This is a genomic window from Streptomyces sp. NBC_01317, assembly GCF_035961655.1.
Taxonomy (GTDB): Bacteria; Actinomycetota; Actinomycetes; order Streptomycetales; family Streptomycetaceae; genus Streptomyces.
Genome location: NZ_CP108393.1, coordinates 742,422 through 857,764, shown reverse-complemented (window position 1 = coordinate 857,764; position 115,343 = coordinate 742,422). Strand labels below are relative to the sequence as shown.

Sequence of the window (115,343 nt, the reverse complement as noted above, 5' to 3'; positions counted from 1 at the left end):
TCATCGACCGAGTTCGCAGCCATGGTGGCCCTTTCCCGTCCTGTTCCCGTACTGGAATGCCTGCCGTCGCCCTGCCGAGCAGATCACGAAGTGGTGAACGGGTCGACGCCCGGCCTTCTGAACAGGCGGCGAACAAAGACCGACCGTATTTTGTTCGCCATTTCCCCTGTTGTGCGCGCCCCCCGTACGGCACGCTGGACGCATGAACGCTGCCAGACATGCCGGCGAACGTCTGATGACCTGGCCGGGTCTCAGCCGGGGCCGGGCCTACTGCGGCACAGACCTGTGCGTGCGCACCGAGTCCCAGGAGATCGTGCACTTCCACGGTGAGAACGAGGCCGATGTGCACCTCACCAACTCCATGATCGCCAAGCTGCGGCCCGCGCTCAAGCGGTCCACCGCGCTGCGGTTGCGGGCCGGCTCCGGCTGGGTCACGGTCCGGCTCGACACCGGCGCGGACATCGACCTCCTCGCCACCCTGGTCAGCGCGGCCCTCCAAGCCGTCGCCGGGCTGCCGGAGGAGGGCGGCACGGGGATCGTGACCGATCCCTGCACGCGGCACAACAGGGCGTACTCCCGCTGAGGGACCATCCAGGGCCACCGAGGACCCACGCTGCGGATGCGGGATCGCCGGGCAGCGGGGAGGGTGGGGGGTGAGTACGTTCCGAGTGAGGAGCAAGCAATGTCGATGATGGACAAGCTCAAGAACCTCATGAAGGGCCATGACGACGCGAGCCGCCAGGGCGTGGACAGGGGTGGCGACGCGTTCGATTCCAAGACCGACAACAAGTACAGCGGCCAGACCGACAGTGCCCAGAAGCGGATGAACGAGCAGATGGGGACGCAGGAGCCGCCGTCGGACGACCGCCCTCCGCAGCCCTGACCGCGCTCCGCCGGACTTGCACCTGCCACCGGACCTGATCGGGTCCGGTGGCAGGTGTGTGTGTTCTCAGGGGTTGTCGTCGGGGTTGTGGTCGTTGTGGTCGTCGGGGTCGAGCGCCCCCGTCCGGTCCAGCGCCTCCCTCACCAGCGCCGACGCGAACACCGCGGGATCGGTGTCGCCCGCCAGCCGCGCCAGCGCCGCCGGATCGTCCGGCAGGCCCAGGCGGCGTGCTCCCTGGAGCGCCTTGTCGTCCAGGTAGGGCGCGGCCTCCGGCCAGATCCCCTGGACCTCGCGCAGGAAGATGTCCGCGCCGACCGGGCCGATGCCCGGGTTCTTCTGGACCCCGGCGGCCAGCGCGCCGACGTCGCGGCCCGCCGCCTCGCGCAGCCGTCGCAGGTCGCCGCCGTACTCGTGGAGGAGCAGGCGGGCGCCGTCACCGAGCTGGGCGGCCGTGCGCTCGTCGTAGCGGCGGTAGCCACCGCGCCCCAGCGCGTCCACCCGCTCCTGCCAGGTGGCGTCGGCCATGCGCCGCGGTGTGCGCAGCCCCGCGTCGCCGAGGGCCCGGCAGGCCGCGACCGCGGTCCCGCCGCGGATCCGCGCGCTCAGCAGCAGGGCCAGGACCAGGGTGCGGTAGAGCGGCTGCGGTGTGTCACGCAGGCGGATACCGGCCTCCTGCGCGTAGGTACGGCCGTGGGTGCCGAGGAGCTTCCGTACGGTCTCGCTGTCACTGGATCGCGGCACAACGCGCCTCCTCCGACAGACAGTTGCCGGTGCGGCGCGGGGCAGGACCTCTCTCCCCGCGCCTCCACCATTGTCGCGCCGCCGGGCTCCGGGCGCACACGCTCCCGGCCGGATCAGGCCCGGGCGAACCAGCGGGTGATCTCGGTGTCCGTGATCTCCTCCCCCAACTCCTCCGGTAGGGCGTCCAGTTCGAGCTGGGCGACCTGGGCGTAGTGCTTCGCCACCCCGGGCGCGAGGATCTTGTCCGGCAGCGGCCCGGCCCGGAACGCGTCGAGAGCGGCGCTCAGTGTGGTGTGGACCGGCGGCGCGGTGTGATCCGCGTACGCGTTGCCCGTGACCGGCTCCGGCGGGGTGAGGGCGTGCTCGATGCCGTGCTCGACCGCGGCCAGGGCGGCCGTCAGGGCGAGGTAGGGGTTCGCGTCCGCCCCCGGCAGCCGTACCTCCAGGTGCGGGGTGGCCCGCCCCACCACCCGTACCGCGCAGGTCCGGTTGTCGTAGCCCCAGGTGAAGCTGGTGGGGGCGCCGGTGTCCGGCTGGTAGCGGCGGTACGAATTGGTGTTCGGCGCCCACAGCGGGGTGAGGTCGGGCAGGACCGCGAGCAGCCCGGCGACGGCCTGTGAGCCCGTGGCCGACAGGCCCCCCGAGGGGGCGGCGAACACCGGCTCGCCGTCCTGCCACAGGGACAGGTGCAGGTGCAGTCCGCTGGCCGTGCCGGGCTGCGGGGTGGGCATGAACGTCGGGGCCAGCCCCGTACGGTCGCCGGTGTGCCGGGCGATGCGCTTGAACAGGACGTGCCCGTCGCACGCCTCCACCGCGTCACCGTACGGGAAGGTGATCTCCACCTGTCCGGGCGCGGCCTCGGACTTGGCCGCCTCGATGGGCCGGCCCGCGTGTTCCAGGTGCTCCTGGAGGAGCCGCAGGTAGCGGCCGGTCCGCGGGTCGACCTCCAGGGCGAAGTCGCGGTTCTTCGCCGAGACGGGGCGCAGCGCGCGGTGGAGGGTGTCCTCCAGGCGCTGGTGGGTGCCCCGGTAGAGGGCGAACTCCGTCTCGATGCCCACCTTGACCCGCAGGCCCCGCTCGGCGAGCAGGTCGAGTTGCCGGCGCAGGATCCGGCGCGGCGACACCTCCACGGGCCGGTCGTCGAGAAAGGCGTCCGCCTGGACGACCACCGTCGCCGGATCCCAAGGGGCGGTCCGGATCGTCGTCAGGTCGGGCCGCACCTGGAAGTCGCCGATGCCGCTGTCCCAGGAGACCAGCTCGAAGTCGGAGGGCGGCAGCATGTCGATGTCCGTGGCCAGCACGTACGCGCACACGTCCGCCCCGTCGCCTGCCACCCGGTCCAGGAAGTACCGGGCGTGGTACCGCTTCCCCTGCTGCCTGCCCTGTACGTCGGCGAGCGCCAACTCCACGGTCCTGACGCGGCCTTCGGCCACCTCGCTCCGCAACTGGTCGAGCGTGAGGCGCCCGGTGGCCCGGGCCGGCCGGTCCTGGTCGGCGGTCATCAGATGAACTCCTCGACGTGGGCGCGGTCCTGGGCGGCCGGGGTGGGCGTGGGCGGGTTGTAGGCGCGGCGCGCGAACGGCCAGCGCAGCTCGGCCAGCAGCAGGACGGCGACCAGCGCCACCGGCGCGTAGTTGAACGTCTCGACGGTGACGGGGTTGCGCTGCGGCAGGCAGAACAGCACGGTCACGAAGACGACCCAGACCACCGCGATCCACCCCACCGGCTTGCTCCAGCGCCCCAGGTGCCAGGGGCCCTTGCGGAAGCGGTTCCCGTGGCGGAGGCGCAGGAAGATCGGGATCGCGTACGCGGGTGTCATCCCGATGATGTTGATCGCGGAGACGGCGGTGAAGGCGGTGGGCGAGTACAGGCTCGGCAGGGTGATCAGGCACGCGGCGGCGACCACGAGCCACACGGCCAGGTGCGGGGTCTGGCTGCGGCTCAGCCGCCGCCACAGGCCCGAGCCGGGCAGCGCCCCGTCGCGGGAGAACGCGAACACCATCCGGCTGCCGGCCGCGACCTCGGCGTTGCCGCCGCACAGCAGCACCACGATGACCACGGCGAGCAGCAGGGTGGCCCCGTCCGTGCCCACCGCGTCGACGAAGATCTGCGCCGGGGGTACGGGGGAGGCGGCGGTGGTCGCGTAGTCCTGGATCGCGGACGCCATGGAGGCCAGCAGGACGAAGCCCACCGCCCACGAGACCCAGATCGAGCGCACGATGCCGCGCGGGGCCGACACCGCCGCGCGGCTCGTCTCCTCCGACATGTGGGCCGAGGCGTCGTAGCCCACCAGGGTGCCCTGGGCGATCGCGAGGCCGATGCCGGTGACATACAGCGGATTCGCCCAGCCGGTGCCGTTGCTGAACTCACCGAGGACGAACGACGCGGACTGGTGGCTGTCCGGGGCGATCCACAGCACACCGAGGATGACGGCCACACCGGCGAGGTGCCACCACACACTGATCGAGTTCAGCACACTGACGAGCCGTACGCCGGCCAGGTTCAGGGCGGCGTGGAACAGGAGGATGGCGACGAAGATGACCATCGTCTCCTCCGGGGTGACGGCGATGCCCCACTGGAGGTCGAGGACGGCCCCGGTGAACAGGGCGGCGCCGTAGTCGATCACGGCGATACCGCCGATCAGCCCTAACAGGTTCAGCCAGCCCGTGTAGAACCCCCAGCGCCGCCCGCCGAGTTGGTCGGCCATGTAGAACATCGCGCCCGAGGTGGGGTACGCGCTCGTCACCTCGGCCAGCGCCATCCCGACGAAGAGCACGAAGAAGCCCACCACCGCCCAGCCCCACAGCATGACCGCGGGACCGCCCGCGATCAGGCCGGGCCCGTACAGCGCCATGCAGCCGCCCAGCACCGAGATGACACTGAAACTCACGGCGAAGTTGCCGAAACCGCCCATCCGCCGGGCCAGCACGGGTTCGTAGCCGAGATCGGCCAGCTGCCGGTTGTCGTCGGACACCTGCTCGGGTCCTGAGACGGGTTGTGGTCGGGTCGCACCAAACACTGAGGTCCTCCTCATGGGACACACTCATCGGGGAAAGGATCACCAGGAACGACGGCTCAGGGGGAGCCGTTCGCCAGGGCCGCGTCGTGCGCGTCGAGGAACAGGCGCTCCCACCGGGCGCCGTCGGCGACGAGGTACAGCCAGGGGCGGGGGGAGGCGTGGGGGCCCAGCGCGCGGAACACCTCGGCGGCGGGGCCGTACTGCTGGCTCGACCACAGCGCGTGCGCCAGGTAGTTCATGTCCTGCGTCAGACGGCGCGAGGTGGTGACGGCGAACCAGTCCCGGTACGCCACCCGTGCCCGCGCCAGCGCCCCGTCGGTCACCCAGTAGAGGCTGGCGTCCAGGGACTCGCGGCCGGTGTGGGCCGCCCGCCACCGCTCCACGGCGACATAGAGGGGGAGGGCAAGCAGGGCCGAGCCCGTGGGGGCCCCGTCCGCCACCCACCGCGCGAAGAAGTCCTGATGGGCGACCGAACCGCCCTTGCGGACCAGGAAGTAGCGCGCCATCCGGTGGTACGCCTCACGGTTGCCCGGGTCCCGCCGGTCGACCTCCGCCAACAGCCCCCAGGGGCCGGGGAACAGCTGCGGGTCGGGGGCGTGGCGCCGGTGCTCCGGGTCCACCTGGTCCGGGTCCAGCTCGGCGAGGGCCAGCCGGCAGAGGAACGGGACCGGATCGTGCGGTGCCACCTCGGCGGCGGCCGCGCAGGCCGCGCTCGCGGTCCACCACAGGCTCTGGAGGTGCTGGACGTCGCCGATACGGTTCGCCCGCAGCGCCCGCTCCACCGCGACCCGGGCGCGCATCACCGTCGCCGGCCGGCTGTCCGGGACCTCCCGCTGCCACGTCTGCACCACCGTGGTCCCCGCCGACGCGGCGCCCAGTACCTGCGTACGGAAGGTCCACTGCGCCCAGTCGGCGCCGGCCCCCGTGCGTAAGACGCCCGCCTCGGTGCGGAGGAGCAGATCCTGCATGGACATCCAGTAGCCCGAGGCCACGTCCTGGAGCACCGCGCGTAACTCGTGGTCGTCCCCGGCGGGCCCGGAGGACAACCGCATCCCCCGCCCGGACCTGTCGCCCGTCCCCATGGCGTTCACCGGCACCGGCCCCCGGGCCCGCCGGGGGCGGAGGACCGGGATAACGGCCGCACAGGAGACATCGTCAATCCTTGTCACAGGTCAGGGGGGTCGCTCGGAACGCCGCCCATCACCGAGGGTTCTTGTTCGGTGGCCCTGCGTCCCGGCGCACCAGCATGGCACTTGGGCTTTCGTAAAGAAAGCTCGACCGGAACTTTGTTCTCCCCAATTGCACGTCCCGGTGCGCCGATTGACCGTTTTCGACCGGGCGACCTCCGCCTGGCGGAATGTGTTTTCCATAATGGGGCTGTGAGGTGGGAACGGGCGCTTCAGGCGAGCAGGCGCAGCGCCACCTCCGCCAGGCCCACCCGGACCGTCTGGCCCCACGTCAGTTCCAGCGCGTCGCCCTCCATCCCGTCGCCGAACGCGACCAGCCGCTCCGACTCCACCGTCAGACGCAGCCGGTGGCTTCCGGTCAGGACGCCCGTCAGCCGGGACGTGCCGGTCGTGGGGGACGGCCAGGCCTCCCGTACGCACCAGACCAGGACGGGATCGGTCGGCGACGGCGCGGGCAGCGCGCCGCCGCCCAGCGAGCGCAGCCAGCCCGTCGCGCCCGTGCCCGTACCGATGAGCACCCCCGAGGACGCCTGGGCCTCGGCGGGAGCCGTCCCGTCGTCCGGGCCCAGCCGGTAGCGCGAGGTCTGGTGGTCGGGCCGGCCGAGATAGATCTCGTTGAGGGCGAGCAGGCGTTGGGTGTCGTCGGCGACCGCCTCGACCATCGTCAGCTCGTCGACCCGGGCGGTCCGCCCCGGCCCGGCCGCCCGGAGCAACGCGCCCGCGTCGCCCGGCCGGTGGCGTACCAGCACCCCGAGACCCCGCCCCGGATCCGTGTCGATCCCCACCACCACCTGCCCCGTCAGGTACTTCGCGGTGTTGGCGACCAGCCCGTCCGCGCCCACCACGACCACCACGTCCTCGGGACCGAACAGGAACCGGTCCAGGTCCGCCCGCTCCACCCGGGCCTGCCGCCACGACATAGGCACCGCCGCCGCCACCTCCGTCAGCGCGCGGAGCGCCCGGTGGTGCCGCGCGGCCACCTCGTCCAGGGACCGGCCGCGCGAGGAGAGGTAGAAGGCGGCCTGGCCGTGGGTGCCGTGCCGGGCGAGCAGCTCCTCGTACTCGCTGGTGCGGTGGACCAGCACCGCGCGCGGCGCCAGGCTCACGCGGACCCGTCCCCGGGGCGGCCCAGCTTGGCGAGCAGCCCGGTGAGCACGTCGGGGGAGAGGGTGAGGCTGTCGACGCGCGGCAGGTTCTCCGCGAGGCGTGTCGCCGCCAGCGCGTGCAGCGTCGCCGCGTCCACCTCGCCGTGCACCCGCAGCCAGGCGGACTGGGCCGCCGCCCGCGCGTCACCGGTCTGCCGCGCCGCCTCGGCCTGCGCGGTCGCGAGCTTCACGATCCGCCGTGCCTCGGCCTCGGCCCGTACGGCGTCGGCCGCCGCGCTCTCCTCGGCCTCGCGGCGGGCGTTGGTGCCGTGCTGCTCGACCAGCCGCTCCTCGCGCCGGGCCAGTTCGATCTTGCTGGCGAGTTCGTTCTCGGCGATGGCCCGCTCGCGCTCGACGGCCACGGCCCGCCGCTCGTAGGTGGCCCGGTCCGCCTCCTGCTGGATCAACTCCCGGGCGGGCGTGCGCAGGGCGCGCTCCACCTCCGCCTCCGGGCGGATGGCGACCACCCGCGCGGCCACCACCTCGATGCCGGTGGCCGGCAGCCGGGGCTCGGCCGCGAGTCCGTCGGAGATCCGCTGCCGTACGGACGCGACCCCGTCTGCCAGCGCCGCCGCCAGCGGGGTACGGGCCAGCACGTCGAGCGCGTGCTGCTGGGCCGTCTCGGTGAGCAGGGTGGCGATCTGCTCCAGCGGCGCGCTCCGCCAGGCGCCGGTGTCCGGATCGACGGAGAAGTCGATCCGGCCGGCCGCCGTTCCCGGGTCGCTGATCCGGTAGGTGACGGTCGCCTGCACGGTGACGTCCTGGAAGTCGGCCGTACGGGCGTGGAAGGCCATGGCCAACTCCCGGTCGTCGACCGGCACTTCGGAGAGGGCCGCGCTCAGCGCCCGGAACCAGAAGCTCAGCCCGGTGCCGTCGTGGGCGAGCTGTCCGCGCCGGTGGTGCCGTACGTAGGCGGTGGGCGCGGAGCGCAGATGGCGCCAGCCGAGGCGCCGGGTGATGTCGGCCATGGGAGGCCCCCCTTGTTGTCGTCATGGTGACGATATCGAAGGCGGCTCCTTGTCGTCAAGATGACGATATAAAGGGGGGGGGGAGGAGAGAACGGGAGAGGGGTGCGGTCAGGCGATGGACGCCGAGATGATCGCGGCCACCGCGAGGTTGCAGGACGCGGTCACCCACACCGCCGGATGCGGCTCCGCCTCGACCAGCGTCGCGCCCAGCTTCCCCGGGGTGACCAGATCCACCACCAGGAAGGCCACGGCCATCATCACCAGCCCCAGCACCCCGAACGCGGCGGTCGACGCGAGTCCCTTGCCGAAGTCGTCGTACGTCGTCCAGATCGAGGTGAACACGATGCCCCCGATGCCCAGCAGGGCCGAGCTGAGGAGGACCGCCGCGTTGCGGTTGCGCTCCTCCCATATCTGCTTCCCGAGCTTGCCCGGGGTCAGCAGGTCCACCAGGACGATGCCGAGGATCAGCAGGACCACACCGAGCGCCCCGTAGACGCCGGCCCGGCCAAGTCCGTTGAGAATGTCGCTCATTGAGAAGCTCGTCTCCGCCGCAGAAGTGGATCGTGGTAAAAGCGACGCAAAATGTATCGCACGGCCGTACGGGGTCCCCGTTCGCGGCGGCCCGAACCGGCGGCGCCGCCGGCGGGTTGCGTAGGCTGGAACCGTCACGTGAGTGTGGCTCTCCGCCCCACCGAACGACCAAGGGAGTCCGCCGCCATGGCCGACATCGAGATCCGCGACAACCGCGCGCAGGGCCGTCTGGAGGCGTACGAGGACGGCCAGGCCGTCGGCGTCGTCGCCTACTTCACCCTCGACGCCACCCCCGCCGCGCTGGTCGCGGTGCACACCGTGGTGGAGCAGGGCCACGAGGGCAAGGGCATCGCGGGCAAGCTCGTACGCGAGTTCTACGCGACGGCCGCGCGTGAGGGCGTGCCCGTCGTCCCCCTCTGCCCGTACGCGGCCACCTGGGCCGAGCGGCACCCCGACGAGGCGCCCCCGGCGCCGGCGGACGTGGTGGCGGCCGCCGAGGAGCAGCTGAAGGCGAGCACGGAGGTCTGGTGACCCCGGGGCCCGGTGACCGACGCGACGCCTCCGCCGGTGAGGCTTAGCATCGTGATCATGCTCGCGCTGCTGCACACCTCTCCCGCCCACGTCCCGGTCTTCGACGCCCTGCGCGACTCCGAGCACCCGGGCCTCGTCCTGCGGCACGTGGTGGCCGGGGAGCTGCTCGACCGGGCCAGGATCGAGGGGCCCGAGGCCGTGTCGGACGCGGTGGAGGCGGCGCTGGAGGATGTGGTCGCCGAGGGCGCGGCCGCCGTGCTCTGCACCTGCTCGACGCTCGGGGAGGTCGCGGAGAAGGCGGGCCGTACCCTCGGCGTACCGGTGCTCAGGGTTGACCGGCCGATGGCCGCGACGGCCGCCGAGGCGGGCCGGGTGGTGGTGGTCGCCACGGTGGAGAGCACGCTGGAGCCGACGCTCACGCTGATCCGCGAGGAGGCGGCCGGCCGGCCCGTCGACCTGCGGACCGTGCTGGTCGACGGCGCCTGGGAGCGGTTCGAGGCCGGTGACCTCGACGGTTACCTGGACGCGGTGGCGGCCGTCGTCGACGGCGTCACGGCGGCGGACGTGATCGTTCTGGCCCAGGCATCGATGGCCGGCGCGGCGGACCGGGCCGTGACCACCGTCCCGGTGCTCTCCAGCCCCCGGGCCGGCCTGAACGCCGCCGCGGTGGCCGCCGCCGCGCTCTCCTGACCCGCGGGCCCGGCGCGTCCCGACGCGTGGACCCGGCGCGCGTGGGCACGCGCACCGGGAGACATTGGGAACGTACGACCACGCACCACAGGAGGTCAGTCATGACCAGCCCGTATCCCGATCCCGTACCGCCGTCGCCCGTCCCCACGCCAGGACCGCCGGCACCAGGACCGGGACCGCTGCCGGGCCCGGGCCCCGCGCCTGTTCCCTCGCCGCCCCCGGCCCCCTCGCCCACGCCGCGCCCCTCGCCGCCCCCGGAGCCCGATCCGGTGCCGAGCCCGCCGGGCCCGGACCCCGTACCGGAACCGGAGCCCGCACCGGGGCCTCTGCGCGACACCCTCTGACACCCGGCTTCCACGCCGACCGGCCGACCGCGAGGACGCGGCCGGCCGGTCGGCGTGGAGGGCAGTGCTGTGTCAGCCGCCGCTGACCTCCGAACGGTCGCCGCCCCAGAGGGTGTGGAACGACCCCTCGCGGTCCGTACGCCGGTAGGTGTGCGCCCCGAAGAAATCACGCTGGCCTTGGGTCAGCGCGGCGGGCAGCCGCTCCGCGCGCAGCGCGTCGTAGTACGAGAGCGCCGCCGAGAAGCCCGGAGTCGGCACCCCCTGCACCGCCGCCGTGGCCACCACGGCCCGCCAGTCGTCCTGCGCCGTGCCGATCTCCTCGGCGAACTGCTTGTCCGACAGCAGGCTCGGCAGGTCGTGCCGCGTGTCGAACGCCGCCCGGATCCGGTCCAGGAACGCGGCGCGGATGATGCACCCCGCCCGCCAGATCGCCGCGACGGAACCGAGGTCGATGTGCCAGTCGTACTCGTCGCTGCCCGCCCGGATCTGGTGGAAGCCCTGCGTGTACGACACGATCTTCGACGCGTACAGCGCCTGCTCCACCTGGTCGGCGAAGCGCGCCGCCTCCGTGTCGTCCAGCGGGCGCGCGGTCGGCCCCGGCAGCCCGCGCGATGCCTCGCGCAGCGCCGCGTGGCCGGAGACGGCTCGCGCGAAGACCGCCTCGGCGATCCCGGAGACCGGCACACCCAGGTCGAGGGCGATCTGGACCGTCCAGCGGCCGGTGCCCTTCTGCTCGGCCTGGTCGACCACGACGTCGACGAACGGCTTGCCGGTCGCCTCATCCGTATGGGCCAGTACCTCGGCGGTGATCTCGATCAGGTAGGAGTCGAGCCGGCCGGTGTTCCACGTACGGAACGTCTCGGCGATCTTCGCGGGGGAGTAGCCCGCGACGGACCGCAGCAGGTGGTACGCCTCCGCGATGAGCTGCATGTCGGCGTACTCGATGCCGTTGTGCACCATCTTCACGAAGTGGCCCGCGCCGTCCGGGCCGATGTGCGCGACCGTACGCGCCCCGTCCGGTGCCTTCGCCGCGATCTTTTCCAGCAGCGGGCCGAGGGATTCGTACGACTTGGCGGAGCCGCCCGGCATGATGCTCGGGCCGTGCAGCGCGCCCTCCTCGCCGCCCGAGACCCCCACCCCGACGAAGTGGATGCCGCGCTCGCGCAGCTCCTTCTCGCGGCGGCGGGTGTCGGCGAAGTGGGCGTTGCCGCCGTCGATGATGACGTCGCCCTCCTCCAGCAGCGGGGCGAACTCCTGGATCACGGCGTCCGTCGGGTCCCCGGCCTTCACCATGATCATCAGGCGGCGGGGGCGCTCCAGGGCCGCGACGAACTCCTCCGCGCTCTCCGCGGGCACGAAGGTGCCCTCGTCGCCGAACTCCTCGACCAGGGCCCGGGTCTTGGCGGCCGTGCGGTTGTGCACCGCGACCGTGAGACCGTTGCGCGCGAAGTTGCGGGCCAGGTTGCGGCCCATCACCGCGAGCCCCGTGACGCCGATCTGGGCGGTACCACTCATGGAAGCGCTCCTGAAAGTTGTGAGTCTGTTAAGCCGGGCGTGAGCCTGTTACGTCGATCCTCAAGGTGCCCGGAGTCATCCGCATTCCGGGTCTGTCGCATCGTGTCGTGTTCCCGCCGCACGCGCGACGTGATCGGCCGATCGTGTCCGAACGGGCAGGGCCCGATGTGAGCGGCTTCTCGTGTAACCGGTCCGGTTGTGGGGAAAGGGGATTCCGGTTCGGGCTCCGTTCGGGCACAGGACGGTACCGAATCGGGCGGTGATGTGCGCGACAACAGCCGTTGTCGCGGGCGTGACCTGCGCCGACGCTCGGGGCGAAGCGGGCATGAACGGGCACAGTCGCATCGGTGAAGAACCTGGTCGCGGTGGGGGCTTTGCTTGTACAAACGACGCATGAGCCCGAACGGGTGCTGAGCCCGAGCCGCAGCGGAGCAGGGAAGTGTGTGTCGTGGACACCGACGAACGCCGACGAGAAATCCTGGAGATCGCCCGCCGTGCCGGGGCGGTCGACGTCACCGCGCTCGCCTCGAAGCTCTCGGTGGCCAAGGAGACCGTCCGGCGCGACCTGCACGCCCTGGAGGAACACGGCCTGGTACGGCGCACCCACGGCGGCGCCTACCCGGTGGAGTCCGCCGGCTTCGAGACGACCCTCGCGGTACGGACCACCCGTCTCGTCCCGCAGAAGTCCCGGATCGCGGCTGCCGCCGCCGATCTCCTCGGCGACGCGGAGACCGTCTTCGTCGACGAAGGCTTCACCCCGCAGCTCGTCGCCGAGGCCCTGCCCCGCGACCGGACCCTGACCGTCGTCACCGCCTCCCTCGCGGTGGCGACCGCGCTCGCCGACGCGGAGAAGATCGCGGTGCTGCTCCTCGGCGGCCGGGTCAGAGGCTCCACCATGGCCACGGTGGACCACTGGACCACACGTATGCTCTCCGAGTTCGTCATCGACCTGGCGTACGTCGGAGCCAACGGGATCTCCCGCGAGTACGGCCTCACCACCCCGGATCCGGCCGTCAGCGAGGTCAAGGCGCAAGCCATGCGCAGCTCCAGGCGCCGGGTCTTCGCCGGGATCCACACCAAGTTCGGCGCGGTGAGCTTCTGCCGGTTCGCCGAGGTCGCCGACTTCGAATCCATCGTCACGGACGCGGGCCTGCCCTCGGCGGAGGCCCAGCGGTACTCGCTCCTCGGACCGCAGGTCATCCGCGTCTGACACCCAGCGGCCCCCTCCGTTCCGTACCCGCCGCGCCGCTTCGGCCCGGCCGGGACGCGGGTCCGTACACCCCGAACCCCCTCACAACGAAGTGATCAGGAGACAACTCATGCCCGTCCAGCAAAGACGACGTGGAATCAGCGTCCGTGTGGGAGCAGGCGCCGCCCTGGCGGCCCTGCTCGCGGGGTGCAGCGGAGCAGGTGGCGGCAGCTCCTCCGGCGGGAGCGACTCGATCAACGTCCTGATGGTGAACAACCCGCAGATGGTCGAGTTGCAGAAGCTCACCGCGGACCACTTCACCAAGGACACCGGGATCAAGGTCAACTTCACGGTCCTGCCCGAGAACGACGTCCGCGACAAGATCAGCCAGGACTTCTCCGAGCAGGCCGGCCAGTACGACGTCGCCACCATCAGCAACTTCGAGGTCCCGTTCTTCGCCAAGAACGGCTGGCTGCACCCGCTGGACGACTACGTCAAGAAGGACAAGGCGTTCGACCAGCCCGACATCCTCAAGCCCCTCCAGGACTCGCTGACCGCCGCCGACGGCAAGCTCTACGGCGAACCCTTCTACGGCGAGTCGTCGTTCCTCATGTACCGCAAGGACATCTTCGCCGAGAAGAACCTGACCATGCCGCCCAAGCCCACCTGGCAGCAGGTCGCCGACCTCGCCGCGAAGGCGGACGGCGCGAAGAGCGGCATGAAGGGCATCTGCCTGCGCGGGCTGCCCGGCTGGGGCGAGGTCATCGCCCCGCTGACCACCGTCGTGAACACCATGGGCGGCACCTGGTTCACCAAGGACTGGGAGGCGCAGCTCACCTCGCCCGAGTTCACCAAGGCCACCCAGTTCTACGTCGACCTCGTCCGCGAGCACGGCGAGGCGGGCGCGGCGCAGTCCGGCTACTCCGAGTGCCTCAACAACATGACGCAGGGCAAGTCGGCCATGTGGTACGACGCCACCGCCGGCGCCGGCTCGCTGGAGGCCGCCGACTCCCCGGTCAAGGGCAAGATCGGTTACGTACCCGCGCCGGTCGACAAGACCGAGAGCTCCGGCTGGCTCTACACCTGGGCCTGGGGCATGCAGAAGGCGTCCACCAAGGACGAGAGCGCCTGGAAGTTCATCTCCTGGGCGTCCAGCAAGGAGTACGAGAACCTCGTCGGCGAGAAGATCGGCTGGCCCAACGTGCCCGCCGGCAAGCGCGCCTCGACATACGCCAACCCGGCCTACCTCAAGGACGCGGCGGCCTTCGCCGACGTGACCCAGCAGGCCATCACCTCGGCCAACCCGACCAACCCGGGCACCCAGCCCCGGCCCACGGTCGGCATCCAGTTCGTCGACATCCCGGAGTTCACCGACCTGGGCACGAAGGTCTCGCAGGAGATCAGCGCGGCCATCGCGGGCAAGCAGTCCGTCGCGGACGCCCTCAAGACCTCGCAGGCGCTCGCCGAGAAGGTCGGCAAGGAGCAGCAGTGAGTGCCCCCGTCCGTACCCCCTCGGCCTCCCCGGCCGGCGTGTCGCGGCCCCCGGCGCCGCGGCGCGCCGGCCGGGGGCCCTCGGTCAGGGCCCGCGCCTGGGCCACCAGGGCGCCCCTGCTGCCCGCGCTGATCTTCCTGATCGCGGTCACCCAACTGCCCTTCGTGGCGACGCTGTTCATCTCGCTCTTCGACTGGAACTCACTCGCCCCCGACGAGCGCGCGTTCTCCGGGCTGTCCAACTACAAGACGGTCGTGACGGACGAGTCCCTGCGCGAGTCGATCCTCACCACCATCCTGCTCACGGCGACCGTCGTGATCGTCAGTGTGGTGCTCGGGCTGCTGCTGGCGCTCCTGATCAACCGGAAGTTCATCGGGCGCGGGTTCGTCCGCACGCTCCTGATCACCCCGTTCCTGCTGGTGCCCGTCTCGGCGGCGCTGATGTGGAAACACCTGCTCTACAACCCCGAGTACGGTCTGCTGAACGGGGGGTGGGCCTGGTTCACCGGACTGTTCGGCGACTCCACGCCCGCCCAGCCCGACTGGATCACCGACATGCCGCTGCTGGCCGTCGAGGCGTCCCTCGTCTGGCAGTGGACGCCGTTCATGATGCTCATCCTGCTCGCCGGACTCCAGAGCCAGCCGCTGGACATGATGGAGGCCGCGCGCCTCGACGGCGCCGGCACCTGGCAGATGTTCCGCTTCCTGACGGTGCCTCACCTGCGCCGCTACCTGGAACTGGGCACCCTGCTCGGCGCGATCTACGTCGTGCAGAACTTCGACGCGGTGTTCACCATCACCGCGGGCGGACTGGGCACCGCGAACCTGCCGTACACCATCTACCAGACCTTCTACCAGGCTCACGAGTACGGACTGGCCTCCGCGGCCGGAGTGGTCGTCGTGATCGGCACGATCGTGATCGCGACCTTCGCCCTCCGCGTGGTCTCGTCCCTCTTCAGTGAGGAGGCGAGCCGCGCATGAGCACCACCACCGCCCCCGTGAAGGCGGCCCCGGCCACGGCGGCCTACGCGCCCGCCACCCGCAGGGCCAGGCGGCGCTCCGCGGGCCTCGGCCTGCTCGCCTGGGTCGTGGGGCTCGGCTTCTGCCTCCCGGCGCTCTGGATGCTGCTGACGTCCTTCCACTCGGAGACGGACGCGGCGACCAACCCGCCCTCGTTCACGGCGCCCCTCACCCTCGACAGCTACAAGGTGTTCTTCGGCTCCGACGGCGGCGCGAGCCCCTGGCCGCCGCTGATCAACTCCCTGACCGCCTCGCTGTTCTCGACCCTGTTCGTGCTGCTGCTGGCCCTGCCGGCGGCGTACGCGCTGTCCATCAAGCCCGTCCGCAAGTGGACGGACGTGATGTTCTTCTTCCTCTCCACCAAGATGCTGCCGGTGGTCGCAGGACTGCTGCCGATCTACCTCTTCGCGAAGAACATCGGCATGCTGGACAACATCTGGCTGCTCGTCATCCTCTACACCTCGATGAATCTGCCGATCGCGGTGTGGATGATGCAGTCCTTCCTCGCGGACGTCCCGGTCTCCATCATCGAGGCCGCGCAGATGGACGGCGCCAGGCTGCCGACCGTCCTCGCCCGCGTGGTGGCCCCGGTCGCCGCGCCCGGCATCGCCGCCACCGCGCTGATCTGCTTCATCTTCAGCTGGAACGAGCTCCTGTTCGCCCGGGTGCTCACCGGTGTCACCGCGCAGACGGCGCCCGTCTTCCTGACGGGTTTCGTCACCAGCCAGGGCCTCTTCCTGGCCCAGCTGTGCGCCGCCGCCGTCGTCGTGTCCCTGCCGGTGCTCGCCGCCGGTTTCGCCGCCCAGGACAAACTGGTCCAGGGCCTCTCTCTTGGAGCAGTCAAATGAGGGCCGCGATCATCGAAGCCCCCGGCAAGGTCTCCGTCACGACGGTGCCCGACCCCACCCCCGGCCCCCGGGACGTGGTCGTCGCCGTCGCGTCCTGCGGGCTCTGCGGCACCGATCTGCACATCCTCCAGGGCGAGTTCGCGCCCACCCTGCCGATCGTCCCCGGCCACGAGTTCGCCGGCGAGATCGTCGGGATCGGCTCCGACGTCACCGAACTCGCCCTGGGCGACAAGGTCGCCGTCGACCCCTCGCTCTACTGCCACGAGTGCCACTACTGCCGGATCGGGCGCGGCAACCTGTGCGAGCGGTGGAACGCGATCGGCGTCAGCAAGCCCGGCGGCGCCGCCCAGTTCGCCGTCGCGCCCGTCGCCAACTGCGTCCGGCTGCCCGACCACATCGACGTCAAGGACGCCGCGCTGATCGAGCCGCTGTCCTGCGCGGTGCGCGGCTACGACGTCCTGCGCTCCACGCTCGGCGCCGAGGTCCTGATCTACGGCTCCGGCACCATGGGCCTGATGATGCTGGAGCTCGCCAAGCGCACCGGCGCCGCCTCCGTCGACATCCTGGACATCAACCCGGAGCGGCTCGCGACCGCCGCTACCCTCGGCGTCTCGCGCTCCGCCGCCTCCGCGGAGGAACTGGACACGCCGCGCGGCTGGGACATCGTCGTCGACGCGACCGGCAACGCCGCCGCCATCCAGGACGGCCTCGGACGGGTCGCCAAGGGCGGTACGTTCCTCCAGTTCGGGGTCGCCGACTACGCGACGACCGCGGTCATCGAGCCGTACCGCATCTACAACCAGGAGATCACGATCACCGGCTCGATGGCGGTGCTGCACAGCTACGAGCGGGCCGCCGCGCTCTTCGCCAGCGGGGTGCTCGACCCGGCGGTGTTCATCAGCGACCGGATGCCCCTGGAGTCGTACCCCGAGGCGCTGGACCGGTTCAAGGCGGGCCAGGGACGCAAGATCGTGGTCGAGCCGTGACCGGCGGGCCCGGCGCCGTGCTGGTGATGGGGGAGGCGCTGATCGACCTCGTACCGTCCCCGGACGACCGGCTGACCCAGCACGCCCAGCCCGGCGGCGCGCCCGCGAACGTCGCCGCCGGACTGGCCGCGCTCTCCACCCCCAGCTGGTTCGCCGGCACCCTCGGCGGGGACGGCTTCGCCCGGGCGATCGAGGGGCGGCTGGTCTCGGCCGGCACCGAACTCGGCCTGTGCGGGCGGTCGGAGCTGCCCACCGCCCTCGCGGTCGCCGACCCGGGACCCGACGGCACGGGCTACCACTTCCACCTCCAGGACACCGCGACCTTCCGCATCGCCGAACGTGCTTCTGAGGCGGGGGAGTTCGGGGCGGTGTACGTGGGCGGGCTCGCCGCGGTCGTGTCCCCGGCGGCCGAGGCGGTGGCGGCGACCGCCCGCGCGGCGGCGGAGCGCTCGGTGCTGGTGGTCGACCCCAACGTACGCGAGGACCGCACGCTGGACGCCGGGTCGGGGGCGCGGCGGCTGCGGGAGCTGTGCGCCCTGGCGGGGATCGTCAAGGCCAGTGACGAGGACGTGCTCCGGCTCTGGCCGGGGGCCGACCCCGGCGAGACGTGCCGGCGGCTGGCGCGGGAGGGGCGGCTGGTGGTGCTGACGCGCGGGGCGCGCGGCGCGACCGCCTACACCCGGGCCGGGGAGCCGGTGACGGTGCCGGCGGTGCCGGTCGAGGTGGTCAACACCATCGGTGCGGGGGACGCGTTCATGGCGGCGGTGCTCAACTGGCTGGCCGGGGAGGGGGCGTTCGCGCGGGCGGGGGAGCTGTCGCCCGCCGGCGCGGCGGAGATGCTGGGATTCGCGTCCCGGGTCGCGGCGTCGGTGGTGGCACAGGAGGGGACGCAGCCGGTGCCGGTGACCTGAGGTGCACGGCCTTCGGCCGTAGTGTGTCCTCAATCGCCGGACGGGCTTGATTTGTTCCGCCGGACGGGCTGAAATTCAGCCCGTCCGGCGATTGAGGACAAAGCCTCAGGCCGACGCCTCGCGGATGATCTCCGCGTAGCGGTACCCGCTGGACTTGATCGTGCGGGTCTGCGTCTCGTAGTCCACGTGGACCAGGCCGAACCGCTTGTCGTAGCCGTACGCCCACTCAAAGTTGTCCATGAGCGACCACGCGAAGTACCCCGCGAGCGGGGCGCCCTTCTCCACCGCCCGGGCGCAGGCCGCGAGGTGGTCCTCCAGGTAACGGGTCCGCTCGGGGTCGTCGACCGTACCGTCCGCGCCTACGACGTCGGGGAAGGCCGAGCCGTTCTCCGTCACGTAGATCCGCCCGACGCCGTACTCGTCGGTGAGGCGGAGCAGCAGCTGCTCCAGGCCCTCCGCGTGCACCTCCCAGCCCATGTGGGTGTGGAGCGCGTTCGGCCCCTCGACCTGCTGGGCGAAGGGCGCGATGCCCGTCGGGTCGTCCTTCACGATCTGGCGGAAGTAGTAGTTCACTCCCATCCAGTCCAGCGGCGCCGCGATGGTCTCCAGGTCACCCGGCCGGATCGGCAGTTCCACGCCGTACAGGTCGACCATGTCCTGCGGATAGCCGCGCCCGAGGATCGGGTCCAGCCACCAGCGGTTGGTGTGCCCGTCGGCGCGCACGGCGGCGGCGCGGTCCGCGTCGCTGTCCGAGGCCGCCTCGACCGGGCTGAGGTTGTTGACGATGCCGACGCGGGCGTCCGGCGAGACCGCGCGGATCGCCTGGACGGCGAGCCCGTGGCCGAGGTGCAGATGGTACGAGGTGCGCACCGCCGCTTCGAGGTCGGTGACGCCGGGCGCCATCTTGCCTTCGAGGTGGCCGATCCACGACGAGCACAGCGGCTCGTTGAGGGTCGCCCAGTCCTTGACGCGGTCGCCGAGGCGCTCGGCGACGACGGAGGCGTACCGGGCGAAGTGCTCGGCGGTCTCGCGGACCGGCCAGCCGCCCCGGTCCTGGAGCGCCTGCGGCAGGTCCCAGTGGTAGAGCGTGGCGAACGGCGCGATGCCGGCCTCCAGCAGTCCGTCCACGAGCCGGTCGTAGAAGTCGAGGCCCGCCTTGTTGACGGGTCCGTCGCCGCCCGGGATGACCCGCGGCCAGGCCAGCGAGAAGCGGTACGCGTCCACGCCGAGCCGCTTCATCAGCCCGATGTCCTCGGGCACCCGGTGGTAGTGGTCGCAGGCCACGTCACCGTTGTCGTTGTTGTCGATCGTGCCGGGGAGGTGCGAGAACGTGTCCCAGATCGACGGGGCACGGCCGTCCTCGGCCACCGCCCCCTCGATCTGGTACGCGGCCGTGGCGACGCCCCAGGTGAAATCGGGAGGGAGGGCGTTGAGGTCGTTCACGAACAGCCTTTCGGGGTGGTTCACTTCACGGCGCCCGCGGTCAGGCCGGCGACGAGGTAGCGCTGGAGGAGAAGGAACCCGACGACGACGGGCACACTCACGACCAGCGAGGCGGCCATGATCTGGTTCCAGTACACGTCGTTCTGGGTGGCGTAGCCCTGGAGACCGACCGCGAGGGTACGGGTCTGGTCGTCGGTCATGACGGAGGCGAAGAGGACCTCGCCCCAGGCCGTCATGAACGCGTACACGGCGACGGCCACGATGCCCGGGACGGCGGCCGGCACCACGACCTGGAACAGGGCGCGGATCGGTCCGCAGCCGTCCACCATGGCGGCCTCGTCCAGTTCGCGCGGGATGGAGTCGAAGTACCCGATCAGCATCCAGATGGAGAACGGCAGCGAGAACGTCAGGTAGGTGAGGATCAGCCCGGCGCGCGAGCCGTACAGCTCGATGCCGGTGCTGTTCCCGATGTTCACGAAGATGAGGAACAGCGGGAGCAGGAAGAGGATCCCCGGGAACATCTGGGTGGAGAGCACCGTGATGGTGAAGGTCCGCTTGCCGCGGAACTTGTACCGGCTCACCGCGTACGCGGCGAACACCGCGATCACCACGGAGAGCACCGTCGCCGCGCCTGCCACGATCAGCGAGTTCACGAAGTACTTGGCGAGCGGGACCGTCTTCCAGATGTCGAAGTACGGGCGGATCGTCAGGTTCGTCGGGATCCACTGGAACTTCCCCGACACGTCCTGGAGCGGCTTGAGCGAGCTGCTGACCATCACGTAGACGGGCAGCAGCGCGAAGACCGCCAGCACCGTCAGGACGACGCGGCGCGTCCAGAGGAACGACTGCGGCGGCGCCATGGGAGACCGGGGGCTAGACATCGGTGCCCTTCCTTCCCCGTGAGGTGATGAGCAGGTAGACCGCCGTGACCAGCAGCAGGAAGAGCAGCAGCAGGACGGACATCGCCGATCCCGAACCGAAGTTCCAGGTGACGAAGGACGACTGGTAGATGTGGATCGAGATCAGGTCCGCCGCTTCCGGCGCCGACTTGCCGAACAGGACGTACGGCGTGTTGAAGTCGTTGAACGTCCACAGGAAGAGCACCAGCACCAGCACCTGGTTGACCGGGCGCAGCGACGGCAGCGTGATCTTGCGGATCTGCTGCCAGATGCCCGCCCCGTCGATGGAGGCGGCCTCGTACAGATCACGCGGGATGTTCTGGAGGGCGGCCATCAGCATCAGGAACGCGAAGGGCCAGGACTTCCAGAGCGAGACGATCACCAGCGCGATGAAGCTGTTGTTGCCGATGAGCCAGAACGACGGCTTGTCGGTGAGGCCGAGCTGGTCGTGCAGGACGTGATTGATCACGCCGTTGTCGTGCTGGAACATGAACGCCCACGTGATGACCGCCGCGTACACGGGCAGGGCGTACGGGACCAGGAAGATCGTCCGCAGGATGCTCCTGCCGCGGAAGTTCTCCTGGAGCATGATCGCCGCCGCGACCCCGAGCAGCCACGAGAGCCCGACGGAGAGCACGGTGAAGGCGCAGGTGACGAGGAACGAGTGGAGCAGCGCCTGACCGATCGGGGCATCGAAGTCGATGGCGACCTTGTAGTTGTCGAAACCGGCGGAGGGGGAATTGCCCCAGTTCCGGATGAAGAACTGGGTGAGCTGCCTGAAGCTCACCCAGATCCCGATCACCATCGGGATGATGTGGACGAGCAGTTCGAGCACGACGGCGGGCAGCAGCAGGAGGTAGGGCAGACCGCCCTGACGGATCCGGTCGGGGATGCGCGGGAAACGTCGTCCGCGCGCACCCCCGTTGTCCGTCTTCTCCACGTCGCCCGTTTTGTGCCCACTGCTGGGTGTCACGGTGGCGGTCATGGAGAGAGCCTCACGGAGTCATCTGCTGCTGGGCCTTGGTCAGTGCTGCCTTGACGGATTCGGTGGTCACCGGCTTCCCCGCCGCGGCGTCGGCCCACAGGCCCTTGACGGCCGTACCGACGGTCGTCTCGAACTGGGACTCGTTCGCGACCTGGGGGAGCGGGGCGGCGCTGGTGCCCAGCGTGTCCCTCAGGACCTTCACGTCCGAGGCGCCGAACGCCGGGTCCTGCTGCGCGGCCTTGACGGGCGGGACCGAGCCGTAGGTCTTGTTCAGCAGCGTCTGCTCGGCGTCGCTCGTCATGAACTTCACGAACTTCTTCGCGCCGTCGATGTTCTTGGTGTTGTTGAACACCGCGATGTTGATGCCCGCGACCATGGAGTTGGTCTGCTCGCCCGTGCCGGGGACGCCGGACTGGACGGGCACCGGGGCGACGCCCCAGTCCTCGGGCTTCATGCCCTGGGAGGCGAAGGTCGACGCGGCGGCCTGCCAGAGGACCATGGCCGTCTTGCCCTTGGCGAAGTCCTGGAGGGACTGGTTCTGGGCGTACTCCGCGTTGCCCGGAGCGATGATCTTGTCCTTGGCCATGAAGTCGACGTACTGCTTCACGGCGGCGACCGCACCGTCCGACGTGAAGGTCGGCTTGCCGTCCTTGTCGAAGAAGTCGGCGCCGTGCTGCTTGCCGAGGGCGAAGACCTGGTGGATGTTGTTGGAGAGGTTACCGCCCTCCGCGCCCAGCGCCCACTTGCCGTCCTTGGAGATCTTCTTGCCGTCGGCGACCAGCTCGTCCCAGGTGGCCGGGGGCTTCTCGATGCCCGCGTCCTTGAACATCGCCTTGTTGTAGTAAAGGGCGTACGCCAGCGAGTACAGCGGCACGGCGGAGGGGTCCTTGCCCTCCGCGCCGGCCGAGGCCACCGCCGAGTCGACGAACCGGTCCCTGCCACCGATCGCGTCGAAGTTCTTCGTGTCCCACGGGAGAAGGGCACCGGTCGCCTGGAGCGAGGCCGACCAGGTGTTGCCTATGTTCAGCACGTCGGGGCCCTTGCCCGACGACGTGGCGGCGAGGATCCGGTTGAGCAGATCCGACCACGGCACGACCTCGAGCTTGACCTTGATCCCGGTCTGCTTCTCGAACTTCGCGAGCTCCGGGGTCAGGATCTTCTTGTCCGCCTCGATGCTGGGACCCTGGTTGGACGCCCAGTACGTGAGGGTCTTCGGTGATTCGTTGCTTCCACCTTCTGACGATCCCCCGCCGCAACCGGTGACGGCTGCCGCGAGAGCGCTGACGATGGTTACTGCTGCTGCGGCTCTGGCCTTGCGCATGTGAGGTGGCCCCTTTCCGGGGATGGCAGCGTTCGAGAGTCGAACGGCCTCCATGACTTAATTTATGACGTGATTTAAGAGGTGAGAGAAGGTCGCGTCAAGGGCTGGGGCCGGGGTATGTTGCCTGCCGGGAAGGAGCAACATGGCTGAGCGCGGCAGACGGACAGTGCGTGACCTGCGCCGGGGCAATCGTGCCAGGGTTGTACAACGGTTGTATTTCGACGGTCCGCTGAGCCGCCAGGAACTCGGATCGGCCACAGGACTCAGTTCGGGCTCCATCAGCAACGTTGTCGCGGAACTGGCCTCGGAGGGCCTCCTCGAAGAGGCCGGTGTCGTCGACTCCGACGGCGGCCGTCCCCGTACCCTGCTCCGGGTCGCCGCCGACGGCGGACTGCTGATCGGCATCGACATCGGCGAGACCCGGGTCAGGGTCGAGCTCTTCGACCTGTCGCTCACCGAACTCGCCAGGACCGAACGGCTCCTCGCCCAGCACGGGTACGACGTCGAACGCATCGTCTCCCACGTACGCTCCGGGGTCGCCGATGTCCTGCGCGACGCGGGCGCCGACCCCGCCCGGCTCCTCGGCATCGGCATCGGGGTCCCCGGCATCATCGAACGGGGCGGCCAGGACGGCGCGGTGGTGCACGGCCAGACCATCGGCTGGAGCGCCGTCCCCTTCGAGAAACTGCTCCGCGAGGGCTTCGAAATCCCGCCCGAGGTCCCCCTGTTCATCGACAACGGCGCCAAGACCCTGGGCCAGGCCGAGATGTGGTTCGGCGGGGGCAGGGGCGCCGGCACGGCGGCGATCGCCCTCATCGGCTCCGGGGTCGGCGCCAGCGTCATCCACGGCAGCAGCCTGGTCGAGGAGAGCCGCCGCAGCAGCGCGCTGGAGTGGGGGCACACCACCGTCCAGATGCGCGGGCGCAGATGCCGCTGCGGCTCCATCGGCTGCCTGGAGGCGTACGCGGGCGCCGAGGCGATGCGTGAGCGGTGGTACGAGGCGGGCGGGCCGCTTCCCGACGACGCCGACGACGAGACGGCCCTGGCCGCGCTGCTCGAAGCGGCGTTCCCCGGGCCCGACGGGCCGCCGCCCGATCCGCTGGCCGTCTCGCTCCTGGACCACACCGCGGAGTGCCTCGGGGCGGCCGTCGCGGATCTCATCAACCTCTTCCTGCCGGAACGGATCCTGCTGGGGGGCTGGGCCGGGCTGCTCATCGGGCCGCACCTGCTGCCGGCGATCCGGCGGCACGCGGAGGCGTACTCCCTCAAGCACCCGTCGGCGCGCACCACCATCGAACTGGGCGAACTGGGGCCCGACGCGGTGACGGTGGGGGCGGCGACGCTGCCGCTCGCGGCGTTCCTGGCGCGGGGCGGCAGCCGGCCCCGGGTGCCCGCGCCCGGGGCTCCCGGCGACGCGGGCGGCCTCGCGGCCCCGCACCGCTGGCGCCGCACCCCGGCTCCCGCGCCGGACGCGTCGGCCTGAACGGCCGCGTTGTCCTCCATCGCCGGACGGGCTTGGTTGGCGGCCTCCGTCCCGCCCGGGGTGTCCTCAATCGCCCGACGGGCTTGATCTGGCCGGCCTTCGTTCCGTGTCGCGCGGGCGGGAGAATTGCAAGCCCGTCCGGCGCTTGAGGACACCCGCAGCCCGGTGGCGCGCTACGCGGAGTCCCGTACCACCAGGGTCGGTTCGTAGATCACCGACGTGACCGGGAGGGTGGGCCGGGCCAGGCGGTCCAGCAGGAGGTCCACCATCGCCGCAGCCATCTCCTCCACCGGCTGCCGCACCGTCGTCAGCGGCGGACGGCACGCCGCGGCCACCCCGTTGTCGTCGAAGCCGATCACCGCGACGTCCTCCGGCACCCGGCGCCCGTGCTCGCGCAGCACATGGCACGCGCCCACCGCCATCAGGTCGTTCGCCGCGAACACCCCGTCCAGATCCGGGTGTTCCGCCAGCAGCCGGGCCATCGCCACCTCGCCGCTCTCCTGGCTGAACCGCCCCTCGACCGCCGGTACCTCCGGACGCCCCCGGCGCGCCAGCGTCTCGCGGAAGCCCGTCAGCCGGTCCTGCCCCACCGGGGCCTCCAGCGGCCCGGTGATCGTCACGATCCGCCGGCACCCCCGCTCCAGCAGCCGCTCCGCGGCCAGCCGCGCCCCTTCGCGCTGGGCCAGGTCCACATAGCTGATCCGTACCGGCCGGGTCGGCCTGCCGTACAGCACCGCGGACAGCCCCGCCTCGGTGAGCAGGGACGGCAGCGGGTCCTCGGCGTGGGCGGACACGACCAGCGCGCCGTCCGTGTTCCCCTGGCGGATGTACGAGACGACCTCGTCACGCGCGCGGGCGGTCCCCGCGAACATCAGCATCGGGTACATGCCGCGCGGCCGCAGGTGGTTGACGACCCCCGTCACCACCCGGCCGAAGAACGGGTCGGCCGAGACCCGGGCCGTGAAGGAGACACTCCCGCCGTCGGTCTCCCCGTCCTCGCCGTCCGCGCCCCCGTCGTCCCGCTCGGAGGACGGCGGCCCGGTCTCGTCGATCGCGTCGTCCGCCGCCGCCCCCGAGACGACCAGGGCGATCGCGTCCGCGCGCCGGGTGACCAGCGAACGGGCCGCGCGGTTGGGCGTGTAGCCCGTGGCCGCGACGGCCTGCCGTACCGCTTCCTGTATCGCGGGATCGACATTGCGCACCCCGTTGACCACCCGGGAGACCGTGGCGCGGGAGACTCCGGCCGCGCGTGCCACGTCCTCCAGGGTGGGCGCGGCGGCCGATCGCACGTCTTCCGTCATGGCCCCATTTGTAGCACCAGAGGGAGAGCGCTCTCGTAGGGGGCGTATACGGCGGAAAGAGGGCGAGCGGAGCGTGAGCTCTTGTCACCGTCCGTACGACTCCCTTAAGTTGGCGGCTTGCGACGTGTCCTACCTGTCAACGGGGGAGCAAGCCATGGCCGCTAACGGTCGGCACCGCAGGTACCAGCCGAGCCGCATCAACCGCGTATCGCTGAGCGTGACGGCGGGTGGCGCGGGCATGGCGCTGCCGCTCATCGCCGCCGGGGCGGGGCACGCCGCGTCCGTGGATGTCTGGGAGAAGGTCGCGGCCTGCGAGTCGAGCGGCGACTGGAACATCAACACGGGCAACAGCTACTACGGCGGACTCCAGTTCACCCAGTCCACCTGGGAGGCGTACGGCGGCCGGAGCTTCGCACCGCGCGCCGACCTGGCCACCAAGGACCAGCAGATAGCCGTGGCCGAGAAGGTCCTCAAGGGGCAGGGGCCGGGCGCCTGGCCGGCCTGTTCGGTGAAGGCGGGGCTGACCCGCGGCGGGGACGCCCCGGACATCGCGCCCGGAGGCACGACCCGCGCCGCGCCCGTGGAGGCGAAGACCCAGGCGACGACCCAGCCCAAGAGCAAGGCCGCCTCGCCGACGTCCGTGCCCACCCACCGCGAGGGGTACACCGTCGCCCGGGGCGACTCGCTCTCCGAGATAGCCGTGGACGAGTCCGTCAAGGGCGGCTGGCAGCGGCTGTACGAGGACAACCGCCGCCTCATCGGCAGCGACCCCGACCTGATCTTCCCGGGCCAGAAGCTCGTCCTCCAGGCCCCGGCCAGGAGCGCCGCTCCCGCCACCAAGCCCAAGGCGGAGCCGGACAGGCAGCCGGCCCAGGCCACGAAACCCAAGACGGCCGAGAAGCCGAAGACCGCCGAACCGAAGCGGACGGCCAAGCCGAAGCCGGCGGAGAAGCGCAGGGTCGAGGCGCCCACCCGTACCAGCACGCAGACCACCGGCGGAGCCACCGCCCCCGTGGACGCGTCGACCGGTACGCCGTACCACAGGGCCGGTGCCTGGGCGAGCGGTTACCACACGGGCGTCGACTTCCCCGTCCCCACCGGCACGTCGGTGAAGGCGGCCGCCGCCGGGCACGTCGTCTCGGCCGGCTGGGCGGGGGCGTACGGCTACGAGGTCGTCATCCGGCACGCGGACGGCAAGTACAGCCAGTACGCGCACCTGTCCGCGCTGACGGTACGGGCCGGCCAGCAGGTGAGCGGCGGCCAGCGGATCGCCCGGTCAGGATCCACCGGCAACAGCACGGGACCGCACCTGCACTTCGAGGTGCGTACGGGGCCGGGCTACGGCACCGACATCGACCCCCTCGCCTGGCTGAGGGCGCGCGGCGTCCGCATCTGACGCCTTCATCCCCTCGGGCGGCTTCCCCTCCGGCCGCATTCCGTCCGATCGCGTCCCGTCGGGCCGTGTGCCGTCCGCACGCGGCCCGTTCGGCCTGCTGCCGTCGTGGTGGGCGCCGTCCTGCCGTGCGCTGCCGGAGGCTATGTCCTCCGGTTGTACGTCCTCCGGGCGCGCCCCGTCCGACGGGCCACCACGACGGGGCCCGGGCCCCTCCGGCGAGGACGGCGGCGCCGCGGGCTCGTCGCGCGGCTCCCGCGACGACCCCAGCCGCTCCGTGGTGAGCAGGATCAGCCCGCCCGCCGCGACCACCCCGGAGCCCAGCGCCAGCACCGTGCCCGGCACGCCGTACCGGAAGGTCTCGCCGAACAGGGTGATGCCCACCGCCGCGGCCACCACCGGGTTGACGACCGTGACCGTCGCCAGCGGGGCCGCCAGGCCGGCGCCCCGGTACGACGCCTGGGAGAGCATCAGGCCCGTGGCCGCCAGCACACCGATCACCAGCAGGCTCGGCACCTGCACCGTCGTGGAGTCCGAGGTCCAGTCCACCGCGACCGTCTTCGTGAAGACCGACGCGATCCCGAACGCGACACCGCCCGCGCCGGCGAGCAGCATGCTCCGTACGATCGGCCGCCGCACCATCTGCGCGACCAGGAAGAGCAGCCCGACCGCCCCGAACGTCGCCGCCCCGAGGATCAGCCGCTCCGTCGCGCCGAGGGAGTGCGAGTCGGTGCCGCCGGTCAGGGCCAGCAGCCCGGCCAGCCCCACGGCCGCCATGATCGCGCCGCGCCACGCGGTGTGCCCGGCCTTGCGTCCCACGAACAGCGCGGCCATCGGCAGCGCGAAGACGATCGTCAGCGCGCCGAGCGGCTGGACCAGGCTCAGCGGCCCGTACGCCAGCGCCACGACGTGCAGCAGCGCCCCCACCCCGTTCAGGGCCACGGCCGCCCACCACACACCGTGGTGCAGCGGGGCATAAGGCCGGTCGGGGGTGTCCGCGGCGACGCGTTCCTGAAGGATCGCCCCGGCCGCGTAGGCGACCGCGGAGACCAGCGACAGCAGCACGGACAGCGCAAGTGCACTCATGCCCCCACGATCTCTCGTCCGGGCGGATTCGGCGTCGTCCTGAAGTGGTCAATCCCCCGTACTACGGTCGTAGTACGGGGCGGTCCCGGAACTCCACCCAGAGACGGTCGTGCAGGTCAGCGCCGAGGAAACCGCTGCGGGCCGCGTCCGTCCACGTGGGCGGGACCGGTCACATTCCATAAATGATCGGCCAAAACATCACCATAAGTGATCGCAGTGACGACGGAAGAGAGGTACGGATGAGCCGGACGGATCTGGCGGAAGTCGCTTCCGTAGGAGGCTTCTTCGTGGTGCGCACCGAGCCGCCGCCCGGCGCGCACGGCGCACTGGCCCGCGTGTACGAGGGCGGTATCGCGCCCCTGACGGCCCGCGTCGACAAGGTGGCGGCCCGGCTGCGCGCGCCCGAGCGCAGGGTCGCGGCGTCCGTCGCCCAGCTCGGCCTCGCCGCCCGCCTCTGGTCCATCGCCCTCGGTTGCGCCGTTCTGGGGGACGCGGTGCCCGATCTGGACCCCGAGCGGCTGCACTGGGACCCGGACCTCACCACCCCCGACGACCTCTGGCTGGCCGGCACCCGAACGTTTCCGGCCACCGCCGAGACCGTCCGCGAGGTCGTGCAGTACGGCCATCTCGTCCCGCTCGCCGAGGCCCTGCGCCGCGACGGCCCCGTCTCGCCCCGGCTGCTGTGGGGCAACGCGGCCTCCGCGCTCGCGGGGGCCGCACGCGAGCTGGCCGCCTGGGGACACCGGAACGGCCGGCCCGAGGCGGGGGCCCGGGCGCACGCCCTGGCCGCCGAGCTTTTCGATCACCGGGACCTGCGTGCCACGGGCGATTACGGGGCAGGGTCCTTCCGACGGCGGAGCTGCTGTCTCCACTACCGGTGTCCGGCCGGTGGGCTGTGCGGGGACTGCGTCTTCGACCGGCCTCCGCACCGGTCTTCCGCCGGGGCCGATTCCGGGTGACCATGACTGACGTCGGCACCTGACACCGCGTGTGGCAGGCTGACCGGCACTGTTCCGATCCAGCGGCAACGACAGGGCTACGACAGGGGTACGGCGTGAGGGTGGGGCTGCTGACGCGGGAGTATCCGCCGGACGTCTACGGCGGGGCCGGTGTCCATGTGGAGTTCCTGGCCCGGGAGCTGCGGACGCTGACCGATCTCGACGTGCACTGCTGGGGCGAGAGCACCGACCCCGCGGCCGACGCCCGCGACCGGGTGTTCCGCCACCGCGCCGCCGCCGGGCTCGACAGCGCCAACGACGCGCTGCGCACGTTCTCGGTGGACCTGGCGATGGCCGCCGCGCTCGAAGGCCGCGAGCTGGTCCACTCCCACACCTGGTACGCGAACCTCGCCGGCCACGTCGCCAAACTCCTCCACGGCATCCCGCACGTGATGACGGCCCACTCGCTGGAGCCCCTGCGCCCGTGGAAGGCCGAGCAGCTCGGCGGCGGGTACGCGCTCTCCAGCTGGGCCGAGCGCACGGCGGTCGAGGCCGCCGACGGCGTGATCGCCGTCTCCCACGGCATGCGCGCCGACATCCTCGCCGCCTACCCCGCCCTCGACCCGGACCGGGTGCACGTCGTCCACAACGGCATCGACACCCACCTGTACCGGCCGGATCCGGCCACGGACGTGCTGGAGCGGATCGGCCTCGACCCGGACCGCCCGTTTGTCCTCTTCGTCGGCCGCATCACCCGCCAGAAGGGCGTCCCGCACCTGCTGCGCGCCGCCCGCGCCCTCGACCCGGACGCCCAGCTCGTGCTGTGCGCGGGCGCGCCGGACACCCCGGAGATCGAGCGCGAGTTCCGCGAGCTGGTCGAGGAGTTGCAGCGCACCCGCGACGGCGTGCACTGGATCCCCGAGATGCTGCCGCGCCCCGAGGTGGTCCAACTGCTCACGCACGCGGCGGTGTTCGTCTGCCCGTCGGTGTACGAACCGCTCGGCATCGTCAACCTGGAGGCGATGGCCTGCGGGACGGCCGTGGTCGCCTCCGCGGTCGGCGGCATCCCGGAGGTCGTGGACGACGGGCGTACGGGCCTGCTCGTGCCGTACGACGAGCGCCACCCGGCCGCCTTCGAGTCCGCCCTCACCGAAACCCTCAACCGGGTTCTGGACGATCCGGAGTCGGCGGCCGCGATGGGGGTAGCGGGACGGGAGCGCGCCGTACGCGAATTCGGCTGGGACCAGGTGGCCCTGCGTACGCGCGAGGTGTACCGGAAGCTGCTGAAGTCCGATCAGGGCTTCTGAGAGTACGGACGAGTAGGGAGCGGCGATGCGCGGTGGACCTTCGGTGCTCGGAATCGTTCTGGCGGGCGGGGAAGGCAAACGCCTGATGCCGCTCACCGCGGACCGGGCCAAACCGGCGGTGACGTTCGGCGGTACGTACCGCCTCGTCGATTTTGTCCTGTCCAACCTGGTGAACGCGGACATCCTGCGCATCTGCGTGCTCACGCAGTACAAGTCGCACTCACTGGACCGCCATGTGACCACCACCTGGCGGATGTCGAGCCTGCTGGGGAACTACGTCACCCCGGTCCCCGCCCAGCAGCGGCTCGGCCCGCACTGGTACCTGGGCAGCGCGGACGCGATCCTCCAGTCGCTCAACCTCGTCCACGACGAACAGCCCGACTACATCGCCGTCTTCGGCGCCGACCACGTGTACCGCATGGACCCGCGCCAGATGCTCCAGCAGCACATCGAGAACGGCGCGGGTGTCACCGTCGCCGGGATCAGAGTGCCCAAGGCCGAGGCCTCCTCGTTCGGGATCATCACCCCGGCCTCGGACGGTGTCCAGGTCGACAGCTTCCTGGAGAAGCCGGCCGACCCGCCGGGTCTGCCGGGGGACCCCGGGCACGTCTTCGCCTCGATGGGCAACTACCTCTTCACGACGAAGGTCCTCGTGGACGCCCTGCACCGGGACGCGGAGGACGAGAACTCCGTGCACGACATGGGCGGCTCCATCCTGCCGATGCTCACCGAGCGCGGCGCGGCCCAGGTGTACGACTTCACCGAGAACCACGTCCCCGGCGAGACGCCCGCCGAACACGGCTACTGGCGTGACGTCGGCACGCTCGACTCGTACTACGACGCGCACATGGACCTGATCTCGCACCAGCCCGCCTTCAACCTCGACAACCGCCGCTGGCCCATCTACACCCACTCGACCCAGCTGCCGCCCGCGCGCTTCGTGGCGGGCGGCATCGCGGGCGAGTCGATCGTCAGCCCCGGCTGTGTCATCCGGGGCCAGGTCACCCGCTCCGTCCTCTCGCCCGGGGTGGTCGTCTCGGAGGGTGCGGTGGTGCAGGGGTCGGTGCTCCACGACAACGTACGGATCGGGCGGGGCGCGGTCGTCAGGAACGCGATTCTCGACAAGAACGTGGACGTGCCGCCGGGCGCGACGATCGGCGTCAACCCCGAGCGGGACGGGGTGCTCTACACCGTCTCCAAGAACGGCATCATCGCCCTCGGCAAGGGCCAGGTCGTCGCCTGACCCCGTCGGCCCGACCCCGTCGGCCGACACAAGGACGCGCGGTACGGCGGGCGGCCGGGGAGATCCCCGGCCGCCCGCTCCGCCGCGCCTCGTCGCGGCTTGTTGCGAGGGTATGAACAGCGCGTGACCTCGGGAATAGCCGTCCGGTGATTCGCTTTCCCTCCTTTGTGGGCCGAGGCCCAGCGACCGAGGCCCAGCGACCGCGTCGGCCGAACCGAGGAGTTCCCATGACTCAGGCGTATGTCTTCACCCGCAACGGCGGCCCCGAGACGGAAGCGCTCGTGGAGCTGCCGGAGAAACCCGCACCGGGCCCGGGACAGGTGCGCGTCGCCGTCCGCGCGGCCGGTGTGGACCCGCTCGACCACAAACTCCGTACCGGCTACAGCAGGCCCGGCGACCCGCCGCCGCGGTTCCCCGTCGTCTTCGGCGGAGAGGTCTCCGGCGTGGTCGAGGCCACCGGACCCGACGTCACGGGGTTCGCGGTCGGCGACCCCGTCTTCGGCTCCGCCGCCACCGGCGGGTACGCGGAACACACCCTCGTCCCGGTCGGGATCGCCGCGCACAAGCCGGACGCGCTGTCGTTCACGGACGCCGCCACGCTGCCGGTCGCCGCCGCGGCCGCGTACGACGGCGTCACCCAGCTGGACCTCCCGCCCGGCGCCACCCTCCTGATCACGGGCGTCGGCGGCGGGGTCGGCGTCGCCGCCGCCCAGATCGCGGTCGGCCGCGGCCTGCGGGTCGTCGGCACGGCGAGCGCCGGCAAGAAGGACTTCGTGGAATCGCTCGGCGCCGTCCACCTGACCCCCGGCCCCGACGTCGCGGCGCGCGTGCGGGCCGTGGCGCCCGACGGGATCGACGCGGTGTTCGACCTGGTCGGCGGCGCCGACCTGGAGGCCGTGGCCGTCCTCGTCGAGGACCGTACGAAAGTGATCAGCGCGGGCGACCGGGCGACGGTCGCGCGCCTCGGCGGGCAGCCCGTGCTGCGGTCGCGCAACGCGGAGGTCCTGGACGAGGTCGCGAAGCTCGTGGTGAGCGGGGTGCTGCGGCCGTACGTCACCCGGACGTACCCGCTGGAGCGGGCCGGCGAGGCGCTGCGCGCCGTGGAAGAGGGCCACATCAAGGGCAAGATCGTCATCGAGATCGGAGCATGAACACCGTGTCGCACCCGTTGGACAACCCCGCCTACTCCTCCCTGAGCGGACCGCACGCGCACTTCGCCGAACGGCGGGGCCGGCTGCTGCGCTACCCGCCCGAGGTGTCGCCCTGGCTGGCGCTCCCCGACCAGCCGAACGACGAGGACTGGGCAGACATCGCCGCGATCACCGGCCCCGGCAACACCGTCGCGCTCCCCGGCCTGCGGGTGCCCCCGCCCGCCGACTGGGAGATCACCTTCAGCATCGACGGGGTGCAGATGATCGACGACGGGGTGGCCGCCGCCCCCGACGAGGAGGCGGTACGGCTCGGCGCCGACGACGTCCACGAGATCCTCGACCTGGTCGCGCGCACCCAGCCGGGCCCCTTCATGCCCCGCACCATCGAGATGGGCACCTACCTCGGCATCCGCCGCGAGGGGGCGCTCGTCGCCCTGGCCGGGGAGCGGATGCGGCCGGTCGGCCACACAGAGATCAGCGCCGTCTGCACCGACCCCGCCCACCGGGGCCAGGGACTGGCGGCGCGGCTCGTCCTGGCCGTCGCCCACGGCATCCGGGAGCGCGGCGACGTCCCGTTCCTGCACACCGCCGCGCAGAACACGAACGCCATCAGGCTGTACGAATCGCTCGGCTTCCGGCTCCGTAGGACCACCACGTTCCTCGACGCCCGCGTCCCGCTGCCGGACACCAGCCGGGTGAGCACCGGGTGACCTGAGGGATTTTGTTGACACCCGACACATCGGTATGCTCCTGACCTGCGCACGAGTGACCCGCGCACAGCGCACGGGCGAGTGAGGAACGGCAGCGGCGATGACGGTGACAGAGGACAACCCGGCGAACGGCGAGAGCCTGGCGCACGGCCCCGGCATCGACCCCGACCGGCTGGCCGTCTGTCTGAGCGTGCTGGACGAACTCGACAAGATCGACGTCGACCACCCCGACGCGATCGCCGTGCGCCGGGCCACCGCCGGGATCTACCGGACGGTGAAGCAGCGCCGCCGCCAGGAGCGCCGCGCCTCGAAGACCGCCCACGACCGGTCGGTCACCGAGGCCACCGCCACCGGCTCCGCCGAGCGGATCGACGACGAGACACAGGGGCTGCTGCCGTCGTCGTCCGTCGCGGGGGAGATCGCGGGCATCCTCCGGCGCCCCCGCTCCTGCTACATCTGCAAGACCCGCTACGTCGAGGTCGACGCGTTCTACCACCAGCTCTGCCCGTCCTGCGCCGCCGAGAACCGCGCCCGCAGGGACGCCCGTACGGACCTCACGGGCCGCCGCGCCCTGCTCACCGGCGGCCGGGCCAAGATCGGCATGTACATCGCGCTGCGCCTGCTGCGCGACGGCGCCCACACCACCATCACCACCCGCTTCCCCACCGACGCGATCCGCCGTTTCAAGGCGATGGAGGACAGCGACGAGTGGATCCACCGGCTCAAGATCGTCGGCATCGACCTGCGGGACCCCGCCCAGGTCGTCGCGCTCGCCGACTCCGTCGCCGCCGAGGGCCCGCTGGACATCCTGATCAACAACGCGGCCCAGACGGTACGCCGCTCCCCGCGGGCCTACAGCGAGCTGCTCGCCGCCGAGTCCGCGCCGCTGCCCGCCGGGGAACTGCCCGCCTCGCACGTCATCGGTGCCTTCGGCAGCGGCGCCCAGGCGGTCCTGCCCTCCGGGGCGGCCGAGGCCCTGTCCGCCACGGACGTCACCGGACTCGCGCTGGTCGGCGGTTCGGCCAGCCTCGCCAGGATCGAGGCGGGCACCGCCATCGACGCCGGCGGCCTCGTACCCGACCTGCACCACACCAACAGCTGGGTGCAGACGGTCTCCGACGTCGACGCGGTCGAACTGCTCGAAGTCCAGCTGTGCAACTCCACCGCGCCCTTCATCCTCATCAGCCGGCTGCGCCAGGCGATGGCCGCCGCCGCGGCGACCCACACGTACGTGGTCAACGTCTCCGCCATGGAGGGTGTTTTCAGCCGTGGTTACAAGGGGGCGGGGCACCCGCACACGAACATGGCCAAGGCCGCGCTGAACATGCTCACCCGGACCAGCGCCCAGGAGATGTTCGAGTCCGACGGCATCCTCATGACGGCCGTCGACACCGGCTGGATCACGGACGAGCGCCCGCACCCGGACAAGATGCGCCTGGCCGACGAGGGTTTCCACGCCCCGCTCGACCTCATCGACGGCGCGGCGCGTGTGTACGACCCGATCGTGCGCGGCGAGCGCGGCGAGGCCCTGTACGGCTGCTTCCTCAAGGACTACGCGCCCGCCAACTGGTAGGGGCCGTTCGGCCGGAAACGTCACTCCCCGGTGAGCCCGGTCGAGCGGACAGCCGCTCATCTGGTTAATCTGAGGGGCACACGCGGCCAACACCCGGGGATACACCATCCTCACGGCCGCGCGGGGACAGGCCCACTACCACGGCCGCGGTCCCGCCCGAGTAGACGGCGCCACCGCGACGGAACTGCCCCTGTCCCAGAGTTGCGCGACACAGAGGAGTGCGCCGTGACACCAGACATCAAGACGAGCGAGGAACGGGCCGCGGAGCCCGGGGAACCGACCCGCAGACCCGAGAAGCTCGGCAACCTCGAAGTGTGGGCCAGGTCGGCCCCGATCCGGCTGGCGGGGTACGAGGACGACCTCTCGGAGCCGCACATCCTGCGCGGAATCGACTGACGGTGCCGACCGGCCGTGCGGACCGACCGTACGGCTGACCGTACCGACGCCGGAAGACGTCCGTCCGGCCGGCGCCCCCGCGCCGGCCGGACATCTTGATTTCGGCCGAACTTCACCGAGTCGTCCCCGGCCGCCGCGATAACTGCAACTAGCATCCATTTCCGTGCCGCTACGTGACTTCTTCCACCACGTCCCCCCGGGACCGCAGGCAGGCCCTCCGCCCGCCCGCCGGGTACGACCCGGACGTGTGGCGCTCGCCGTGTGTCTCGTCCTGGCGGGCACGGGCGGCGCGCTCGCCCTCGCGCACCCCGGCGGACACACCGCGCGGGCCGTGGCCCGGCGGGCCGACCCGGCCGCTGACGGTCTGCCGCACACAGCCGTCGAGGCGTCGGACGCCGCGGAGACCTGCGGCAAGGGCTGGCAGCACCCCCGGCCGGGACTCCAGGTCTTCGACGTGCGCAACGACACCACCAGCGCCGCCGAGGTCCATCTCACCGACTCCACCGGCGCGTTGCTCGGCGAGGTCGACGGGCTCGCGCCCGGCACGACCCGCCCGATCCGGGTGACCCTGGGCCGTGGCACGTACACCTTCCGCTGCCTGGTCGAGGACACCGACGCGGTCACGGGGGCGGCCGTACGGATCAGCCGGGGCCCCGCCCGGGGCGGCCCGGCCGTACTGCCCGTCAACACCCACGACCTGATCCCCGTGACCCTCGCCTACCAGAAGTGGGTGGCCGACGGGTTCGGCGGGGTGGTGGCCCGGGTCGGCACACTGCGCGACGCGGTCGACCGGGGAGACCTGGCCGCCGCGCGCGCCGCCTGGCTGCCCGCCCACCTGGCGTTCGTCAGGCTCGGGGGCGCGTACGGCGCGTTCGGGGACCTCGGCGCCGCCGTGGACGGCACCGACGCCGGGCTGCCCGGCGGCCCGCACGACCCGGACTTCACCGGTTTCCACCGGGTCGAGTACGGCCTGTGGCACGGCGAGCCGGCGAAGGGGCTGCGCGGTCCCGCCGACCGGCTGGCGGCGGATGTACGGACGCTCCGGACCACGTGGACGGACACCCGCATGGAGCCGGTCGACCTGGGCCTGCGTACCCACGAGATCACCGAGGACAGCATCCAGCAGGACCTCACGGGCCGCTCCGACTTCGGCAGCGGCACCTCCCTCGCGTCGGCCCGCGCCGGACTGGACGGCACCGCCGAACTGGTCACGCTGCTGCGGCCGTTGCTGACCCCCCGCGACACCGGCCTGCCGCGCGTCGACAGCGGACTGCGGACCACGGAGCGGGACCTGGACGCACTGGCGTCCCACGGCGGCTGGCGGGCGCCGGCGGCCCTGCCCCGCGCCGACCGCGAACGGATCGACGCCGACTTCGGCGACCTGGCGGAACAACTGGCCCCGGTGGCGGTCATCTTCGACGTACGGAGGACCTCATGACCACCGACTGTACGGAGGACTCCATGGCCACAGGACCCACCCCGCCCGACGGCGACGCGAACCCGCTCTCGGCCACCGGCCCAACGGCCTTTACGGGCACCGCTGATGACGCCCCGTCAGGCGTGCGGCGGCGGTCCTTCCTGCACCGGGCGCTGGCGGCGGGCGCCGCCGGTGCCGCCGTGGGGGCCGGGGGAGTGGGCGCCGTCGCCCGCGCGGGCGACGAGCCGGTGCCGGAGCGGCCGGAAGGCCGCACGATTCCCTTCCACGGAGCCCACCAGGCGGGCATCCTGACGCCCGTCCAGCGCCACGCCGTCTTCACGTCCTTCGACGTCACCGCCCGCGACCGCGCCGGACTGACCGACCTGCTGCGCACCCTCACCGAACGCCTGCGGTTCCTCACCGCGGGCGGCGTGCCCGAGCCGCTCGGCATCTCCGCGCCGCTGCCCGACTCCGGTGTCCTCGGCCCGGTCGTCCCCGGCGACGGCCTGACCGCGACGGTCGCGGTGGGCTCCTCGCTCTTCGACGACCGCTTCGGCCTCGCGTCCCTGCGCCCGCGCCGGCTGCGGCCGATGGACGTCTTCCCCGACGACGACCCGGCGGACGCCTGGTGCCACGGCGACCTGATGCTCCAGCTCTGCGCCGACCACCCCGACACGGTGGCGCACGCCCTGCGCGACGTCGCCCGGCACACCCGGGGGCCGGCGCAGATCCGCTGGCGCATGGAAGGCTTCGTGTCGCCGCCGCGCCCGTCCGGCACCCCCCGCAACCTGATGGGTTTCAAGGACGGCACCGGCAACCCCGACACCGGGGACGCGCGCCTGATGGACCGGCTGGTGTGGGTACGTCCCGGCGGCGGCGAGCCGGCCTGGGCGGCGGGCGGCAGCTACCAGGTGGTGCGGCTGATCCGGATGATGGTGGAGTTCTGGGACCGGGTCTCCCTCCACGAACAGGAGCGGATGATGGGCCGCTCCCGCGACAGCGGCGCGCCCCTGGACGGCGGCCACGAGAAGGACGCGCCCCGGTACGCCCAGGACCCGCAGGGTGACGTGATCCCGCTGGACGCGCACATCAGGCTGGCCAACCCCAGGACCGCCGCGACCGCCGACACCCGGCTGCTGCGGCGCGGCTACAACTACGACCGCGGTGTACGGGACAACGGCGACCTCGACACCGGCCTGGTGTTCTGCTGCTTCCAGCAGGACCTTGACCGGCAGTTCGCCGCCGTGCAGAAGAAGCTCGCCGGTGAACCCCTGGTGGACTACGTCAAGCCGTACGGCGGCGGCTACTTCTTCGCCCTTCCCGGGATACGCGACCGCGCCGACTGGCTGGGCAGCGCACTCCTGGCGTGACGGACATTTGCATTCCCTGACCAACCATTCACCGGAGATACATGGTCGGGCCACGCAGTGGTGCGTACGGGCGTCCGAACATGCTGACGACAATCAGACGGCGCACCCCCCGGGCGCCCGACGGGGGCGCCCGGGCGCGCACGCAGCGATAGGTGACAGATGTTCACAGCAAGAGTCATGGCGCGCCAGGGCCGGCGCCGGACGGGCCGGGCGGCGACGCTCGCCACCGCCGCCGCCCTCATCGCGCTCGGCGGGTCGGTGGCCCCGGCCGCCGCGGCGCCCGGTCACCACCCCAAGCCCGTCAAGGACAACAGCGCGAGGACCGCGACCCCGATCAAGCACGTCGTGGTCCTCTTCGACGAGAACGAGTCCTTCGACCACTACTTCGCGACGTACCCGAAGGCCGCGAACACCGACGGCACCCCCTTCACCGCCTCGAAGAAGACGCCCAAGGCGGTGAACAACCTGGCCAACGCCAACCTGCTGAAGAGGAACCCGAACCAGTACCTGCCCAAGCGGCTGAGCCCGGCGCAGGCTCTGACCTGCTCGCAGAACCACAACTACGGCCCTGAGCAGCTCGCGTACAACAACGGCAAGGCCGACAAGTTCGTCGAGAACACCGAGACCGACACCTGCTCCGGTGGTCTGTTCGGCGAGCCCGGCCTGGTCATGGACTACTACGACGGCAACACCGTGACGGCGCTGTGGAACTACGCGCAGCACTACACGCTCAACGACAACTCGTACAGCTCCGGGTTCGGGCCCTCGACCCCCGGCGCGCTGAACCTGATCTCGGGACAGACGCACGGCGCGATCTCGGTCGACCCGGCCTCGGGCACCGAGAACCCGAAGCAGACCGCCACCCCCAGCTCGTCCGTGCTGGCCTCGCCGGACGCCAAGGGTGTCGGCACGGTCGTGGCCGACCCCGACCCGGCGTACGACGACTGCTCGGACAGCGACCACACGAGCACCAGCGCGCTCGCGGCCCTCAAGGGCAAGAACATCGGTGACCTGCTGAACGCCGAGGGCGACACCTGGGGCTGGTTCCAGGGCGGCTTCCGGCCCAGCACCGCGGGGGACGGTACGCCGGGCACGTACGCGAAGTGCGACACGACCCACGCCAACCTGGGCGGCGCGGCCGTGAAGGACTACAGCCCGCACCACTCGCCGTTCGAGTACTACAAGTCCACCTCGAACCCGCACCACCTCGCACCGGCCTCGGTCGACGAGATCGGGCACGGCGGGCGGGCCAACCACAACTACGACCTGACCGACTTCGACGCGGCCCTGGCCGCCCAGAAGCTGCCCGCGGTGAGCTTCCTCAAGGCCGCCGCGTACCAGGACGGCCACCCCGGCAACTCGGACCCACTGGACGAGCAGAACTTCCTCGTCTCGGAGATCAACAAGATCCAGAAGTCGCCGCAGTGGAAGGACACCGCGATCGTCGTCGCCTACGACGACTCGGACGGCTGGTACGACCACGTCTCCCCGCCGGTCCTCAACGGCTCCAGGGACGCGACCCCCGGCTCCAACAACCAGCCCGCCGACAGCAAGGCCTGCCGGCAGGGTCCGGTCCCGAAGGCCGGCTACCAGGACCGGTGCGGCCCCGGGCCGCGCCAGCCGCTGCTGGTGATCTCCCCGTACGCGAAGACGAACCACATCGACCACACGCTCACCGAGCAGGCGTCGATCACCTCGTTCATCGAGAACAACTGGAAGACGGGGCGGGTCGGTGACGGCTCGTTCGACGTCCGGGGCGGCACGCTGCTGAACGCCTTCGACTTCAAGCACCCGAACAAGGTCCAGGTGCTGCTGAGCAAGAACGGCGCGGTCTCCTCGATCACGTCGATCCCCCGGCACCCGGCGAAGCCGGTCAGGTCGAAGATCACGGGTCCGGCCGGGGGCAACCTCGACCGGGCGGGTCTGGCGGCGACGAGCGGTTCGGCGTCGTCCGTCGTGCTGCCGACCGCGATCGGCGCGGCGCTGCTCGTGGCGCTCGGCGGTGGCGCGTACCTGCGCCGTCGCGGCCGGGACCGCGCGGCGGTCTGACGGTCCGTACGCGCGGGCGTGCGGGCGTGCGGGAAGGGGCGGCGCTGTCCCTCCCCGCACGCCCGCGTACGTACGTCAGGGCTCAGGACGTCAGGGCTCAGGCCGCTACGCGCTCCAGCGTGCGGCCCAGCCGGACGGCGTAGGCCCGTTGCAGGACGGGCACCAGCGGACCCGCGAGCCGGGTGTACCACCGGGCCGGGCGGCTGAAGGCCATCACGGTGAACCACACCGTGCCGTCCTCGTGCAGATCCACCACGAAGGACTCCTCGCCGCGCTCCGGGTGCCCGGGCAGCGTCCCGTACGCGAAACCGGTGCGGTCCTTCTCGTACGCCGTCCACACCACCCGGCACGGCGCGCGCACCCGCAGCGGGCCCGCGCCCAGCGAGACCTCGACGGCGCCGCCCGCCACCGCGCGCGGGGAGCGTGCCCGGATCCGCGTGCCCGCCCGCCGGTGCATCGCCCAGGTGGTCACGGCGGTGCCCGCGGCCTCGAAGGCCGGGCGGCCCCGGCCGATCCTGGCGGTGTGGAAGAGGTGCCGGTAGCCACGGGGGAGCGGCCCGAGCCGGGTCGCGCCGACCTCGCGATAGGTGAACGGGGCATCCGCCGGGGCGGGCTCCGTACGGGGCTCTGTCACGCGCGTTCTCCTTGGGTCGGCGCCGGTCCGGGGCCACCGGCGGCGTAGTGCGGACGGACCCGGCGCGGGCGGTGCGCCCGGTGTCTCCGGCCGCCGGGCCCCACCGGCGCGATCACCGGCGGGCCGGCTGTCACGACCGGGCTGACCAGCACGGACGCCACACCCCACCCTCCGGACTTGAACGTGTTCAAGTCATGGATGCAGCCTATGTCGTCGGTTGAACACGTTCAAGCGCCGGGTCCTCCCGGCCCGTCCCCGCTTGCGCGCCGGGTGAGGTTCCGTCAGACATGAGGGGACACCCTTCGGAGGAAGAGGCGGGAGACACCGGTGCGCTCACCCAACCGTCGTCGGTACACCGCACTCGCCGCGCTGTCCGCGCTGGCCGCGGGCGCGCTGGTCCTGTCGGGCTGCGGGGGCGGCGGCACGAGCGCGCCGCGCGCCAAGGAGCTGTTCTTCCAGTCGGCCGGCGACCCGGGCGCCCACCCGTTCACCGAGTCGACCGTCACCGTCACGTCCGAGGGCCCGCCCGCCTCCCGCCGGTCCGCCCGCGGGGCCACCGCGGCGCCCGTCGGCGCCGCCCGCGCCCTCCCCGGCTCGACCCCCGGTCTCTACGGCGCCGCCCGCTCCGTCTCCAGCTGTGACGTGGAGCGGCAGATCCGCCTCCTCACCGAGGACCGGACCCGCTCCCGCGCCTTCGCCCGGGGCGCCGGCATCGGCGGGAGCGCCGTCCCGGCCTTCCTGCGCGGCCTCACCCCGGTGGTCCTGCGGGCCGACGCCCGCGTCACCGGCCACGGCTACCGCGACGGGGCCGCCGCCCCCTACCAGTCCGTGCTCCAGGCCGGCACCGCCGTCATGGTCGACGAGCGGGGGCTGCCACGGGTGCGCTGCGCCTGCGGGAACCCGCTGCGCGCCCCCGTCCCCGTCCGGGGCGCGGTCGTGAACCGGGGCAAGCGCTGGGCGGGTTACGCCCCCGGCCGCGTCGTCGTCATCAACCGCGCGGACGCGGACCTCGAAGGACTGGTGGTGGTCGACCTGGTCGACGTCGCCTGGATGCAGCGCAGGACGGGCACGGACGGGGACGAGGACGCGCTCCCCGAGGTCCTGCCGCCGTACGGCCCCGAGGCCGACATCACCGACCCCGACACCGTACGGCCGCCCGGCGAGGCCATTCCCTCCGGCGTTCCCCCTGTCAAGCCCTCGGTCACTCCCGGGCCGTCCGCCCCGGCGAAGCCGGACACGACCCCGCGCGAGTCCGGCGCCCCCACCCGTACGACACTGCGGCCCGGCGACACCCTGCCCCCCGAGCCTCCGTCGGAGGAGCCGCCGGAGGACCCGCCGGGGGAGCGGCCCATGCAGCCCGAACCCGAGCCCGTCCCGACCGGCGACGACGACGACGGGATGTTCCCCGTCGAGCCCGACAAGGAACAGGTCAGTGAGGTCCTGACCGGCCCCGATGCCTACCAGGAATGACCGGACCACTCGAAGAATCCGACAAATGATGACAGAGTGTCCCCATGGCTGAACGGGCAGCGGGTGCCGTGTCGCTCCCTGACGACTGGCCCGCCCCTCCGGAACTCAGCATGTCCCTCAACCGGATGGGCATCTTCGACTGGGATCTCGACAGCGGGCTGCTGCACCTCGACGGCTCGGCGCTCGCCGTGCTGGACCTCACGGCCGAGGAGTACGACGGGCGGCCGAGCGGGCTCAAGGGCCGGATCCCCTACAACGAGGGCATCCGGCTCTACGCCGTCGTGGCCGAGGCCATGGAGAACGGCAGCGAGACCTACGGTGCCTACATGCGCGTGCGGCAGCGCGACGGCACGCTGCGCTGGATGCACGCCCAGGGCCGTATCCGCCGCGAGGGCGACGGCCGGCCCTACCGGGTCATCGGCGTCCTCCGCGACGCCAGCCAGGAGCTCGCCGACTCCACCGCCCGGCTGGAACTGGACGCGGTACGCCGGGTCCAGACCAGCGTCGTGGAGGGCACGACCGCCGCCCTCGCCCACGCCAGGACCGTCCAGGACGTCATCGACGTCCTGAAGGAGTCCCACGGCCTGGAGCACCTCGGCGCGACCAGCCTCGTCATGGGACTGGTCGAGTCCGGCCGTATCCACCTGGTCGCCGAGGGGCCCGAGGGGTCCTTCGTGCCCGGCACCCGCGTCACCCGGATCGACGAGCCGTACCCGATGAGCGATGTCGTACGGACGCTCACGCCCCGGTTCATCGAGTCCGCGGAGGAGTTCGCCGCGTCCTACCCGGACCTGTGGCCGCACATCAGCGAGCTGGGCATCACCGCCGCCGCGTACCTCCCGCTCATCGCGCAGGCCCGTCCCATCGGCGCCCTCGGCCTGCTCTACGGCGACAAGAACGGCTTCAGCGGCGAGGACCGCAACCTCCTCGTCGCCCTCGGCAGCAGCATCGCCCAGAGCCTCCAGCGCGCCGTCCTCTTCGAGCAGGACCACGATCTGGCGGAGGGCCTCCAGCAGGCCATGCTGCCGCGCCGGATCCCCGCCGTCCCGGGTGCCGAGATCGCGGTCCGCTACCGGTCGGCCCGGCTCGGCCGGGACATCGGCGGTGACTGGTACGACGTGATCCCGCTGCCCGGCGGCCGGGTGGGCGCGGTCATCGGGGACGTCCAGGGCCACGACACGCACGCCGCCGCCGTGATGGGCCAGCTGCGCATCGTGCTGCGCGCGTACGCCGCCGAGGGGCACACCCCGGCGACGGTGATGGCCCGCGCCTCCGTCTTCCTGCACGAACTGGACACCGACCGCTTCGCGACCTGCATCTACGCGGAGGCCGACCTGACGACCGGCGTGGTCCAGCTGGTCCGGGCCGGCCACGTCGACCCGATGATCAGGGGCATGGACGGCAGCTGCCGGAGATTCCCGGTGAGCGGCGGGATGCCGCTCGGCCTCTCGGCGCTCTTCGGGCAGCTCGACTACCCGGTGAAGACGCTCGAACTGGACCCGGGCCAGACCCTGTTGCTCTTCACCGACGGACTGGTCGAGCAGCCGGGCGCCGACCTGGACGACGGGATGCGGCTGCTGTCCTCGCTCGTCCGCGACGGGCCGCGCGACCTCCAGATGCTCGCCGACAAGCTCTGCGAGGTCGTGGACGAACGCGGCGGCGAGGACGACGTCGCCGTCCTGCTGCTGCGCCGCAGGGGCGCCCATGCCCCGCAGACCGGCGGCCGGCTCCAGCAGCACGTCGCGCAGGGCGACCCGGAGGCGCTCAGCTCGGCACGGCACATGATCCGGGCGGCGGTGGGCGCCTGGGGCGCGGGCAACCGGTCCGACGAGATCGAGCTGTCCGCCGACGAACTGATCACCAACGCGCTCATGCACACCGACGGCGGCGCGATCGTGACCGTACGGGTCCTGGCCGGGACCGTACGGCGGCTGCGGGTCGAGGTCGAGGACCGCTCCAGCGCGCTGCCGCGCCGCAGGGACGCCGGGGAGGCGGGCGTCTCGGGGCGCGGACTGCTGCTCGTGGACGAGCTGGCGGACGCCTGGGGGGTGGAGTCACGTGGCAGCGGCAAGTGTGTGTGGAGCGAGTTCCTTGTCCCGGACCGGCCGTCACGTTGAGTGGTACGCATCGTTAGTTATGCGTGAAGTGGCTGACCTTGACCGTAACTGATCGGAACGTGAGGACCCCTTGACCACCGAGCTGCTGGCACCTCTCGATCTGGCTTTCTGGCACCTCGAATCCGCCGACCACCCCATGCACCTGGGCGCGCTCGCCGTCTTCACCGCGGCCCCAGGGACGACCCCCGGCGAAGGAGTGCCCGAGCTGCTCGCCACCCGCGCCGCCGCCGTGCCCCGGCTGCGGATGCGGGTACGGGACGTCCTGCTGCCGGTCGGGGGGGCCGCCTGGGCGGTGGACAAGGACTTCGACGTCCACCGGCACGTACGGGTGCTGCCGCTCCCGGCCGGTGACTTCTCCGCCCAGGCCGAACTCCTCGCCGGGGAGCTGATGGAACGCCCGCTGGAGCGCGGTGTCCCGCCCTGGGAGATGTACGTGCTGACGCCCGGGGACCCCGGGCCGGGGACCGCTCCTGAGGGGGGCCGGCGGTTCGCCGTCCTCGTGAAGATGCACCACGCCCTCGCGGACGGCATGCGGGCCGTCGCCATCGGCGCGGGCATCTTCGACCAGATCGCCGACGTCCGGGCGGCGGGGGCCCGGCGGGCCCGTCCGGTGCCCCCGCGCTCCTGGCTGCCGGGTCCCTGGCAGGCGGCGGGGCTCGCCAGGGACCGGCTCGAAGACCTCCGCAGGGCGCTCGGCATCGGCGCCTCCGTCGTACGGGCCAGCCGTTTCGACCCCCGGGGGGTCGCCGCCCTCACCGCGGGCTCCAGCGGGACCCGGCAGCTCGCCACCGCCGTCCTGGACCTGACGGACGTCCAGCTGGTCCGCAAGGCCGCGGGTGGCTCGGGTGGCTCGGGTGGCTCCGTCAACGACGTCCTGCTCGCCACGGTGGCCGGCGCGCTGCGCCGCTGGATGCTGGAGCGCGGTGAGCCGCTGCCGGTGGTCCCGCCGCGCGCGCTCGTACCGGTCTCCCGGCGGCGGCCCGACAGCCCGCCCGGATCGGCCAACGAGCTCTCCGCCTACCTGCTGGGCCTGCCGGTCGCCGAGGCCGACGCGCGGGCCAGGCTCGACGCGGTGCGCGGCGCCATGGACCGTAACAAGTCCGAAGGTCCCGCCCGGGGAGCGGGCGCGTTCGCCCTGCTCGCCGACGCCCTGCCGCCGCTCGCCCACCGGCTCGGGGCGCCCCTCGCGGGCAACGCGGCCCGGGTCCTCTTCGACATCCTGGTGACGAGCGTGCCCCTGCCCCGCTCCACGCTCTCCCTCGGCGGCTGCCCGCTGCGCGCGCTGTACCCGATGGCGCCCCTGGCCCGCGGCCAGTCGCTGGCGATCGCCCTCTCCTCCTACGGAGGGCAGGTGTACGTGGGGCTCGTGGCCGACGGGAAGGCCGTACCGGACCTGGCCCGGCTGGCGCGCGGGATGAACGAGGAACTGGACGAGCTGCTCAGGATCGCCCCGTAGAGCCCCTTGGGACGCGTACAGCCCCATAGATCGGAGTGATCGCCACAGAACAACACAGAACTGCTGTCCCCGAGGTGTTGACGCCACCCAGTCATCCGATGAATATTCGTCGTGATCGTCGTATGCGACGAGACCGGCGGCGCGGAAGCCGCCGGCGGAACATTTGGGGAGGCGTCAGCGGTATGCGGCACACCACGCTCGGACACAGTGCGGTCCAGGTGACCGGACTGTCCTTCGGGGCGGCCGGGATCGGCAATCTCTACAGCCCGGTCGAACCGGACCAGGCCACCGCCGCGGTCGACGCCGCCTGGGACGCGGGCATCCGCTACTTCGACACCGCGCCCCACTACGGCCTCGGGCTCTCCGAGCGCCGGCTCGGCGAGGCGCTGCGCGGCCGGCCGCGCGACGAGTACACCCTCTCCACCAAGGTGGGCCGCGTCCTCGAACCCGTACCCGCCGCCGAGCTCCCGGCGGACGGCCCCGGCGACGACCTCGCCAACGGCTTCGCCGTACCGGCCACGCACCGCCGGATCTGGGACTTCAGCGCCGACGGAATCCGGCGCGGCATCGAGGACAGTCTCGCCCGCCTCGGCACCGACTGGATCGACATCGTCTACCTGCACGACCCGGACCACCACGAGGACGAGGCCTTCGGCCAGGCCTACCCGGCCCTGGAGAAGCTGCGCGGCGAAGGGGTCATCGGCGCGATCGGCGCCGGGATGAACGCGACCGCGATGCTCACCCGCTTCGTACGGGAGACCGACGTCGACGTGGTGCTCTGCGCCGGGCGCTTCACCCTCCTGGACGGGTCCGCCCTCACCGCGCTGCTCCCCGAGGCCGCCGCGCGCGGCAAGAGCGTCGTCGTGGGCGGGGTCTTCAACTCCGGCCTGCTCGCCGACCCCCGGCCCGGCGCGACCTACGACTACGCGGCGGCGCCGGCCGCCCTCCTGGACCGGGCGCTGCGGATGGACGCCGTCACCCGCCGCCACGGGCTGCCCCTGCGCGCCGCCGCGCTGCACTACCCGCTGCGGCACCCCGCCGTCGCGAGCGTGCTGGTGGGCACCCGCTCGGCCGCCGAGGTACGGGACGCCGCCGAGCAGCTCGCGCGGGACGTCCCCGAGGACCTGTGGGCGGAGCTGCGGGCGGCCGGCCTGCTGGCCGAGGACGGGACCGAGGCATGAGGGTCGCCCTGCGCACGTCCGTGCGCGCCGACCGCGTCGAGGAGTACGAGGCGGCCCACCGCGAGGTGCCCCCGGCGCTGACCGCCGCGATCCGCGCCGCCGGGGCCACCTCGTGGACGATCTGGCGCAGCGGCACCGACCTGTTCCACGTCGTGGAGTGCGAGGACTACGGCCGCCTCCTCGCCGCGCTCGACCAGCTGCCGGTCAACGTCGCCTGGCAGGCCAGGATGGCCGAGCTGCTCGACACCGTGCACGACTACTCCGCGGCCGGCGCCGACGCCGGCCTGCCCGTCGTCTGGGAGCTCTGACGCATGATGACCCCGCCCGCGAACGTCGTCGACGCCCACCACCACTTCTGGGACCTGTCGGTACGCGACCAGGACTGGATCACCGGACCCGCCCTCGCGCCCCTGCGCCGCGACTTCACCCTCGCCGACCTGGAGCCGGAGGCCCGGGCGGCCGGGGTGAGCGCCACCGTCGTCGTCCAGACCGTCACGGTCGCCGAGGAGACCCCGGAATTCCTCGCGATCGCGCACGGCAGCGACCTCGTCGCCGGTGTGGTCGGCTGGACCGACCTCACCGCGCCCGACGTCGCGGACACCCTCGCCGCCCTGCGCGCGCTGCCCGGGGGCGACCGGCTCGTCGGCATCCGCCACCAGGTCCAGGGCGAGCCGGACCCGGAGTGGCTGCTGCGCCCCGACGTCCAGCGCGGACTGGCCGCCGTCGAGGCGGAGGGACTCGTGTACGACCTGGTGGTCCAGGTCTCCCAGCTGCCCGCCGCCACCAAGGCGGCCGGACTGCTGCCCGGCCTCACCTTCGTCCTCGACCACCTCGGCAAGCCGCCGATCGCCTCCGGGGCCATCCAGCCCTGGGCGGACCACGTCGAGGCGCTGGCGGCCCGGCCCAACACGGTCTGCAAGCTGTCCGGCATGGTGACCGAGGCGTCCTGGGACTCCTGGACCCCCAACGGCCTGCGCCCCTACGCCGACACCGTCCTCAGCGCGTTCGGCCCCACCCGCCTGATGTTCGGCTCCGACTGGCCGGTCTCCCGCCTGGCGGCCTCGTACACCGAGGTCCTCGACGCGGCTCGTACGGTGACGGACGGCCTGACCGAGGCGGAACGGACGGAGGTCTTCTCCACCACGGCGAGGCGCGTGTACGGCCTCTGAGCCGGCCTCCGGCCCCCCTCACGCCGTCGTCGGGGCCCCGCCGTCCAGGAGGGCGCGGCCCACCGCGTCGGGGAGGGGGCCCACCCCCAGCAGGCCCGTGACCGACTCGGTCGCCAGGGTGTGCCAGGCCGCCGCCCTGCGGAGCATCGCGTGGTCGCCGCCCGCCAGGAGCACCGCGCAGGCCCGTGCGCCCGCCTCCCGGGCGCGGGACGCCAGGGCCACGCTGCCGCGGGGGTCCGTCACGCGGTCGCGGTCTCCGTGGAGCAGGACCACGCCCCGGCCGCCCAGCTGCGCCACCGGCTCGTCCGGCGGGCACCAGGGCGCCAGCCCCACCACGCCGCTCACCAGGTCGTGCCCGGCCACGGACAGGGCCGCGCGGCCGCCCATCGAATGCCCCACGAGCACCACCGGCACCAGGCCGATCAGCTGTTCCAGCTCGTCCAGGGCCCGGCACGCGTCGCGGGCCGCGTCGGCGCGGGAGCCGTTCCAGCCCCGGTGGCGGTAGCGCACCCGGCCCACCACCACGTCGAGCCCGGCCGTGGCCCGCAGCACCGCGCGGGTGAAGGGCCACATCCTCGCGCCCGGCAGGTTCAGCCGCGACGGCGGCTCCTCGCCCTCCGAGCGTCCTCCGTGCATCAGCAGGACGGCGGCGCGGGGCCGGGTGGCGGTGCTGTCGAGCACCAGGGCCGGCGAGACGCTCGCTCGGCGGTCACGTACGGGCACGGGAATGCCTTCCTTCCGACGGGCGGCACCCAGGACCGGGCCCGCCTCCTCCGGATCTATTCGTCGCCGACGGGCTTCCGGACGGCCCGCCCGGCGCCCCGACGTGCTCGCCGGGCGTTCGCGGCGCGCTTCCGGCACGCTGGAGGCATGCCGGAAGTACCCGAAGTCGAAGCCCTCCGAGAGTTCCTGGACGGCCACCTGGTGGGCAAGGAGATCGTCCGTGTCCTGCCCCTCACGGTGAACGTCCTCAAAACGTATGATCCGCCGCTCTCCGCGTTGGAGGGTTCCACGGTCACCTCCGTGGGCCGGTTCGGCAAGTATCTCGACATCGCCGCCGCCGGCGCGGGACTGCACCTCGCCGTCCACCTCGCCCGCGCCGGCTGGCTCCGCTGGAAGGACACGTTCCCGCCGGCCCCGCCCCGCCCCGGCAAGGGGCCGCTCGCCCTGCGGGTCGTCCTCGCCGAGGGCGACGGCTTCGACCTGACCGAGGCGGGCACCACCAAACGCCTCGCGGTCCACCTCGTCCGCGACCCCCAGGACGTGCCGGGCATCGCACGCCTCGGGCCCGACCCGCTCGACCCCGCCTTCGACCGGGACGCCCTCGCCCGGCTGCTCGCCGGGGAGCGGCGGCAGATCAAGGGCGCCCTGCGCGACCAGCGGCTCATCGCGGGGATCGGCAACGCGTACAGCGACGAGATCCTGCACGCCGCGAAGATGTCCCCGTTCAAACCGGTGAAGAACTTCACCGAGGACGACATCACGCTTCTCTACGACGCGATGCGCTCGACCCTCACCGAGGCGATCGAGCGCTCGCGCGGGGTGGCCGCCGGGCGGCTCAAGGCCGAGAAGAAGAGCGGCCTGCGGGTCCACGGACGCAAGGGCGAACCCTGCCCCGTGTGCGGCGACACGATCCGCGAGGTGTCGTTCAGCGACTCGGCGCTCCAGTACTGCCCGACCTGCCAGACGGGCGGCAAGCTCCTGGCCGACCGCAGGCTGTCCCGGCTCCTCAAGTAGAGCGTCACGAGGGCCGTACAGGGGCCGAACGGGGTCGTCAGCCGCCCTGCGCCGTCCCCCCGACCGACACCAGCCGCACCCCGTCCGCCGTCCTGACCTCGAAGTGGTCGATCCCCTCCGGCGGCAGCGCCGCCCCGCCCCGCGTCACCAGGGGACCCGCCCCGTCCGCCAGTGCCTTCCAGGTCGTCACGGTCTGCCGCGACCCGTCGCGTCCGACCGCGACCAGCGCGCACACGCCCGCCGCGTCGGAACGGAGCATCTCCAGCCCCACCTCCGTCCCCCACGTCGTCGCGAGGGCCGTCACCGCCGCCTTCGTCCCGGTCACCGGGTCCGTCGCCGTCCACCGGGCGGCCGTGACACCCCGCGACGAGCCGGGCGCGGGATCCGCGAGGAGGACCGCGAGCGGACCGCCGACCACCAGCACCGCCACCGCCGCGACCAGCGCGAGCCGCCGCCGGCGACCGCGCCGCCGCGCCTCGGCCGTCCGGTCGAGCAGGCCGGTCAGTAGCTCCGGGCTCGCGGCGGCGAAGGGCGCCACCTCGGCCGGGGTACGCCGGGTGTACTCGTCGAGCTGCGCCTTCACACCACCGAAGTCGGCCAGCAGCAGCGCACACTGCGGGCATTCCATCAGGTGATCCTCGAAGCGGAAGGCGTCCGCGGCGTCGAGCACGCCCAGTGAGTAGGCACCGACATCGCGATGGAGGTCCAAGGTCCGCATGCTGTCTGGTACGCAGAGCGGCGCCGAATCACTCAACGGATCGGCGCTCTCGCTCACGGACACCGCCGACGACCGGCCGTCTCCGTCTAAACTCCCGCCTCATGCTGCGTGTACTGGCTGTGGACGACGAAGAACCGGCCCTCGAAGAGCTGCTGTACCTCCTCCGCGCCGACCCGCGCGTCCGCAGCGCCGAGGGCGCCACCAGCGCCACCGAGGCCCTGCGCCGCATCGGCGCCGCGCTCGACGCGGGGCCCCACGACCCCGAGGCCGTCGACGTCGTCTTCCTCGACATCCACATGGCCGGCCTCACCGGTCTGGACGTCGCCAAGCTCCTCGCCGGTTTCGCCGAACCGCCCCTCATCGTCTTCGTCACCGCCCACGAGGGCTTCGCCGTCCAGGCGTTCGACCTCAAGGCCGTCGACTACGTCCTCAAGCCGGTCCGCAGGGAACGGCTCGCCGAAGCCGTCCGCCGGGTCGCCGAGCTGGCGGGTGACCGGCCCGCGGTCCTCGACACCGCCGCCGACCAGATATCCGTCGAACTCGGCGGGGTCACCCGCTTTCTCGCCGTCGGCGACATCGCCTACGCCGAGGCCCAGGGCGACTACGCCCGCCTGCACACCGACACGGGCAGCCATCTGGTACGCATCCCCCTCACCACCCTGGAGGAGCGCTGGCGCGCCCGCGGCTTCGTCCGGATCCACCGGCGCCACCTCGTCGCCCTCGCCCGGATCGACGAACTGCGGCTCGACGCGGGCGCGATGAGCGTCCGCGTGGGGGAGGCCGAGCTGGCGGTGTCCCGCCGCCACGCCCGGGGACTGCGGGACCTCCTGATGCGCCAGGCAGGCCGCTGACCGGTCACCGACCGGCCGCCGACAGCCCGTCCTGGTACGGTCCGACCCCATCCGCCCGACCGGCCGCGGGCCGTGGGCCGGCTGACACCGAAACGGGGAACCACCATGACAGGGGCAGGGGAAACCACGCCCAAGCGCGACGTCGTCACCGGCGAGCCCCGGCGCGTCCGCCCGCTGCCCCGCTACCGCCCGCAGGCCGAGATCGACGAACAGACCGCGCTCGGCGACGCCTACGTCCGCTCCCTGATGCGCGGTCAGCTCCGGGCCGGCCTCACCGCCTTCGGCGTCCTCGCCCTCGTCGCCGGCACCCTGCCCCTGGCCTTCGCCGCGCTCCACGACGCCACCGCGGTCTGGGTGGTCCTCGGCGTCGCCGCGTACCCGCTGCTCACCCTCCTCGGCTGGTGGTACGTCCGCCGCGCCGAGCGCAACGAACGCGACTTCGCCCGGCTCGTGAAGGGCCGGCCCGTCCCGTGAGCCAGAGCTACACCGTCGCGGCCGTCGCCGTCGTCGTGGTCGCGACCGTCCTCGTCGGCGGCTTCGGGCTGCGGATATCCCGTACCACCTCCGACTTCTACGTCGCCTCCCGCACCGTCCGCCCCGCGCTCAACGCCGCCGCCATCAGCGGCGAGTACCTCTCCGCCGCCTCCTTCCTCGGGGTCGCGGGCCTGGTGCTGCTGCACGGCCCCGACATGCTCTGGTACCCCGTCGGCTACACCGCCGGCTATCTGGTGCTGCTGGTCTTCGTCGCGGCCCCGCTGCGCCGCTCGGGGGCGTACACCCTCCCCGACTTCGCCGAGGGCCGGCTCGAATCCCGGCCGGTGCGCCGGCTCGTGAGCGTCTTCGTGGTCGGGGCGGGCTGGCTCTACCTGATCCCCCAGCTCCAGGGCGCGGGGCTCACGCTGAAGATCCTCACCGGCGCCCCCTACTGGCTCGGCGGGGTCCTCGTCGCCGTGGTCGTGGTGGTGGCCGTCGCCGCGGGCGGCATGCGCAGCATCACCTTCGTCCAGGCCTTCCAGTACTGGCTCAAGCTCACCGCGCTGCTCGTCCCCGCGATCTTCCTGCTGCTCGCCTGGCAGGGCGACGGCCGGCCGCGCGTCGACCTCGCCCTCAGCTCCGTCGCCGTCCGCGCCGACCATCCGCTCTACGCGACGTACGGACTGATCGTGGCGACCTTCCTCGGCACGATGGGCCTGCCGCACGTCGTCGTCCGCTTCTACACCAGCCCCAACGGCCGGGCCGCGCGCCGCACCACGGTGGTCGTCCTGGCGCTCGTCGGCGCGTTCTACCTGCTGCCGCCCGTGTACGGGGCCCTCGGCCGGCTGTACGTCCCCGAGCTGCCGTACGGCACCGACGCGGACGCGGCCGTCCTGCTCCTGCCGGAACGGGCCATCGGCGGCCTCGGCGGCGAGCTGCTGGGCGCGCTGGTGGCGGGCGGGGCCTTCGCCGCGTTCCTCTCCACCGCCTCGGGACTGACCATGGCCGTCGCCGGGGTCCTCACCCAGGACGTCCTGCCCTCCCGGGGCGTACGCCACTTCCGGCTGGCGACCCCGCTCGCCATGGCCGTACCGCTCGGCGGCTCCCTGCTCGTCAGCGGAATGCCGGTCGCCGACTCCGTCGGCATGGCCTTCGCCGTCTCCGCCTCCTCCTTCTGCCCGCTGCTCGTGCTCGGCATCTGGTGGCGCAGGCTCACCCCGCCCGGCGCGGTCGCCGGACTGCTGCTCGGCGGCGGACTCGCCTTCGTCGCCACCCTCGTCACCGTCAGCGGCGCCGTGCGGACCGGCTGGCCGCACGCGCTGCTCGCCTGGCCCGCCGTCTGGTCCGTCCCGGTCGGCTTCCTCGCGATGATCCTGGTCTCCCTGGCCACCCGGAGCCGGATACCGCCCGGCACGAACGCCGCGATGACCCGCTTCCACCTCCCGGAGACCCTGATGCCGCGCGCCCGCGCCGGCACCCCCGGCGGAAAGGGGGTCACCCGATGAGCGGAGCCGCCGCCCTCGCCGTCCTGATCGTGCTCGGCCCCCTGCTGCTCGCCGGCGGGTTCCTGCTCGGCCGCCGCACCGCCCGCCCCGTCCGTACCAGCGACGTCGGCACACCCGTCGAGCACGCGACCTTCGAGACCCTGCACACCGCCTCCCTGGCCTCGCCGCCGCTGCGCGCCGGGCTCACCGAGGAGAGCGCGCGCAAGGCCGCCCGGCGGCTGCGCTCGCTGCTCGGCACGGACGCGCTGTGCCTGACCGACCGGGACCGGGTGCTGGTCTGGAACGGCCTGGGGGAGCACCACGGGACCCATGTCATGGAACAGGTCGAGGGGGTGCTCAGCGGGGGCCGGGGGACGGCCTTCGCCCTGCGGTGCGACGACCTCGAATGCCCGCTGCGCTGGGGCGTCGCCGCCCCGCTGACCGTCGACCACCGGGTGCTGGGCGTCCTGGTCGCCTGCGCGCCGCGCGAGTCGGCGGTGTTGGCCAGGGCGGCGGGGGAGGTGGCCCGCTGGGTCTCCGTCCAACTGGAACTGGCCGAGCTGGACCGCTCCCGTACGCGCCTCATCGAGGCGGAGATCAGGGCGCTGCGCGCGCAGATCTCCCCGCACTTCATCTTCAACTCCCTTGCCGCCATCGCCTCGTTCGTCCGCACCGACCCGGCGCGGGCCAGGGAACTCCTGCTGGAGTTCGCCGACTTCACGCGCTACTCGTTCCGCAGGCACGGCGACTTCACCACCCTCGCCGACGAACTGCACTCCATCGACCAGTACTTGGCCCTCGTCCGGGCCCGGTTCGGCGAGCGGCTCTCGGTCACCCTCCAGGTGGCGCCGGAGGTGCTGCCCGTGGCCATGCCGTTCCTCTGTCTGCAACCGCTGGTCGAGAACGCCGTCAAGCACGGCCTGGAGGGCGCGGTCACCACGAGCCGCATCACCATCAGCGCGCTCGACGCGGGCTCCGAGGCGGAGGTGGTGATCGAGGACGACGGCGTCGGCATGGAGCCGGACCGGCTGCGGCAGATCCTGCGCGGCGAGGGCGGCGCGTCCACCGGCATCGGGCTGCTCAACGTGGACGAGCGGCTGCGCCAGGTGTACGGGGACGCGTACGGCCTCGTCATCGAGACGGGCGTCGGGGCCGGGATGCGGATCACCGTACGCATCCCCAAGTACCGGGCGGGCGTGCACGGCACCTGACCGCCGCACCCCGGGCGGGGTCCGCACGGACGTCGTCAGAACAGCTGGATCGCCAGGTGTCCGAGCGGCAGTCCCAGCTGCCACGCCGGGGTCCACACCTGCGGTCCCTCCTCCTCCGCCGGGAACGGCTCCTCACCGGCCGGGCCCGGAGGCCCCACCGCGTCCAGGTCGGGCGCCAGCAGCTCGGTCTCCTCCAGCCACCGCCAGGCGGCCCCCGCCAGCTCCAGGTCGGGGTCGGCGTTCCCGCCGCCCGCCGCCTCCAGGACGCGCAGCCGCCGGGACACCCACGCGCTCCACGACGTGCCATATGCGGTGAGCGAGCGCCACTCCGCCATCCTGGCCCCGCCCCCCGGGCCGGTCACCGACCCGTCGGAGAGGAAGATGGTCAGGGCCAGCGCGTCCCGGCCGGCCCGGTACTCCAGCGTGGTCGGCGGCATCAGGTCGCCGGTGCGCAGCAGCCCGTCCGCGACATACTCCGCGTACATCCAAGCCATCGGCACCAACAGGCCTCCGCCGCCCGCCCCTTCGGTACATTCCGGACGCATGCTTTCCGCCTTCCTTCCTTTCCCCGAAGCCTGCTTCAGGGAGCATTGAACCGGCGGTGACCGTCCCGCGTGGCCAGAAGAGCAGGATCGGACGGCCGACGGGAGTGGATTGTGACGGGTGTGGCCGAGGGGGTCGCGCCGGCCCGCGAACCACACGTCCGGTCGCTCTTCTGCGACGCGGACGACCGGCTGTAGCCGGGCAGCGACCGGCCCAGCGCCCGCAGCGCGTAGTACGAACGGGACTTGACCGTGCCGGGCGGAATCCCGAGGGTCAGGGCCGCCTCGCCGACGCTCAGCCCCCGGAAGTAGATCTGCACGAGCACCGCCCGGTGCTCGGGGCTCAGCGCCCGTACCGCCTGCCGTACGTCGAGCCCGGCGACCGCGCACTCCGTCGGGTCCCGCGGATCGGGGGTCGCGGCCAGGATCTCGTCACCGACCTCCGAGGGGCGCGCCAGCCGGGACCTGCGCGCGTCGATCGCCAGCCGGCGGCCGACGGTGAACAGCCAGGGCCGCATCGACTCGAAGGGGGCGGCGAACGCCTCCGGGTGCTGCCAGGCCCGTACGAGCGTCTCCTGGAGGAGATCCTCGGCCCGCTGCCGGTCGCCGTAGGTCAGCCCCAGCAGGAAGTGGAGCAGCGCGGCGCCGTGCTCGCGCTGGAGCGCGGCCAGGGCCCGCTCGTCGGTCGTGGCGGTCGCCGACGCGGAGGCAGCCGCGGTCGCTGTCGCTGTGGTCATGGTGCACGCCCTTCCCGGTGACGTCGCTGTCGCCTCGCGTATACGAACGCATGGCGGCGGCCGGGGACAGACAGCGCGCGGAGGCGTGCGACGAGCGGTCGCTCACTGCGGCGAGTGGTGCGGTGAACGGTCCCGCCGCTGGCGATCGGTCCTTTTCGGGCTTTTTGTTGGCTGTGTTACCTGACATCCATTTATATGACTATATGTATGCAAGGTGGCGATCCCCCAGGAACGGAGTCCGGCCGATGACACAGCGCATGACACAGCGCATGACACAGCGCGGACGACAGGGCGGAGCGGTGGCCGCGGCCGTCCTGCTCCTCGGTACGGCGGCGGCCTGCGCGGCCCCCGGCCGGAACCACCCGCCCGGCGCGGGGCCTGACCGTCCGCCGCACGGGGCCGCGCCGCGCTCCGCGGCCGGCAGTGGGGGGCCGGAGCGCGGGTTCACGCTGGTCGGCTCGGGCGACGTCCTGCCGCACGACTCCGTGATCGGCCGGGCGAACGCCGACGCGGGCGGCCGGGGCTACGACTTCCGCCCCATGCTCGCCGGGGTACGCCCCGTGGTGTCACGGGCCGATGTGGCGATCTGTCACATGGAGACGGTGTACGGGGCGAACGGCGGCCCGTACACCGGCTACCCGGCCTTCAAGTCGCCGCCCGAGGTGGCCGCCGCGCTGGGTGACACCGGCTACGACTCCTGCTCCACCGCGTCGAACCACTCCCTGGACGACGGCGCGGCCGGGGTACGCAGAACGCTGGACGCGCTCGACCGGGCCGGGGTCCGGCACGTGGGCTCGGCCCGCTCGGCCGCCGAGGCCGCACGCCCGGCGCTCATGACGGCGGGCGGCGCCCACGTCGCCCAGCTGGCCTACACGTACGACACCAACGGGTTTCCGCTCCCCGACGGGCAGCCCTGGGCGGTCCGGGGCATCGACGAACGGCGGATCGTCGCCGACGCGCGCGCCGCGCGGGCGGCCGGGGCCGACGTGGTGGTGGTCAGCCTCCACTGGGGCACCGAGTGGCAGACGGCCCCCGACACGCGGCAGGTGGAACTCGGGCGCCGGCTCACGGCGGCGCGGACCGGCGGGCGCCCCGACATCGACCTGATCCTCGGCACACACGCGCATGTGCCGCAGGCGTACGAGAAGGTCAACGGCACCTGGATCGTCTACGGCATGGGCGACCAGATCGCGGGCTCGATGGTCAACCACGAGGGCGCGGAGGACCCCCGGGGGAACCAGGGTTCGATCGGCCGCTTCACCTTCGCGCCGCCCGCCGCGCCGGGCGCGCGCTGGCCGGTGACGAAGGCGGAGTTCGTCCCGCAGTGGATGGACGCCGGGGCCGGCCGGGTGGTCGATCTGCCCGAGGCGCTGCGGCGCTCCCCGGGCCGCGCGGACTACCGGGAGGCGCAGGCGGCGATCACGGAGGCGGTCCTGGGCCGGGGAGCGGCGGCGGACGGGCTCAGGATGGGCCGCTGAGGGCTGTCCTGGCCCGGCGGTGTCCGCGGTTACGGGACGACCGTCACCGGCCAGCGGCCCGCCTTGACCAGCCGTACCGCCACGGACCCCACGATCCGGTGCCCCGCCGACTCCGACGCGCCCACCACCACCGCGTCCGCGGTGAGTTCGTCGGCGGCGGTGACCAGGCCGCTGTACGGGTCCCCGTGGAAGGTGTGGAACTCCCAGCGGACGTCCCATATGTCCTTGAACCGCTCGGTCGCGAGCCGGATCTCGGCCACCAGCTCCTCGGCGATCTCCCCCGTCGTGCCGGTGGCCGGGGCGCCGAGGGCGGCCCCCGCCGACACCACGGGCTGGACGTAGACGATGGCGAGCAGAGCCCTCTGCCGCCGCGCGAGCCCGGCGGCGTACGCGGCCGCGCGGTACGAGGACTGCGATCCGTCCACGCCGACGACGATCACCTTCGGTCCGTCGGTGCCACGTTCGAATGAGGTGGGCCGCTGCTCAGTCACGGGCGCAGGCTATCCGCTCGCCCTGAAGTCCCCGACGGAGGGCCCGCCCTGGCCGACCGGGCCCGGGCTGGTCCCATCGGGTGCTTTCGCGCGCGCGGCCGTGTCGGTGTGCGGTCCGGCGCATCCGCCGTGCGAGCCATTAGTCATGAAAAAGGAAGAAATGATTCCGGGGCGCCGCGCCCTCCTCCGGCTCGCCGCCTGTCTCGGCGCCGCCGTCACCACCCGGGTGTTCTTCCCGGGCGAGGCCCGCGCCCCGGGCGCCTCCGCCGCCCCGGTGGCCGCGGCGGGACCGCCCGCCGCGGGCCCGCCGGCCGGGGTCGCCCGCAACCCCGCCGCCTACCGGCTCAGGCCCATGACCGACGACGCCCCTTCCGGCCTCCGCACCCCGCCGCCGGTCCGCGAGAAGCCGTTCCGCGAACTGCCCCAGGTGGGCCACGCGGTGGTGCTCACCTTCGACGACGGCCCCGACCCCCGCTACACCCCCGACATCCTGGGCACGCTCCGCGCCCACGACGTCCGCGCGATGTTCTTCGTCTGCGGCGAGATGGCCTCGTACCACCGCGACCTGCTCCGCCGGATGGCGGCCGACGGGCACGTCGTGGGCAACCACACGTGGTCGCACCCGCAGTTGCCCCAGCTCACGCGGTCCGCGATCCGCAAGGAGATGGAGCGTACGAGCGAGCTGATCGAGGACACCGTCGGCGCCCCGCCCGTCTGGTTCCGCGCCCCCTACGGCGCGTGGAACCGGGACTCCTTCGAGATCGGCGCCGAGCTGGGCATGGAACCCCTCGCCTGGACCGTCGACACCCTGGACTGGACCACCCCCGGCACCGACAAGATCGTCAAGGCGGTCCGGGACGGCGCGGGGCCCGGGGTCGTGGTGCTCTCGCACGACGCGGGCGGCAACCGTGAGCAGAGTGTGGCCGCGCTGCGCCGCTATCTGCCCGAGCTGATCGCGGAGGGGTACGGGGTCGGCGTACCGCATCCGTAGGAAGCGCCTGCCCCACCTGGCCCCCTGCCCCCCGTCGTCTCCGCCCGGCCGGTCAGCGTGTCCTGACCAGCCGGGCGAAGACGACCACGTTGCCGTCGTAGCCGCCCGCCTTCGAGTAGCCGCCGCCGCACGTGATCACCCGCAGCTCCGGCCGGCCGGTGTCGCCGTAGACCCGGGGCCCGGGGAAGTCGTCCTTGGCGAAGACCTCGACCCCGTAGATCTCGAACACCGCCACCCGGCCGTCGTAGCGGCCGACCTCGACGTGCTGGCCCTTCTCCAGAGAGCCGAGCCCGTAGAAGACGGCGGGCCCGGCCTGGTTGTCGACATGGCCGACCACCACCGCCGTACCGCGCTGGCCCGGCGCCACCCCGTTCTGGTACCAGCCCGCCAGGTTGGGGTCCTGCGGCTCGGGGGCCGCGATCCAGCCGTCCCGGTCCAGGCCCACGTCCACCACCGGCGCGTCGACCTTGATCTCCGGGATCCGTACCCGTGACATCGGCGCGTACGGCAGCGGCTTCACGGCCGACGTGGTGACGGCGAGGGCGGCCGGGTCGGTCTGGCCGGCCGGCGCGGCCGCCGCCGCGGGCTGCGGCGGCCCCAGCGGTGTGTCCACCCCGTTCCGCATCAGCGCGATCCCGCTGAGCATGACGAGAGCCAGCACGCCCCAGGGGGAGCGCTTCCTCGACTCCGGGACGGTGGGGTCCTGGCCCATGGTTCTCCCTTCGTGGGCGCCTGTCAGCACGCTAAGCGCGGTGTGCGGCGGCGGCGATCACTGAGGGGCGAACGGGTGGCGGGACGACGGGTGCTGGCCCATCCGAGTATTCGCCGTATAAATCTTCTGACGGTCCGTGACCTGCGTATCCACCGGCCAGGGGAGCGTTCTGTCGGCGTGTCGCCTCACCGGGGTGGACCAGCGCCGAAATGCGGCGAATGGGAGGCCCGGTGAGGGTTCGTCATGGAAGGCGTACTCGTCGATCTTCCCGGAGCACCGCTTTGGGGCGTCTTCCGCTGGAGGTTCAACGATGCGTGCTTCACGCGCTCTCACGGTCGCCGCGACCGCCTGCGCGGCCGTGGCGCTCTCCGCCCCGCTGGCCGGCGCCACCAACGGTCCGAAAAATGTCACTGTCAATCCGTTCGCGGTCCACCAGGGCGGCACGATCCACATCTCCGCCCAGGGCTGCGGCCACGGAGGCACCGTCGACTCCAACGCCTTCCGGCAGGTCCGCTTCCCGGTGAACCCGTCGGGGAACGTGTCGGCCACGGCGCGGATCCGCGACAACGCCACGCCCGGCCGCTACAACCTGGTCGTCAGGTGCAGCGACAACCCGCGCGTCGAGACGCACCAGTTCGAGGTGCTCGCCGGGCGCGGTGCGCAGGGTGGTCTCGGCGGCTCCGTCGGACCCAGCTCGACCGAGGTGGGGATCGGGGCCGGGCTCGTCGCCACGGCCGCGGTCGGCGGTTCCTTCTTCCTGGCGCGCCGCCGCCGCGCGGCCGGCGGGCAGATCTGACCGGCTCTGCCGCCCGGCCCCCGACGCCCGTCGCCCCGAGTCCTCGTACAGGACTCGGGGCGACGGGCGTCGGAGCGGGATACCGGTGGGGGCGTCAGTGCCCGCGGTTCTCCGCACGGCGGCGTACGGCATAGATGGTGCCGGTGGCCGCGGCCACCACCAGCGCCGTACCCGCCAGGATCTCGGCGGTGTTCATCCCGCCGACGCTGCCGCCGAGACCGCCCCTGACGCCGCCGGGTGCCACGGAGGTGGCGGTGGTGACCGGCGCGGGGGTGCGGGTCGGCCGCACGGTGGGGGTACGGGTCGGGGTCGCGCCGCCCGCGACGGTGAACGAGGCCGCCGCCGTCCCGCCGGACCGGCAGGTGAAGGTGGTCCGGTACGTGGCACCGCGCTTGGCGTCCCAGTCGACGGTGGCGGCCGCCGTCCCGCCCGCCGGGACGGTGACCGTGTCGAACACGGCGGAGGACGCGGTTCCGGACGAGCGGCAGCCGGGGGCCGCCAGCGTCAGTCGGCCGCCCGCCGCGACGGTGGAGGGCGTGACGGTGAAGCCGAGGCCGGCGCCCCGCTGCGCCGCCACCGCCGTGGGGGCCGTCAGGGCGAGTGCGGTCGCTCCCAGCAGAGCGGCGGACGCGGCTCGTATCGCGCGCATGGTGAATCCTCCGGGTCCCCGAGGAGCACCTGCGGAACGATTTCCACACCTGGCACGGAATGCACCTCGATGCCCGAAACGCTAGGAGCGCACTATCACAGCCGCGATCGCTGACGGGCGAATGGGGCACGGCCGTCCCCCGGGTGGCGGACAGCCGTGCCTCTGGTGGAGCCCTCGGACCGGTCGGCTCGGACCGGCCGGCTCAGTTCCCGATGGCGGGGAACAGATCGACGAACGGGGCCGCCGTCGCGGCGATGCCACGGCCGTAGGGGGCGTCGAAGTCCCAGATGAGGAAGAGCAGGAAGGCGATCAGGACGCTGAACAGTCCCGCCAGCAGCAGCTCGCGGAAGGTCCGCCGGATCTGGAGGACGAAGATCAGCCCCACGGTGACGACGGCTCCGACGATGAGACCGAACCAGACGACGCCCGGCATGGTGGCCCCGGCGTTCTGGCCGCGCGCCCCCCGGGCGTCGTCCGCGACGGCCACCTGTTCGACGAGGGGCTGGTACGTCTGGCCTTCCAGCTCGGTACGGGGCGCGTACCGCGACACGTCCGAGCGGATCCGCTCGAACAGCTGGGTGCCCTTCGCGCTGAGGGCGTTGTGCTCGGACATGTGGGGCCACTCGGTGTGCACGACGTACGAGGCGTACGCGTCGACGTCGGCGCGGATCCGCTCACGGATGTCCGCCGGATAGACCTGGACCCGCTGCTGGATCTCGTGCAGGGCCTGTGCTTCCTGCCGTACGTTCTCCTGGGCGGCGCTGCGGCCCTCCCAGACGCCGGCTATCGCGAGACCCAGAACGATCGCGTAGATCACTCCGATCATCATCGTCATGTATTCCATGACGTCCGGGGTCTCGGTGGGGTCGTCGTCCACCGGAAGCCGGCGGTTGTTGATGACGACGATGGTGAGGACGACGGCACTGGCCGCCGCCATGGCGATGCTCAGAACGAGCCATTCCGACATGGAGCCTCCGTGGATCAGCGGATCAGCGGGAAGAACGGGGGCGCAGTACGGCCACGGCGAGTGCGGCGGGGGCCGTGATCAGCAGCATCAGGGTGACGGGGGAGGGACCTCCGCGCGGCTGCTTGCGCACTGTCTTGTGGAAGGTGGGCAGGGCGATGGGGGACGGTGTCGGACGGGCCGACGGGGTGGGTGAGGGGCTCGGGGACGGGGTGGGCGACGGGGGGCGCGGGGCCGGGCGCGGTGGCGGCGGGGGCTCGGGCGCGGGTGCGGGCGGCGGGGCCGGTCGTACGGGCCGGGGTGTCGGCTTCGGCTCGGCCTTGGTCGGCGTCGGTGTCGGTTGGGGAGTCGGCGTTGGAGTCGGAGTCGGCGTGGGTGTCGGAGTCGGTGTGGGCGTAGGCGTGGGCGTGGGTGTCGGCGTAGGGGTAGGGGTGGGCGTTGGTGTCGGTTTCGGCGGATGTGTGTGATGCGGCGGATGTGGTGGATGCGTCGGCCAGGGCCGGCAGTGCCCGCCCCCCGTCTTCGCCACCGCCCACACGGAACCGTCGGGGCCTATGGACGCGTAGGCGCAACTGTCGGCTGCGGCCGGTACGGGCACGGCGAACAGCCAGATGAGTGAAGCGGCCGCCACCAGCCGGCCGACTTGGAATCCGTACACGGACAGGATCCTGTTCCGCGCATTCCCCCGACACGCCGAAAGTCGAGAAAATCCCCCCTGATAGGGGGATTTGGCAGGGCGCGGGTTTGGATGTCAGAAGTTTTTTCCGGCCGCGTTGAACGGAGGACCGTGCCCGGCCCGTACTTAGGGCCATGAACCGGCGCAGCCCGGCGCCCAACTGACTTACAGACAAGCGGAGTTGATATGAACACCTGGCGGAACGCCTCGCTCGCGGTGACCGCGGTGGCCGTACTGGCCCTGACGACGGCGTGCGGTCAGGAGCAGGGCACCACCACCAACGGAGCGCCGGTCGGAGCCGCCGCGGCGGCCGGGGACGACTACGGTTCCGACGCCTACGGTTCCGACGCGGCGGCCAAGACCGACGCCACGGCGGCCGGTCAACTCGCCGTGTGGGACAGCAAGGAGCTCGGCGAAGTCGTCACCGACAGCGAGGGCTTCACGCTCTACCGCTTCGACAAGGACACCGCCAGCCCGCCCAAGTCGAACTGTGAGGGCGACTGCGAGAAGGCCTGGCCCGTCGTGTCCGCCGAGGGCGCCAAGGCCCCGGCCGGCGTCGACCCGGCCCTGCTGGGCGAGGTCGCGCGCGCCGACGGCACCAAGCAACTCACCATCGCCGGCTGGCCGATGTACCGCTACGCCCAGGACGAGAGCCCCGGCGACGCCAACGGCCAGGGTGTGGGCGGGACCTGGTTCGCCTCCGCCCCCGACGGCAAGAAGGCCGCGCCGGCCGACGACGTCACCGTTGCCGACCTGCCGGGACTTTCGGTCCGCAAGGATCCCCAGCTCGGCGACATCATCGTGGATTCCAAGGGCATGACCGTCTACCGGTTCAAGAAGGACTCCGCGTGGCCCATGAAGTCGGCCTGCACCGGGGCCTGCCTCGACAAGTGGCCGGTTGTCGCCCCCGTCGACAAGAATGACACCGAAGGGATCATCGAGAAGGGTTTTGTGACCTTCGACCGGCCCGACGGAATCAAGCAGCAGAGCATCGACTGCTGGCCCGTCTACACCTTCGCCGGCGACAAGAAGCCGGGTGACACCAACGGCCAAGGCGTAGGCGGCACTTGGTACGCGGTCTCGCCGCAGGCAAAGCTGGTCGGAGCGCCGAAGTAGTCTCCCCGTCGCCTCCGGCCCGCCCGGTCCGCCGTCCCACGCCCCCCGCGTGACGGCGGATCGGGCACGTCTGAGGGTAAGTCAACAGCACGCGCGGGTAAGGCATGTGGTCAAGAGACGTGTTCAAGACGTGTGACGAAGAACGGACCGTTAATTTCCGTTTGGGCTCGCTCTCTTGGCGGGCGATCAGTAGCCTCGGCTCGAACAACCGGCCATGTACATGGCCGTGACCCCGTGGCGACTGTTGGAGACATCGATGGAGCGTCCCGCCTGGGCCCCGCAGGGCATCGACATATCGGTGCCGAGCGTTTCCCGCATTTACGACTACTATCTGGGCGGTTCGCACAATTTCGAGGTGGACAGGGACGCCGCGCGCAAGGCAATGGAGTTCATGCCGGGGCTGCCCAAGATCATGAAGGCGAACCGCGCGTTCATGCGCCGCGCGGTCAAATTCGCCCTGGACAACGGTGTCGACCAGTTCCTCGACATCGGCTCCGGCATTCCGACCTACGGGAATGTCCATGAAGTCGCCCAGGCCGCCGACCCCGCCGCCCGGGTGCTCTACGTCGACCACGACCCGGTCGCGGTCGCCCACAGCCAGGCCGTCCTCACCGGGGTCGACCACGCCGCCGTCGTGAGCGCGGACCTCCGCAAGCCCGCCCAGATCCTCACCAGCCGCGAAGCCGCCGGACTGCTCGACCTGGACCGGCCGGTGGCCCTGCTCCTCGTCGCCGTCCTGCACTTCCTGGAGGACGCGGACGACCCGTACGGCGCGGTCGCCGAGCTGCGGGACGCCCTCGCGCCGGGCAGCCTGATCGTCCTCACCCACGCCTCGTACGAAGGCATCCCGGTCCCCAAGGAGCAGGCGGGCGGCGCCGTCGGCGTCTACCGCACCATCCGCAACCCGCTGGTGATGCGGTCGCAGGAGGAGACGGCCCGGTTCTTCGACGGGTTCGAGATGGTCGAACCCGGCCTCGTGGCCATGCCCGACTGGCGCCCCGACAGCCCCGCCGACCAGGAGGATCCGTACGCCTACTCGGGCTTCGCCGGAGTGGGACGCAAGGCGTGATGATGCCGGCGCAGGAGACAGCGGGAGCCACGTCGGACCCGGACGGCCTGGAGGACAGACTCAGACGGCTGGCGACGATCTGGAGCCGGGCGATCTTCCCGGCCAGCGCGACGTCGCTGACCCGGACCGAGTTCGAGGCGCTCCTCCTCCCGCTCGCACGGGAGTTGAGCGGCGCGCTGCGCGCGCGCCACTTCGACCCCGCGCCCGCCGGAGGCGTCGGCGCGGCCCTGGTCGCGGCGCACTGCACGGACCCCGAGGCCCTCGGCCGTACGCTCGGCGTCGTCGACGCGTACCTGGTGCTCTACTGCGGTACGGAGACGCTGCCCGCCGACGAGGCCCGGGCCCGGTGCGCCCGGCTCCAGCACGCGCTGGCCGCCGGGTTCGCCCAGGCGCTGCGCGAGCGGACCCTCGCCGAGCAGGAGGCCATCGCGCGCTCGGCCCTCACCGCCCGCAGCCACGCCGAGCAGGCGCTGCACGCCACCGAGGTCCGGTTCCGCGCGGTCTTCGACGACGCCGCCATCGGCATAGGCATCGCCGACCTCGACGGCAACATGCTGGAGGTCAACGACACCCTCATCCAGATGTTCGGCGGGCTCGAACACCACGTCCGCAGCCGCAACGTGAGCGAGTGGGTCCACCCGGAGGACGTCCCCCAGGTCTGGCGCATGTACGGCGAGCTGGTGCGCGGCGAGCGGGAGCACTTCCGCTGCGAGAAGCCCTTCTACCGCAACGACGGCACGGTCCTCTGGACCAACCTGACCGTCTCGCTGCTCCGGGACGCGGAGGGCGCGCCGCAGTACCAGCTCGCGCTGATGGAGGACACCACCGAGCGCCGGCTGCTCAACCTGCGGCTGCGCTACGAGGCCACGCACGACGCCCTGACCGGACTGCCCAACAGGACCCTGTTCTTCGAGCGTCTGGAGAAGACCCTCGCCGCGCCGGACGGGAGCCGCTTCGGGCTCTGCTACCTCGACCTCGACGGCTTCAAGGCCATCAACGACAGCCTCGGCCACTCGGCGGGCGACCGGCTGCTGGTCGAGGTCGCGGACCGGCTCCAGAGCTGTGCCACGGCCCCGGGCGAGATGGTGGCGCGGATCGGCGGCGACGAGTTCGTGGCGCTGACCACCGGACACGCCTCGTGCGGCGAGGTGGCCGACCTCGCCTCCCGTATCCTCGGCGTGCTCGCCACCCCGATCCGGCTCGACGGCCGGGAGTTCACGGTCCGGGGCAGCATCGGCATCGTGGAGGGCCCGGTCGCCGGGCGCGCCCCCGCCGAGGTCCTGAGGAGCGCGGACATCACCATGTACCGCGCCAAGGCGGCGGGCGGCAACCGCTTCGAGCTGGCCGACGCCGAGGCCGACGCGCGCGCGATCACCCGGCACGGGCTGACCACCGCGCTGCCCGCGGCCCTGGAGCGCGGCGAGTTCTTCATCGAGTACCAGCCATTGGTGCACCTGGACGACGGTACGGTCCACGGCGCGGAGGCGCTGGTGCGCTGGCTGCACCCGCAGCACGGCATCCTCGGGCCCGACCGGTTCATCCCGCTCGCCGAGCACACCGGGCTGATCGTGCCGCTCGGCCGCTGGGTGCTCGAACAGTCCGTACGGCAGGCCAAGGAGTGGCAGGACCAGCTGCCCGAGGGGGCCGTCGGCCGGCCGCTGCGCATCAACGTGAACCTCTCGCCCACCCAGCTCCACCATCCGGGGCTGGTCGCCGAGACGGTCGAGGTGCTGGAGCGGATCGGCCTGGCGCCGGGGGCGCTCTGCCTGGAGGTCACCGAGTCGGCGCTGATCGGTGCCGACGAGGACCTGCTCAAGCCGCTGCGCCAACTCGCCGAGATGGGCGTGGACATCGCGCTGGACGACTTCGGGACCGGCTACTCGAACCTGGCGAACCTGCGCAGGCTGCCGGTGAGCGTGCTCAAGCTGGATCGTTCTTTCACGCAGGGCATGCAGCAGCATCCGGCGGACCCGGTCGACCTGAAGATCGTCGAGGGGATCGTCTCGCTCGCGCACAGCCTCGACCTGGCGGTGACGGTGGAGGGCGTGGAGACCGGCGCGCAGGCGGACCATCTGCGCCGGCTGGGCTGCGACACCGCGCAGGGCTGGTTCTACGCGCGCCCGGGACCGCCGGAGCATCTGCACCGCCTGTCGCTGCTGGACGCGGTCTAGAGGCGTTCCGGAGGCGCTCCAGAGGCGTTCTACGCGCGGGGGCCGGAGTCCGGACCCCGCCCCCGGGGCTCCGCCGGACACGCCCTAGCGCGACGCGGCGGTCCCGGCGGACATCCGGGCTCCCGTACGGGTGGAGAGCAGGACCCGTTCCAGCTCCCGGGCCGCCCGGGGCGGCGCCACGTCGCTGCGGTGGGCGAGGGCGACCGTACGGCTCAGTCCCGGCCGCGCGAGCGGCGTGACCCGCAGCTCGCGGGTCCGCCCGGCGACCATGCTCGGGACGACGGCGACCCCGAGACCGGCCCGTACGAAGCCCAGGACCGCGTCCATCTCGCCGCCCTCGACGACGAACGACGGCTCGAACCCCTCGGCCCGGCAGGCGGCCACGGTCAGGTCGCGCAGGTCGTAGCCGTGCCGGAACATCACCAGCGGCTGGTCCGCCAGATCGGCGATCCGCAGCGGCCTGCGCGGCGGGGGCGCGGACGCCGAGGAGACCACGACCAGGTCCTCGTGAAGCAGCTCGACGGTGGTCAGCGCGGGGGAGGGGGCCGGCAGCGGCAGGACCACCAGCGCCAGATCGAGGTCGCCGCGGGCCAGCGCCCGTACCAGATCGTGCGAGCCGTTCTCCTCGATCAGCAGCTCGATGCCCGGATGCAGCTCGTGGAAGGCCAGCAGCACCTCGGGCAGCAGGCCGGTGCAGAGGCTGGGCGGGGCGCCCAGCCTGACCCGGCCCCGCCGCAGCTGGGCCAGCTCCTGGACCTCCAGACGGGCCGTCTCGGAGTCGGCCAGGATCCGCCGGGCGAGCGGCAGCAGCGCCTCGCCGGCGTCGGTCAGCGTGACATTGCCCCGGGCCCGGCTGAACAGCTCGGCGCCCAGCTCCTTCTCCAGCGCCCTGATCTGCTGCGACAGGGACGGCTGGGACACGTGGACCCGCTCGGCGGCGCGGGTGAAGTGCCTGGTCTCGGCGACGGCGACGAAGTAGAGCAACTGCTGGAACTGCATCCACTCATCATAGGCGCACCCTATGGACATGAGCCGGACCATGTCTTGGACCTCTGGTCGCGGCGCCCCTACCGTCAGGTACATGGCTCTGGCAACGCGGACGGACCGGCGCGCGTCCCTGCCGCGCACCCTCTGGGGATCGACGGTGGGCAAGAAAGTGATCATGGCCGTCAGCGGCCTGTTCATGCTCGCCTATCTCGTCGCGCACATGTACGGCAACCTCAAGATCTTCTTCGGCCTGGACTCCTTCAACGGATACGCGCACTGGCTGCGGACCATCGGTGAACCCGTCCTGCACTACGAGTGGGCGCTGTGGGGCCTGCGGATCGGCCTGGTCGCCGCCGTCGTCCTGCACGCCGTCTGCGCCTACCAGCTGAGCCGCCGGGACCGCGCGGCCCGGCCCACCAAGTACGTGCACAAGCGGCGGCGCGCCAGCTATGCCACCCGCACCATGCGCTGGGGCGGGATCATCCTCGCGCTGTTCATCGTCTGGCACATCCTCGACCTGACCACCGGCACGGTGCACTCCGGCGGCTTCCAGCAGGGCCGTCCGTACCAGAACGTCGTCGACACCTTCTCGACTTGGTACGGCAACACGATCTACATCGTCGCGATGCTGGCGCTCGGACTGCACGTCCGGCACGGGTTCTGGAGCGCCGCCCAGACCCTCGGCCTGGGCAGCCCCACCCGCGAACGGATCCTCAAGGCGTCGGCCGACGTCCTGGCCGTGGTGCTGACCGCCGGATTCATCGCCGTACCCATAGGCGTCATGAGCGGGGTCGTGAGCTGACATGAACGGAGCCGACATGCAGGACTACACCGACTACACCACCGGCGAGCCCGTCGCCGACACCACCGCCCCCGGCGGACCCGTCGCCGAGCGCTGGAACCGCCGCCGCTTCGAGGCGAAGCTCGTCAACCCCGCCAACCGCCGCAAGCACACCGTCATCGTCGTCGGTACGGGGCTGGCCGGCGGCGCCGCCGGAGCCACCCTCGCCGAACAGGGCTACCACGTCGTCCAGTTCTGCTACCAGGACTCCCCGCGCCGCGCCCACTCCATCGCCGCGCAGGGCGGCATCAACGCCGCCAAGAACTACCGCAACGACGGCGACTCCGTCCGGCGGCTCTTCTACGACACGGTCAAGGGCGGCGACTTCCGGGCGCGCGAGTCCAACGTCCACCGGCTCGCCGAGGTCTCCGTCGAGATCATCGACCAGTGTGTCGCGCAGGGTGTGCCCTTCGCCCGTGAGTACGGCGGCCTCCTCGACACCCGCTCCTTCGGCGGCGTCCAGGTCTCCCGTACCTTCTACGCCCGGGGCCAGACAGGACAGCAACTGCTCCTCGGCGCCTACCAGGCACTGTCCCGGCAGATCGCGGCCGGGGCCGTCGAGATGCACCCCCGCACCGAGATGCTCGACCTGATCGTCGTGGACGGACGGGCGCGCGGCATCGTCGCCCGCGACCTGATCACCGGCACGGTCTCCACCTACTTCGCCGACGCCGTCGTCCTCGCCACCGGCGGCTACGGCAACGTCTTCTACCTCTCCACCAACGCCAAGAACAGCAACGCCACCGCCGCCTGGCGCGCCCACCGGCGCGGCGCGTACTTCGCCAACCCCTGCTTCACCCAGATCCACCCCACCTGCATCCCGCGCTCCGGCGAGCACCAGTCCAAGCTGACGCTGATGAGCGAGTCCCTGCGCAACGACGGCCGCATCTGGGTCCCCCAGGCCCGCGGCGACACCCGGCCGCCCGGACAGATCCCCGAGGACGAGCGCGACTACTACCTGGAGCGGATCTATCCCGCCTTCGGCAACCTCGTCCCGCGCGACATCGCCTCCCGCGCCGCGAAGAACGTCTGCGACGAGGGCCGCGGGGTCGGCCCCGGCGGCCAGGGGGTCTATCTCGACTTCGCCGACGCCATCGCCCGGCTCGGCCGCAAGGCCGTCGAGGAGAGGTACGGCAACCTCTTCGAGATGTACGAGCGCATCACCGCCGAGGACCCGTACCAGGTGCCGATGCGCATCTACCCGGCCATCCACTACACGATGGGCGGACTGTGGGTCGACTACGACCTCCAGACCACCCTGCCGGGCCTGTTCGCGATCGGCGAGGCCAACTTCTCGGACCACGGGGCCAACCGGCTCGGCGCGTCCGCGCTGATGCAGGGCCTCGCCGACGGCTACTTCGTCCTGCCGGCCACCGTCAACGACTACCTGGGCCGCAACCCGCACCTCGACCCGGTGGACGACTCCCACCCGGTGGCCGTCGAGGCCGTCGCCGACACCGAGGACCGGCTGCGCCTGCTGCTGGCCGTCGACGGCGACCGTACGCCCGACTCCTTCCACAAGGAGATCGGCGAACTGCTCTGGGACCACTGCGGAATGGCCCGTACGGAAGAGGGCCTGCGCAAGGCGCTCGGCCGGATCCCGCAGATCCGCGAGGAGTTCTGGCGCCGCATCAAGGTGCCGGGCTCCGGCGAGGAGTTCAACCAGTCGCTGGAGAAGGCCAACCGCATCGTCGACTACCTCGAACTCGCCGAGCTGATGTGCCTCGACGCCCTGCACCGCGCGGAGTCCTGCGGCGGGCACTTCCGCGAGGAGTCGCAGACGGAGGGCGGCGAGGCGGCGCGCCGCGACGAGGAGTTCTCGTACGCGGCGGCCTGGGAGTTCACCGGGACCGGCGCCGCGCCCGTCCTGCACAAGGAAGACCTCGTCTTCGAGTACGTCCACCCCACCCAGCGGAGCTACGCATGAAGCTCACCCTGCGCGTCTGGCGCCAGCACGACGCCGACGCCCCCGGCGCGATGGTCACCTACGAGATCGACAGGATCTCCGAGGACATGTCGTTCCTGGAGATGCTCGACACCCTCAACGAGGAGCTGATCCTCAAGGGCGACGAGCCGGTCGCCTTCGACCACGACTGCCGTGAGGGCATCTGCGGCGCCTGCGGGGTCGTCATCAACGGCGACGCCCACGGCCCGGAGCGCACCACCACCTGCCAACTGCACATGAGGCACTTCGCCGACGGCGACACCATCGACGTCGAGCCGTGGCGGGCCGGCGCGTTCCCGGTGGTCAAGGACCTGGTGGTGGACCGGTCGGCGTTTGACCGGATCATCGGCGCGGGCGGCTACATCACCGCCCCCACCGGCTCGGCCCCCGACGCCCACGCCACCCCCGTCCCCAAGCCCGACGCCGACTTCGCCTTCGAACACGCGGAGTGCATCGGCTGCGGAGCGTGTGTGGCGGCCTGCCCGAACGGCTCGGCGATGCTCTTCACCTCCGCCAAGATCAACCACCTGAACGTCCTGCCCCAGGGCGCCCCGGAACGGGAGACCCGGGTCCTGGACATGGTGGCGACGATGGACGAGGAGGGCTTCGGCGGCTGCACCCTGGCCGGCGAATGCGCCACGGCCTGCCCGAAGGGCATCCCCCTGCCGTCGATCACGGCGATGAACAAGGAATGGCTGCGGGCGACGAGGAAGGCCACGCGCTGACGCCTCCGGTCAGGTGTTCTCGCCGGTGAGCCCCAGGAGTGCGGACAGCCTTCGGTACGAGTCCAGTTGGGCGTCCAGGTCGTACGTGCTCGTGGTGACGAGGTACTCGTCCGCCTCGCTGCGGGCCAGGAGCTTCTCCAGGGACTCGGCCACGTCGTCCGGGGTGCCGTACAGGTGGCCCCTCCGGGACTCCTCGAACAGGGTCCGTTCGCGTGCGGTCATGGGTGTGGTGAGGACCGTCTCCACCGGGAGCAGCGGGGGGAACTCGCCGTGGGTACGGGACCAGGCGGCCGACCAGGCCTCGGGGAGCAGGAGCCGCCGGGCCTCCTCCGTGGTGGCCGCCACCGCGATGGTGCCGGACAGCATCACGTACGGCCGCTCGTTCCACGCGGAGGGGCGGAAGTCGCGCCGGTAGTCCGCCACCGCGCGCAGCATCGCGTCCTCACCCCGTACGGCCGCGATGACGAGCGGCAGCCCGGCCCGTGCCGCCACCGCCGCGCCCTTGCCGGTGGCCAGGACGAAGGGCGGCGGGCGCAGGCCCTCGGCGGGGTGGGCGTGGACCCGGGGGCGGGTGTCCGGCGTGCCGGAGAAGTAGCCGAGCAGCTCCTCGATCTGCGCGGGGAAGTCCTCCGCGTCCTGCTTGTCCCGGCCCAGCGCCTTCCGCACCCCGTCGGTGAAGCCGACCGACCTGCCGAGGCCCATGTCGATGCGGCCGGGAAAGAGGGATTCCAGGACGCCGAACTGCTCGGCCACGACGAGGGGCCGGTGGTTCGGCAGCATCACTCCGCCGGTCCCCACCCGGACGGTCGAGGTCGCCGCGGCGACGGCCGCGGCGAGGACCGTCGGCGCGGAACCGGCTACACCGGGCACCCCGTGGTGCTCGGAGACCCAGAAGCGGTGATAGCCCAGCGCCTCGATCTCCCGGGCGAAACGCACGGTGTCCCGCAGCGCCCGCGGGGCGTCCCTGCCCTCCCTCGTACGGGAGCGGTCCAGCACGGAGAACGGGATGTCGGGTGAGATGCTCACGTATCCATCAACACCCTCTCCCGCTGAGGATTCCCCGGGCGGATTCCCTAGGCTGACGGTGTGACGACCAAGACGACCAGGACGACCAGGACGACCAACACGCCCCGGCGGCCGGTGGCCGTGTTCGATCTGGACGGGACCCTCGCCGAGACCGGCCACCGCCAGCACTTCCTGGAGCGCACGCCCAAGGACTGGAACGGCTTCTTCGGCGCGGCGGGCCAGGACACACCACTGGACGAGGGGGTACGGCGGGCCGTCGCCGCCGCCGGGGAGTGCGACCTCCTCTACCTGACAGGACGGCCCGAACGCTGTCGCCGCGACACCCTCGCCTGGCTGGCGGCGCACGGCCTGCCCGACGGGCCGGTGCGGATGCGCCGTGACGCTGACCGGCGCCCCGCCCGTACGACCAAGCTGGAAGTCCTGCGCGAGATCGCCCGGCAGCGCGAGGTCCGCATGCTCGTCGACGACGACGAACTGGTCTGCGCCGCCGCCGAACGGGCGGGCTTCCGGGTCGTACGGGCGGACTGGGCCAGTACGTCACCGGCGTTCAAGGACGGGCAGGAGCGCGAAGGACGCACCTGAGCCCTGCGGCCGCCGCCGGTCAGGAACGGCCTTCCGGCGGTCAGGAACCGTCGTCCGCCGCGTCCAGGCGGAACCCCACCTTGAGACCCACCTGGAAGTGCTCGATCACGCCGTCCTCGATATGACCCCTGACCTCCGTCATCTCGAACCAGTCCAGGCCGTGCAGCGTCGTGGACGCACGGCTGATGGCGTTACGAATGGCGTCGTCGATGCCCTCGTGGGAGGTGCCGACGATCTCGGTGACCCGGTAGGTGTGGTTCGACATGGAGCGGTCTCCTCTGCACGCGTTCGCGGATGTCGCGGGGTGTGGTTCCACGGTGCCCCAGCGCAGGGCGCTCCGCGAGACCAGAATCTCCGCGTACCCGCTCAGCGGATCACCACTCAGAAGACGTGCACCGGGATCTCGGCGGGTGCGGCCAGCAGGTCCGCGATCTCGTCGTCCAGCCGGACCAGGGTCAGCGAGGCGCCCGCCATGTCGAGCGACGTGCAGTACTCGCCCACATAGCTGCGCCGGACGTCGACCCCGCGTTCGACCAGCTGCTTGTGGGCCTGCCCGTACACCAGGTACAGCTCACCGAGCGGGGTGCCGCCGAGGCCGTTGACCATCAGCGCCACATCGTCCCCGGACACGTACGGCAGATCCTCCACCACGGCGGTCAGCAGCTCCCCGACCAGCTCGTCCGCCGACTGGAGCTTCTCCCGGCGCCTGCCCGGCTCACCGTGGATGCCGACGCCCATCTCGATCTCGTCGTCGGGCAGGTCGAACAGCGGCGACCCCTTGGCCGGCGGGGTGCAGGCCGTCAGCGCCAGCCCCATCGTGCGGGTCACGGCGTTGACCTTCTCGCCGATCCGGTACACCTCGTCCAGGTCGGCGCCCCGCTCGGCCGCCGCCCCGCACGCCTTCATGACGAAGAAGTTGCCGGCCACCCCACGGCGTCCGACGGTGTACGTCGAGTCCTGTACGGACACGTCGTCGTCGATGAACAGCGTGCGTACGGTCACCCCGTCGGCGTCCGACAGCTCCTCCGCCATCTCGAAGGCCATACGGTCACCCGTGTAGTTGTTGACCAGCAACAGCACGCCCTTGGGGGAGGCGACCCGCTTCACCGTCTCGTACACGTAGTCGGTGGGCGGGGCGGAGAAGACGTCACCCGGACAGGCCGCGTCGAGCATGCCGGGTCCCACGCTCATCACGTGGGCCGGTTCGTGCCCGGAGCCCGAGCCCTGGACGAGCGACACCTTGTCCGCCCGGGGCGCGTCCGCGCGCATGATCAGGTTGTACTCGGGGACGTACCGGAGGGTGTCGGGATTGGCGAGGGCCAGGCCCTCCAGCATCTCCGGTACGTAGTTCTTCGGGTCGTTCACGAACTTCTTCATCAGCTGGCTCTCCTCGATCGAGTCGGGTTCTGACGTCGCGTCCCAGGACGCGACGGACGCGTCACACGCGGGGCGGACGGGCGCGTCACACGCGGGCCGCCCACTCGTCGGCGACCCGTTCCGCCATGACCGCCACGGCCATGGCCCCCGCGTCCGGGGAGCCGATGCTGCGCTCCCCGGTGTAGCTCGGCCGTCCCCGCATGGCTTGCATGGGGGTGGTCGCCTCGGCTGCCGTACGGGCGGTTTCCGCGACGACCCCGGCCAGGTCGGCTCCGTTCCCGCCGCCGCCCAGCGCCTTCTCCAGCGCGTCCGTCATCGGGATCAGGGCGTCCAGCAGGGTCTTGTCACCGAGGTCGGACCTGCCCCGCTTCTTGATGCCCTCGGCGGCGGCCCGCAGCATCGCCACGGCGTCCTCGCCGGACAGTCCGGTCAGCTCCGGCCGGTCCGAGATCGCGGCGGCCGCCCTGAGGAAGGCGGTGCCCCACAACGGGCCCGACGTCCCGCCCACCCGTTTGGAGATCACCAGGGCGATCTTCTTGAGGAAGTCCGAGGGGGAGTCGCGGTCGAAGGAGTCCCAATCGGCGAGGACGATCTCGAAGCCCCGGGCGAGTGAGTAGCCCAGGTCCCCGTCGCCTACGACGGCATCGAGATCGGAGAACGCGCGTTCGTTCTCGACGGCCGTCCTCGCGATCGTCCTGACGACAAATTCGAGGTCACTGGTGGTTGCGGTGGACATGTCTCTCCTCACCTGGCCTGACATCAGTGCGCGCCGGGCACGGCGGCGAGCAGGAATTCGAGAGCGGCGAGCCGTACGTACGGGGCGGGCCCGGCGCCGAACGGGTCGCTCAGCACCTCGGAGGCGGTCCCCGCCGGATCGGGTCCCTGGCCCGCCGGGTCCCCGAGCGACGACACGACCAGCAGGGCTCCCGTGAAGTCCTCCTCCGCCGTGTACGCGCTGGTCGTGACCGCGCAGCCCAGCCCGGCGTCCCGCGCCGCGCGCAGCCCGTTGGCACTGTCCTCGATGACGAGGGCCCGGGTGGTGTCGAGTCCGAGCCGCGCCACCGTGAGGTCGTAGATGTCGGGAGCCGGTTTCTTGCGGGGGACGATGTCGCCGGCGAACACACTGAACCGGGTGGCCAGTTCGGGGCCGACGGCCAGGTTGAGCACCCCGCGCACGGACCGCTCCGCCGAGGTCGAGGCGATGGCCAGCGTCCACCCCGCCGCGTCGGCCTCCGCCGCGATCCGCCGTACTCCAGGACGGGGCGGGATCTTCCCGCCCGCGATGATCTCCAGATAGATCTCGGTCTTGCGCCGGTGCCACCGGGCGACCTCCTCGTCGAGCAGGCGCGGATCGGCGGGCAGACCGGCCTCGGCGACGAAGGAGGGGGTCAGCAGCGTCTTCATCCGCTCCTTGCCCCCGCCGACCTTCACCTTCTCCGCGTAGTCGCTGTCGCTCCACCGCACGGGGAGGCCGAACTCCTCGAAGGTCCGGTTGAACGCGGGCAGGTGTCCGTACCGCTCGGTGTCCGCGAGGACGCCGTCACAGTCGAAGACAAGCGCGGGCACGGCACTCACCTCGCCCGGTCGGCGCTGCCGAACACCGTCATCAGCGAGCCGGCCAGGTCGATGACGTCCTGCCGTACGGACCGGAACAACGACGGCGGATCCCACTTCTGTTTTTCCTCGGCCGATTCGAGGAAGGCGAGAGAGGATTTCATGAAGGTCTCCTTGAGCGCGGTCGAGATGTTCACCTTCGCGCATCCCCGGCCGATCAGGTCACGGAACTGCTCGTCCGACATACCGCTGCCGCCGTGGAGCGCGATGGGGATCGAGCGGGCGGCGACCAGGTCGGAAACCCGCCGGAAATCCAGGACCGGCGTTTTCCGGTACGAACCGTGGGCATTCCCGATGGCGGGGGCGAAGACATCGACGTGGGTGGTGTCGAGGAATTCCAGCGCGACGGCCAGACCCTGTTGCGCGGCGGCGCTGTCGCTGCCGATTCCGTCCTCGACGCCCGTGATGGACTCGATCTCCCCCTCCACGTGCGCGCCGTGCTGCCGGGCCTCGGCGACGACCTCGACCGTCTGCCGCATGTTCTCCTCGACCGGGAGGTGCGAGGCGTCGAACAGGACGGAATTCCAGCCCCGGTCCAGGCATTCGGTGATGACCGCGCGCTCCGGGCAGTGATCCAGATGCAGGGTGACGGGCACTTCGATACCGGCTGTCATGGACGTCCACATCGTGTACAGGACGTCACTGCCGATCGATTTCACCGTCTTCACGGACGTCTGCACGATCAGGGGAGAGGATTTCTCCACCGCCGCGGCGAGCACCGCTTCCAGGGTGAGGTCGTTGAACACATTGATGGCCGGCACGCCGTAACGTTCTTTGAAGGCGCCGGACAGGATGTCGGTCAGCGGGACGACGGACACGTGAACTCCCGGGATCGGATTTTCCCCCGCGTTTCCTGTGTTTCGTTTTCTGTGTCTCCCTGTGTTTATTCAGGCTAGCTGCGGAAAGACGCCGGGTCGGCCGGGAATCCCCCCATCTCCGGGTAGGGAATCCCCCCACTCCCCGCGTCCGCGCCGACCGCTCTCAGCCGCCGTCGGAGGCCGCGCGGTGCGCCAGCGCCGTACGGTTCGGCGCCCCGGTCTTCCGCAGCACGGCCCCGACGTGCTTCTCGACCGTCTTCACCGAGATGCCGAGCGCGGTGGCGATCCGCTTGTCCGGCAGCCCGCGCTCCACCAGCGCCCGCACCTCCCGCTCCCGGCCCGTGAGGGGATCCGGAGCCGGGCGGTCACGGTCGGTGATGCTCCGCAGGACACGCTGGCTGAGCAGGACGTCACCATGGGCGGCGGCCAGCACCGCCCTGACGAGGCCCGCACCGTCCAGGTCCGAGCCCACACACCCGCGCGCACCGGCCCGCACGGCCTCCGGGAGCAGGGGGTCGCCCAGGTCGTCGGTCATCAGCAGCACCGCCGTACCGGGGCTGGCGGAGCGTACGTACGACGTCAGCCGGGCACCGTCGAGCCCCGGCATCCGCAGGTCCAGCAGGACGACGTCCGGTTCGAGGACCCGTACCGCGTCCACCACCTCACGGGCGTCCGCGATCTCCCCCACCACCTGGATCTCGGGCCCCGCCCGGTCCAGCAGCCGCACCAGACCGGCCCGTACGACAGGCCGCCGGTCGACCACCAGCACCCGCCACGGCGTCATCGCCCCCGCCGGACCGTCCTCGTCCGCCGGGGTACGGGGGATCCTGGCCCGGATCCGGGTCCCCCAGCCGGGGGTGGACTCGATGCGCAGGTCCGCGCCGAGCTGGTCCGCCCGCGCCACGATGCCGCTCAGCCCGAGCCCGCTGCGCCGTACCTCCGTGTCGCCCGGGTCAAAACCCCGTCCGTCGTCCTCCACCACCACGGCCACGTCGTCCGGGCCGTACATCACCCCCACCCGGATCAGGGCGGCTCCGGCGTGGGTGACGGCGTTGGTCAGCGCCTCCTGCACCAGGCGCAGGGCGTGCGCGGCGACCTCGGGGGACAGCTGCGGGCGCTCGCCGGTGACCACCAGATCCGTACGGACACCGGCGGTGGAGCGGACCCAGCCCAGCTCGGCACCGACGGCCTCGTCCAGCGGACGGTCCTCCAGCAGGGAGGGGCCGAGGCCGAGCACGGTCCTGCGGGTCTCGGCCAGCGCGGCCCCGGCGGCGGCCCGCGCGGCGGCCAGCCGCGCCGACTGGTCGGGCGAGCCGGGCCCGTCCATGTGCAGCAGGATCGACCCGAGCGCGCGGGCCACGGTGTCGTGGACGTCCCGGGCCACCCGGTCCCGCTCGGCGCCGACGGCGAGGCGGCGGGCCCGGTCCTCGGACTTCTGGTGCAGGCGCGCGTTGGCCAGCGCGATCGCCGCGTGTTTGGCGAAGACGTCGAGCAGGTCCACGTCCTCCTTGCCGAAGCGGGTCAGGGGATCGGTGGAGAAGACGACGCAGACCCCGATGATGTCGCCCTGCCACACGATGGGCACCCCGACCGTGGCGTGCAGGCGCTCGCGGTCCCCTGCGCCCACATGGCCGCCGGGCACGTCCCTGTACCGCTCGAAGAGCCGGGGCCCCCGGCGCGCGACCACCGCGCCCGTGACGCCCTCCCCGAGCGGGAAGACGGCGCCCTCCTGGCAGGCCACGCCCAGGTCGGCTTCCTTGCGGTAGGTGCCCGCCTTCTCATCGACCGTGCTGATCGACCCGGCGTCGGCGCCCAGCAGGCTCACGGCCCGGCTCAGGATGCGGTGCAGGAGCGGCTGGAGGGCGAACTGTCCCGCCAGGTCCTCGACTGCCCCGCTCAGGGCGTCGACCTGGGCGTTCGGCCCGGCCCGGCCGCCCGTCGGGGGGCCGGTGTCACCCATGGGCCCGGTGAGAGGTCGCCATATGTATCAGCGTATCTCCGGGCGGCCCGGGGCGCGGCTCCACACGGATGTCCGCCCAGGTCAGGGCGGGGAACGGGCGGGGTACGGGGTCGGAACGGGCGGGCACGGACGGGGTGTTCGCCCCTGTTTCGCCCCAAGGACGGGACTTGACCGCACCTTTGGTACATACCAAAATCCCAAACACCCGTGCGAGTGATGGTCGCTCGTTCCCCCCACGTCGGGCTCCTCTCCGTGTGCTCACGCCAGAAGGTGACCTACGTGAAAAACCGATGTCTCGTCAGCTCCGTCGCGCTTGTGTCCTGCGCGGCGCTCGGAGGCTGCGGATTGATGCCCGGTGGCAGTGGCTCGACCACGGTCACCGTGTGGCTGATGAAGGACAGCGTCACCGACGAGTTCCTCGACCGCTTCGTCAGCGCGTACGAGAAGGAGCATTCGTCCGTCGAACTGGACGTCAGGATCCAGGAGTGGACGGGGATCGGGGACAAGGTGCTGGCCGCGCTGGACAGCGACGACGCCCCCGACGTCATCGAGGTCGGCAACACGCAGGTCGCCCAGTACGCGGAGAGCGGCAACCTGCGCGACCTCACCCTGGAGGCGGTACGGGACCTCGGCAGCGAGGAGTGGCTGCCGGGTCTCGCCCAGCCGGGCAGCATCAACGGCGCCCAGTTCGGGATCCCCTGGTACGCGGCCAACCGCATCGTGATCTACAACAAGGAACTGTTCGCGCTCGCGGGCATCGACAAGCCCCCCAAGACCCGCGACCAGTGGATCGAGGACACCGAGGAGCTGAACGCCGGCGGCACCCAGGGCATCTACCTCGCGGGCCAGGACTGGTACACCCTCGCCGGCTTCATCTGGGACGAGGGCGGCGAACTCGCCGTCGCGAACGGCGGCGACTGGACGGGCACCGTCGACACCCCGGCCGCGCTCCGGGGCATGGCCTTCTACAAGGAACTCCAGTCGCTGGGCAACGGGCCGAAGAACTCCGACGAGGCCAAGCCGCCGCAGGCGGACGTCTTCGCCAAGGGCGATGTCGCACAGATCATCTCGACTCCCAGCTCGGCGCGGCTCATCGAGGAGCAGAACCCCGAACTCAAGGGCAAGATCGGCTTCTTCCCCATCCCGGGCAAGACCGCCGACGCGCCGGGAGCGGTCTTCACCGGCGGCTCCGACCTGATCGTCTCCAAGAACTCCCACCACCACTCGGCCGCCGCCGACGTGGTGAAGGCGCTGGCCAGTACGAAGTGGCAGACGGACCTGGCGCGGACCATGAGCTACGTGCCCAACAAGACGACCCTCGCCGGGGTCATCCGGGGCGACGCCAGTACGGCGGCGATGGCGGCGGGCGCCGCGCAGGGCCGGGCCACGCCGAACTCCCCGCAGTGGGCGAACGTCGAGGCCAAGAACCCGATCAAGCCCTACATGACGGCCGTCCTCGAAGGACAGGACCCCAAGGCGGCCGCGAAGGCGGCTTCGGAGAGCATCACGCGGGCGCTCAACTCCGGCTGAGGCCGCTCCGGCACGGCTGGGACAGGCGGGGGACAGGCGAAAGATCCGGGGCGGGGACTCCCGGCATTCAGCCGTCCCACATCCGCACTCCGCCGTGTGGTCATGTCAAATCCAGCCGGTCACGGAAGAAACAAGGTGCCGGGCCGTCGCGCGAGCGGCGGACCCCGGCACCTGCCTTCCCTACCGGCACAGGAGACTTCCATGTCCGCCGTCGTCCCCGCCCCGCTCACGCTCACCCTCCCCTCCCCGCGCGCCCCTCACCTCCCCGCCGAGGGCCCCGCGCAGACCTCCGCCCAGGCCGTCACCCGGACTCCCGTCCGGACCCTCGCCCCGGCCCCGGCGCGGGTCCCCGCCCCCGACTCCGCCCCCGCCCCCCGCTACGTCGTCACCCTCGCCCGCGACCAGCACGACGTACGGGCCGCGCAGCGCCTGCGCCACCTCGTCTTCGCCGAAGAGCTGGGCGCCCGCCTCGACGGACCCGAGCCCGGCCTGGACGGCGACGCCTTCGACGCGTACTGCGACCACCTCCTCGTACGCGAGGAGACCACCGGCGAGGTCGTCGGCACCTACCGCCTGCTGCCGCCCGACCGCGCCAGGGCCGCCGGACGCCTCTACTCCGACAGCGAGTTCGACCTCGGGCGCCTCGGCCCGATCCGCGACGACCTGGTCGAGGTCGGCCGCTCCTGCGTCCACCCCCAGCACCGCACCGGCGCCGTCATCGGCCTGATCTGGGCCGGACTCGCCCGCTACATGACCGACAGCGGTCACAACTGGCTCGCCGGCTGCTGCTCCGTACCCCTCGCCGACGGCGGCGCGCTGGCCGCCTCGACCTGGTCCACGGTCAGGGAGCGGCACCTCTCGCCCGAGGAGTACCGGGTCACCCCCCACCGCCTCTGGACCCCGGACAGCACCGCCGCCGCCACGTCCCGCGCCGAACTGCCCCCGCTGCTCCGCGGCTATCTGCGGCTCGGCGCCTGGGTGTGCGGCGCGCCCGCGCACGACCCGGAGTTCGGCGTCGCCGACCTCTACGTCCTGCTGTCGATGCGCCGCACCAACCCCCGGTACCTGAAGCACTTCCTCTCGCTCGCCCCCGCGGCATGAGCGTCTGGCTGCCCACCGCACCCTGCACCCCGCGCGCGTGCGGCACCCACCACGGCCCGGTGACCGCCGCCGCGGTGGCGGCCGTCCGGGTGGTGGCGGGCCTCTTCCTCGTCCTCGCCGGCGCCCTGCTCTCGACCCCGGTGGCGCTGCTGGGCGCCGGGGCACGGGACCGGCTCACCCGGCTCTGGGCCCGCAACGTCCTGCGCGTCTTCGGCCTGCGGATCCGGGTCGTGGGCGCGCCGCTCCCGCCGCGCGGGGCCGGGGTCCTGGTCGTGTCCAACCACATCTCCTGGCTGGACATCCCCCTCCTGGCCGCGCTCTTCCCCGGCCGGGTGCTGGCCAAGAGCGAGATACGGCAGTGGCCGGTGCTCGGGGGGATGGCCGCCCGCGGCGGCACCCTCTTCGTCGAGCGCGAGCGGCTGAGGGCCCTGCCCGAGACCGTACGGACCCTCGCCACCGCCCTCACCGAGGGCTCCCGCGTGGTCGTCTTCCCCGAGGGCTGTACGTGGTGCGGGCGCGACCAGGGGCGGTTCACCCGGGCCGTCTTCCAGTCCGCGCTGGACGCGGGCGCGCCCGTGAGGCCCGTACGGATCACTTATCGCACCCCGTCCGGGACCCCGTCGGGCGCCCCGGCCTTCGTCGGCGACGACACCCTGCCCGCGTCGCTGTGGCGGGTCGCGCGGGCCGGCGGGCTCACGGCGGAGATCACGGTCCTGCCGCTGATCCCCGCCGGGCGCCACGCCGGCCGGCGCTCACTCGCGCTGGCGGCTCAGCGGGCCGTCACCGGTGACACGGCCACCGGTGACACGCCTGCCGATCGCACGACCGCCGACACGACTGCCGGCGGCACGCCTCAGAGTGCCGTCGCCAGCGACAGCGCGAACCGTCCCTCGCTGTCGGTCCACCACTGCGTCAGCTCCATCCCCGCCGCGCTCAGCTCCGCCCGGACACCCTCCTGACGGAACTTCGCCGACACCTCCGTACGTACCTCCTCACCGGCGTCGACGTGCACCACCAGATCCAGCTCGGGGATCTTCACCGTGAGATCACGGCGGGCCCGCAGCCGCATCTCGATCCACTCGTGTTCCCTGTCCCACAGCGCCACATGCTCGAAATCGGCGGGATCGAAGTCCGCGCCCAGCTCGCGGTTCATCACCGACAGGACGTTCTTGTTGAACGCGGCCGTCACCCCCGACGCGTCGTCGTAGGCCCTGACCAGCACGGACTCGTCCTTCACCAGGTCCGTGCCGAGCAGCAGCGCGTCGCCGGGCTCCAGCAGCGAACGGACCGACGACAGGAAGGCGGCACGCTCGGCGGGCAGCAGGTTGCCGACCGTGCCGCCGAGGAACACGACCAGCCGAGGACCCGGCGTGCCGGGCAGGGTGAGACCGGCGGTGAAGTCGGCGATCAGCGCGTGCACCCGCAGCTCCGGCCGCGCGGCCAGCAGGCTCTCGGCCGCGCCGGTCAGCGCGCTCTCACTCACGTCGACCGGCACGTAGTGCAGCGGGTCCGGCAGCTCGTCGAGCAGGTGCCGGGTCTTCACGGAGGACCCGGACCCCAGCTCGATCACGGTACGGGCGCCGGTCACCTCCGCGATCTCCGCCGAGCGGTCGACCAGGATCTCCCGCTCGGCCCGGGTCGGGTAGTACTCGGGGAGCCGGGTGATCTCCTCGAACAGGTCACTGCCCCTGGCGTCGTAGAACCACTTCGGTGGCAACACCTTGGGCGTACGGGTCAGCCCTTGCAGCACATCGGCGCGCAGCGCGGCGTCGGTGGCGTCCTCGGGCAGGGTGCGGGTCAGCAGGAACGGGCTCACGGGAGGGGCTCCTTGAGGGGGGTGAGCGACACGTCGGCGCGCGTGGCCACGACCAGGGTGCGGTCGGGCACCTCGCGCCAGCGCGGATCGTCGTCGTACGGCTCCGAGGCCACCACCACGCGGTGGCCCGGTTCGGCCAGGAACCAGAGCGAGTCCCCCCAGGCCGTCGCGGCTATCCGGTCGCCGTCCGTCGCCAGCAGGTTCAGCCGGGACGCCGGAGCGGCCTTCGCCACGTCGAGGACGGTGTCGGCCAGGGCCTGGCCGATCTCGTCCCCGGTCCGCAGGCGGTGCAGGAGCAGGGCCCACACCAGTGCGGAGTCGGTGTGTGCCGGGAGCGAGAGCAGCTCCTCGGCGGGCAGTGTGCCGGCCACGCCCGCCAGGGTGGCGGGCCACCCCCCGACCGCGCCGTTGTGACTGAACAGCCAGCGGTCCGCGGCGAAGGGCGCCGCGGCGGCCTCGCCGTCCGCGCCGGGCACGGTGGCGTCCCGGACGGCCGCGAGCAGCGCGCCGGTCCTCACCACCCGCGCCAGATCGGTCAGGCCGAGGTCCGACCAGATGGGCCCGGCACGCCGGTAGCGTGCCGGGACCGGGTCACCCTCGGCGTACCAACCCACCCCGAAACCATCGGCGTTGACCGTCCCGTTGCGCTGCCGGCGCGGCTCCCACGACTGCCGGTACAGCGCGTGGGAAGGCGCGATCAGCAGTTCGCCGAGCGCCACCGGCGGTCCCAGATAGGCGACATGACGGCACATCAGACGTCCCTGGCCGTACGGAATCCCGAGAAGATCTGCCGGCGCACCGGCAGGTCCCAGTTGCGGAACGTACCCCGGCAGGCCACCGCGTCCACGGCGAACGAACCGCCGCGCAGCACCTTGTGCTCACTGCCGAAGAACACTTCGGAGTACTCGCGGTACGGGAAGGGGACAAAACCCGGGTACGGCAGGAAGTCGCTCGACGTCCACTCCCACACGTCCCCGATCAGCTGCTGGACACCCAGCGGGGACGCGCCCTTCGGGTAGCCGCCCACCGGGGCGGGCTGGAGATGGCGCTGGCCGAGGTTGGCGTGCTCCGGGGTGGGTTCGCCGTCGCCCCACGGGTAACGCAGGGTCCGCCCGGTCGCCGGGTCGTGCCGGGCCGCCTTCTCCCACTCCTCCTCGCTGGGCAGCCGCCGCCCCGCCCAGCGGGCGTACGCGTCGGCCTCGTACCAGCTCACGTGCAGCACCGGCTCGTCGGTGGGAACGGCCTCCACCACACCGAAGCGGCGGCGCAGCCACTGGCCGCCCTCCTGCCGCCAGAACAGCGGCGCCCCGATCCCGTGCTGCTGGATCTGCGCCCAGCCCTCCGGGGCCCACCAGCGTTCCTGGGCGTAGCCGCCGTCCTCGATGAAGTGGAGGTACGCGCCGTTCGTCACCGGCACCGTGTCGATGAAGAACGCGGGCACCAGACGCTGGTGCGCGGGCCGTTCGTTGTCGAGGGCCCACGGCTCCGCGGTGGTGCCCATGGTGAACCGGCCGGCCGGCACCAGGACCTCGGAGGGCAGGCCCGTGGTGTCCCCGGCGGGCGGCCGGGGAGCGGTCAGCGCGGCCGGGCCCCGGCGCAGCTGGTGCGTGATGAGCATGGTCTCGTCGTGCTGCTGCTCGTGCTGCGCGATCATCCCGAAGGCGAAGCCCGCGTCGAGCAGCGGGGCGCCGTGCAGCGGGGTGCGCTCGATGACGTCGATCACCCGGTCGCGCACATCGGCCGCGTACGCGCGCGCCTCCGCGGGCGCGAGCAGGGGCAGGGTGGGCCGTTCGGAGCGCGGGTGCTCGAAGGCGTCGTAGATGGAGTCGATGTCGGGGCGTATCGCGTCCCGGCCGCCGACGGTACGCAGCAGCCACTGCTCCTCCTGGTTGCCTATGTGGGCCAGATCCCACACCAGGGGCGACATCAGGGGCGAGTGCTGCGCGGTGAGGTCGTTGTCCTCCACGGAAGAGGTCAGCAGGGTCGTACGGTCCCGGGCCCTCGTCAGTGTGTCGACGGCGCGGCGCCGCAGCTCTTCGGAGGAGGTGTCGACGGTCATGTGAGGAGTTCCTTCCCGGTGACGGGTGCGCGCACATCGTCGGCGGGACAGCGGCCCGGCAGGACGTAGCGGTCGTGGAAAGCGGCGACGGCTGCCTGCACGGCCGGTGTGGCACCGACGCGCGGAAGTGCTTCGAGAGCGGTCGCGAAACAGGAGATCGCGGCCATGTGGAGTTCGGGGTCGCCCAGGCCGTACCGCGCGGCGTTGACCCACAGGAGATTGCCGGGCGCCGGCAGCGCGCCCGCGGTCTCCGCGAGTGACTTGACCGTGCGGTAGACGGTCTCCGCGGCCTCCGGGTCGTCGAACAGCGCGGTGGTCACCGCGAGCGGCACGATCCAGCCGTCGTCGCCGGGCTGCGCGTCGATCATCCGCAGCTCCAGGTGCCCGCGCGGCCGCGCGGGCGGGAACAGGGTGCTCAGGTGGTAGTCGAGGTCCGCACGGACCGGCGGACGCGGCAGCCCCGACCGGATCCACTCGCGGAAGGTGAGCCCGTCGGGCACGTGCCAGGGGCCCTCTTCCGCGCGGACGCACATCACGGGCGCGTCCAGGGCGTGCGCCGCCCAGGCCGCGCGCGGTTCGCGGCCGGTGACCGGCGCGGTGGTACGGGCCGGGTCCAGTTGCGTCCACATCGCCTGCCGGGTGGAGCGCCAGCCCGTCTCGCGGCCCTCGCGCAGGGGCGAGTGGGCGAAGGCGGCCACCAGGACCGCCCCCAGCAGATGGGCCAGCTGCCAGCGGCGCCCGTACCCGAGCGGTCCAGGTTCCTCGTACCCCGCGTCCAGGCACACCTGGACGGAGGCCGTGGTCCGCATCATCGCCCGCCCGGCCGTGCCGATCCGGTCGAGATACGTCTCCATGGCGTCGTACCGCGGCTCGCGCAGGAACCTGTCCGGTGAGCGCCAGGGGTCCTGTCCGTATCCGGCGAGGGCCAGTCCCGCCCCGCGGAGCACGGGGCGTACGGCGTCGAGGTCCGCGGACGCGGAGGCGATGCACTCCATCAAAGAGGAGGCGGGCTGCGAGCTGAGTTCCAGCTGGCCGCCGGGTTCGAAGGTCAGTGCCGACTCCAGAGGCAGCTCCCGCAGGCTCCGGAAGGCCGCTTCGAGGCGGCCGGTGGGCACAGGTCGTTCAGGGTCACGCAGGTCGTGGACAAGCCATTCGAGCTCCACCCCCACCTTCCGGGGCGGGCCCGTCTTGAAGCAGATACCGCGCAACAGGTCTTCGGCCTCTGTCTCGCCGAGGGTTTGCCCGTCGTCGGTCGAACAGTCGGACGGCATGGTCGGATCCTCCTGTCGAAGATCTTGACCGGACTCCGCCCCGGGTTCGGGGCGAAGCACTCCGGTCCAACCTAAAGCCACTCCCGCCGCTTCGCACAAGAGTGCCCCTGGGGTCATCATTTCGTCAGAAATTCGGTTGCCCCGTGCGTGATCCTTCACGCACGATGCCTCGCATGAGCGCACGGCTGCGGGGGATCGCCAAGGAGACGGAGGACGTCGTCAGAGCCGGCGGCTACCGGGCGGAGGACGGCCGTGACGTGCGGATACGCTCCGCGCTCGACACGGCACTGGCCGGTACGGAGATGTACGGCCCCGAGCCGGTCGGCGTCACTCCCGACACGGACAGGACGCCGTCCTTGGAGGTCACCCGCGAGAGCAGCCTGGACGCGGCGCGCCGGCTCACCCGGTCGGGTTCCGGCGCGGTCGCGGTGCTGAACTTCTCCTCCGCCAGGAACCCGGGAGGCGGCTATCTGAACGGCGCGCAGGCCCAGGAAGAGGCGCTGTGCCGCGCCTCCGCGCTCTACACGACGCTGCTGCGCGCACCGGAGTTCTACGCGCACCACCGCGCGAACCGCGGCCCGTTCTACACCGACCGGGTGATTCACTCACCCGGGGTGCCGGTCTTCCGCGACGACCGGGGCCGCTTCCTGGCCGCCCCGTACCAGGTCGGTTTCCTCACCTCGGCGGCGCCGAACGCCGGGGTGATCGCCCGCTCCGCCCCGGACGAGGTCTCCCGGATCCCGGCGGCACTCGCCGCCCGCGCCGAACGGGTGCTGGAGACGGCGGTCGCGGGCGGCTACCGCCGCCTGGTGCTCGGGGCGTGGGGCTGCGGTGTGTTCCGTAACGACCCGTCGCAGGTCGCCGAGGCGTTCCGGGCGCCGCTCACCGGCGGGGGCCGGTTCGCGGGTCACTTCGACGAGATCGTCTTCGGTGTGCTCGACCGGACACCGGGCGCGACGACCCTGGGGGCGTTCCGGCGGGTCTTCGCCGGGCACCTCACGCCGTAGCGCCCCCCCCCGGGCGGCAGCCCCGGCTCAGTTCCAGCCGTAGCGCAGCCGCAGCGCGTGGACGACCAGGCCGAAGCGCTGGCGGTCCAGGGCGCACGCCTCCCGCCGCATCCCCTTCTCGTGGACGCGGATCACCCGGTCGACGGCCACCCACGACTCACGGCCCGCGCGGTCCCACGGGCCCACCCCGATCGGCACCCAGTCCCGGTCGCCGTCGTGCCCCTTGCTGGACAGCTGGACGGCGAGCAGGGTGCCGGCCGTCTCACGGGCGACCACCAGCACCGGGCGGTCCTTGCCCCGGCCGTCGTTCTCCTCGAACGGCACCCAGGTCCAGACGATCTCGCCCGGGTCGGGGTCGCCGTCGTGTTCCGGGGCGTACGAGGTGCGGACCTCGCCCACCTCACGGGGGTCGGCCTCGGTGGTGGCGGAGGGGCCGGTGCGGCCGGGGAAGTCACGGTCGGGCTCGGGTGCGCGGGAGTGGGAAGAGGTCGTCATCCGGATGACGTTAGAACGTGCCGCCGGGAGCCGGGCGCGCGGGGCGCGTTGTCAGTGGCGTCTCGTAGCGTTCTCCCTGTCGGACACGGTGCGTACGGAGCGCCGGGGTCCATCTTGGGGAGGGAACCGCCATGTCTCGTACCACCACGTATCTGGAGCTGTCGCAGGACGGCGAAGGAGCGCACAAGTTTTACGAGGTGACCGTGGACGGGACGGTCGTGTCGGTGCGGTACGGACGCATCGGCGCGAGCGGGCAGTTGCAGACCTCCTCCTTCCCCACCGAGGCGAAGGCACAGGCCGCGGCGGCCAAGAAGATAGGCGAGAAGGTCCGCAAGGGATACGCGCCGGCGGTCCAGGGGCAGCGCGCCGCGCGGTCGGTGACACGCCGCCAGGTCACCTCGGCGCCCTCCACGGCCCGGTCCGTGGCCCCCGTGCTGTGGCGGTTCAGGACCGGCGCGGCGGCCTTCGGGATCCATGTGGACGAGGACCGCTGCTGGGTGGGGAACCAGTCCGGTGACGTCTACACCGTCAGCCACGGCGGTGAGGTCCTGGCGCGCTACAAGCTGCCCGACGGCGTCAAGTGCCTGGTGGCGGACGACTTCTGGATCTACGCGGGGTGCGACGACGGCAAGGTCTACGACCTCTCCTCGAAGCTCCCGTTCGCGGCGTACGACATCGCGGCGGACGTGGACATCTTCTGGCTGGACATCCACGAGGGGGTGCTGAACGTCTCCGACGGCGCCGGCGGCCTGACGGTCATCGACCACGAGGACGAGTACCAGTGGGCGCGCAAGTCCACCGGCGGGCACGGCTGGATGGTCCGCGCCGACGAACGGGCCGTCTACCACGGACACCACAAGGGCGTGACGGCCTACGCGCCGGACGGTTCCGGCGAGTTGTGGCACACCCCGACGCCGGGTCAGGTGCTGTTCGGCTGGCAGGAGGACGCGTCGGTGTACGCGGGCACGGCGAGGAACGTCGTGCAGCGGCTGTCCAAGGCCACGGGTGTGGTGGAGGCGACCTTCCGCTGCGACACCGCCGTGTACGCGTGCGCGACGGCGCCCGGCGGCCGGTTCGTCTTCGCGGGCGACAGCTCGTCGTCGGTGTACTGCTTCGACGCGGACGGCACCCGGCTGTGGAAGCTCGGGACGGGCGGCGGCTCCGCGCTGTCCATGCAGTTCTTCGACGACAAGCTGTACATGGTCACCACGGACGGCTCCCTGGTGTGCGTCGACGCGAGCCCCGCCGCCGTCGAGGCCGCCCAGCAGGGTACGGTCCCGGTCGCGGCGGACATCAAGTCGGCCGCGGCGCTGCCCACCTACACCCCGGCGGCCCCGATCGCGACCGTCACCTCGCCGCCGGCCGGCGGGGTGGTCGTGGAGTGCGTCCAGGACGGGGCCCGGCTGCGGGTCCACGTCGTCTCGGACGGCTTCGAGCCGTCGTGGAACGTGCAGTTCCCGCGCGGGATGCGCCAGGCGGGCACGCGGTACGTGGTCGACGCGCTGCACCCGGCGGCGTCCGGCTTCTACCGGGTGCGCGGTGAGATCAGGAGGCTGGTCTGACGTGTACGTCCCGTACGTCTCCCGGGGGCGGACCGGAGACGGGCCGTTCGGCTCCTCGGCCCTCCTCACCTCGCTCCGCGCGGCCCTCCTCTGTCTCGTGCTGCTCGTCACGGGGTGCGGCGGCGGTTCCGGCCGGGGCTCCGGTGAGAGTTCGGGCCAGGCGTCCCGTGCCGGTTCCGTGGTGCGCCCGCCCGGTGCGGGGGATCCGTTCGACTACCAGCTCGGTGGTGCCTACGACCTGCCCGCCGGGGTCTCCACGGTGGTGCGGGACCGTACGGCCGCGCCCGCCCCCGGCGCGTACTCCATCTGCTACGTCAACGCCTTCCAGGCCCAGCCCGACGCCGTGGCGTGGTGGCGGAAGCACCATCCGGACCTGCTGCTGCGCGGCGCGGACCACGCGCTGGTGGTCGACGAGGAGTGGGACGAACCGCTGCTGGACGTCAGGACCGCCGACCGGCGCAGGCGGCTGGCCGGGATCGTCGGCGGCTGGATCGACGGCTGCGCCGACCGGGGGTTCGACGCCGTGGAGGCGGACAACCTGGACGCGTACCTGCGCTCCGACGGGCTGACAGGACGCGGCCAGGCGGTCGCCTTCGCCCGGCAACTCGCCGCGCGGGCCCACCGGGCGGGCCTGGCCCTCGGGCAGAAGAACGCGGCCGGGATGACCGGGCTGCGCGACAGCATCGGCTTCGACTTCGCCGTCGCCGAGGAGTGCGCGCGCTACGACGAATGCGACGCGTACGCACGGGCCTACGACGACGTGGTGCTGGTGGTCGAGTACCGGAAGGAGGACTTCGTACGCGGCTGCCGGCAGTGGGGGAAGCGGCTGTCGGTCCTGCTCCGGGACCGCGACCTGGAACCGGCGGGGAGGCCCGGGCACGTGGTCGCGCGCTGTCAGGAGTGAGTTCCGGCCGAGATGCGGTCCGCACCCGCGTCCGGAGAATGAGAGGTCACAGCCGGACAGAAACGGGAGTGTGCCATGGCCGAGGGCAGCGGGACTCCGAACGGCATCGCCCACCTGTCGCCGCGCGAGCGCGCGGACCTGGGCCGGGCGGCCCGCAAGCGGACCCCCCGGTCGAGCCACGCCGTCTACGAGGCGCCCCCGGCGCGGCGGGACCCCGTGCACGTGATCGAGGAGCAGTCGGCCTCCCGGGTGCCCGAGCTCGTACCGATCCGGTACGGCCGGATGACGGAGTCGCCGTTCCGGTTCTACCGGGGCGCGGCCGCGATCATGGCCGGGGACCTGGCCGGCACCCCCCGCTCCGGGTTCACCGCCCAGCTGTGCGGGGACGCGCACCTGCTGAACTTCCGGCTGCTCGCCTCACCCGAGCGGCAACTGGTCTTCGACATCAACGACTTCGACGAGACCCTGCCCGGCCCCTGGGAGTGGGACGTCAAACGGCTCGTCACCAGCCTGGTGATCGCCGGCCGGGAGAACGGCTACGCACCGGAGGTGCGGGAGGACATCGTGCGCGCCACGGTCCGCTCGTACCGCGAACGGACCCGGCTCTTCGCCGGCCAGGGCAACCTCGACGTGTGGTACGCCCGGGCGGACGCGGACCAGATCAAGGCGGTCGCAGACCGCAGACTCGACAAGCGGGGACGCGGGCGGCTCACCAAGGCCCTGTCCAAGGCGCGGACCAAGGACAACCTCCAGGCGTTCGAGAAGCTCACCCAGGTGGTCCAGGGGGAGCGGCGGTTCGTGCACGACCCGCCCCTGGTCGTCCCGATCGAGAACATGCTGCCCGGCGCCGAACGCGACGAGGTGGAAAGGCAGTTGCGCGAGCTGGTCGGCCGGTACGCCGAGTCGCTGTCCACGGACCGGGCGCACCTGCTGCGGCAGTACCGGGTGGTGGACATGGCCAGGAAGGTCGTCGGGGTGGGCAGCGTGGGGACACGCTGCTGGATCATCCTGCTCCTCGGCAGGGACGGCGAGGACCCGCTGATCCTCCAGGCCAAGCAGGCCGACGAGTCGGTGCTCGCCGAGCACGTCGGCGCGAGCGAGTACGACAACCAGGGACAACGGGTCGTCGCGGGCCAGCGGCTCATGCAGGCCGTCGGCGACATCTTCCTCGGCTGGGACCGGGTCGTGGGCCTGGACGGCGAGCGACGCGACTTCTACGTACGGCAGTTGCACGACTGGAAGGGCATCGTGGTGCCGCAGATCATGGTGCCGGACGGCATGCGCGCCTTCGGTGAACTCTGCGGCGCGACCCTGGCCCGCGCGCACGCCCGGTCCGGGGACCGGATCGCCGTCGCGGCGTACCTCGGCGGGGGCGACACGTTCGACCGCGCCCTGACCGGGTTCGCCGAGAGCTACGCGGACCAGAACGAGAGCGACCACCGCGCCCTGGTGGAGGCGGTACGGACCGGTCGTGTGCGGGCGGAGGACCCGGCCTGACCGGTGCGCCGCGAACCGACCCGCCGCGAACCGACCCGCCGCGAACCGACCCGCCGCGAACCGACCCGCCGCGAACCGACCCGCCGTGAAGTGACCCGAGCGGGCGTTGAGTCATCTTCTCTTGAATTACGTACTACCCAGGAGCCCTTCGCCGGATCACACCGCGAACCCGCCTGGAAAGGTGCCGAGAGCGATGAGTCAGCCCCCCGAGCGCGCCGTTCCGACCAGTACCGACGTCGCGCGACGGGCCGGAGTGTCCCGGGCCACCGTCTCGTACGTCCTGAACAACGCCGCGGCCGTCCGGATCAGTGAACCCACCCGCCGCAAGGTCCGCGAGGCCGCGGACGAACTGGGCTACGTGCCGCACGCGGGCGCCCGCAGCCTGCGCTCCGGGCACACCCGGATGGTGCTCCTGCCCTCGGCCCACACCCCCGTGGGCCCGCTCTACAACACGTTCTTCAACGAACTCCAGTGGGCGCTGCGCCGCCTCGACTACACCGTGGTGCAGTACGGCAGCCTCGGCCTCGACGGCGACAAGGCCGCCCGCGCCTGGGCGGAGCTGCGGCCCGTCGCGGTCATCTCGCTCGGCGAGATCTCCCTGACGCCGCACGGCGTGAACGTCCTCAAGCGTTCCGGCGCGAAGGCGGTCATCACCCTCGGACCACAGCGGGTCGCCGGCGCGCACGCGCTGGTCATGGACCAGCGCGAGATCGGCTGCGGGGCCGTGTCCCACCTGATCGAGCGCGGGCGGCGCCGCATCGGCGTCGTCATGCCCGAGGAGCCGGGCCTCGCGCTCTTCTCCCAGCCACGGCTGGCGGGCGCCCGGGCCTCGGCGGCGGCGTCCGGCGCGCACGTCGAGTCCGTACCGCTCGCGTACACGGAACAGTCGGCGGCTGCCCTGGCCGCCCGGTGGCGTTCGCTCGGCCTGGACGCGGTGTACGCGTACAACGACGAGTACGCGATGCTGCTGATGCGGGCGCTCCAGGACGAGGGGATCGACGTCCCGGGGGACACCTCGGTGATCGGGGCGGACGATCTGCTGCTCGGCCGGCTGCTGCGGCCCCGCCTTTCGACCGTTCGGGTGGATCTGGTGACCGGGCAGCGGCTGGCGGAGCTGGTCGACCGCGTGGTCCGCGACCCCGGCGGCGAACCGGAACGTCACGATCTGATGGGGGCGCGGGCCGTACCGCGTGAATCCAGCTAGCGTCACCATCATGACGATCGTGCCGCAGCGCTTCGAGATCCTGCTGGTCCCCGAGTACGCCGAGGGCCACGAGGGCCCACAGGAGCCGGCGAGCGCCCTGCGGTCGGCGGTGGTGGAGGCGACGGGCGACCTGGGCGCCTCGGGGTATCCGCGGTACGCGGGCGAGGGCATGGAGGCCGACATCGACGCGGAGACGCGGACGGTGGAGGCCCTGCTCGTGGACGGCGAGGAACTGGACTACGGCCTGTCGGCCCTGGTCGTGGACGCGGTCTAGGGCGTACAGGGCATACGGAAGGGGACGGGCTCCGCCCGTCCCCTTCCACCCGGATCACCACCCGAGCCCGATACCGGCCGTCACAGGTGCGAACCGTCGGCGCCCGGCTCTCAGGCGCCTTCGGCGCCCTTTGTCTCCGCCTCGGCCACCGACTTGCGTACCTCGTCCATGTCCAGCGCGCGGGCCTGGCCGATGACGTCCTCCAGGGCCGTCTCGGGCAACGCGCCCGGCTGCGCGAACACCGCGACGTTCTCGCGGACGATCATCAGCGTCGGGATCGAGCGGATGTCGAACGCGGCGGCCAGCTCCTGCTGCGCCTCCGTGTCGACCTTGGCGAAGACCAGATCTCCGTGACGCTCCGAGGCCTTCTCGTACACCGGGCCGAACTGGCGGCACGGGGCGCACCACGAGGCCCAGAAGTCGATGAGGATGAAGTCGTTCTCCGACACGGTCTGGTCGAAGTTCTCCTTGGTGAGTTCCACAGTGGCCATGACCTGATACCTCTTCCTGCTCTCCGGGGGAAGCCGCCAGATGGAACGGTGTGTGGCACCGCCGTATTCCTCGACCGTTCCCCACGATCGTGTGGCCATGTCAGGGGTCCGGGACCAGACTGACCCCATGAGTGAAGCTATGCAGTACGACGTCGTGGTGCTCGGTGCGGGACCGGTCGGGGAGAACGTGGCCGACCGTGCCAGGGCCGCGGGGCTGCGCACGGCGGTGGTGGAGAGCGAACTGGTCGGCGGCGAGTGTTCGTACTGGGCCTGTATGCCCAGCAAGGCGCTGCTGCGTCCGGCGATCGCCCAGGCGGAGGCGCGGAAGCTGCCCGGGTTGAGTGCGTCGGTACGAGGCCCCCTGGACGCCGCCGCGGTGCTGGCGCGCCGGGACGATTTCACCTCGCACTGGAAGGACGACGGCCAGGTCGGCTGGATCGACGGCATCGGCGCCGACATCTACCGTGGCCACGGCCGGCTGGACGGCCCCAGGAGGGTGGTCGTCAAGGGCCCGGACGGTACGGAGCAGGTGCTCACCGCGCGCCACGCCGTCGCCGTGTGCACCGGCACCCGCGCCGTGGTCCCCGACCTGCCGGGCGTGGCCGGCGCCAAGCCCTGGACCAGCCGCGAGGCGACCAGCTCGCAGCACGTCCCCGGGCGGCTCGTGGTGGTCGGCGGCGGCGTGGTGGGGGTCGAGATGGCCACCGCGTGGCAGGCGCTGGGTTCCCAGGTCACGCTGCTGATCAGGGGCGGCGGGCTGCTGCCGAAGATGGAGTCCTTCGCCGGGGAACTGGTCGCCGGCGCGCTGACCGAGGCGGGCGCCACGATCCGTTACGGCGTCTCCGTCGCCTCGGTCGAGCGCGACGGCGGCACGGGCCCGGTGACGGTCGTGCTGGACGGCGGCGAGCGCGTCGAGGCGGACGAGATCCTCTTTGCCACGGGGCGCGCCCCGCGCAGCGAGGACATCGGGCTGGAGTCGATCGGCCTGCGGCCCGGCTCCTGGCTCACGGTGGACGACAGCTGCCTGGTCGAGGGCAGCGACTGGCTGTACGCGGTCGGTGACGTCAATCACCGGGCGCTCCTCACCCACCAGGGCAAGTACCAGGCGCGGATCGCGGGCGCCGCGATCGCCGCCAGGGCCGCCGGGGTCCCCCTGCTGGAGACGGACCGCTGGGGCGCCCACGCCGCCACCGCCGATCACGCGGCGGTGCCCCAGGTCGTCTTCACCGACCCGGAGGTCGCGTCGGTCGGCCTGACCCTCGCGGAGGCGGAGGCGGCGGGGCACCGGGTCCGCGCGGTCGACTACGAGATCGGCTCCGTGGCGGGGGCGAGCCTGTACGGCGACGGCTACACGGGCCGCGCCCGCATGATCGTCGACCTGGACCGGGAGATCCTGCGCGGCGTCACCTTCGCGGGACCGGGCGTCGGCGAGATGCTGCACTCCGCCACGATCGCGGTGGTGGCCGAGGTCCCGGTCGACCGCCTGTGGCACGCGGTCCCGGCCTACCCCACGATCAGCGAGATCTGGCTGCGCCTGCTGGAGACGTACCGGGGCTGAGGACGTACGGGGAGGTGGCGGGTGCCATCTCCCCCTGCCGCGCCCGAGCGCTTAGACACCCGATGAATCTGTGTCTGTGGGTGGTGGGCAGGCGGCGCGGGAAGTGCATGGTGGCGGTCCGTACGTTCAATGCCCTTCCAAAATCGGTTACTTGGGTCCCGGCCGTTGTGCGCAGACCCTTGACAGGAGTAGCGGGCGGGTCGACCATTCCCCAAACATCGGATGTAAGTACGCCGTCAGGTAGGCATCCGTACATGGGAAGGACCCGCCCGTGTCACCTCAAGGTTCCGTGTCACCACAACGTTCGGTCGTGCGGAAGCTGCTGCGCCGTCTCGGTCCGGTCGTGGCCGCCCTCGGGCTGATGCTGACGGCGCCCCAAGTCCAGTCCGCCACCGCCGCGGCCTCCGTGACGCTCTACGCGTCGCCGTCCGGGGGTGGTTCGGTCTGTTCCTCGTCGGCGCCGTGTTCGCTGTCCGGTGCCCAGCAGGCGGTACGCGCCCAACTCGCCGCGAACAGTTCCGCCGACGTCACCGTGCTGCTCGCCGACGGGGTGTACCGCCTGTCCAGCACCTGGTCCTTCGGACCGGCGGACTCGGGGACGCCGGGGCACCCCGTGGTGTGGAAGGCCGCGCCGGGGGCGCGGCCGGTGATCTCGGGGGCCTCGCGGGTCACCGGATGGACGCAGAGCGGGACGAGCGGGGTGTGGTCCGCGCCCGTACCCACCAGCAGCGACAGCCGTCAGTTGTACGTCGACGGGCGTGCGGTCCCGACCGCGCGGGCGACCCCGGCGAGCCTGGGATTCCGGGGCGCGTGGACCGGATCGTCCACGGGCTACACGATCTCCGGCGACCCGGCCGCGATGGCGTGGTTCGGCGCGCTGACCGCGAGCCAGGTGGCGGGCGTCGAGTTCGACTACCCCGGGGGCAACGGGCCCTGGACCGAGTCGAGATGCCGGGTCGCGAGCTTCTCCGCGGCGGCCGGGACGCTGAGGATGAGCCAGCCGTGCTGGACCAACGTGACCGCCCGGGCGTCCTACGCGCAGGGCAGCGGCGGCCTGCCGTCCATGTCGGTCAACACCATGCCCGCGCGCATCGAGAACGCGCGGACCCTGCTCGGTTCCGGTCAGTGGTTCCTGGACGGCCCCGGCGGCACGCTCTCCTACAAGCCGTCCGCCGGCCAGCAGATGTCCGCCCTCGACGTGGAACTGCCGCGCCTCGAAACCCTCGTCCAGGTCGCCGGTACGCTCGCCACGCCCGTGCACGATCTCACCTTCGCCGGACTTCAGTTCTCGTACGCGACCTGGAACGCACCCTCCACCAGCGCCGGGTTCTCCGACGTGCAGAGCAACCTGCGGATGACCGGTGCGAACAACCAGGGCATGTGCAACTTCTCCACCCCCGCGGGAAGTTGCCCCTGGGGAGCGCTGACCCAGCCCCTGGCGAACGTCTCGGTCACCGCCGCCAAGAACGTCACGCTCACCGGCAACCGGTTCACCCAACTCGGCGGCGCCGGACTGGGCGTGAGGTACGGAGCGGCCAACACCCTCATCCAGGGCAACGAGTTCACCGACATCGCCTCCACCGCGCTCCTTCTCGGCTGCACCTACGACCCGCTGCCGACCGACCCGTCAGAAGCCACGGGGATCAAGCAGAACTGCACGCCCAACGGAGCGACCGAAACCGCCACGATCGGCACCAACGAGATCCTGACCGGTACCACCGTGGCGGACAACGTCATCCATCACATCGGCACGGACTACTCCTCGGCCAGCGGCATCACCCTGCTGTTCTCGCAGCGCACGACCATCACCCGGAACAACCTGTACGACCTGCCGTACACCGCCATCACCGCCGGAGTCATCCAGGGTCACGTCAACCAGGCGACCACTCCGCAGAACACCACGAACATCAACAGCTCCAACACCATCAGCAACAACATCCTGCACGACTACCTGTCCGTCCGCAGCGACGGCGGCGCCGTCTACGTCGAGGGACACCAGGCGCAGTACGTGTACCAGGCGGACGGGACGACGATCGACCCGGTGCAGACCCTGGCCAAGGGCCTCCAGGTCACCGGCAACATCGCCTACAACGGCCCGACGACCAACTTCACCTACTACGACGACGCCGGCGCGGAGTGGGTCAACTGGCAGGGGAACGTGGCCTTCGGCGCGGGCGACAGCTCACAGGGCGGCTGCAGCCCGACCGGTCACCTCTGGATCACCGGCAACTACTTCTCCGCCCGCATCCAGTCGTACCCCTGCGCCCAGCCCGTCGACACCCACGCGAGCGGGAACACGACCATCCCGGCGACCCCCGGGCCGACCCACATCCCCAACGGCCTGTTGCGGGCGGCGGGCGCGGGCTCCGGCTCCTTCGCGCAGGTCCTCTCCGTCCCCGCGAGGATCTTCTACGTGTCGCCCACGGCCAACGCGACTGAGGTCCTCGTCGCCGGTGAGGGCTTCGGCCCGGCGACGCCGGTGTACATCGGCACCACCCAGGTCAGCAATGTGACCCGCCTGTCCAGCGGATTCATGATCGTGCCGGTTCCGGCCGGCACCTCGGCCGGGCAGATCTCCGTCACTCCGCAGGTCCCCGGAACCATCCGGCTCAACGACGACGACGGCGGAATCACCTACAACGGGTTCGCGTACGCGGGCGGCCGCTCCTACGGCGACTACCGCAACGACGTCCACTACGCGACGGCCAACGGGTCGACCGCCTCGCTCACCTTCACCGGCACCAAAGTCACGGTGTACGGCGAGCAGAACACCGACCAGGGGAACATCGGGATCAGTATCGACGGCGGACCGCAGCAGGTCGTCAGCACCCTGCCGAGCGACGGCGTACGCCATGCGAACGTCGCCCTGTACACCTCCGGTCAGCTCTCCTCCGGCACCCACACCGTCGTCGTGACCAAGCTGTCCGGTCAGTACAGCACCCTGGACGGTTTCCTCGTGTGAACGAACGGCTGCCCCCTGCCGCGCGCGGCAGGGGGCTCGCCGGTGTCGTGAGAGCCCTACGCTTCGGCGTCGACCCAGCTCATGAGCTTGCGCAGCTCCTTGCCCGTGGTCTCCAGCAGGTGCTCGGAGTCCTGGGTCTTGTACGCGTCGTACTTCTTCAGGCCGCCGTGGTACTCGTCCATCCAGGTCTGGGCGAACGTGCCGTCCTGGATCTCGGCGAGGATCTTCTTCATCTCGGCCTTGGTCTGGTCCGTGATGATGCGGGGGCCGGTGATGTAGTCGCCCCACTCGGCGGTCTCGGAGACCGACCAGCGCATCTTCTCCAGGCCGCCCTCGTACATGAGGTCCACGATCAGCTTCAGCTCGTGGAGGCACTCGAAGTACGCGATCTCCGGCTGGTAGCCGGCCTCGGTCAGCGTCTCGAAGCCCGCCTTGACCAGCGCCGCCGTACCGCCGCAGAGCACCGCCTGCTCACCGAAAAGGTCGGTCTCCGTCTCCTCCTTGAACGTCGTCTTGATGACGCCCGCGCGGGTCCCGCCGATGGCCTTGGCGTAGGAGAGCGCGAGGGCGAACGCCTTGCCCGAGAAGTCCTGCTCGACGGCGGCGATGCAGGGCACGCCGCGGCCTTCCTCGTACTGGCGGCGGACCAGGTGGCCGGGGCCCTTCGGCGCGACCATGGCCACGTCGACGTTGGCCGGCGGCTTGATGAAGCCGAACCGGATGTTGAGACCGTGGCCGAAGAACAGCGCGTCACCGTCTCGCAGTTGGTCCTTGACGGACTCCTCGTACACCTGGGCCTGGAGTGGGTCAGGGACCAGGATCATGATGACGTCGGCCTCGGCGGCGGCCTCCGCCACCGACACCACACGCAGGCCCGCTTCCTCGGCCTTCGCCCTGGACGACGAGCCGTCGTGCAGGCCGACGCGCACGTCGACACCGGAGTCACGCAAGGACAGCGCGTGGGCGTGGCCCTGGCTGCCGTAGCCGATGACCGCGACCTTGCGGCCCTGGATGGTGGACAGGTCGGCGTCGTCGTCGTAGAACAACTCGGCGGGCATGAGGGACTCTCCTCGGTCGGGGAACGTATCGGCGGATGGCGGATGCAGAGCGGAGGTACGGGAAACAGCGAGGCGTACGGGAAGTGCGAGGTGTACGGGAGGTGCGAGGCGTACGGAGGCGCTAGGCGCTCCGCGCACCGGCGGTCACCGGAGTCTCGGCCGTCGTCAGGCGCATCGGCCGCGCCTCGCGCACCGCGCGGTCGGCCAGCGCGCGGGACCCGCGGCCGATCGCGATGGCACCGGACTGCACCAGTTCCTTGATGCCGAAGGGCGCGAGCATCCGGAGCATCCCGTCGAGCTTGGCGCCGGAGCCGGTCGCCTCCAGGGTGACGGCCTCCGGCGAGACGTCGACGACCCCGGCGCGGAACAGCTCGGCGATCTGCACGATCTGCCCTCGGGTGGTGTTGTCGGCGCCGACCTTCACCAGGACCAGTTCGCGCTGGACGGCGGAGTCCGCCTCCAGCTCGACGATCTTCAACACGTTGACCAGTTTGTTGAGTTGTTTGGTCACCTGCTCCAGGGGCAGCTCCTCGTCGACCCTGACCACGATGGTGATGCGGGACAGCTCGGGGTGTTCCGTGGTGCCGACCGCGAGCGAGTCGATGTTGAAGCCGCGCCGTGAGAAGAGACCGGCGACCCGGGCCAGGATGCCGGGTGTGTTCTCGACCAGGACGGAGAGTGTGTGCTGGGACATGTCGGAGGGTCCTCTCAGTCGTCCGCGGAGTCGCCGAAGTCGGGGCGGACGCCACGGGCGGCCATGATGTCGTCGTTGGAGGTGCCGGCGGCGACCATCGGCCACACCATCGCGTCCTCGTGGACGATGAAGTCCACGACGACCGGGCGGTCGTTGATCGAGTTGGCCTTGTCGATGACCGCGTCCAGTTCGTCGGGGTTCTCGCAGCGCAGGCCCACACAGCCCATTGCCTCGGAGAGCTGGACGAAGTCGGGGACGCGGGTGCCCCGGTTGGTGGTGGAGCCCACGCCCAGCGTCGAGCCGGTCGTGGCGTTGGTGGCGCCGTCGTGCAGGACGGTGTTGGAGAAGCGGGCGCCGTAGAACAGGTTCTGCCACTGACGGACCATCCCGAGCGCGCCGTTGTTGATGATCGCGACCTTGATGGGGATGTTGTTCAGGGCGCAGGTGGTGAGTTCCTGATTGGTCATCTGGAAGCAGCCGTCGCCGTCGATCGCCCAGACGGTACGGTCCGGCCGGCCGGCCTTCGCGCCCATCGCGGCGGGCACCGCGTACCCCATGGTCCCCGCGCCCCCCGAGTTGAACCAGGTGCCCGGCTCCTCGTGCGGGAGGAACTGCGCGGCCCACATCTGGTGCTGGCCGACGCCGGAGGCGAACAGCGTTCCCTCCGGGGCGAGTTGGCCGACCCGCTCGATGACCTGCTGCGGCAGGAGCAGCCCCGGGTCGGCGGGCCGCTCGTAGCCGCGGCGGTAGGTGGCGCGCCAGCGGTCCAGGTCCCGCCACCAGTCCGTGTATTCGCCGTACCGCCCGTCCTCGTGCTCCGCGCGTACGGCGGTGGCCAGGCCGGCGAGCACCTCGCGGGCGTCGCCGACGATCGGCACGTCCGCGAGCCGGTTCTTGGAGATCTCCGCCGGGTCGATGTCAGCGTGCACGACCTTGGCGTACGGCGCGAAGCTGTCGAGCCTGCCGGTGACCCGGTCGTCGAAGCGGGTGCCCAGCGCGACGATCAGGTCGGCCTTCTGGAGGGCCGCGACCGCCGCGACGTCCCCGTGCATGCCGGGCATGCCCACGTGCTGCGGATGGCTGCCGGGGAACGCGCCGAGCGCCATCAGGGTGGTGACCACGGGCGCCCCGGTCAGCTCGGCGAGGACGCGCAGCTCCGCCGTGGCCCGGGCCTTGAGGACACCCCCGCCGACGTACAGGACCGGCCGCCGTGACGTGCTCAGGAGGCGGGCGGCCTCCCTGAGCTGCCCCGGGTGCGGGCGGGTGACGGGACGGTAGCCGGGCAGCTCCTTGACGGGCGGCCAGCTGAAGGTCGTACGGGCCTGGAGGGCGTCCTTGGCGATGTCGACCAGGACGGGCCCCGGGCGGCCCGTCGACGCGATGTGGAACGCCTCCGCGATGGTCCTGGGGATGTCCTCGGCGTTCCTGACCAGGAAGTTGTGCTTGGTGATCGGCATGGTGATGCCGACGATGTCCGCCTCCTGGAAGGCGTCGGTGCCGATCGCCTTGGACGAGACCTGGCCGGTGATCGCGACGAGCGGCACGGAGTCCATGTGCGCGTCGGCGATCGGGGTGACCAGGTTGGTGGCGCCGGGGCCCGAGGTCGCCATGCAGACCCCGACCTTGCCGGTGGCCTGGGCGTACCCGGTGGCCGCGTGGCCCGCGCCCTGCTCGTGCCGGACCAGCACGTGGCGCAGCCGGGTCGAGTCCATCATCGGGTCGTAGGCGGGCAGGATGGAACCGCCGGGGATGCCGAACACGGTGTCCGCGCCGACCTCTTCGAGCGAGCGGATGAGGGCCTGCGCCCCGGTCACCCGCTCGACGGCGGTGGCGGGCTGCGCGGTGGTACGGACCCGCAGGGGCGGGAGGAGGGCCGCGGGGGCCTGCTGCACGGTGTCTGGCATCGTCGGTTCCCAAAGTCCGTAGGGGTGGTGGCGAGGACGTTCCGGTGTTCGGGGGCCGCGCGGGCGCGGCCGGGTGGTGCGTGCCCACCGCCGGGTGGGCACCGGAGCGGTGCGCCCGACGGACCGTGCGCGGGGGTCAGGGCGGCTTTCCCACCGCCAGCGGTGCGTCCCAGGTGTGCCGTACGACATCCAGGACGGAGAGCCGGTTGACGGTGGGACCGCCGACGTCGAGCGTGCCCCGTACCGCTATCGCCGCCGCGTAGCCCCGGTCCACCGGGACGTCCAGCAGGGTCCAGCCGGACGGCGGGTACGGGCCCCGCGGGCTACCCGAGCCGACGTAGTCGAGGGCGGGGTCGCGGCCCAGGCCCGTACCGAGGCCCTTCAGGTAGGCCTCCTTGCGGGTCCACAGCCGGGCCAGCGCCCGGGGCCGTAACTCCGGTGCCAGCGCCGCAAGTTCGGCCTGCTCGTCCACGTGCAGCATTGCGGCCAGCTCGGCGGTGGTCTCCTGGTCCGACACCAGTTCGACGTCGACTCCTATGGGAGCCGCCGCCGTACCGACGAGGGCCAGGTCGCCCCGGTGGGACAGGGAGAAGAACAGCTCGTGGTCCGTGTCGAGAACGGTCGGGCGGCCGTGCGGCCCACCGCAGCAGGGGCAGGTGTCCCGGCCGAAGTGGATGTCCTCGGGGCGCAGGCTCAGGTAGGAGCCGAGCAGCCGGCGGAGGGCGACGTGCGCGGCCGTGAACCGGGTGCGGTCCTCGGCGCGCATGAGGGTGGCGGCGCGCCGGCGCTCGGTCGCGTCGAGCACCTGTTCGTCCAGGATGCCGGTGGGGACATCCGAGACCCTCAGCAGCCAGAGGGCCGGCGAGCCAGGGGGTGGCAGCTCACGGACGACCCACGGCAGGGTGTGTTCCACGGGGTCTCTCCTGTTCGTACGGAGGGGACGTGCGGGTCGGGTCTCATGCCGGCTCCGGCGCGGCCGGCAGGTCCCGCCGTCCGCGCATCGGGCCGATCAGGAGCAGCAGCGGGGTCAGGGCGAGCCCCGCGCCCAGCAGCCACAGGGTGGGCCGCAGGCCGAGGGCGGTGCCGAGGATCCCGCCGAGCAGGGAACCGAAGGGAATGGCGCCGAAGTTGGCCACCGAGATGCTGGCCGAGATACGGCCGAGCAGCTGCGGCGGACAGTACCGCTGGCGGAACGCCCCCTGGATCACGTTGGCGAGCACCACACCCAGCGCCAGGATCGCGCTCCCCGCGACCAGCGCGGACAGCGTCCAGTCCCGCCCGGCCAGCGGGATGAGCAGGGCGAACGGGGCGCTGGCGGCGGTGGCCACCAGCAGGCCGCGGGCCGTGCCGAACCGGGCGGTCAGGTGTTTGGCGGTGGTGGCCCCGAGGATGCCTCCGACGCTGCTCGACGCGAGGAGCCAGCCGGTCGCGCCCTCGGGCACCCCGAGTTCACGGATGATGAAGATCGGCAGGATCGCCGACTGGGCCGTCAGGAGCAGGTTGGTGGCGGTGCCGTACGCGGTGAGGACACGCAGGTACGGGTCTCCGAGCGCGTACTGGAGCCCTTCCTTGATGTCCTGCCGCAGGGCCGGGCGTTCCTTCGGTTTCTCCGGGACCGGTTCCCTGCTGCGGATGGCGAGCAGGCACAGCGCCGAGACCAGGAACGTCCCCGCGTTGACGAGCAGCCCGGAGGCCGCGCCGAACGCCTGTGCCAGCAGGCCGCCGCCGCCGAGCCCGGCGACCTGGGCGACCGACTCGCTGCCCTGGAGCTTGGCGTTGGCCTCCTGGAGATCCTCGCGGTCGACGATGGACGGCACGTACACCTTGTACGAGATCCCGAAGAACACCGCCGCGAAACCGTTGAGCAGCGCCACCACCAGCAGGTGGGCCATCGTCAGGACACCGAGCCACGCGGCCACCGGGACGCTCGCCAGGAGCAGCAGCGGGGTCAGGTTGCACAGGAGCATGATCGGCCGGCGCCGCATCCGGTCCACCCAGGCACCGGCCGGCAGGCCGATCAGCAGCCAGGGCAGCCAGGGCGCGGCGGCCAGCACACTGACCGCGAGCGTGCTCGCGTTCAGTGTCACCACCGCCACCAACGGCATCGCGACCGCGGTGATGTTGATGCCGATACGGTTGGTCGTCTCGCCGAACCACAGGAGCCGGAAGTCGCGGTGGCCCAGCAGCCCGCCGCGCCCCGGGCGCCCGCGCTCCCCGCCGGGGAGGCGTTCCTCCAGCTGCGCGGTCATGCCGTCACCGCCTTGAGCACGGCCTGCGAGAGCAGCGTCCCCGCGTGCGACCAGCGGTCGCGCCGCGCCGTCAACTCCGCTCTCAGGGAGGCGAGTTGGGTGTCGATCCGGCGGATTCCCTCCGCCGTGGAGCCCGGTCCGCCGCCGTGCACACACGCCTCGGCGACCCGGTCGGGCGCCAGCCCGCCTTCTCCGACGGCGCTGAACTCCGCCGCGTCCACCAGGGACCGCCCGGAGTCCAGGGCGCCGAGGACCGTCTCGCCCACCAGGTGGTGCGCGGCCCGGAACGGCATCCCGTCCAGGACGAGCCGCTCCGCCAGGTACGTCGCCGAGGTGAAGCCCTCCACGGCCCGGTCCGTCATCCGCGCGCGCTCCGGTTCCGTACCCGCCACCACCAGGCTCAGCAGGGTCACCGCGTCGGTGGTGCCGCTCAGGCCCGGCCACAGGTGACGTACGGCCTCCGTGCCCACCGCGATCGCGTTGGTGTACCCGCCGGTCGTCATCGCGGACGCCGCGGACACGAAGGCGCCCAGGCTCGCGGTGGACCGGCCCTGGATGTGTTCGAGCAGGAACGGGTTGCGCTTCTGCGGCATCATCGAGCTGGACCCGACCAGGGTGTCGGCCACCCGCAGCAGCCCGAACTCCTCCGACGTCCAGGTGCTCAGGTCACGCCCGGCCCTGGCCAGCGTCACCCCGAGCACGGCGGACGCCGACAGCAGGTCCAGGACGAAGTCCCGGGAGGCCACCGCGTCTACCGAGTTGGGCGCCGCCGAGGTGAAGCCGAGGAGTTCGGCGGTGCGCCGGGGGTCGATCGGGACGGACGTCCCGCCGATCGCGCCCGCGCCCAGCGGGTTGACGTCAAGCTGACGGCCCGCGTCGAGCAGCGCCTCGTACGCCCGCAGCACCGCCCCCGCGACACCCGCCAGATAGTGCCCGTAGCTGATCGGTACGGCCGGCTGCCCGTGGGTGTACGCGGGCATGATCACGTCCTGGTACTCCGCGGCCTTCGCCAGGAGGACACCGGACAGCCGGTCGACCGCGTCCAGCAGCGCCAGGTACGGCGTGCGGGTCTTCAGCCGGGTCGTGGTGGCGTTGAGGTCGTTGCGCGAACGGCCCGTGTGCAGGATGCCGCCCGTGCTGTCGCCCAACTGCTCGATGAGGCGGCCCTCGTACGCCAGATACACCCCGCGCGGCATGGGCGTCGCCCGTACCGGCGCGAAGTCCTGGCCGCGCAGCTCCTCGATCGCGCGCAGCAGCGCCGCCGCCCGGCCCGCGTCCACGATCCCGCACTCGGTGAGCATGATCAGATGGGCCCGGTCGACCTCGCTGATGCAGCGCAGCTCCTCGCCGAGACCGTCGCCCGCCGTGCCCGGCAGGTACTGGTCGTAGACGATGCGGTGCGCCTCGGCGTCCAGCGCGGCCTTGAGCCGGCCGGTGTCGACGCCCCGCGCCGTACCCGTCTCCGCTTCCGTTCCGCTGGTCATGTCCGTGCCTCCGCTGTGCCGATCGGTGTGCGGATCGGTGTACGAGACCGCCTCGCCCAGCAGCGCCACGGCCCGGTCGGCGGACTCGGCGGCCCGCCCCGCGTGGCCGGCGACGGCGATGACATGGCCGACCCGCCCCCGGAAGTCCTCGGCGGGGCCCACCCGTTCACCCTCGGCGCGGTACAGCACCGCCTCCACGGTGTCCGGCACCGCGCGGGCCCGGTCCACGGCGTCCGCCCGTACGGCGGCGGGGGCGAGGACCCCGTCCTGCCCGGACGTCAGGAACCGGATCGAGGCACGGGCGTACGCGCCGCGCCCCAGCTCCGGTGCGCCACCGAGCGCGGCCTGCACCTGGGCGAGCACCAGGTCGATCCCGCAGGCCCTGCGCACCAGTTCGGGGATCATGCCCCCGGCCAGCCGGGGGTTGACCTCGATGACGCCGACGGCCCGGGAGTCGGTCCCGGTCAGGCGCAGCTCCACATGGGCCGCCCCCCAGCCGAGCCCGAGGGCCCGTACGGCGGCCACCGCGGCCTCGCGCAGGGCGCGGTCACGATCACCCGGCAGGGGCGCCGGCACGTCATGGCCGACCTCCACGAACACCGGCAGCGGGCCCACGTGCTTGGCGACCGTCACGACCGCCTCCGTACCGAACACCTCGACGGAGAACTCCGGCCCCGTCAGGTACTCCTCCACCAGGATCCGGCCCGGGACCGCGACGCCCCGCTCGTTCACCGTGGCCGCGAGGAGCGTCCGCGCGTGCTCGGCGACCTCGCCGAGGTCCGCGCAGAGCCGTACGCCCAGACTCCCCGAGCCCTGCACCGGTTTGACCACCACGGGCAGCCCGATCTCGCGCGCCGCCTCCAGCGCGCCGGACGTCTGGGAGACCACGGCGAAGCCCGGCCCCCCCACCCCGGCGGCGGCCAGCACCCGGCGCTGCTCGGCCTTGTCACGGCAGGCCCGTACGGCCTGCGCGTCAGGGCCCGGCAGCCCGAGGCGGCGCGCCAGCGCGGCGGCGGTCGGCACGTAGTACTCGGAACTCGTCAGGACGCCGACGACCGTGGCCTCACCGGCCAGCGCGCCGACGGCCGCCCACAGCGCCGCCTCGTCCGAGGTGTCCACCGTGACCGTACGGACCCGGTCCTCGGCGGCGTACGGGTAGCGGCCCGGGTCCGCGGACAGCAGCACGGGCACCACCCCGAGGTCGGCCGCGCGCCGCGCGAACAGCCGCCCCGTACCGGTCGTGTTGCTCTCCACCAGGAGCAGCAGGCGCTCGCTCATGAGCCGACCGCCGGCATCACCACGTCGTCGAAGCCACGGCGGGCCCACAGCAGCCGGGACCAGGCGGCGGTGGCGTCCAGCGGGTGCTCGACGGTCAGCGGGCCGCCGGGCGCGGGGGCCGGGACGATGCCCTGCTCTCGCAGCCAGGTGTCGTTGTAGACCGTGGACTGGTAGCGGTAGCCCTCGTCCGGCAGCACCATCACCACCGTGCTCCGCGGGTTGCGCTCCGCCCACCACGACGCCACCTGGAAGGACGCGCCGCTGGTCGGGCCCATGAACAGGCCGTGCGCGCGGTACAGCTCGTGGGTCGCGTGGAACGCCTCGGGGGCCGTCACCCAGTGCACCTCGTCGTACGCCCGGTGGGTGACGTTGCCCGGGTGGATGCTGCTGCCGAGGCCGCGCAGGGTGCGCGGGCCGTCCGGGTTGCCGAAGATGATGCTGCCGTGGGTGTCCACGCCGACCAGGTGCAGCGCGGGGTCGGCGGGACGCAGCGCGGCGGCGAGCCCGCCGGTGGAGCCGCCCGAACCCACCGGGCCCACCAGGCAGTCCACGGAGCCGACGGTGTCACCGATCAGGTCGGCGACCACGCTGTACGCGCCCGGGTTGTCGGGGTTGTCGTACTGACCGGGGACAAAGGCGTCCGGGTGCTGCCGGCGCAGCTCCTCCACGCGGGCGAGGCGCGCGCCCTGGATGCCGCCGGGCTGACCGGTGTGCTCGACGATCTCCACCGTCGTGCCGAGCATTTCGAGCCGGGTCCGCAGGTCCCGGTCGATGGCCGAGTCGCCGACGATGGTCAGCGGGTAACCGCGCAGCCGGCAGACCATCGCCAGGCCCAGCGCGAACGTGCCCGAGGACGTCTCGATGACCGGGGTGCCGGGGGAGATGAGCCCCGCCGCCTCGGCGCGGTCGAGGATGTAGCGGGCGGGCAGCAGCTTCATCAGGGTGAAGGCCGCCGCGTAGAGGTTGTCGGTCACCTTGATGATGCGGGGCAGCTCGGTGGCCTCCACGATCGAGGAGTGAGCCCTCGACAGGGAGGCGGGAGCGGCCGCCGTCGGCGTGGTGGGGGTCGTCGTCGTGAGCGTGGTCGTCGTCATGTCAGTCACCCGTTGTGTAGTTCCACTGCTCGTGAATTCCGAGCGCTTGCAGGAGGCGCTGTGCCAGGCCGGTCCGTTCCTCGACCTCGGGGTCGTCCCGGTCGAAGAGCAGCCCCGCGATGTCTCCGCTGTGCGCCGCCTGCACCCCGAGCGCTCCGGAGTCCCGCGCGACGTTCCGGATCAGATCCAGCTTGGGGATGGGCAGATGACGCTGGTTGATCTCCGTGCTGGCCGTCGCCACCGACCCGAGCAGGGCGACGTCCTTCATCTGGATGGCCTCCCGGAGCATCGCCTGGAGCCGGGTGAAGAGGCCGATCTCCTCCTGGTCGTAGCGGGCCGGCGCGAAGGCCAGCGTGTCCACGCCCCGCCCGTCGTTCTCCGGGCGGGCGCCGAAGCCGAGGACCCGCATCGGTGGCATCCGGTAGCCGAAGTCCTCGATCACCGTGCCCTCGCGCTGGGCGAAGAGCACCGTCGACTCCTCGAACATCAGGGAGTCGGACGCGGTCTCCGCGCGTACCGCTATCCGGGCCACGTCCTGCGGCGGCAGCGGGCTGGTGAACGCGTCCTTGACGGCCCAGATGGCCGCGAGGACGTCGCTCGTCGACGAGCCGAACCCCCGGCACAGCGGCACGTCCCCGGTCAGCTCCAGATGACCGCCCACGGGCCCGGCGTCCGCCGGGGTGACGGCCCGCACGGCGAGTTCCGCCGCGCGCCGCGCCTTGCCCTTCCAGTCCGGCGTGACGGTGACCTCGGCGCCGGGGGCGGGGATGAAGGTCGCGCGGGTCGCGTGGATGGTGCAGGGCAGAGTGACCAGACCGCGGGTGAGTCCACCGTCACCGGTGAACACACCTTGCAGGATCTCGCCATGATGGACGGGGGCCGAAGCTACCCCGACACGCCAGTCGGAATGATCCACCATTTCCTTGACTTTCTGTTGCCGGTGAAGCCGTGACCTGCGGATGGCTTCACGCTATGCAGGCCGGAACCCGCCGCCCGGCACAAGGAGCGGCAGGCGGAGGGCAATTGGGCGCACGGGACGCGCGGGCGCACGCGAAGGTGCCCGGGACCGCCGTCGTCGGCGGTCCCGGGCACCTGGTGGGCGGAGGTCAGTGACGCGCCCCCCGCAACTCCTCGGCCAGCACCTTTCCTATCTCGCGGAGCGGTTCTGCCCCGGTCATGTCCCAGTGCGCGCAGTCGACGTCGTACTCCTCGACGCGGCCGAGGACATGGGGCGCCCAGGACACGGCGCCGCTCGTCGCGGCCGGTGTGCGGGCGGCGTTGAAGAACACCATGTCGCCGCCGAACCGCCGCCGGGGGACGTACCGGTAGCGCATCTCCAGGTTCCCGGCGGTCGCCTCGACCACCGCGGCGGCCTGGGCCGGCTCCAGCGCCCCCAGGATCGGGTCCTCCGCGCGCAGCACGGTCGCCAGCTCCGCCGCGTCCGGTACGGTGTCGGCGCACCGCACGTCCAGTTCGGCGCCGCGCCCGCCGAGCAGCGCGGTCAGCACCTCCCGCCCGGTGATCGCGGGCGGCAGGAAGCCGTCGGGCAGCGGGTACGAGTCCAGCAGCGCGAGCAGGGCCACCTCCTCGCCCAGCTCCTCCAGGCGGGCCGCGACCGCGTGCGCCACCAGGCCGCCGAACGACCAGCCGAGCAGGTGGTACGGGCCGTGCGGCCGGACCGCGCGGATCTCGGCCACGTACCCGTCGGCCATCTCCTCGACGCCGGCCGGCCGGGCCGACGGATCCGTCAACTCCCGGGCCTGGAGGCCGATCAGCGGCCGCCCGTCAGCGAGGTGCCGGAGGAGTCCGGCGTACGCCCAGCTCATCCCGGAGATCGGGTGCACGCAGAACAGCGGAGCCTCCGAGCCGGACCCGGAGCCCGAGCCCGACGCGGCCCGGATCGGGAGCACCGTCTCCAGCGGGTTGCCCGCCACGTTCGTGCCGATGTGCTCGGCGAGCAGCACCGGTGTCGGGTACTGGAACAGGTCCCTGATGGTGACCGGGGTGTCCCAGATCGCCCGGATCCGGCCGATCAGCCGGGTCGCGAGCAGCGAGTGGCCGCCCAGCTGGAAGAAGTGGTCGTCGATGGTGACCGACGGCACCCCCAGGGTGGCCGCGAACAGCCCGCACAGGACTTCCTCGGCCGGGGTGCGCGGCGCCCGGCCCCCGGCGGTGTCGGCCATCGGCGGCGCGGGCAGCGCACGGCGGTCCAGCTTGCCGTTCACCGTCAGCGGCAGCGCGTCCAGCGGCACGATCGCGGCCGGCACCATGTACTCGGGCAGCGCCGCCACCGCGTGCCGGCGCAGTCCGGGCAGGTCGGGCGTGGCGCCTTCGGCGGCCACCACGTACGCCACCAGGCGTTTGTCGCCCGGCCGGTCCTCGCGGATCAGCACCGCCGCCTGGGCGACCGAGGCGTGCCGCAGCAGCGCCGACTCGATCTCACCCGGCTCGATACGGAAACCCCGCAGCTTGATCTGCTGGTCCGCCCGGCCGAAATACTCCAGCGCCCCGTCCTGGCTCCAGCGGGCCAGGTCGCCGGTCCGGTACATCCGCGCGCCCGGCGCGCCGTGCGGGTCGGCGACGAACCGCTGCGCGCTCAGCCACGGCTGCCCGATGTAGCCGTGGGCGAGGCCGTGCCCGGCGACGTACAGCTCACCGGGCACCCCCGGCGGCAGCAGCCGCAGGTTCTCGTCCAGGACGTAGGCGTGTTTGCCCGCGATCGGCCGGCCGATCGGGATGGCGGCGGCGGGTCCGCCGATGAGGTGGGCGGTGGTGAAGCCCATGCTCTCGGCCGGGCCGTAGCCGTTGACCAGGTGCAGATGAGGGTGGTCGGCCAGCGCCTTGGCCGTGTGGGCCGGCGAGGCGGTCTCCCCGGCGGTCATCGCCTCCCGGAGCCGGGAGAACACCGCGGGGTGCTCGTCGAGCATGTGGTTGAACAGGCTCGCCGACATCTGGAGGGTGGTGATCCGGTGGCGTTCCACCAGCTCCGCGATCTGGTGCGGGTCGGTGTGCTGGCCGGGCTGGAGGACACAGACCCCGCCGTGGAGCAGGGGTCCGAAGACCTCCAGGGCGAAGGCGTCCCAGGAGAGGGGGGAGCTTTGCAGGTACGTCTGCTCGGGGCCGAAGTTCAGGTAGTCGGGGCCGACGAAGGTGGCGGCCAGCGCCCGGTGCGAGGCGGCGACGCCCTTGGGGACGCCGGTCGATCCGGAGGTGAACATCACGCAGGCGACGGACTCCGGGTGCCCGCCGGTCTCCACCGGCGTCCCGGGCAGCGCGCTGATCGCCGGGGTGTCGACGGTCAGGTCGACCAGGGTGGCCGATGTCGGCAGGGCCACCAGGTGGCTCTGGGTGACCAGGGCGGCCGGACCGGTCTGCCCGAGCACGGTGGTGAGCCGGTCGGCGGGGAACTGCGGGTCCAGCAGGGTGTAACCGGCCCCGGCCTTGAGGGCCGCGATCAGCGCCGCGATCAGCTGCGGCGAGCGCTCCAGGTGGATGGCGACGATGCTGCCCGGGGTGACACCGCGCGCGGTCAGGTGCCGGGCCAGGCGGTTGGACCAGGTGTCCAGCTCCTGGTAGGTGACTTGCTGGTCCTCGTGGACCAGGGCCACCGCGTGCGGGGTACGGGCGACCTGGCCCGCGAAGAGCCCGTCGAGGCCCAGACCGGGAGCCGGGGACGGCGGTCCGCTCCACTCCAGGACCCGCGCCCGCTCCTCCCCGGACAGCAACTCCAGCTCGCCGACGGGCAGATCGGGGGTGGCGACGGCTCCGGTGAGCAGCCGGACCAGGCGGTCCGCGGTGGCTTCGACGGTACGGGGGTCGTAGAGGTCGGTGGCGTACTCGATCAGGATGTCGAGGCCGTCGGGGGCGCCGTCCGCCGTGCGGCGCTCGGCGAAGGCGAAGGTGAGGTCGAACTTCGCGACGGACACCGGCGGGAACGCGAACTCGCTCTCCAGGCCCTCCAGTCGGGGGGCCTCGCCGCTCGTGTCGCCGACGGTGAGCATGACCTGGAACAGGGGGTGCCGTGCGGTGGTGCGCTCGGGGTTGAGGGCTTCGACCAGCCGGTCGAAGGGGAGATCCTGGTGCGCCCAGGCGGCGAGGTCGGTCTCCCGGACGCGGGACAGCAGGTCGCGGAAGGTGGGGTTGCCGGTCACATCCGTGCGCAGGACGAGGGTGTTGACGAAGAAGCCGATCAGACGGTCGAGCTTCTGATCGGTGCGGCCGGCGACGGGGGAGCCGAGGGGGATGTCGTGTCCGGCCCCCGACCGGGAGAGGAGGGTGGCGACGGCGGCCTGGGCCACCATGAACAGGGTGCTGCTGGTGTCCTGCGCCAGTGACATCAGCCCGGAGTGCAGCGCGGCGGGGCAGTGCACGACATGCGTACGGCCCTGGTTGGACGGGGTCGCGGGGCGGGCGTGGTCGGTGGGGAGGGTGGCCTCCTCGGGGAGGTCGGCCAACGTCTCGCGCCAGTGGGCGAGTTGGCGCTCCTCGTCGTTCTCCAGGAGTTGCCGCTGCCAGAGGGTGTAGTCGGCGTACTGGACGGGGAGCGGTTCCCACTCCGGTGCCCGGCCTTCGGCGCGGGCCGCGTACGAGGTGGCGAGGTCCTGGAAGAGCGGTCCGTTGGACCAGCCGTCCGAGGCGATGTGGTGGACCACCAGCAGCAGGACGTGTTCCTCGGCTCCGAGCCGCAACAGCGAAGCCCGGTAGGGCAGTTCGGCGGCGAGATCGAACGTACGGCCGGCCTCCGCCGCCAGGAGCGCGGGCAGCGACTCCTCGGTGGCCGCGACCAGCGGGAGGGCGGCGGCGGCCGGCGGGAGGATGTGCTGGTGCGCGTTGCCCTCGCGGGTGGGGAAGACGGTACGGAGGGTTTCGTGGCGTGCGGTGAGGTCGGTGAGGGCGAGTCGCAGGGCCTCGTGGTCGAGCGGGCCGGTGAGCCGCAGGGCCAGCGGGATGTTGTACGTCGCGGACGGGCCCTCCATCTGGTCCAGGAACCAGAGCCGTTGCTGGGCGGAGGAGAGCGGTATCAGCTCCGGGCGCTCGCCGGGCAGCAGCGCCGGACGCCGCTCCCCGCTGCCCTCGGCGGCGATCCTCTCGGCGAGCTGCGCGACCGTCGCGTACTGGAACAGGTCCCGGATGGTGATGCCGGTGTCCCACACGGCCCGGATGCGGCTGATGAGGCGGGTGGCGAGCAGCGAGTGGCCGCCGCGCCGGAAGAAGTGGTCGTCGATGGTGACGGACGGCAGTCCGAGGGTGGCCGCGAAGAGGCCGCAGAGGACTTCCTCGGCGGGGGTCCTGGGCGTACGGCCGTCGGTGTCGCCGTGGTGCTGGGGGCCGGGCAGGGCGCGGCGGTCGATCTTGCCGTTGGTGGTGAGGGGGATCTCGTCCAGCACCATGAAGGCGGACGGGACCATGTACTCGGGGAGCGCGCCGGAGATCTCCCGGCGCACGGCCTCGGTGTCGATCGTGACGCCGTCGGCGGCGACGAGATAGGCGACCAGGCGCTTGTCGCCGGGGCGGTCCTCACGGACGCTGACGGTCGCCTGGGCGACCATCTGAATGGCCGTCAGGGCGCTCTCGATCTCGCCCGGTTCGATGCGGAAGCCCCGCAGTTTGACCTGCTGGTCGGCCCGGCCGAGGTATTCCAGCGAGCCGTGGTGGTTCCAGCGCGCGAGGTCGCCCGTACGGTACATGCGGGTGCCCGCCGGGCCGTACGGGTCGGCGGTGAACCGCTCCGCCGTCAGCGAGGGCCGGTTGAGATAGCCCTGCGCGAGGCCCGTGCCCGCGATGTACAGCTCGCCGGGCGCGCCCGGCGCGACGAGCTGGAGCGCCTGGTCCAGGACGTACAGGCGGTGGTTGTCCAGGGGTTCGCCGATCGGGATCGCCCCGGCGTAGTCGAGTGGGCGGTGGATGCGGTGGGTGGTGGCGAAGGTGGTGGTCTCCGTCGGGCCGTAGCCGTTGACGACGGTGGTGTCCGGGCAGTGTTCGTGGATACGGCGCACGGCTTCCGGCGGCACGACGTCCCCGCCGGCCCACACCTCCCGTACCCCTGCGAAGGCCTCGGGCGCCTCCTCGGCCATCAGCCGGAACAGCCCGGCCGTCAACCACACGCCGGTCACACGGTGTTCGGTGAGCAGCCGCCGGTACGTGGGCGGATCGAGGTGGCCCGGGGGTGCGACGACGATCGTGCCGCCGTTCAGCCACGGCACCCAGATCTCGTACGTGGACGCGTCGAACGCGGCCGGCGAGTGGAACAGCACCCGCCGGTGGTTGCCGTTGGCGTACCTGGTCTGGGCGGCGAGGTCGGCCACGTTGCGGTGGGTGACGGCGACGCCCTTGGGCACACCGGTCGAGCCCGAGGTGAACATCGCGTACAGCGGCTGGTCGGGGTGGACGGTGTGCGCCGGAGCCGTGGCCGGGAGGTGGCCGAGGCCGGTGGCGCCGTCCAGGACGACCACCCGCGCGCCGGTCTCCAGGACCACCGGGTGGTCGGCGAGGGCCTGGTCGGTGAGCAGGACGGGTGCCCGCGTGTCGGCGAGGATCTGGACCAGCCGGCTGTCGGGGTCGGTGGTGTTCAGCGGGGCGTACACGGCTCCCGCCTTCACCACGGCGAGCAGCGCGGTGAGCAGGTCGGTCGAGCGCTCCATCAGGACGGCGACCACGTCGTGCCGCCGGACGCCGAGGTTGACGAGATGGTGGGCCAACTGGTTGGTGCTCGCGTCGAGTTCGGCGTACGTCAGGTCGTGGTCCTCGTCCACCAGCGCGATCGCGTCCGGTGTGCGGGCGGCCTGCGCGGCGAACAGCTCCGCGACGCTCAGGTCCGCCGTACCGGTGACCGCGCCGGTCCGCTCCTCCAGGAGCAGCCGCCGCTCGTGCTCGCCCAGCAGGTCCAGCACGGACAGCGGGGTGTCGGGCGAGGTGAGCACCGCCTCCAGGAGCCGGCACAGCCTCGCCATGAGCGCGTCGATCGTCCGGGCGTCGTACAGGTCGGTGGCGTACTCGATGGTGATGTCCAGGCCGTTGG

The 115,343-nt window shown here is 72.1% G+C and carries 101 protein-coding genes (2 of these 101 cut by a window edge); 54 read left to right on the top strand and 47 right to left on the bottom strand.

Annotation, left to right across the window (positions count from 1 at the left end; all coding sequences use genetic code 11):
* A protein-coding gene (locus OG349_RS03580; RefSeq protein WP_327233182.1) for an HD domain-containing protein crosses the window boundary here: on the bottom strand, positions 1-23 show its 5' portion. The gene continues 622 nt to the left of window position 1, outside the view; only the first 23 of its 645 coding nucleotides appear in the window; the start codon lies at positions 21-23; its stop codon lies off the left edge, out of view.
* 179 nt (positions 24-202) lie between these two features.
* On the opposite strand from OG349_RS03580, the gene OG349_RS03575 reads away from it, so the two are divergent.
* Positions 203-583 carry a luciferase domain-containing protein gene (locus OG349_RS03575; RefSeq protein WP_327233181.1) on the top strand — a complete coding sequence of 127 codons (381 nt, stop codon included), beginning with the start codon at positions 203-205 and terminating at the stop codon, positions 581-583.
* Between the two features lie 99 nt (positions 584-682).
* Positions 683-883, top strand: a complete 201-nt coding sequence (locus OG349_RS03570; protein WP_327233180.1) for an antitoxin — start codon at positions 683-685, stop codon at positions 881-883.
* Positions 884-949: 66 nt separating this feature from the next.
* Here the strand turns inward: OG349_RS03570 and OG349_RS03565 are convergent, their stop codons facing one another.
* The 7 genes from OG349_RS03565 to OG349_RS03535 form a co-directional block, all read right to left on the bottom strand.
* Complete coding sequence (locus tag OG349_RS03565) at positions 950-1,624, bottom strand: endonuclease (protein ID WP_327233179.1); 675 nt, start codon at positions 1,622-1,624, stop codon at positions 950-952.
* A gap of 113 nt (positions 1,625-1,737) precedes the next feature.
* Positions 1,738-3,126, bottom strand: a complete 1,389-nt coding sequence (locus OG349_RS03560) for a glutamine synthetase family protein (RefSeq protein WP_327233178.1) — start codon at positions 3,124-3,126, stop codon at positions 1,738-1,740.
* Complete coding sequence (locus OG349_RS03555; protein WP_327233177.1) at positions 3,126-4,658, bottom strand: amino acid permease; 1,533 nt, start codon at positions 4,656-4,658, stop codon at positions 3,126-3,128. The genes OG349_RS03560 and OG349_RS03555 overlap by 1 nt, the downstream gene beginning before the upstream one ends.
* Positions 4,659-4,699: 41 nt before the next feature.
* Positions 4,700-5,725, bottom strand: coding sequence for a hypothetical protein (locus OG349_RS03550; RefSeq protein WP_327238428.1), 1,026 nt, complete (start codon positions 5,723-5,725; stop codon positions 4,700-4,702).
* A gap of 317 nt (positions 5,726-6,042) precedes the next feature.
* On the bottom strand, positions 6,043-6,936 hold the full coding sequence (locus OG349_RS03545; protein ID WP_327233176.1) for a hypothetical protein: 894 nt from the start codon (positions 6,934-6,936) through the stop codon (positions 6,043-6,045).
* Positions 6,933-7,943 carry an SPFH domain-containing protein gene (locus OG349_RS03540; RefSeq protein ID WP_327233175.1) on the bottom strand — a complete coding sequence of 337 codons (1,011 nt, stop codon included), beginning with the start codon at positions 7,941-7,943 and terminating at the stop codon, positions 6,933-6,935. The genes OG349_RS03545 and OG349_RS03540 overlap by 4 nt, the downstream gene beginning before the upstream one ends.
* Before the next feature lie 108 nt (positions 7,944-8,051).
* Positions 8,052-8,474, bottom strand: coding sequence for a DUF350 domain-containing protein (locus tag OG349_RS03535; protein WP_161308425.1), 423 nt, complete (start codon positions 8,472-8,474; stop codon positions 8,052-8,054).
* A gap of 186 nt (positions 8,475-8,660) precedes the next feature.
* Between OG349_RS03535 and OG349_RS03530 the strand changes: the two genes are divergently transcribed.
* Entirely contained in the window at positions 8,661-9,005 is a 345-nt protein-coding gene (locus OG349_RS03530; protein ID WP_327233174.1) for a GNAT family N-acetyltransferase, read from the top strand.
* Between the two features lie 57 nt (positions 9,006-9,062).
* Complete coding sequence (locus OG349_RS03525; RefSeq protein ID WP_327233173.1) at positions 9,063-9,695, top strand: aspartate/glutamate racemase family protein; 633 nt, start codon at positions 9,063-9,065, stop codon at positions 9,693-9,695.
* Positions 9,696-10,111: 416 nt separating this feature from the next.
* Here OG349_RS03525 and gndA read toward each other — a convergent pair whose 3' ends face one another.
* A complete protein-coding gene (gene gndA / locus OG349_RS03520; protein ID WP_327233172.1) occupies positions 10,112-11,554 on the bottom strand; it encodes an NADP-dependent phosphogluconate dehydrogenase in 1,443 nt (480 codons plus the stop codon).
* Positions 11,555-12,002: 448 nt separating this feature from the next.
* On the opposite strand from gndA, the gene OG349_RS03515 reads away from it, so the two are divergent.
* From OG349_RS03515 to OG349_RS03490, 6 genes are all read left to right on the top strand, one after another.
* Positions 12,003-12,764, top strand: coding sequence for a DeoR/GlpR family DNA-binding transcription regulator (locus OG349_RS03515; RefSeq protein ID WP_327233171.1), 762 nt, complete (start codon positions 12,003-12,005; stop codon positions 12,762-12,764).
* 109 nt (positions 12,765-12,873) lie between these two features.
* Positions 12,874-14,235 carry an ABC transporter substrate-binding protein gene (locus tag OG349_RS03510; RefSeq protein WP_327233170.1) on the top strand — a complete coding sequence of 454 codons (1,362 nt, stop codon included), beginning with the start codon at positions 12,874-12,876 and terminating at the stop codon, positions 14,233-14,235.
* Between the two features lie 38 nt (positions 14,236-14,273).
* Positions 14,274-15,215 carry a carbohydrate ABC transporter permease gene (locus OG349_RS03505; RefSeq protein ID WP_327238427.1) on the top strand — a complete coding sequence of 314 codons (942 nt, stop codon included), beginning with the start codon at positions 14,274-14,276 and terminating at the stop codon, positions 15,213-15,215.
* Positions 15,212-16,102 (top strand): carbohydrate ABC transporter permease, encoded by an 891-nt coding sequence (locus tag OG349_RS03500; protein ID WP_327233169.1) that lies wholly within the window; start codon positions 15,212-15,214, stop codon positions 16,100-16,102. Before OG349_RS03505 ends, OG349_RS03500 begins: the two co-directional genes overlap by 4 nt.
* Complete coding sequence (locus OG349_RS03495; RefSeq protein WP_327233168.1) at positions 16,099-17,088, top strand: zinc-dependent alcohol dehydrogenase family protein; 990 nt, start codon at positions 16,099-16,101, stop codon at positions 17,086-17,088. Before OG349_RS03500 ends, OG349_RS03495 begins: the two co-directional genes overlap by 4 nt.
* Positions 17,085-17,999, top strand: coding sequence for a PfkB family carbohydrate kinase (locus OG349_RS03490; RefSeq protein ID WP_327233167.1), 915 nt, complete (start codon positions 17,085-17,087; stop codon positions 17,997-17,999). The genes OG349_RS03495 and OG349_RS03490 overlap by 4 nt, the downstream gene beginning before the upstream one ends.
* Positions 18,000-18,104: 105 nt before the next feature.
* Here the strand turns inward: OG349_RS03490 and OG349_RS03485 are convergent, their stop codons facing one another.
* The 4 genes from OG349_RS03485 to OG349_RS03470 are packed head-to-tail and all read right to left on the bottom strand — an operon-like array spanning position 18,105 to position 22,647.
* A complete protein-coding gene (locus tag OG349_RS03485; RefSeq protein WP_327238426.1) occupies positions 18,105-19,442 on the bottom strand; it encodes a GH1 family beta-glucosidase in 1,338 nt (445 codons plus the stop codon).
* Between the two features lie 20 nt (positions 19,443-19,462).
* Positions 19,463-20,323: a carbohydrate ABC transporter permease gene (locus OG349_RS03480; protein ID WP_327233166.1), complete on the bottom strand. Its 861-nt coding sequence runs from the start codon at positions 20,321-20,323 to the stop codon at positions 19,463-19,465.
* Positions 20,316-21,326 (bottom strand): carbohydrate ABC transporter permease, encoded by a 1,011-nt coding sequence (locus tag OG349_RS03475; protein WP_327233165.1) that lies wholly within the window; start codon positions 21,324-21,326, stop codon positions 20,316-20,318. Before OG349_RS03475 ends, OG349_RS03480 begins: the two co-directional genes overlap by 8 nt.
* A 10-nt stretch (positions 21,327-21,336) precedes the next feature.
* On the bottom strand, positions 21,337-22,647 hold the full coding sequence (locus OG349_RS03470) for an ABC transporter substrate-binding protein (RefSeq protein ID WP_327233164.1): 1,311 nt from the start codon (positions 22,645-22,647) through the stop codon (positions 21,337-21,339).
* A 142-nt stretch (positions 22,648-22,789) separates the two neighbouring features.
* On the opposite strand from OG349_RS03470, the gene OG349_RS03465 reads away from it, so the two are divergent.
* Complete coding sequence (locus tag OG349_RS03465) at positions 22,790-24,130, top strand: ROK family transcriptional regulator (RefSeq protein ID WP_327233163.1); 1,341 nt, start codon at positions 22,790-22,792, stop codon at positions 24,128-24,130.
* Between the two features lie 173 nt (positions 24,131-24,303).
* On the opposite strand, the gene OG349_RS03460 is transcribed toward OG349_RS03465, so the two are convergent.
* On the bottom strand, positions 24,304-25,431 hold the full coding sequence (locus OG349_RS03460; RefSeq protein ID WP_327233162.1) for a LacI family DNA-binding transcriptional regulator: 1,128 nt from the start codon (positions 25,429-25,431) through the stop codon (positions 24,304-24,306).
* Positions 25,432-25,585: 154 nt separating this feature from the next.
* Between OG349_RS03460 and OG349_RS03455 the strand changes: the two genes are divergently transcribed.
* The gene (locus tag OG349_RS03455; protein WP_327233161.1) at positions 25,586-26,827 is read left to right on the top strand and encodes a transglycosylase family protein; all 1,242 of its coding nucleotides are present in this window, start codon (positions 25,586-25,588) and stop codon (positions 26,825-26,827) included.
* Here OG349_RS03455 and OG349_RS03450 read toward each other — a convergent pair.
* Positions 26,708-27,910 carry a DMT family transporter gene (locus OG349_RS03450; protein ID WP_327233160.1) on the bottom strand — a complete coding sequence of 401 codons (1,203 nt, stop codon included), beginning with the start codon at positions 27,908-27,910 and terminating at the stop codon, positions 26,708-26,710. The two genes, OG349_RS03455 and OG349_RS03450, sit on opposite strands and share 120 nt — an antisense overlap.
* A 239-nt stretch (positions 27,911-28,149) precedes the next feature.
* On the opposite strand from OG349_RS03450, the gene OG349_RS03445 reads away from it, so the two are divergent.
* The 10 genes from OG349_RS03445 (at position 28,150) to OG349_RS03400 (ending at position 40,064) form a co-directional block, all read left to right on the top strand.
* On the top strand, positions 28,150-28,869 hold the full coding sequence (locus tag OG349_RS03445) for a (2Fe-2S)-binding protein (protein ID WP_327233159.1): 720 nt from the start codon (positions 28,150-28,152) through the stop codon (positions 28,867-28,869).
* A 95-nt stretch (positions 28,870-28,964) separates the two neighbouring features.
* Complete coding sequence (gene glgA / locus OG349_RS03440) at positions 28,965-30,155, top strand: glycogen synthase (RefSeq protein ID WP_327233158.1); 1,191 nt, start codon at positions 28,965-28,967, stop codon at positions 30,153-30,155.
* A 25-nt stretch (positions 30,156-30,180) separates the two neighbouring features.
* Complete coding sequence (gene glgC / locus OG349_RS03435; RefSeq protein ID WP_327233157.1) at positions 30,181-31,398, top strand: glucose-1-phosphate adenylyltransferase; 1,218 nt, start codon at positions 30,181-30,183, stop codon at positions 31,396-31,398.
* A gap of 227 nt (positions 31,399-31,625) precedes the next feature.
* Positions 31,626-32,549, top strand: coding sequence for an NADP-dependent oxidoreductase (locus OG349_RS03430; protein WP_327233156.1), 924 nt, complete (start codon positions 31,626-31,628; stop codon positions 32,547-32,549).
* Positions 32,546-33,259, top strand: coding sequence for a GNAT family N-acetyltransferase (locus tag OG349_RS03425; RefSeq protein WP_327233155.1), 714 nt, complete (start codon positions 32,546-32,548; stop codon positions 33,257-33,259). The genes OG349_RS03430 and OG349_RS03425 overlap by 4 nt, the downstream gene beginning before the upstream one ends.
* Before the next feature lie 100 nt (positions 33,260-33,359).
* Positions 33,360-34,832 (top strand): SDR family NAD(P)-dependent oxidoreductase, encoded by a 1,473-nt coding sequence (locus OG349_RS03420; RefSeq protein ID WP_327233154.1) that lies wholly within the window; start codon positions 33,360-33,362, stop codon positions 34,830-34,832.
* A 225-nt stretch (positions 34,833-35,057) separates the two neighbouring features.
* Positions 35,058-35,228, top strand: coding sequence for a hypothetical protein (locus OG349_RS03415; protein ID WP_327233153.1), 171 nt, complete (start codon positions 35,058-35,060; stop codon positions 35,226-35,228).
* Positions 35,229-35,475: 247 nt separating this feature from the next.
* Entirely contained in the window at positions 35,476-36,666 is a 1,191-nt protein-coding gene (locus tag OG349_RS03410; RefSeq protein ID WP_327233152.1) for an EfeM/EfeO family lipoprotein, read from the top strand.
* The gene (gene efeB / locus OG349_RS03405) at positions 36,663-38,015 is read left to right on the top strand and encodes an iron uptake transporter deferrochelatase/peroxidase subunit (RefSeq protein ID WP_327233151.1); all 1,353 of its coding nucleotides are present in this window, start codon (positions 36,663-36,665) and stop codon (positions 38,013-38,015) included. The genes OG349_RS03410 and efeB overlap by 4 nt, the downstream gene beginning before the upstream one ends.
* A gap of 159 nt (positions 38,016-38,174) precedes the next feature.
* On the top strand, positions 38,175-40,064 hold the full coding sequence (locus OG349_RS03400; protein WP_442806191.1) for a phospholipase C: 1,890 nt from the start codon (positions 38,175-38,177) through the stop codon (positions 40,062-40,064).
* Positions 40,065-40,161: 97 nt separating this feature from the next.
* Here OG349_RS03400 and OG349_RS03395 read toward each other — a convergent pair whose 3' ends face one another.
* Positions 40,162-40,698: a DUF1990 family protein gene (locus OG349_RS03395; protein ID WP_327233150.1), complete on the bottom strand. Its 537-nt coding sequence runs from the start codon at positions 40,696-40,698 to the stop codon at positions 40,162-40,164.
* A 327-nt stretch (positions 40,699-41,025) separates the two neighbouring features.
* Between OG349_RS03395 and OG349_RS03390 the strand changes: the two genes are divergently transcribed.
* The 6 genes from OG349_RS03390 to OG349_RS03365 all read left to right on the top strand — a co-directional run bounded on the left by OG349_RS03390 (position 41,026) and on the right by OG349_RS03365 (position 48,091).
* Positions 41,026-42,168: a DUF6777 domain-containing protein gene (locus OG349_RS03390; RefSeq protein WP_327233149.1), complete on the top strand. Its 1,143-nt coding sequence runs from the start codon at positions 41,026-41,028 to the stop codon at positions 42,166-42,168.
* A gap of 44 nt (positions 42,169-42,212) precedes the next feature.
* Complete coding sequence (locus OG349_RS03385) at positions 42,213-44,285, top strand: SpoIIE family protein phosphatase (RefSeq protein ID WP_327233148.1); 2,073 nt, start codon at positions 42,213-42,215, stop codon at positions 44,283-44,285.
* Between the two features lie 70 nt (positions 44,286-44,355).
* Positions 44,356-45,741, top strand: a complete 1,386-nt coding sequence (locus OG349_RS03380; protein ID WP_327233147.1) for a wax ester/triacylglycerol synthase family O-acyltransferase — start codon at positions 44,356-44,358, stop codon at positions 45,739-45,741.
* Between the two features lie 182 nt (positions 45,742-45,923).
* The gene (locus OG349_RS03375) at positions 45,924-46,922 is read left to right on the top strand and encodes an aldo/keto reductase (protein ID WP_327233146.1); all 999 of its coding nucleotides are present in this window, start codon (positions 45,924-45,926) and stop codon (positions 46,920-46,922) included.
* The gene (locus OG349_RS03370) at positions 46,919-47,230 is read left to right on the top strand and encodes an L-rhamnose mutarotase (RefSeq protein ID WP_327233145.1); all 312 of its coding nucleotides are present in this window, start codon (positions 46,919-46,921) and stop codon (positions 47,228-47,230) included. Before OG349_RS03375 ends, OG349_RS03370 begins: the two co-directional genes overlap by 4 nt.
* 6 nt (positions 47,231-47,236) lie before the next feature.
* Positions 47,237-48,091: an amidohydrolase family protein gene (locus OG349_RS03365; RefSeq protein WP_327238424.1), complete on the top strand. Its 855-nt coding sequence runs from the start codon at positions 47,237-47,239 to the stop codon at positions 48,089-48,091.
* 18 nt (positions 48,092-48,109) lie between these two features.
* Here the strand turns inward: OG349_RS03365 and OG349_RS03360 are convergent, their stop codons facing one another.
* The gene (locus OG349_RS03360) at positions 48,110-48,847 is read right to left on the bottom strand and encodes an alpha/beta hydrolase (RefSeq protein WP_442806360.1); all 738 of its coding nucleotides are present in this window, start codon (positions 48,845-48,847) and stop codon (positions 48,110-48,112) included.
* Between the two features lie 114 nt (positions 48,848-48,961).
* Between OG349_RS03360 and OG349_RS03355 the strand changes: the two genes are divergently transcribed.
* Positions 48,962-49,828 carry an Fpg/Nei family DNA glycosylase gene (locus tag OG349_RS03355; RefSeq protein WP_327233144.1) on the top strand — a complete coding sequence of 289 codons (867 nt, stop codon included), beginning with the start codon at positions 48,962-48,964 and terminating at the stop codon, positions 49,826-49,828.
* A gap of 37 nt (positions 49,829-49,865) precedes the next feature.
* Here the strand turns inward: OG349_RS03355 and OG349_RS03350 are convergent, their stop codons facing one another.
* Positions 49,866-50,546 carry a zf-HC2 domain-containing protein gene (locus tag OG349_RS03350; RefSeq protein ID WP_327233143.1) on the bottom strand — a complete coding sequence of 227 codons (681 nt, stop codon included), beginning with the start codon at positions 50,544-50,546 and terminating at the stop codon, positions 49,866-49,868.
* A 101-nt stretch (positions 50,547-50,647) separates the two neighbouring features.
* On the opposite strand from OG349_RS03350, the gene OG349_RS03345 reads away from it, so the two are divergent.
* The 4 genes from OG349_RS03345 (at position 50,648) to OG349_RS03330 (ending at position 54,566) form a co-directional block, all read left to right on the top strand.
* Complete coding sequence (locus tag OG349_RS03345) at positions 50,648-51,397, top strand: LytR/AlgR family response regulator transcription factor (RefSeq protein WP_327233142.1); 750 nt, start codon at positions 50,648-50,650, stop codon at positions 51,395-51,397.
* A 105-nt stretch (positions 51,398-51,502) separates the two neighbouring features.
* Positions 51,503-51,871: a hypothetical protein gene (locus OG349_RS03340; protein WP_327233141.1), complete on the top strand. Its 369-nt coding sequence runs from the start codon at positions 51,503-51,505 to the stop codon at positions 51,869-51,871.
* Positions 51,868-53,376, top strand: a complete 1,509-nt coding sequence (locus OG349_RS03335) for a sodium/solute symporter (RefSeq protein WP_327233140.1) — start codon at positions 51,868-51,870, stop codon at positions 53,374-53,376. Before OG349_RS03340 ends, OG349_RS03335 begins: the two co-directional genes overlap by 4 nt.
* Positions 53,373-54,566, top strand: a complete 1,194-nt coding sequence (locus OG349_RS03330) for a sensor histidine kinase (RefSeq protein ID WP_327233139.1) — start codon at positions 53,373-53,375, stop codon at positions 54,564-54,566. Before OG349_RS03335 ends, OG349_RS03330 begins: the two co-directional genes overlap by 4 nt.
* Before the next feature lie 35 nt (positions 54,567-54,601).
* Here the strand turns inward: OG349_RS03330 and OG349_RS03325 are convergent, their stop codons facing one another.
* Positions 54,602-55,111 (bottom strand): hypothetical protein, encoded by a 510-nt coding sequence (locus OG349_RS03325; protein WP_327233138.1) that lies wholly within the window; start codon positions 55,109-55,111, stop codon positions 54,602-54,604.
* Between the two features lie 35 nt (positions 55,112-55,146).
* Positions 55,147-55,845 carry a sigma-70 family RNA polymerase sigma factor gene (locus OG349_RS03320; RefSeq protein WP_327233137.1) on the bottom strand — a complete coding sequence of 233 codons (699 nt, stop codon included), beginning with the start codon at positions 55,843-55,845 and terminating at the stop codon, positions 55,147-55,149.
* Between the two features lie 269 nt (positions 55,846-56,114).
* Between OG349_RS03320 and OG349_RS03315 the strand changes: the two genes are divergently transcribed.
* Positions 56,115-57,323 (top strand): CapA family protein, encoded by a 1,209-nt coding sequence (locus tag OG349_RS03315; RefSeq protein WP_327238422.1) that lies wholly within the window; start codon positions 56,115-56,117, stop codon positions 57,321-57,323.
* Positions 57,324-57,352: 29 nt separating this feature from the next.
* On the opposite strand, the gene OG349_RS03310 is transcribed toward OG349_RS03315, so the two are convergent.
* Positions 57,353-57,814 (bottom strand): universal stress protein, encoded by a 462-nt coding sequence (locus tag OG349_RS03310; RefSeq protein ID WP_327233136.1) that lies wholly within the window; start codon positions 57,812-57,814, stop codon positions 57,353-57,355.
* 145 nt (positions 57,815-57,959) lie between these two features.
* Here OG349_RS03310 and OG349_RS03305 point away from each other — a divergent pair, with 145 nt between their 5' ends.
* The gene (locus OG349_RS03305) at positions 57,960-58,805 is read left to right on the top strand and encodes a polysaccharide deacetylase family protein (protein WP_327233135.1); all 846 of its coding nucleotides are present in this window, start codon (positions 57,960-57,962) and stop codon (positions 58,803-58,805) included.
* A gap of 52 nt (positions 58,806-58,857) precedes the next feature.
* On the opposite strand, the gene OG349_RS03300 is transcribed toward OG349_RS03305, so the two are convergent.
* Positions 58,858-59,517: a class F sortase gene (locus tag OG349_RS03300; RefSeq protein ID WP_327233134.1), complete on the bottom strand. Its 660-nt coding sequence runs from the start codon at positions 59,515-59,517 to the stop codon at positions 58,858-58,860.
* 310 nt (positions 59,518-59,827) lie between these two features.
* On the opposite strand from OG349_RS03300, the gene OG349_RS03295 reads away from it, so the two are divergent.
* Positions 59,828-60,313, top strand: coding sequence for a hypothetical protein (locus OG349_RS03295; RefSeq protein WP_161310089.1), 486 nt, complete (start codon positions 59,828-59,830; stop codon positions 60,311-60,313).
* 94 nt (positions 60,314-60,407) lie between these two features.
* Here OG349_RS03295 and OG349_RS03290 read toward each other — a convergent pair whose 3' ends face one another.
* Complete coding sequence (locus tag OG349_RS03290; RefSeq protein WP_327233133.1) at positions 60,408-60,962, bottom strand: hypothetical protein; 555 nt, start codon at positions 60,960-60,962, stop codon at positions 60,408-60,410.
* A gap of 202 nt (positions 60,963-61,164) precedes the next feature.
* Positions 61,165-61,929, bottom strand: coding sequence for a bestrophin-like domain (locus OG349_RS03285; RefSeq protein ID WP_161310091.1), 765 nt, complete (start codon positions 61,927-61,929; stop codon positions 61,165-61,167).
* Between the two features lie 859 nt (positions 61,930-62,788).
* Here OG349_RS03285 and OG349_RS03280 point away from each other — a divergent pair.
* The 3 genes from OG349_RS03280 to OG349_RS03270 all read left to right on the top strand — a co-directional run bounded on the left by OG349_RS03280 (position 62,789) and on the right by OG349_RS03270 (position 66,958).
* A complete protein-coding gene (locus tag OG349_RS03280) occupies positions 62,789-63,718 on the top strand; it encodes an SCO0930 family lipoprotein (RefSeq protein ID WP_327233132.1) in 930 nt (309 codons plus the stop codon).
* A 256-nt stretch (positions 63,719-63,974) separates the two neighbouring features.
* The gene (locus OG349_RS03275) at positions 63,975-64,787 is read left to right on the top strand and encodes an SAM-dependent methyltransferase (RefSeq protein WP_327233131.1); all 813 of its coding nucleotides are present in this window, start codon (positions 63,975-63,977) and stop codon (positions 64,785-64,787) included.
* The gene (locus OG349_RS03270) at positions 64,784-66,958 is read left to right on the top strand and encodes a putative bifunctional diguanylate cyclase/phosphodiesterase (protein ID WP_327233130.1); all 2,175 of its coding nucleotides are present in this window, start codon (positions 64,784-64,786) and stop codon (positions 66,956-66,958) included. The genes OG349_RS03275 and OG349_RS03270 overlap by 4 nt, the downstream gene beginning before the upstream one ends.
* Positions 66,959-67,042: 84 nt before the next feature.
* Here the strand turns inward: OG349_RS03270 and OG349_RS03265 are convergent, their stop codons facing one another.
* Positions 67,043-67,957, bottom strand: coding sequence for a LysR family transcriptional regulator (locus tag OG349_RS03265; protein WP_327233129.1), 915 nt, complete (start codon positions 67,955-67,957; stop codon positions 67,043-67,045).
* A gap of 82 nt (positions 67,958-68,039) precedes the next feature.
* On the opposite strand from OG349_RS03265, the gene OG349_RS03260 reads away from it, so the two are divergent.
* The 3 genes from OG349_RS03260 to OG349_RS03250 are packed head-to-tail and all read left to right on the top strand — an operon-like array spanning position 68,040 to position 71,456.
* The gene (locus OG349_RS03260) at positions 68,040-68,747 is read left to right on the top strand and encodes a succinate dehydrogenase (RefSeq protein ID WP_327233128.1); all 708 of its coding nucleotides are present in this window, start codon (positions 68,040-68,042) and stop codon (positions 68,745-68,747) included.
* 16 nt (positions 68,748-68,763) lie between these two features.
* The gene (locus OG349_RS03255) at positions 68,764-70,713 is read left to right on the top strand and encodes a fumarate reductase/succinate dehydrogenase flavoprotein subunit (RefSeq protein ID WP_327238421.1); all 1,950 of its coding nucleotides are present in this window, start codon (positions 68,764-68,766) and stop codon (positions 70,711-70,713) included.
* Positions 70,710-71,456 carry a succinate dehydrogenase/fumarate reductase iron-sulfur subunit gene (locus tag OG349_RS03250; RefSeq protein ID WP_327233127.1) on the top strand — a complete coding sequence of 249 codons (747 nt, stop codon included), beginning with the start codon at positions 70,710-70,712 and terminating at the stop codon, positions 71,454-71,456. The genes OG349_RS03255 and OG349_RS03250 overlap by 4 nt, the downstream gene beginning before the upstream one ends.
* A gap of 9 nt (positions 71,457-71,465) precedes the next feature.
* On the opposite strand, the gene OG349_RS03245 is transcribed toward OG349_RS03250, so the two are convergent.
* Positions 71,466-72,482: an LLM class flavin-dependent oxidoreductase gene (locus OG349_RS03245; RefSeq protein ID WP_327233126.1), complete on the bottom strand. Its 1,017-nt coding sequence runs from the start codon at positions 72,480-72,482 to the stop codon at positions 71,466-71,468.
* Between the two features lie 60 nt (positions 72,483-72,542).
* Here OG349_RS03245 and OG349_RS03240 point away from each other — a divergent pair, with 60 nt between their 5' ends.
* Positions 72,543-73,064: a phosphatase domain-containing protein gene (locus OG349_RS03240; RefSeq protein ID WP_327233125.1), complete on the top strand. Its 522-nt coding sequence runs from the start codon at positions 72,543-72,545 to the stop codon at positions 73,062-73,064.
* Between the two features lie 40 nt (positions 73,065-73,104).
* On the opposite strand, the gene OG349_RS03235 is transcribed toward OG349_RS03240, so the two are convergent.
* The 6 genes from OG349_RS03235 to OG349_RS03210 all read right to left on the bottom strand — a co-directional run bounded on the left by OG349_RS03235 (position 73,105) and on the right by OG349_RS03210 (position 78,833).
* Positions 73,105-73,329 carry a dodecin gene (locus OG349_RS03235; RefSeq protein WP_327233124.1) on the bottom strand — a complete coding sequence of 75 codons (225 nt, stop codon included), beginning with the start codon at positions 73,327-73,329 and terminating at the stop codon, positions 73,105-73,107.
* A 116-nt stretch (positions 73,330-73,445) separates the two neighbouring features.
* Positions 73,446-74,441 carry a dihydroxyacetone kinase subunit DhaK gene (dhaK, locus tag OG349_RS03230; RefSeq protein WP_327233123.1) on the bottom strand — a complete coding sequence of 332 codons (996 nt, stop codon included), beginning with the start codon at positions 74,439-74,441 and terminating at the stop codon, positions 73,446-73,448.
* 85 nt (positions 74,442-74,526) lie between these two features.
* Positions 74,527-75,177: a dihydroxyacetone kinase subunit DhaL gene (gene dhaL, locus OG349_RS03225; RefSeq protein WP_327233122.1), complete on the bottom strand. Its 651-nt coding sequence runs from the start codon at positions 75,175-75,177 to the stop codon at positions 74,527-74,529.
* A gap of 23 nt (positions 75,178-75,200) precedes the next feature.
* Positions 75,201-76,007, bottom strand: coding sequence for an HAD-IA family hydrolase (locus OG349_RS03220; protein ID WP_327233121.1), 807 nt, complete (start codon positions 76,005-76,007; stop codon positions 75,201-75,203).
* A 5-nt stretch (positions 76,008-76,012) separates the two neighbouring features.
* Positions 76,013-76,873, bottom strand: a complete 861-nt coding sequence (locus OG349_RS03215) for a class II fructose-bisphosphate aldolase (protein WP_327233120.1) — start codon at positions 76,871-76,873, stop codon at positions 76,013-76,015.
* Between the two features lie 163 nt (positions 76,874-77,036).
* Positions 77,037-78,833: a response regulator gene (locus OG349_RS03210; RefSeq protein WP_327233119.1), complete on the bottom strand. Its 1,797-nt coding sequence runs from the start codon at positions 78,831-78,833 to the stop codon at positions 77,037-77,039.
* Positions 78,834-79,112: 279 nt separating this feature from the next.
* Here OG349_RS03210 and OG349_RS03205 point away from each other — a divergent pair, with 279 nt between their 5' ends.
* The 3 genes from OG349_RS03205 to OG349_RS03195 all read left to right on the top strand — a co-directional run bounded on the left by OG349_RS03205 (position 79,113) and on the right by OG349_RS03195 (position 82,423).
* Entirely contained in the window at positions 79,113-80,363 is a 1,251-nt protein-coding gene (locus tag OG349_RS03205) for an extracellular solute-binding protein (RefSeq protein ID WP_327233118.1), read from the top strand.
* 201 nt (positions 80,364-80,564) lie between these two features.
* The gene (locus OG349_RS03200; protein ID WP_327233117.1) at positions 80,565-81,464 is read left to right on the top strand and encodes a GNAT family N-acetyltransferase; all 900 of its coding nucleotides are present in this window, start codon (positions 80,565-80,567) and stop codon (positions 81,462-81,464) included.
* Positions 81,461-82,423 (top strand): lysophospholipid acyltransferase family protein, encoded by a 963-nt coding sequence (locus tag OG349_RS03195; RefSeq protein WP_327233116.1) that lies wholly within the window; start codon positions 81,461-81,463, stop codon positions 82,421-82,423. Before OG349_RS03200 ends, OG349_RS03195 begins: the two co-directional genes overlap by 4 nt.
* Here the strand turns inward: OG349_RS03195 and egtD are convergent.
* Genes egtD through egtA form a run of 4 tightly spaced genes read right to left on the bottom strand, consistent with a single transcriptional unit; the run spans position 82,318 to position 86,610 of the window.
* On the bottom strand, positions 82,318-83,280 hold the full coding sequence (gene egtD / locus OG349_RS03190) for an L-histidine N(alpha)-methyltransferase (protein ID WP_327233115.1): 963 nt from the start codon (positions 83,278-83,280) through the stop codon (positions 82,318-82,320). The genes OG349_RS03195 and egtD overlap by 106 nt on opposite strands.
* The gene (gene egtC, locus OG349_RS03185) at positions 83,277-84,032 is read right to left on the bottom strand and encodes an ergothioneine biosynthesis protein EgtC (RefSeq protein WP_327233114.1); all 756 of its coding nucleotides are present in this window, start codon (positions 84,030-84,032) and stop codon (positions 83,277-83,279) included. Before egtC ends, egtD begins: the two co-directional genes overlap by 4 nt.
* Positions 84,032-85,339 (bottom strand): ergothioneine biosynthesis protein EgtB, encoded by a 1,308-nt coding sequence (gene egtB, locus OG349_RS03180; RefSeq protein WP_327233113.1) that lies wholly within the window; start codon positions 85,337-85,339, stop codon positions 84,032-84,034. The genes egtC and egtB overlap by 1 nt, the downstream gene beginning before the upstream one ends.
* Complete coding sequence (gene egtA, locus OG349_RS03175) at positions 85,336-86,610, bottom strand: ergothioneine biosynthesis glutamate--cysteine ligase EgtA (RefSeq protein WP_327233112.1); 1,275 nt, start codon at positions 86,608-86,610, stop codon at positions 85,336-85,338. Before egtA ends, egtB begins: the two co-directional genes overlap by 4 nt.
* A 173-nt stretch (positions 86,611-86,783) precedes the next feature.
* Between egtA and OG349_RS03170 the strand changes: the two genes are divergently transcribed.
* Positions 86,784-87,617, top strand: coding sequence for a TIGR02452 family protein (locus OG349_RS03170; protein ID WP_327233111.1), 834 nt, complete (start codon positions 86,784-86,786; stop codon positions 87,615-87,617).
* 27 nt (positions 87,618-87,644) lie between these two features.
* Here the strand turns inward: OG349_RS03170 and OG349_RS03165 are convergent, their stop codons facing one another.
* On the bottom strand, positions 87,645-88,112 hold the full coding sequence (locus tag OG349_RS03165) for a type II toxin-antitoxin system PemK/MazF family toxin (RefSeq protein ID WP_327233110.1): 468 nt from the start codon (positions 88,110-88,112) through the stop codon (positions 87,645-87,647).
* Between the two features lie 131 nt (positions 88,113-88,243).
* Between OG349_RS03165 and OG349_RS03160 the strand changes: the two genes are divergently transcribed.
* From OG349_RS03160 to OG349_RS03140, 5 genes are all read left to right on the top strand, one after another.
* A complete protein-coding gene (locus OG349_RS03160) occupies positions 88,244-89,674 on the top strand; it encodes a WGR domain-containing protein (protein WP_327233109.1) in 1,431 nt (476 codons plus the stop codon).
* 1 nt (position 89,675) lies between these two features.
* Positions 89,676-90,578: an endo alpha-1,4 polygalactosaminidase gene (locus tag OG349_RS03155; protein ID WP_327233108.1), complete on the top strand. Its 903-nt coding sequence runs from the start codon at positions 89,676-89,678 to the stop codon at positions 90,576-90,578.
* 75 nt (positions 90,579-90,653) lie between these two features.
* On the top strand, positions 90,654-92,075 hold the full coding sequence (locus OG349_RS03150) for a DUF2252 domain-containing protein (protein ID WP_327233107.1): 1,422 nt from the start codon (positions 90,654-90,656) through the stop codon (positions 92,073-92,075).
* Between the two features lie 193 nt (positions 92,076-92,268).
* Positions 92,269-93,279: a LacI family DNA-binding transcriptional regulator gene (locus tag OG349_RS03145; protein WP_327233106.1), complete on the top strand. Its 1,011-nt coding sequence runs from the start codon at positions 92,269-92,271 to the stop codon at positions 93,277-93,279.
* 10 nt (positions 93,280-93,289) lie between these two features.
* On the top strand, positions 93,290-93,553 hold the full coding sequence (locus OG349_RS03140; protein WP_161309596.1) for a hypothetical protein: 264 nt from the start codon (positions 93,290-93,292) through the stop codon (positions 93,551-93,553).
* A gap of 110 nt (positions 93,554-93,663) precedes the next feature.
* On the opposite strand, the gene trxA is transcribed toward OG349_RS03140, so the two are convergent.
* On the bottom strand, positions 93,664-94,044 hold the full coding sequence (trxA, locus tag OG349_RS03135; RefSeq protein ID WP_327233105.1) for a thioredoxin: 381 nt from the start codon (positions 94,042-94,044) through the stop codon (positions 93,664-93,666).
* A gap of 127 nt (positions 94,045-94,171) precedes the next feature.
* Here trxA and OG349_RS03130 point away from each other — a divergent pair, with 127 nt between their 5' ends.
* Both OG349_RS03130 and OG349_RS03125 read left to right on the top strand, forming a co-directional pair.
* Complete coding sequence (locus tag OG349_RS03130) at positions 94,172-95,602, top strand: dihydrolipoyl dehydrogenase family protein (RefSeq protein WP_327233104.1); 1,431 nt, start codon at positions 94,172-94,174, stop codon at positions 95,600-95,602.
* A gap of 310 nt (positions 95,603-95,912) precedes the next feature.
* Positions 95,913-98,564: a hypothetical protein gene (locus OG349_RS03125; RefSeq protein ID WP_327233103.1), complete on the top strand. Its 2,652-nt coding sequence runs from the start codon at positions 95,913-95,915 to the stop codon at positions 98,562-98,564.
* 56 nt (positions 98,565-98,620) lie between these two features.
* On the opposite strand, the gene ilvC is transcribed toward OG349_RS03125, so the two are convergent.
* From ilvC to OG349_RS03080, 9 genes are all read right to left on the bottom strand, one after another.
* Complete coding sequence (gene ilvC / locus OG349_RS03120; protein WP_327233102.1) at positions 98,621-99,622, bottom strand: ketol-acid reductoisomerase; 1,002 nt, start codon at positions 99,620-99,622, stop codon at positions 98,621-98,623.
* 121 nt (positions 99,623-99,743) lie between these two features.
* Positions 99,744-100,316, bottom strand: coding sequence for an acetolactate synthase small subunit (ilvN, locus tag OG349_RS03115; RefSeq protein WP_327233101.1), 573 nt, complete (start codon positions 100,314-100,316; stop codon positions 99,744-99,746).
* Between the two features lie 14 nt (positions 100,317-100,330).
* On the bottom strand, positions 100,331-102,220 hold the full coding sequence (locus OG349_RS03110) for an acetolactate synthase large subunit (protein ID WP_327233100.1): 1,890 nt from the start codon (positions 102,218-102,220) through the stop codon (positions 100,331-100,333).
* Between the two features lie 136 nt (positions 102,221-102,356).
* Positions 102,357-103,133, bottom strand: coding sequence for a 4'-phosphopantetheinyl transferase family protein (locus tag OG349_RS03105; RefSeq protein ID WP_327233099.1), 777 nt, complete (start codon positions 103,131-103,133; stop codon positions 102,357-102,359).
* A 43-nt stretch (positions 103,134-103,176) separates the two neighbouring features.
* Positions 103,177-104,469, bottom strand: a complete 1,293-nt coding sequence (locus OG349_RS03100; protein WP_327233098.1) for an MFS transporter — start codon at positions 104,467-104,469, stop codon at positions 103,177-103,179.
* Positions 104,466-107,231, bottom strand: a complete 2,766-nt coding sequence (gene argH / locus OG349_RS03095) for an argininosuccinate lyase (protein ID WP_327233097.1) — start codon at positions 107,229-107,231, stop codon at positions 104,466-104,468. Before argH ends, OG349_RS03100 begins: the two co-directional genes overlap by 4 nt.
* Positions 107,228-108,325, bottom strand: a complete 1,098-nt coding sequence (locus OG349_RS03090) for a PLP-dependent cysteine synthase family protein (RefSeq protein WP_327233096.1) — start codon at positions 108,323-108,325, stop codon at positions 107,228-107,230. Before OG349_RS03090 ends, argH begins: the two co-directional genes overlap by 4 nt.
* Before the next feature lies 1 nt (position 108,326).
* Complete coding sequence (locus tag OG349_RS03085; RefSeq protein WP_327233095.1) at positions 108,327-109,244, bottom strand: GHMP family kinase ATP-binding protein; 918 nt, start codon at positions 109,242-109,244, stop codon at positions 108,327-108,329.
* Positions 109,245-109,431: 187 nt separating this feature from the next.
* Positions 109,432-115,343, bottom strand: the 3' portion of a protein-coding gene (locus OG349_RS03080) for a non-ribosomal peptide synthetase (RefSeq protein WP_327233094.1). The gene runs 1,189 nt beyond the window's last position; only the last 5,912 of its 7,101 coding nucleotides appear in the window; its start codon lies off the right edge, out of view; the stop codon is at positions 109,432-109,434.

Coding starts and splice junctions, on each gene's coding strand:
- OG349_RS03530 (WP_327233174.1), top strand. CDS start 8,661: ATGGCCGACATCGAGATCCGCGACAACCGCGCGCAGGGCCGTCTGGAG.
- OG349_RS03260 (WP_327233128.1), top strand. CDS start 68,040: ATGGCTCTGGCAACGCGGACGGACCGGCGCGCGTCCCTGCCGCGCACC.
- OG349_RS03145 (WP_327233106.1), top strand. CDS start 92,269: ATGAGTCAGCCCCCCGAGCGCGCCGTTCCGACCAGTACCGACGTCGCG.
- egtC (WP_327233114.1), bottom strand. CDS start 84,032: ATGTGCCGTCATGTCGCCTATCTGGGACCGCCGGTGGCGCTCGGCGAA.
- OG349_RS03165 (WP_327233110.1), bottom strand. CDS start 88,112: ATGACGACCTCTTCCCACTCCCGCGCACCCGAGCCCGACCGTGACTTC.
- OG349_RS03385 (WP_327233148.1), top strand. CDS start 42,213: ATGGCTGAACGGGCAGCGGGTGCCGTGTCGCTCCCTGACGACTGGCCC.
- OG349_RS03110 (WP_327233100.1), bottom strand. CDS start 102,220: ATGCCAGACACCGTGCAGCAGGCCCCCGCGGCCCTCCTCCCGCCCCTG.
- OG349_RS03350 (WP_327233143.1), bottom strand. CDS start 50,546: ATGCGGACCTTGGACCTCCATCGCGATGTCGGTGCCTACTCACTGGGC.
- dhaK (WP_327233123.1), bottom strand. CDS start 74,441: ATGAAGAAGTTCGTGAACGACCCGAAGAACTACGTACCGGAGATGCTG.
- OG349_RS03305 (WP_327233135.1), top strand. CDS start 57,960: ATGAAAAAGGAAGAAATGATTCCGGGGCGCCGCGCCCTCCTCCGGCTC.
- OG349_RS03100 (WP_327233098.1), bottom strand. CDS start 104,469: ATGACCGCGCAGCTGGAGGAACGCCTCCCCGGCGGGGAGCGCGGGCGC.
- OG349_RS03195 (WP_327233116.1), top strand. CDS start 81,461: ATGAGCGTCTGGCTGCCCACCGCACCCTGCACCCCGCGCGCGTGCGGC.
- ilvC (WP_327233102.1), bottom strand. CDS start 99,622: ATGCCCGCCGAGTTGTTCTACGACGACGACGCCGACCTGTCCACCATC.
- OG349_RS03235 (WP_327233124.1), bottom strand. CDS start 73,329: ATGTCGAACCACACCTACCGGGTCACCGAGATCGTCGGCACCTCCCAC.
- OG349_RS03170 (WP_327233111.1), top strand. CDS start 86,784: ATGAGCGCACGGCTGCGGGGGATCGCCAAGGAGACGGAGGACGTCGTC.
- egtB (WP_327233113.1), bottom strand. CDS start 85,339: ATGACCGTCGACACCTCCTCCGAAGAGCTGCGGCGCCGCGCCGTCGAC.
- OG349_RS03540 (WP_327233175.1), bottom strand. CDS start 7,943: ATGGCCGACATCACCCGGCGCCTCGGCTGGCGCCATCTGCGCTCCGCG.
- OG349_RS03345 (WP_327233142.1), top strand. CDS start 50,648: ATGCTGCGTGTACTGGCTGTGGACGACGAAGAACCGGCCCTCGAAGAG.
- OG349_RS03160 (WP_327233109.1), top strand. CDS start 88,244: ATGTCTCGTACCACCACGTATCTGGAGCTGTCGCAGGACGGCGAAGGA.
- OG349_RS03210 (WP_327233119.1), bottom strand. CDS start 78,833: ATGGGTGACACCGGCCCCCCGACGGGCGGCCGGGCCGGGCCGAACGCC.
- OG349_RS03330 (WP_327233139.1), top strand. CDS start 53,373: ATGAGCGGAGCCGCCGCCCTCGCCGTCCTGATCGTGCTCGGCCCCCTG.
- OG349_RS03085 (WP_327233095.1), bottom strand. CDS start 109,244: ATGGTGGATCATTCCGACTGGCGTGTCGGGGTAGCTTCGGCCCCCGTC.
- OG349_RS03420 (WP_327233154.1), top strand. CDS start 33,360: ATGACGGTGACAGAGGACAACCCGGCGAACGGCGAGAGCCTGGCGCAC.
- OG349_RS03250 (WP_327233127.1), top strand. CDS start 70,710: ATGAAGCTCACCCTGCGCGTCTGGCGCCAGCACGACGCCGACGCCCCC.
- OG349_RS03320 (WP_327233137.1), bottom strand. CDS start 55,845: ATGACCACAGCGACAGCGACCGCGGCTGCCTCCGCGTCGGCGACCGCC.
- OG349_RS03460 (WP_327233162.1), bottom strand. CDS start 25,431: ATGACGGAAGACGTGCGATCGGCCGCCGCGCCCACCCTGGAGGACGTG.
- OG349_RS03280 (WP_327233132.1), top strand. CDS start 62,789: ATGAACACCTGGCGGAACGCCTCGCTCGCGGTGACCGCGGTGGCCGTA.
- OG349_RS03550 (WP_327238428.1), bottom strand. CDS start 5,725: ATGGGGACGGGCGACAGGTCCGGGCGGGGGATGCGGTTGTCCTCCGGG.
- OG349_RS03480 (WP_327233166.1), bottom strand. CDS start 20,323: ATGTCTAGCCCCCGGTCTCCCATGGCGCCGCCGCAGTCGTTCCTCTGG.
- OG349_RS03575 (WP_327233181.1), top strand. CDS start 203: ATGAACGCTGCCAGACATGCCGGCGAACGTCTGATGACCTGGCCGGGT.
- OG349_RS03495 (WP_327233168.1), top strand. CDS start 16,099: ATGAGGGCCGCGATCATCGAAGCCCCCGGCAAGGTCTCCGTCACGACG.
- OG349_RS03275 (WP_327233131.1), top strand. CDS start 63,975: ATGGAGCGTCCCGCCTGGGCCCCGCAGGGCATCGACATATCGGTGCCG.
- OG349_RS03455 (WP_327233161.1), top strand. CDS start 25,586: ATGGCCGCTAACGGTCGGCACCGCAGGTACCAGCCGAGCCGCATCAAC.
- OG349_RS03265 (WP_327233129.1), bottom strand. CDS start 67,957: ATGCAGTTCCAGCAGTTGCTCTACTTCGTCGCCGTCGCCGAGACCAGG.
- OG349_RS03525 (WP_327233173.1), top strand. CDS start 9,063: ATGCTCGCGCTGCTGCACACCTCTCCCGCCCACGTCCCGGTCTTCGAC.
- OG349_RS03090 (WP_327233096.1), bottom strand. CDS start 108,325: ATGACGACGACCACGCTCACGACGACGACCCCCACCACGCCGACGGCG.
- OG349_RS03290 (WP_327233133.1), bottom strand. CDS start 60,962: ATGCGCGCGATACGAGCCGCGTCCGCCGCTCTGCTGGGAGCGACCGCA.
- ilvN (WP_327233101.1), bottom strand. CDS start 100,316: ATGTCCCAGCACACACTCTCCGTCCTGGTCGAGAACACACCCGGCATC.
- OG349_RS03375 (WP_327233146.1), top strand. CDS start 45,924: ATGCGGCACACCACGCTCGGACACAGTGCGGTCCAGGTGACCGGACTG.
- OG349_RS03355 (WP_327233144.1), top strand. CDS start 48,962: ATGCCGGAAGTACCCGAAGTCGAAGCCCTCCGAGAGTTCCTGGACGGC.
- OG349_RS03570 (WP_327233180.1), top strand. CDS start 683: ATGTCGATGATGGACAAGCTCAAGAACCTCATGAAGGGCCATGACGAC.
- OG349_RS03295 (WP_161310089.1), top strand. CDS start 59,828: ATGCGTGCTTCACGCGCTCTCACGGTCGCCGCGACCGCCTGCGCGGCC.
- OG349_RS03500 (WP_327233169.1), top strand. CDS start 15,212: ATGAGCACCACCACCGCCCCCGTGAAGGCGGCCCCGGCCACGGCGGCC.
- argH (WP_327233097.1), bottom strand. CDS start 107,231: ATGAGCGAGCGCCTGCTGCTCCTGGTGGAGAGCAACACGACCGGTACG.
- OG349_RS03445 (WP_327233159.1), top strand. CDS start 28,150: ATGAGCCGGACGGATCTGGCGGAAGTCGCTTCCGTAGGAGGCTTCTTC.
- OG349_RS03140 (WP_161309596.1), top strand. CDS start 93,290: ATGACGATCGTGCCGCAGCGCTTCGAGATCCTGCTGGTCCCCGAGTAC.
- egtA (WP_327233112.1), bottom strand. CDS start 86,610: ATGCCGTCCGACTGTTCGACCGACGACGGGCAAACCCTCGGCGAGACA.
- OG349_RS03450 (WP_327233160.1), bottom strand. CDS start 27,910: ATGAGTGCACTTGCGCTGTCCGTGCTGCTGTCGCTGGTCTCCGCGGTC.
- OG349_RS03370 (WP_327233145.1), top strand. CDS start 46,919: ATGAGGGTCGCCCTGCGCACGTCCGTGCGCGCCGACCGCGTCGAGGAG.
- glgC (WP_327233157.1), top strand. CDS start 30,181: ATGCGCGGTGGACCTTCGGTGCTCGGAATCGTTCTGGCGGGCGGGGAA.
- OG349_RS03470 (WP_327233164.1), bottom strand. CDS start 22,647: ATGCGCAAGGCCAGAGCCGCAGCAGCAGTAACCATCGTCAGCGCTCTC.
- OG349_RS03510 (WP_327233170.1), top strand. CDS start 12,874: ATGCCCGTCCAGCAAAGACGACGTGGAATCAGCGTCCGTGTGGGAGCA.
- OG349_RS03475 (WP_327233165.1), bottom strand. CDS start 21,326: ATGACCGCCACCGTGACACCCAGCAGTGGGCACAAAACGGGCGACGTG.
- OG349_RS03315 (WP_327238422.1), top strand. CDS start 56,115: ATGACACAGCGCGGACGACAGGGCGGAGCGGTGGCCGCGGCCGTCCTG.
- OG349_RS03300 (WP_327233134.1), bottom strand. CDS start 59,517: ATGGGCCAGGACCCCACCGTCCCGGAGTCGAGGAAGCGCTCCCCCTGG.
- OG349_RS03325 (WP_327233138.1), bottom strand. CDS start 55,111: ATGCGTCCGGAATGTACCGAAGGGGCGGGCGGCGGAGGCCTGTTGGTG.
- OG349_RS03560 (WP_327233178.1), bottom strand. CDS start 3,126: ATGACCGCCGACCAGGACCGGCCGGCCCGGGCCACCGGGCGCCTCACG.
- efeB (WP_327233151.1), top strand. CDS start 36,663: ATGACCACCGACTGTACGGAGGACTCCATGGCCACAGGACCCACCCCG.
- OG349_RS03430 (WP_327233156.1), top strand. CDS start 31,626: ATGACTCAGGCGTATGTCTTCACCCGCAACGGCGGCCCCGAGACGGAA.
- trxA (WP_327233105.1), bottom strand. CDS start 94,044: ATGGCCACTGTGGAACTCACCAAGGAGAACTTCGACCAGACCGTGTCG.
- OG349_RS03555 (WP_327233177.1), bottom strand. CDS start 4,658: ATGAGGAGGACCTCAGTGTTTGGTGCGACCCGACCACAACCCGTCTCA.
- OG349_RS03365 (WP_327238424.1), top strand. CDS start 47,237: ATGACCCCGCCCGCGAACGTCGTCGACGCCCACCACCACTTCTGGGAC.
- OG349_RS03150 (WP_327233107.1), top strand. CDS start 90,654: ATGGCCGAGGGCAGCGGGACTCCGAACGGCATCGCCCACCTGTCGCCG.
- OG349_RS03255 (WP_327238421.1), top strand. CDS start 68,764: ATGCAGGACTACACCGACTACACCACCGGCGAGCCCGTCGCCGACACC.
- dhaL (WP_327233122.1), bottom strand. CDS start 75,177: ATGTCCACCGCAACCACCAGTGACCTCGAATTTGTCGTCAGGACGATC.
- OG349_RS03535 (WP_161308425.1), bottom strand. CDS start 8,474: ATGAGCGACATTCTCAACGGACTTGGCCGGGCCGGCGTCTACGGGGCG.
- OG349_RS03465 (WP_327233163.1), top strand. CDS start 22,790: ATGGCTGAGCGCGGCAGACGGACAGTGCGTGACCTGCGCCGGGGCAAT.
- gndA (WP_327233172.1), bottom strand. CDS start 11,554: ATGAGTGGTACCGCCCAGATCGGCGTCACGGGGCTCGCGGTGATGGGC.
- OG349_RS03200 (WP_327233117.1), top strand. CDS start 80,565: ATGTCCGCCGTCGTCCCCGCCCCGCTCACGCTCACCCTCCCCTCCCCG.
- OG349_RS03130 (WP_327233104.1), top strand. CDS start 94,172: ATGAGTGAAGCTATGCAGTACGACGTCGTGGTGCTCGGTGCGGGACCG.
- OG349_RS03285 (WP_161310091.1), bottom strand. CDS start 61,929: ATGTCGGAATGGCTCGTTCTGAGCATCGCCATGGCGGCGGCCAGTGCC.
- OG349_RS03340 (WP_327233141.1), top strand. CDS start 51,503: ATGACAGGGGCAGGGGAAACCACGCCCAAGCGCGACGTCGTCACCGGC.
- OG349_RS03400 (WP_442806191.1), top strand. CDS start 38,175: ATGTTCACAGCAAGAGTCATGGCGCGCCAGGGCCGGCGCCGGACGGGC.
- OG349_RS03425 (WP_327233155.1), top strand. CDS start 32,546: ATGAACACCGTGTCGCACCCGTTGGACAACCCCGCCTACTCCTCCCTG.